Annotated in this window: 94 protein-coding genes and 1 pseudogene (1 of these 95 running past the window's edge); 25 read left to right on the forward strand and 70 right to left on the reverse strand. The window is 29.7% G+C overall.

What is annotated here, in order from left to right:
• Positions 1-645: 645 nt before the first annotated feature.
• From ACOMC1_RS02515 to ACOMC1_RS02525, 3 genes are all read right to left on the reverse strand, one after another.
• Complete coding sequence (locus ACOMC1_RS02515; protein ID WP_420331068.1) at positions 646-1,176, reverse strand: hypothetical protein; 531 nt, start codon at positions 1,174-1,176, stop codon at positions 646-648.
• Positions 1,177-1,220: 44 nt separating this feature from the next.
• Positions 1,221-1,883: a hypothetical protein gene (locus tag ACOMC1_RS02520; RefSeq protein WP_420331069.1), complete on the reverse strand. Its 663-nt coding sequence runs from the start codon at positions 1,881-1,883 to the stop codon at positions 1,221-1,223.
• Between the two features lie 101 nt (positions 1,884-1,984).
• Positions 1,985-3,511: a hypothetical protein gene (locus ACOMC1_RS02525; RefSeq protein ID WP_420331070.1), complete on the reverse strand. Its 1,527-nt coding sequence runs from the start codon at positions 3,509-3,511 to the stop codon at positions 1,985-1,987.
• A gap of 317 nt (positions 3,512-3,828) precedes the next feature.
• Between ACOMC1_RS02525 and ACOMC1_RS02530 the strand changes: the two genes are divergently transcribed.
• Positions 3,829-4,029, forward strand: a complete 201-nt coding sequence (locus ACOMC1_RS02530) for a DUF2188 domain-containing protein (RefSeq protein ID WP_131613578.1) — start codon at positions 3,829-3,831, stop codon at positions 4,027-4,029.
• A gap of 276 nt (positions 4,030-4,305) precedes the next feature.
• Here ACOMC1_RS02530 and ACOMC1_RS02535 read toward each other — a convergent pair whose 3' ends face one another.
• From ACOMC1_RS02535 to ACOMC1_RS02585, 11 genes are all read right to left on the reverse strand, one after another.
• A complete protein-coding gene (locus ACOMC1_RS02535) occupies positions 4,306-5,826 on the reverse strand; it encodes a hypothetical protein (protein ID WP_420331071.1) in 1,521 nt (506 codons plus the stop codon).
• 159 nt (positions 5,827-5,985) lie between these two features.
• Positions 5,986-7,485 carry a hypothetical protein gene (locus ACOMC1_RS02540; RefSeq protein ID WP_420331072.1) on the reverse strand — a complete coding sequence of 500 codons (1,500 nt, stop codon included), beginning with the start codon at positions 7,483-7,485 and terminating at the stop codon, positions 5,986-5,988.
• Between the two features lie 516 nt (positions 7,486-8,001).
• Positions 8,002-9,012, reverse strand: a complete 1,011-nt coding sequence (locus ACOMC1_RS02545) for a hypothetical protein (protein WP_420331073.1) — start codon at positions 9,010-9,012, stop codon at positions 8,002-8,004.
• Positions 9,013-9,135: 123 nt separating this feature from the next.
• On the reverse strand, positions 9,136-11,511 hold the full coding sequence (locus ACOMC1_RS02550; protein ID WP_420331074.1) for a DEAD/DEAH box helicase family protein: 2,376 nt from the start codon (positions 11,509-11,511) through the stop codon (positions 9,136-9,138).
• Positions 11,498-12,238, reverse strand: a complete 741-nt coding sequence (locus ACOMC1_RS02555) for a hypothetical protein (RefSeq protein WP_420331075.1) — start codon at positions 12,236-12,238, stop codon at positions 11,498-11,500. The genes ACOMC1_RS02550 and ACOMC1_RS02555 overlap by 14 nt, the downstream gene beginning before the upstream one ends.
• 140 nt (positions 12,239-12,378) lie before the next feature.
• Positions 12,379-13,116, reverse strand: coding sequence for a hypothetical protein (locus tag ACOMC1_RS02560; protein ID WP_420331076.1), 738 nt, complete (start codon positions 13,114-13,116; stop codon positions 12,379-12,381).
• A gap of 89 nt (positions 13,117-13,205) precedes the next feature.
• The gene (locus tag ACOMC1_RS02565) at positions 13,206-15,029 is read right to left on the reverse strand and encodes an AAA family ATPase (RefSeq protein WP_420331077.1); all 1,824 of its coding nucleotides are present in this window, start codon (positions 15,027-15,029) and stop codon (positions 13,206-13,208) included.
• A complete protein-coding gene (locus ACOMC1_RS02570) occupies positions 15,029-16,003 on the reverse strand; it encodes a hypothetical protein (RefSeq protein ID WP_420331078.1) in 975 nt (324 codons plus the stop codon). Before ACOMC1_RS02570 ends, ACOMC1_RS02565 begins: the two co-directional genes overlap by 1 nt.
• Positions 16,003-17,889, reverse strand: a complete 1,887-nt coding sequence (locus tag ACOMC1_RS02575; protein ID WP_420331079.1) for a hypothetical protein — start codon at positions 17,887-17,889, stop codon at positions 16,003-16,005. The genes ACOMC1_RS02570 and ACOMC1_RS02575 overlap by 1 nt, the downstream gene beginning before the upstream one ends.
• A complete protein-coding gene (locus tag ACOMC1_RS02580) occupies positions 17,880-21,728 on the reverse strand; it encodes an AAA domain-containing protein (RefSeq protein WP_420331080.1) in 3,849 nt (1,282 codons plus the stop codon). Before ACOMC1_RS02580 ends, ACOMC1_RS02575 begins: the two co-directional genes overlap by 10 nt.
• 454 nt (positions 21,729-22,182) lie before the next feature.
• Positions 22,183-22,800: a hypothetical protein gene (locus tag ACOMC1_RS02585; RefSeq protein WP_420331081.1), complete on the reverse strand. Its 618-nt coding sequence runs from the start codon at positions 22,798-22,800 to the stop codon at positions 22,183-22,185.
• 206 nt (positions 22,801-23,006) lie between these two features.
• On the opposite strand from ACOMC1_RS02585, the gene ACOMC1_RS02590 reads away from it, so the two are divergent.
• Positions 23,007-23,753, forward strand: coding sequence for a hypothetical protein (locus tag ACOMC1_RS02590; RefSeq protein WP_420331082.1), 747 nt, complete (start codon positions 23,007-23,009; stop codon positions 23,751-23,753).
• A 46-nt stretch (positions 23,754-23,799) separates the two neighbouring features.
• Here ACOMC1_RS02590 and ACOMC1_RS02595 read toward each other — a convergent pair whose 3' ends face one another.
• The 3 genes from ACOMC1_RS02595 to ACOMC1_RS02605 all read right to left on the reverse strand — a co-directional run bounded on the left by ACOMC1_RS02595 (position 23,800) and on the right by ACOMC1_RS02605 (position 27,964).
• Positions 23,800-24,318 (reverse strand): hypothetical protein, encoded by a 519-nt coding sequence (locus ACOMC1_RS02595; RefSeq protein ID WP_420331083.1) that lies wholly within the window; start codon positions 24,316-24,318, stop codon positions 23,800-23,802.
• Positions 24,319-24,657: 339 nt separating this feature from the next.
• The gene (locus ACOMC1_RS02600) at positions 24,658-25,785 is read right to left on the reverse strand and encodes a hypothetical protein (protein ID WP_420331084.1); all 1,128 of its coding nucleotides are present in this window, start codon (positions 25,783-25,785) and stop codon (positions 24,658-24,660) included.
• Entirely contained in the window at positions 25,778-27,964 is a 2,187-nt protein-coding gene (locus ACOMC1_RS02605; protein ID WP_420331085.1) for a hypothetical protein, read from the reverse strand. Before ACOMC1_RS02605 ends, ACOMC1_RS02600 begins: the two co-directional genes overlap by 8 nt.
• 249 nt (positions 27,965-28,213) lie before the next feature.
• Between ACOMC1_RS02605 and ACOMC1_RS02610 the strand changes: the two genes are divergently transcribed.
• Complete coding sequence (locus tag ACOMC1_RS02610; protein WP_420331086.1) at positions 28,214-28,543, forward strand: hypothetical protein; 330 nt, start codon at positions 28,214-28,216, stop codon at positions 28,541-28,543.
• A gap of 43 nt (positions 28,544-28,586) precedes the next feature.
• Here the strand turns inward: ACOMC1_RS02610 and ACOMC1_RS02615 are convergent, their stop codons facing one another.
• The 3 genes from ACOMC1_RS02615 to ACOMC1_RS02625 all read right to left on the reverse strand — a co-directional run bounded on the left by ACOMC1_RS02615 (position 28,587) and on the right by ACOMC1_RS02625 (position 33,477).
• Positions 28,587-29,213: a hypothetical protein gene (locus ACOMC1_RS02615; RefSeq protein ID WP_420331087.1), complete on the reverse strand. Its 627-nt coding sequence runs from the start codon at positions 29,211-29,213 to the stop codon at positions 28,587-28,589.
• A 109-nt stretch (positions 29,214-29,322) separates the two neighbouring features.
• Positions 29,323-30,171 carry an AbiH family protein gene (locus ACOMC1_RS02620; protein WP_420331088.1) on the reverse strand — a complete coding sequence of 283 codons (849 nt, stop codon included), beginning with the start codon at positions 30,169-30,171 and terminating at the stop codon, positions 29,323-29,325.
• 9 nt (positions 30,172-30,180) lie between these two features.
• Positions 30,181-33,477: a hypothetical protein gene (locus tag ACOMC1_RS02625; protein ID WP_420331089.1), complete on the reverse strand. Its 3,297-nt coding sequence runs from the start codon at positions 33,475-33,477 to the stop codon at positions 30,181-30,183.
• 578 nt (positions 33,478-34,055) lie between these two features.
• Here ACOMC1_RS02625 and ACOMC1_RS02630 point away from each other — a divergent pair.
• Complete coding sequence (locus ACOMC1_RS02630; protein ID WP_420331090.1) at positions 34,056-34,874, forward strand: Abi family protein; 819 nt, start codon at positions 34,056-34,058, stop codon at positions 34,872-34,874.
• Here ACOMC1_RS02630 and ACOMC1_RS02635 read toward each other — a convergent pair whose 3' ends face one another.
• Positions 34,875-35,528 carry a hypothetical protein gene (locus ACOMC1_RS02635; RefSeq protein WP_420331091.1) on the reverse strand — a complete coding sequence of 218 codons (654 nt, stop codon included), beginning with the start codon at positions 35,526-35,528 and terminating at the stop codon, positions 34,875-34,877. It abuts the gene before it with no gap.
• Positions 35,529-35,989: 461 nt separating this feature from the next.
• Between ACOMC1_RS02635 and ACOMC1_RS02640 the strand changes: the two genes are divergently transcribed.
• Positions 35,990-36,193: a hypothetical protein gene (locus ACOMC1_RS02640; RefSeq protein WP_420331092.1), complete on the forward strand. Its 204-nt coding sequence runs from the start codon at positions 35,990-35,992 to the stop codon at positions 36,191-36,193.
• A 54-nt stretch (positions 36,194-36,247) separates the two neighbouring features.
• Here ACOMC1_RS02640 and ACOMC1_RS02645 read toward each other — a convergent pair whose 3' ends face one another.
• The 4 genes from ACOMC1_RS02645 to ACOMC1_RS02660 all read right to left on the reverse strand — a co-directional run bounded on the left by ACOMC1_RS02645 (position 36,248) and on the right by ACOMC1_RS02660 (position 40,848).
• The gene (locus ACOMC1_RS02645; RefSeq protein ID WP_420331093.1) at positions 36,248-37,420 is read right to left on the reverse strand and encodes a DUF4238 domain-containing protein; all 1,173 of its coding nucleotides are present in this window, start codon (positions 37,418-37,420) and stop codon (positions 36,248-36,250) included.
• Positions 37,421-37,528: 108 nt separating this feature from the next.
• Positions 37,529-38,695, reverse strand: coding sequence for an MAG4270 family putative restriction endonuclease (locus ACOMC1_RS02650; RefSeq protein WP_420331094.1), 1,167 nt, complete (start codon positions 38,693-38,695; stop codon positions 37,529-37,531).
• A 35-nt stretch (positions 38,696-38,730) separates the two neighbouring features.
• On the reverse strand, positions 38,731-39,972 hold the full coding sequence (gene dcm / locus ACOMC1_RS02655) for a DNA (cytosine-5-)-methyltransferase (RefSeq protein ID WP_420331095.1): 1,242 nt from the start codon (positions 39,970-39,972) through the stop codon (positions 38,731-38,733).
• Between the two features lie 36 nt (positions 39,973-40,008).
• The gene (locus tag ACOMC1_RS02660) at positions 40,009-40,848 is read right to left on the reverse strand and encodes a hypothetical protein (protein ID WP_420331096.1); all 840 of its coding nucleotides are present in this window, start codon (positions 40,846-40,848) and stop codon (positions 40,009-40,011) included.
• Between the two features lie 87 nt (positions 40,849-40,935).
• On the opposite strand from ACOMC1_RS02660, the gene ACOMC1_RS02665 reads away from it, so the two are divergent.
• Entirely contained in the window at positions 40,936-42,003 is a 1,068-nt protein-coding gene (locus ACOMC1_RS02665) for an HNH endonuclease (protein WP_420331097.1), read from the forward strand.
• Between the two features lie 109 nt (positions 42,004-42,112).
• Entirely contained in the window at positions 42,113-42,367 is a 255-nt protein-coding gene (locus ACOMC1_RS02670; protein WP_420331098.1) for a hypothetical protein, read from the forward strand.
• A 15-nt stretch (positions 42,368-42,382) separates the two neighbouring features.
• On the opposite strand, the gene ACOMC1_RS02675 is transcribed toward ACOMC1_RS02670, so the two are convergent.
• From ACOMC1_RS02675 to ACOMC1_RS02690, 4 genes are all read right to left on the reverse strand, one after another.
• Positions 42,383-43,114 (reverse strand): tyrosine-type recombinase/integrase, encoded by a 732-nt coding sequence (locus tag ACOMC1_RS02675; RefSeq protein WP_420331099.1) that lies wholly within the window; start codon positions 43,112-43,114, stop codon positions 42,383-42,385.
• A 39-nt stretch (positions 43,115-43,153) separates the two neighbouring features.
• The gene (locus ACOMC1_RS02680; RefSeq protein WP_420331100.1) at positions 43,154-44,281 is read right to left on the reverse strand and encodes an MAG4270 family putative restriction endonuclease; all 1,128 of its coding nucleotides are present in this window, start codon (positions 44,279-44,281) and stop codon (positions 43,154-43,156) included.
• A complete protein-coding gene (locus ACOMC1_RS02685) occupies positions 44,281-45,456 on the reverse strand; it encodes a DNA cytosine methyltransferase (protein WP_420331101.1) in 1,176 nt (391 codons plus the stop codon). Before ACOMC1_RS02685 ends, ACOMC1_RS02680 begins: the two co-directional genes overlap by 1 nt.
• A gap of 102 nt (positions 45,457-45,558) precedes the next feature.
• Positions 45,559-47,553 (reverse strand): GmrSD restriction endonuclease domain-containing protein, encoded by a 1,995-nt coding sequence (locus ACOMC1_RS02690; protein WP_420331102.1) that lies wholly within the window; start codon positions 47,551-47,553, stop codon positions 45,559-45,561.
• A 220-nt stretch (positions 47,554-47,773) separates the two neighbouring features.
• Here ACOMC1_RS02690 and ACOMC1_RS02695 point away from each other — a divergent pair, with 220 nt between their 5' ends.
• A complete protein-coding gene (locus ACOMC1_RS02695; protein WP_420331103.1) occupies positions 47,774-49,309 on the forward strand; it encodes an RNA-directed DNA polymerase in 1,536 nt (511 codons plus the stop codon).
• A 249-nt stretch (positions 49,310-49,558) separates the two neighbouring features.
• Here ACOMC1_RS02695 and ACOMC1_RS02700 read toward each other — a convergent pair whose 3' ends face one another.
• Both ACOMC1_RS02700 and ACOMC1_RS02705 read right to left on the reverse strand, forming a co-directional pair.
• Positions 49,559-50,290, reverse strand: coding sequence for a hypothetical protein (locus ACOMC1_RS02700; RefSeq protein ID WP_420331104.1), 732 nt, complete (start codon positions 50,288-50,290; stop codon positions 49,559-49,561).
• The gene (locus ACOMC1_RS02705; RefSeq protein WP_420331105.1) at positions 50,283-51,692 is read right to left on the reverse strand and encodes an ATP-binding cassette domain-containing protein; all 1,410 of its coding nucleotides are present in this window, start codon (positions 51,690-51,692) and stop codon (positions 50,283-50,285) included. Before ACOMC1_RS02705 ends, ACOMC1_RS02700 begins: the two co-directional genes overlap by 8 nt.
• Before the next feature lie 151 nt (positions 51,693-51,843).
• Here ACOMC1_RS02705 and ACOMC1_RS02710 point away from each other — a divergent pair, with 151 nt between their 5' ends.
• The gene (locus ACOMC1_RS02710; RefSeq protein ID WP_420331106.1) at positions 51,844-52,689 is read left to right on the forward strand and encodes an AbiH family protein; all 846 of its coding nucleotides are present in this window, start codon (positions 51,844-51,846) and stop codon (positions 52,687-52,689) included.
• 360 nt (positions 52,690-53,049) lie between these two features.
• Here ACOMC1_RS02710 and ACOMC1_RS02715 read toward each other — a convergent pair whose 3' ends face one another.
• Entirely contained in the window at positions 53,050-54,591 is a 1,542-nt protein-coding gene (locus ACOMC1_RS02715; RefSeq protein ID WP_420331107.1) for a hypothetical protein, read from the reverse strand.
• Positions 54,592-54,804: 213 nt separating this feature from the next.
• On the opposite strand from ACOMC1_RS02715, the gene ACOMC1_RS02720 reads away from it, so the two are divergent.
• Together ACOMC1_RS02720 and ACOMC1_RS02725 are read left to right on the forward strand one after the other, a co-directional pair.
• Positions 54,805-55,011, forward strand: a complete 207-nt coding sequence (locus ACOMC1_RS02720; protein WP_420331108.1) for a hypothetical protein — start codon at positions 54,805-54,807, stop codon at positions 55,009-55,011.
• A gap of 320 nt (positions 55,012-55,331) precedes the next feature.
• Positions 55,332-57,311: a hypothetical protein gene (locus ACOMC1_RS02725; RefSeq protein WP_420331109.1), complete on the forward strand. Its 1,980-nt coding sequence runs from the start codon at positions 55,332-55,334 to the stop codon at positions 57,309-57,311.
• A 328-nt stretch (positions 57,312-57,639) separates the two neighbouring features.
• On the opposite strand, the gene ACOMC1_RS02730 is transcribed toward ACOMC1_RS02725, so the two are convergent.
• Entirely contained in the window at positions 57,640-58,668 is a 1,029-nt protein-coding gene (locus ACOMC1_RS02730) for a hypothetical protein (protein WP_420331110.1), read from the reverse strand.
• 366 nt (positions 58,669-59,034) lie between these two features.
• On the opposite strand from ACOMC1_RS02730, the gene ACOMC1_RS02735 reads away from it, so the two are divergent.
• Positions 59,035-59,265, forward strand: coding sequence for a hypothetical protein (locus ACOMC1_RS02735; protein ID WP_420331111.1), 231 nt, complete (start codon positions 59,035-59,037; stop codon positions 59,263-59,265).
• A 111-nt stretch (positions 59,266-59,376) separates the two neighbouring features.
• Here ACOMC1_RS02735 and ACOMC1_RS02740 read toward each other — a convergent pair whose 3' ends face one another.
• From ACOMC1_RS02740 to ACOMC1_RS02770, 7 genes are all read right to left on the reverse strand, one after another.
• Complete coding sequence (locus tag ACOMC1_RS02740; protein ID WP_420331112.1) at positions 59,377-60,165, reverse strand: hypothetical protein; 789 nt, start codon at positions 60,163-60,165, stop codon at positions 59,377-59,379.
• Positions 60,140-60,610, reverse strand: a complete 471-nt coding sequence (locus ACOMC1_RS02745) for a Mov34/MPN/PAD-1 family protein (protein ID WP_420331113.1) — start codon at positions 60,608-60,610, stop codon at positions 60,140-60,142. Before ACOMC1_RS02745 ends, ACOMC1_RS02740 begins: the two co-directional genes overlap by 26 nt.
• Complete coding sequence (locus ACOMC1_RS02750; RefSeq protein ID WP_420331114.1) at positions 60,601-61,986, reverse strand: ThiF family adenylyltransferase; 1,386 nt, start codon at positions 61,984-61,986, stop codon at positions 60,601-60,603. Before ACOMC1_RS02750 ends, ACOMC1_RS02745 begins: the two co-directional genes overlap by 10 nt.
• Positions 61,964-62,884: an SMODS domain-containing nucleotidyltransferase gene (locus ACOMC1_RS02755; protein ID WP_420331115.1), complete on the reverse strand. Its 921-nt coding sequence runs from the start codon at positions 62,882-62,884 to the stop codon at positions 61,964-61,966. Before ACOMC1_RS02755 ends, ACOMC1_RS02750 begins: the two co-directional genes overlap by 23 nt.
• A 302-nt stretch (positions 62,885-63,186) precedes the next feature.
• Positions 63,187-63,396: a hypothetical protein gene (locus ACOMC1_RS02760; protein WP_420331116.1), complete on the reverse strand. Its 210-nt coding sequence runs from the start codon at positions 63,394-63,396 to the stop codon at positions 63,187-63,189.
• 33 nt (positions 63,397-63,429) lie between these two features.
• Complete coding sequence (locus tag ACOMC1_RS02765) at positions 63,430-63,813, reverse strand: hypothetical protein (protein WP_420331117.1); 384 nt, start codon at positions 63,811-63,813, stop codon at positions 63,430-63,432.
• Positions 63,814-63,905: 92 nt separating this feature from the next.
• Complete coding sequence (locus ACOMC1_RS02770; protein WP_420331118.1) at positions 63,906-64,286, reverse strand: HNH endonuclease; 381 nt, start codon at positions 64,284-64,286, stop codon at positions 63,906-63,908.
• A 143-nt stretch (positions 64,287-64,429) separates the two neighbouring features.
• On the opposite strand from ACOMC1_RS02770, the gene ACOMC1_RS02775 reads away from it, so the two are divergent.
• The 5 genes from ACOMC1_RS02775 (at position 64,430) to ACOMC1_RS02795 (ending at position 67,813) form a co-directional block, all read left to right on the forward strand.
• Positions 64,430-65,434, forward strand: coding sequence for a WYL domain-containing protein (locus tag ACOMC1_RS02775; protein ID WP_420331119.1), 1,005 nt, complete (start codon positions 64,430-64,432; stop codon positions 65,432-65,434).
• A gap of 103 nt (positions 65,435-65,537) precedes the next feature.
• Positions 65,538-66,017, forward strand: coding sequence for a hypothetical protein (locus ACOMC1_RS02780; protein WP_420331120.1), 480 nt, complete (start codon positions 65,538-65,540; stop codon positions 66,015-66,017).
• A gap of 140 nt (positions 66,018-66,157) precedes the next feature.
• On the forward strand, positions 66,158-67,081 hold the full coding sequence (locus ACOMC1_RS02785; RefSeq protein WP_420331121.1) for a hypothetical protein: 924 nt from the start codon (positions 66,158-66,160) through the stop codon (positions 67,079-67,081).
• 44 nt (positions 67,082-67,125) lie between these two features.
• A complete protein-coding gene (locus ACOMC1_RS02790; RefSeq protein ID WP_420331122.1) occupies positions 67,126-67,470 on the forward strand; it encodes a hypothetical protein in 345 nt (114 codons plus the stop codon).
• Between the two features lie 103 nt (positions 67,471-67,573).
• Complete coding sequence (locus ACOMC1_RS02795; protein WP_420331123.1) at positions 67,574-67,813, forward strand: hypothetical protein; 240 nt, start codon at positions 67,574-67,576, stop codon at positions 67,811-67,813.
• Positions 67,814-67,860: 47 nt separating this feature from the next.
• Here ACOMC1_RS02795 and ACOMC1_RS02800 read toward each other — a convergent pair whose 3' ends face one another.
• The 3 genes from ACOMC1_RS02800 to ACOMC1_RS02810 form a co-directional block, all read right to left on the reverse strand.
• Positions 67,861-70,905, reverse strand: a complete 3,045-nt coding sequence (locus ACOMC1_RS02800) for a hypothetical protein (protein WP_420331124.1) — start codon at positions 70,903-70,905, stop codon at positions 67,861-67,863.
• A gap of 315 nt (positions 70,906-71,220) precedes the next feature.
• Entirely contained in the window at positions 71,221-74,358 is a 3,138-nt protein-coding gene (locus ACOMC1_RS02805; RefSeq protein WP_420331125.1) for a hypothetical protein, read from the reverse strand.
• Between the two features lie 457 nt (positions 74,359-74,815).
• A complete protein-coding gene (locus ACOMC1_RS02810) occupies positions 74,816-76,465 on the reverse strand; it encodes a hypothetical protein (RefSeq protein WP_420331126.1) in 1,650 nt (549 codons plus the stop codon).
• A 276-nt stretch (positions 76,466-76,741) separates the two neighbouring features.
• Here ACOMC1_RS02810 and ACOMC1_RS02815 point away from each other — a divergent pair, with 276 nt between their 5' ends.
• Complete coding sequence (locus ACOMC1_RS02815; protein WP_420331127.1) at positions 76,742-77,209, forward strand: hypothetical protein; 468 nt, start codon at positions 76,742-76,744, stop codon at positions 77,207-77,209.
• Between the two features lie 54 nt (positions 77,210-77,263).
• On the opposite strand, the gene ACOMC1_RS02820 is transcribed toward ACOMC1_RS02815, so the two are convergent.
• The 3 genes from ACOMC1_RS02820 to ACOMC1_RS02830 form a co-directional block, all read right to left on the reverse strand.
• Positions 77,264-78,676, reverse strand: a complete 1,413-nt coding sequence (locus ACOMC1_RS02820) for an APC family permease (RefSeq protein ID WP_420331128.1) — start codon at positions 78,674-78,676, stop codon at positions 77,264-77,266.
• Positions 78,677-78,788: 112 nt separating this feature from the next.
• Positions 78,789-79,100, reverse strand: coding sequence for an ArsR/SmtB family transcription factor (locus ACOMC1_RS02825; protein ID WP_420331129.1), 312 nt, complete (start codon positions 79,098-79,100; stop codon positions 78,789-78,791).
• A 211-nt stretch (positions 79,101-79,311) separates the two neighbouring features.
• A complete protein-coding gene (locus tag ACOMC1_RS02830) occupies positions 79,312-81,321 on the reverse strand; it encodes a hypothetical protein (RefSeq protein ID WP_420331130.1) in 2,010 nt (669 codons plus the stop codon).
• Positions 81,322-81,375: 54 nt separating this feature from the next.
• On the opposite strand from ACOMC1_RS02830, the gene ACOMC1_RS02835 reads away from it, so the two are divergent.
• Together ACOMC1_RS02835 and ACOMC1_RS02840 are read left to right on the forward strand one after the other, a co-directional pair.
• The gene (locus ACOMC1_RS02835; RefSeq protein ID WP_420331131.1) at positions 81,376-81,708 is read left to right on the forward strand and encodes a S1 RNA-binding domain-containing protein; all 333 of its coding nucleotides are present in this window, start codon (positions 81,376-81,378) and stop codon (positions 81,706-81,708) included.
• Positions 81,701-82,999, forward strand: a complete 1,299-nt coding sequence (locus ACOMC1_RS02840; RefSeq protein ID WP_420331132.1) for a glucose-6-phosphate isomerase — start codon at positions 81,701-81,703, stop codon at positions 82,997-82,999. Before ACOMC1_RS02835 ends, ACOMC1_RS02840 begins: the two co-directional genes overlap by 8 nt.
• Before the next feature lie 26 nt (positions 83,000-83,025).
• Here the strand turns inward: ACOMC1_RS02840 and ACOMC1_RS02845 are convergent, their stop codons facing one another.
• Positions 83,026-83,775: a LicD family protein gene (locus tag ACOMC1_RS02845; RefSeq protein ID WP_420331133.1), complete on the reverse strand. Its 750-nt coding sequence runs from the start codon at positions 83,773-83,775 to the stop codon at positions 83,026-83,028.
• Positions 83,776-83,847: 72 nt separating this feature from the next.
• On the opposite strand from ACOMC1_RS02845, the gene ACOMC1_RS02850 reads away from it, so the two are divergent.
• Genes ACOMC1_RS02850 through hinT form a run of 3 tightly spaced genes read left to right on the forward strand, consistent with a single transcriptional unit; the run spans position 83,848 to position 87,581 of the window.
• Entirely contained in the window at positions 83,848-85,857 is a 2,010-nt protein-coding gene (locus ACOMC1_RS02850) for a HinT-interacting membrane complex protein P80 (protein ID WP_420331134.1), read from the forward strand.
• Entirely contained in the window at positions 85,857-87,188 is a 1,332-nt protein-coding gene (locus ACOMC1_RS02855) for a HinT-interacting membrane complex lipoprotein P60 (protein WP_420331135.1), read from the forward strand. The genes ACOMC1_RS02850 and ACOMC1_RS02855 overlap by 1 nt, the downstream gene beginning before the upstream one ends.
• Positions 87,189-87,224: 36 nt before the next feature.
• Positions 87,225-87,581, forward strand: a complete 357-nt coding sequence (hinT, locus tag ACOMC1_RS02860; RefSeq protein ID WP_420331136.1) for a histidine triad protein HinT — start codon at positions 87,225-87,227, stop codon at positions 87,579-87,581.
• A gap of 17 nt (positions 87,582-87,598) precedes the next feature.
• On the opposite strand, the gene ACOMC1_RS02865 is transcribed toward hinT, so the two are convergent.
• The 15 genes and pseudogenes from ACOMC1_RS02865 to topA all read right to left on the reverse strand — a co-directional run bounded on the left by ACOMC1_RS02865 (position 87,599) and on the right by topA (position 105,921).
• The gene (locus ACOMC1_RS02865) at positions 87,599-88,423 is read right to left on the reverse strand and encodes an HAD family hydrolase (RefSeq protein WP_420331137.1); all 825 of its coding nucleotides are present in this window, start codon (positions 88,421-88,423) and stop codon (positions 87,599-87,601) included.
• Positions 88,424-88,507: 84 nt separating this feature from the next.
• Entirely contained in the window at positions 88,508-89,335 is an 828-nt protein-coding gene (locus tag ACOMC1_RS02870; RefSeq protein ID WP_420331138.1) for an HAD family hydrolase, read from the reverse strand.
• Between the two features lie 82 nt (positions 89,336-89,417).
• Positions 89,418-90,245 carry an HAD family hydrolase gene (locus ACOMC1_RS02875; RefSeq protein WP_420331139.1) on the reverse strand — a complete coding sequence of 276 codons (828 nt, stop codon included), beginning with the start codon at positions 90,243-90,245 and terminating at the stop codon, positions 89,418-89,420.
• 17 nt (positions 90,246-90,262) lie between these two features.
• Positions 90,263-91,729: a lysine--tRNA ligase gene (lysS, locus tag ACOMC1_RS02880; protein WP_420331140.1), complete on the reverse strand. Its 1,467-nt coding sequence runs from the start codon at positions 91,727-91,729 to the stop codon at positions 90,263-90,265.
• Positions 91,729-93,120, reverse strand: a complete 1,392-nt coding sequence (locus ACOMC1_RS02885; RefSeq protein WP_420331141.1) for an undecaprenyl phosphate translocase family protein — start codon at positions 93,118-93,120, stop codon at positions 91,729-91,731. Before ACOMC1_RS02885 ends, lysS begins: the two co-directional genes overlap by 1 nt.
• A gap of 63 nt (positions 93,121-93,183) precedes the next feature.
• On the reverse strand, positions 93,184-96,951 hold the full coding sequence (locus ACOMC1_RS02890) for an FtsX-like permease family protein (protein ID WP_420331142.1): 3,768 nt from the start codon (positions 96,949-96,951) through the stop codon (positions 93,184-93,186).
• A 1-nt stretch (position 96,952) separates the two neighbouring features.
• Complete coding sequence (locus ACOMC1_RS02895; protein ID WP_420331143.1) at positions 96,953-97,909, reverse strand: ABC transporter ATP-binding protein; 957 nt, start codon at positions 97,907-97,909, stop codon at positions 96,953-96,955.
• A gap of 47 nt (positions 97,910-97,956) precedes the next feature.
• Positions 97,957-98,322, reverse strand: a complete 366-nt coding sequence (locus ACOMC1_RS02900) for a hypothetical protein (protein ID WP_420331144.1) — start codon at positions 98,320-98,322, stop codon at positions 97,957-97,959.
• A gap of 86 nt (positions 98,323-98,408) precedes the next feature.
• Complete coding sequence (locus tag ACOMC1_RS02905) at positions 98,409-99,233, reverse strand: hypothetical protein (RefSeq protein WP_420331145.1); 825 nt, start codon at positions 99,231-99,233, stop codon at positions 98,409-98,411.
• A 75-nt stretch (positions 99,234-99,308) separates the two neighbouring features.
• A complete protein-coding gene (gene rsmG, locus ACOMC1_RS02910; protein ID WP_420331146.1) occupies positions 99,309-99,977 on the reverse strand; it encodes a 16S rRNA (guanine(527)-N(7))-methyltransferase RsmG in 669 nt (222 codons plus the stop codon).
• Positions 99,978-100,014: 37 nt separating this feature from the next.
• Entirely contained in the window at positions 100,015-101,250 is a 1,236-nt protein-coding gene (locus tag ACOMC1_RS02915) for a hypothetical protein (RefSeq protein ID WP_420331147.1), read from the reverse strand.
• Between the two features lie 68 nt (positions 101,251-101,318).
• Positions 101,319-101,948 carry a deoxynucleoside kinase gene (locus tag ACOMC1_RS02920; RefSeq protein ID WP_420331148.1) on the reverse strand — a complete coding sequence of 210 codons (630 nt, stop codon included), beginning with the start codon at positions 101,946-101,948 and terminating at the stop codon, positions 101,319-101,321.
• 150 nt (positions 101,949-102,098) lie between these two features.
• A pseudogene (locus ACOMC1_RS02925) lies at positions 102,099-102,573 on the reverse strand (deoxynucleoside kinase); the annotation flags it as partial.
• Between the two features lie 65 nt (positions 102,574-102,638).
• Positions 102,639-103,985: a hypothetical protein gene (locus ACOMC1_RS02930; protein WP_420331149.1), complete on the reverse strand. Its 1,347-nt coding sequence runs from the start codon at positions 103,983-103,985 to the stop codon at positions 102,639-102,641.
• An 82-nt stretch (positions 103,986-104,067) separates the two neighbouring features.
• On the reverse strand, positions 104,068-105,921 hold the full coding sequence (gene topA, locus ACOMC1_RS02935) for a type I DNA topoisomerase (protein WP_420331150.1): 1,854 nt from the start codon (positions 105,919-105,921) through the stop codon (positions 104,068-104,070).
• A gap of 178 nt (positions 105,922-106,099) precedes the next feature.
• On the opposite strand from topA, the gene ACOMC1_RS02940 reads away from it, so the two are divergent.
• Entirely contained in the window at positions 106,100-106,270 is a 171-nt protein-coding gene (locus ACOMC1_RS02940) for a hypothetical protein (protein ID WP_420331151.1), read from the forward strand.
• Positions 106,271-106,293: 23 nt separating this feature from the next.
• Here ACOMC1_RS02940 and ACOMC1_RS02945 read toward each other — a convergent pair whose 3' ends face one another.
• From ACOMC1_RS02945 to ACOMC1_RS02965, 5 genes are all read right to left on the reverse strand, one after another.
• On the reverse strand, positions 106,294-107,034 hold the full coding sequence (locus tag ACOMC1_RS02945) for a DNA-processing protein DprA (protein ID WP_420331152.1): 741 nt from the start codon (positions 107,032-107,034) through the stop codon (positions 106,294-106,296).
• Between the two features lie 135 nt (positions 107,035-107,169).
• Positions 107,170-108,726, reverse strand: coding sequence for a hypothetical protein (locus ACOMC1_RS02950; RefSeq protein WP_420331153.1), 1,557 nt, complete (start codon positions 108,724-108,726; stop codon positions 107,170-107,172).
• A 328-nt stretch (positions 108,727-109,054) separates the two neighbouring features.
• Positions 109,055-109,267: a cold-shock protein gene (locus ACOMC1_RS02955; protein ID WP_420331154.1), complete on the reverse strand. Its 213-nt coding sequence runs from the start codon at positions 109,265-109,267 to the stop codon at positions 109,055-109,057.
• Between the two features lie 848 nt (positions 109,268-110,115).
• Positions 110,116-112,251, reverse strand: a complete 2,136-nt coding sequence (locus ACOMC1_RS02960; RefSeq protein WP_420331155.1) for an ATP-dependent Clp protease ATP-binding subunit — start codon at positions 112,249-112,251, stop codon at positions 110,116-110,118.
• A gap of 163 nt (positions 112,252-112,414) precedes the next feature.
• Positions 112,415-113,128: a hypothetical protein gene (locus ACOMC1_RS02965; protein ID WP_420331156.1), complete on the reverse strand. Its 714-nt coding sequence runs from the start codon at positions 113,126-113,128 to the stop codon at positions 112,415-112,417.
• A gap of 36 nt (positions 113,129-113,164) precedes the next feature.
• Here ACOMC1_RS02965 and ACOMC1_RS02970 point away from each other — a divergent pair, with 36 nt between their 5' ends.
• Positions 113,165-113,827 carry a copper homeostasis protein CutC gene (locus ACOMC1_RS02970; protein WP_420331157.1) on the forward strand — a complete coding sequence of 221 codons (663 nt, stop codon included), beginning with the start codon at positions 113,165-113,167 and terminating at the stop codon, positions 113,825-113,827.
• A gap of 87 nt (positions 113,828-113,914) precedes the next feature.
• On the opposite strand, the gene ACOMC1_RS02975 is transcribed toward ACOMC1_RS02970, so the two are convergent.
• The 3 genes from ACOMC1_RS02975 to ACOMC1_RS02985 form a co-directional block, all read right to left on the reverse strand.
• A complete protein-coding gene (locus ACOMC1_RS02975; protein WP_420331158.1) occupies positions 113,915-114,217 on the reverse strand; it encodes a hypothetical protein in 303 nt (100 codons plus the stop codon).
• A 2-nt stretch (positions 114,218-114,219) separates the two neighbouring features.
• Positions 114,220-114,738 (reverse strand): PolC-type DNA polymerase III, encoded by a 519-nt coding sequence (locus ACOMC1_RS02980; RefSeq protein ID WP_420331159.1) that lies wholly within the window; start codon positions 114,736-114,738, stop codon positions 114,220-114,222.
• Between the two features lie 328 nt (positions 114,739-115,066).
• Positions 115,067-115,343: the final stretch of a hypothetical protein gene (locus ACOMC1_RS02985; protein ID WP_420331160.1), read on the reverse strand. The gene runs 815 nt beyond the window's last position; only the last 277 of its 1,092 coding nucleotides appear in the window; the start codon falls outside the window, past its right edge; it ends in the stop codon at positions 115,067-115,069.

Raw genomic sequence — 115,343 nt, forward strand, 5'->3', positions numbered from 1 at the left:
CAACAAAAATTTCAAGGGCAGGGGGTTGCTTTTCCTTGAATTTTTTAAACATCAAAAAATGCCAAATTTTCACAAAAAAGTCCATTTTTAATCAAAAAAGAAAGCATTTTTTAACTTTTTTATTTTTTTTATATGTAATTTTTGTGCTAAAATAATATTGAGGTAGTTGAAGGGTGAAAAAAATCTAAAAAATACGCCTATTTTCTAGATGATTATCAACCCACAAATATTCAAAGATATGCACTTGATATTTTTGGGTATTTGCAAGGTAAAATCCTTCAACTATCTTACATTCTAAAGCCAAGAAGAGAATAAAAGAAATTATGAAGAATAGTTAGAGAAAAATAAACCAGTAATAATTTAACTATTTGTTACACTAAATTTCAATGAGAGAGTTAATCGCCAAATATTTTAACTTTTCCTCTTTACTAACAAACTGGAAATGGACACGCCAATTCATTTCGAATTAAGAAAAATAGATTTACCTAGAATCTATAACTCAATGTCTTGATAAAGTGATTACCTTATCAATTGAAAAACTTAAAAACTTCTTGCGCCAAGGGATGTTTTTTTTATACCCTTTTTTAAGTGTTTTAAGAAAGAACAGTTACTTCAGTGGTACATTTTACCCAAATAAAAAAAGACCTACTCTATCGGGTCTTTTTTAACTATTTTTTCATTGTTCTTAAGAATATCCATTACTTTCTTTAATCCAATTGAATAAGTTATCAATAATCCAACCAACGCTATCGATGTTACAGCTCTAATAGCTATAAATGAATTATTGCTTATTGGAGATTTCCCACGGTGATAACCAACTTGGATGAAAACTAAAATTATCGATAATAAGAAAAATGTACATACCGTTGTAATAGCTGCTATAAAAGTTATTCTATGATATTTGATATTGCGATCAGGATTATACCTTTGGATGAATGAGCAATTGATCATTCCTAATACCAACATAACAACACCAACAACAGAACTGAATAGTAATGTCGTAGATAATATGACAGTTAATACTGCATTCTTTCCAGGAAACATAATTGCTATTCCCCCTATCAAATATATAGAGGTAGTAACTAGTAATACTATATAGCTAACTTTTAAATTTTTAAATCTCTGATTAACTTTTTTATTTCAAAATTCTTGTTCTAATTCTTCTACTGTTTGCATTTTCACTCCTTTGTAAAATTATATTGCACCCTATGTAAAAGATGTTATTTTACAATTCTTGTGTACTTAATACCTTTTGTTGTTTCTTTGATTAATACGTATTCAGAATTAATGTACTCATTTATAAAACTTTCAGCAAAATCTTTTGAGTCTGAAATAATGAAATGATTTTTACCTTTCTTGATTTCAACCTCTAAATCTCTTTGATCAACAGTCTTTACTATTGATTTAAGGGCAATAGACAATGTTTTGTTCTCAGCAATTCTTGAACCATAGTAAATATATGCCAATGCTCTATCTATAAAAATATTAGCTGGTATCTTGTTAATAGTAATACCTTCTTCATATTCTCCATCTTGTATTATTTGACGAATTTCTCTTGCCATTGCAATTGCATCAATCCCGCAAGCAGTTATCTTAAAGGTTGCGACACCTTTTATTTCTTTCGCTAATAGATTATTGAATCTATTGAATGTCGCTTTAATAAATGCAACTAAGTTTGTTTGAGTTAATTTCTTTACTAACTCTTTATTCTTTAATTCTTTATTAACAGCCAATCCAATAAACTCTTCTATTTTTGAAATACCGAGTTTTAATGTTTCAAGGATTATTTCCTTATCGATATCCTCATCCCCTAGAAATACCACGTTAGTGTTAAGTCCAGGTCATTTAATAACTTTATCTTTATACGATAATCTAACTCTCATATTAACTCCTTCTTCATTAATTTATAACTTATATAATGATACCTTATGATATTCCAAAAATGAGTTGTTGAGTGTTAATAAAAAATAACCACGAATGGTTATTATTTTTGGTAAATATTTACACTTGATGAAGTATAAGGTTTTGGCTTACTATGTATAAGATTGATAGTTTTAAGACCATTTGGACCAACTATAACTGTAAGCGATGAGGTGTCAAATACTAATGATTTGGTGAAATCAGCATTCTCTGGTGATTCATCGACAAACTTCAGAACATAAAATCCAGTTCCAACAAATATTTTCACTCCACCTTTTGTTATTAAAGCAGGAATCATTTTTCTTTCATCCTTATCTTTGATAAACATTAATTTAGCATCAGTTAAATCATCTTCAACTTGTATCTCTTTAATTGTTTTAGTTTGATTTTTAATTGTCCCTGAATTACCCATAGCTTCCATAAAGCCAACGCTATTGTCAAATATAATTCCTAATGTAAATGCACTTTTTCCAGATTTGGTGTTCTTTATATCGAATTCATTGGCTAATATTTCGATATTCTTAACGGGTTTAGATGTTATTTTTTCAGTGTCAAAGGCAAAGTTATCTTCACTGAATGAAACAGCAGTAATACCATCATCCCCATAAATATATGTGACTGGTGCGTCACTACTTGTCGCTCTAACTGTTTTCATACCTTTAGCGTTTTTAGGTAGATTTGTAACTTCTGGCGTTGAGCTAATTGATCATTTCCCTGTTACAGCATCTTTGCTAACTTCTTTTAATACACCGCTTTTGTCATATAGATACATTTTCGAGTTACCCAATTCTCCGGTTTCTAACATATTTGTATTTGTAAAATCACCTTTAGCAACTTGTTCAGCGGGGTCTCCGGCTAAATTTTGAACTCAAAGTCCATTTTTTGTTCCTATGAAGGTAGCAATATCAAAGTCCGGTGTACCTTGAAACATAAATCCATCAGTTGGATCACCAATAGCATCGAAACCAGGATATTCGCTAAATTCATCTGGTGTTGTTACATCATATTCAAATACACCATTTTTTGTTACCACGTATTGAACTTCTTTATCCGTACCGTCTTTATATGCGAATGCTCCTGTTCAATCCACACCCGATACATCCATCCCTTTTGGTGCATTTTCATATTTGATTCTTGGCGTTAATGCATCAATGGTTTTGTCCCTTGTTTTTATAGCTGAATCTTTTAATTTAATATCAGCGTCTTTTGTTTTAATGTCCGCATCTTTCGCTTTGATGTCTGCGTCTTTTGTTTTGATGTCCGCATCTTTTGTTTTGATGTCCGCGTCTTTCGATTTGATGGTTTTTTCGTTACCCTCAATTGTTTTATCCTTCGTTTGAATCATTTGATTCTTATCGTTGATTGTCTTATCTTTTTCTTCGATAGCTTTTTTAAGTCTTGCAAGCTCTGCTGAATCGTTGTTGTCAGAGTCTGGCACGATCCGACTATTGGCACTAGCACTTGTATTTTTGTTGTTTGGCTGAATGTCAATATAACCTTGCGATGCAAGTATTAAAACTGTTGATGCTGAAATAGCTCCGGCGGCAGCTACACATCCTCCAAAATACAATATCCTACTCTTTCTTTTCATATTTTTCTCCTTGTTGTATATATAAATATTTTAACCCTTTCTACAACTAATCCAAAATCAGTATTTCCAGCAATAAGAGCATTTTTTAAGTCTTCAAATATTGAAAAAATACATTTTAAGCAATTAAAGTATTCAAAAATAAACTTTTTGTTGTAATTTACAATAATTAACAAATAAAATTAATCCAAAAATAAAAAATTAAAAAGGTTTGAAAACAATACTTTTTTTGTTTTTTACAAACTTTTTGGTTATATTTCATAAATGTATTAAAATTATATTAACAAGAGAAATTTTCAAATATATGAAGGGAGCACAAAATGGCTAAAGACGTAATGGTTGATCCACGTAAAGATGGTTCATGAGCAGTTAGAACTACTGGTTCTGCAAAAGCTCTTAAAAAATTCGCAACTCAAAAAGAAGCTGCCGAATATGGAAAAGAAATCGCTAGAAAAAACAAGTCAGAATTTAGACTTAAAGGTGAAGACGGAAAAGTTAGAGAAAAACGTTCATACAAATAATCAACACATTTTAGTGTTGATATTTTTTATCTTTTTAACATTGTAACTATTTATAAACAAAGTCTTAATTTATGCAAAAAAACACTGACCAACATCAGTGTTTTTAAACCTAAGCCTAACAGATCCTATAAACAAGGTTTTATTGAATTTGCATATAAATCATAACCTTGATTAAATTTAGTTTTATTTATAAATTTGCGCAGCCATTATTTCTTTTATCTGTTTTAGGAATGCTACTTCAAAAACAGTTCCTATTGACAACGTTTTTTTACTTTTTTATGCTTTCTTTTTCTTAATTTTTTTAACGATTAATACGGAAGAAATTAATACTATTAATCCTAAAATTATCGATCCAAAAATTATTCCTACAAGGATACCAGTTTTCTTTTTGGAAGCCTTATCTTTGCGAGCTTTAATTATTGAAGCATCTGACAGTCCTTTAATAGATTTTCTTGATGTTGACAAAGTGTGTAATGCACCCTTTGTTTTTTCTTCGACATCAATTGTTAAATTACCATTTGCATCCGCTGTAGCAGAGATCTTACTAATAGTTGTCCCTGGAGCAAGATTTAATGAATTAACATCGATACCAGTTTCTTTTAATAATGAAGCGGTATCAGTAATTGCATCAGCAACTTCTTTTGTTGTTCTTGTACCTTGGTTTTTAATAACGGCTTTTGCAAGAGCTTGATCAATTTTAGTTTTATTTTCTTGCTGTGATGAATCCGCTAAAAAATCAACTCTATTAAACCCATTTAGTCATGTCCCTAAATATACCACCCCATCAATCTCTTCCATGAATGCACTGTGAGTGTTAACTCCTTTAATATTTTTAAGTTCTACAAGTGCCTCAGTTTTTGTATCAAGTATTCTAATACCGCCAAGACCCGTACCCACATATATTTCTCCATGAGTCTTCTTGATAAATTCAATAGTTGTCGCTGTATTACCTTTAGGTAATTGTGTATTACCCTTAAGTACTACAAGTGTTCCAGTTTTAGCATCAAGCTTTTTCATCCCATCACTTTCTGTCCCTACATATATAGTTCCATCAATCTCTTTCATAAATCCCTTGTAAACACGTTCTGTCTTACCACCTTTTAGGTATTTAAGTTTCCCGGTTTTAGTATCAAGAATCTTTAGTCCATCAAAAGTAGTACCCACATATATTTCTCCGTGAGCCTTCTTGATAAACCCTCCTTTGACACCAATTGTCTTACCACCTTTAAAATCTATAAGTTTTTCGGTTTTAGCATCAAGAATCTTAAGACCTTGGTCACAAGTCCCAACATAGATAACTCCATCAATTTCTTTTATAAATCCGCCCCTAACGCTATCCGTCTTACCACCTTTAAGATCTACTAATTTCCCGGTTTTTATATCAAGTTTTTTGATTCCGGCTTTATCTGTCCCGATATAGATGGTTCCATTGATTTCTTCGATGAAATCACTTTCAATACCAACCGTTTTACCACCTTTAAGGTTTGTAAGTTTCCCGGTTTTAGCATCAAAAATCTTCAGACCTTCAGTAGCCGTATTCACATAAATAGTTCCATTAATCTTTTTAATAGAACCCCCAGCCATCGCTGTTTTATTGATTTGTTTCAATTTAAGTCTAGCAAGTGGGGCTTGTCTTAAATTTTCATATAAATCATAACCTTGGCTAAAATTAGATTTATTTATAAATTTTGTTTCCTCTTTTTTATTTTGTTTTGTTTCAGTTACTACAATTGCCGTTGGTATTGCTATTGCAGCAACCGCCCCAATTGACAATGTAATTTTTTTACCTTTTTTCATTCTCTCTCCTTAATCTTAAAAAACACTAAAAGTCTTAATTTTAGAATAAACTTCACCTAAGATGAAGTTTTCTCTCATACTTGTTTAGGGGTATATGACATTCTTTAAAGACAAAACACCTACACATAGGTGTAAGCATTTAATGCATTTTATTAGCGACTATTTATATATGTCAGCTGAATATTTTGTTCAATCTGGAGAAGGAACTTTTTCTAAAAGTTTCATCCCTTTTGAATTACCAATTAAGGTCATTAAACCATCGTTGAATATAATTCGATTAGTTAAGTCTTCTGTGTTGATTGACCCATCAGCATTAACTAATGCTTGGAATGTTTTTCCTTTGATTGAAACAACCATTCCTTTCTTAGTTAGAAAGGCTAATCTTTCTTTACCAGCATAATGAATGATACTGATTTTAGCATCGGTTAAATCACCATCTAAATCATAGCTTGTGATTCTTGTTTCATCCATGTTTTGTATGTTCATAGAGTTTATGCTGTCCTTAGGATTTTCAATAACTCCTACACCATCTTTGTAAACTATGTAGATGTTGTTTTTATCCTTCAGTTCAATCATTTGCATTGATTGTACTGATCTATGTGAAATTTGTTTTGCTTCAACTTGATTTGTTTTCTCATCAAAACCGACCATTGTTATACCTTTATCTGAATAGAAGTATAGATTGTCTATACCATGGTCGTCAGCAATACTGATAATACCTTTTGAGTTTTTAGGCAAACCAGTTTTTATTGCTGTTGTTGTTAGTGAAAACTTGTCACCCGTCTTTTGGATCTTAATTAAATCTCCGTTTTTGTATACGGCAATAACATTTTCATTTGTTTTTGGATTTAAATAAGAAATCATATTTGAACCTGTGAAGTCTCCATCAGCAAGTTTTGTTACTTTACTTTGAGACTCATTCTTAGCTTTGAACTCAATGAATAATCCTTTTTTAGAACCTACGAAGGTTGCATTTGAATTTTCATCCACATGCATAAATCCGCCTCTTAAATCACCCGCAACATCTCACTGACTTAGTTTTTCAAAACCTTGGTTCGGCGCTGTTACACCACCAGGTCATGCAGTTCCATCGTACACGAAAGCTCCATTTTTAGTGGCAATAAACGTTTGGGATGCTCTCGCTAATGGTACGTATGTAAATGCTCCTGTTCAGTCGATGTTTTGAGGATCAAAACTTTTCTCTTTAACTTTAGTTTCTTGGAATCTAGGTAATACCTTCTCTAAAGTATTTGAGAGTTGTTTTAATTCCGCTTCTTTTTTCTTAAGCTCTGCTTCTTTTTGTTTGATTTTTTCTAAGGCTTCTTTAAGTTTTTTTCTTAGGTCATCTAATTCTGCATTACTTTTCTTAAGTTCTGCATTAAGTCTTTTGACTTCTGCTTTTGCAGCTTCCAATTCTTTTCCATTTGGAAGGTTAGCAATTTCAGCTTTCTTAGCTTCAAGTTCTTTTTTAAGTCTTTCAATTTCTTTTTCTTTGTTTCCGATTTCTTTTTTTAGAGGTTTGTTGTTATCAACTTTCTCTATCTTCTTGCTGTCCTTTTTCTGATATAAAATACCAAATGTAATCGCTGGAACTAATCCAACTACTAGACCTGCTGTGATCGCACCTAACGCAGTCCCTGTCATCATCTTTTTTGTCATATTCTCCCTTTTTAAATACAACACCCAGCTGGAAGTCCTGGTCATAAAATGATTATGCTAAATTACAACTAGCATTATGTAATCATCCGTAAATTAAATTCAATTATTTAAGTATTCTTACCTCTCAAATAATTATTGGTTACCCATATATACAACTCTTATCTTATAGTATTTTATTCACTAAACCAAATGTTTTTTCCTTGCTATTAGTACTTTTTTGCATTTTTGCATTTTTTAATTCAACGAACAAAAATTTCAAAAAAGTCCCTTTTTATAAGGCTCTTAGCAGTTTGAAATTTCTTAATATTGTTTTAAATTGAAACTATTTTAAGCACTCAAAAAAATTGTATTTTTTATGATTTTGGGGTCAATTTTTCGTTTTGGACACACATTTTGATGGTACGAAATGTTGTGTTTTACTAGAACTATCAATAACAAAATCATTTGTATAAAACAATAAAAATAAACCTTCTAATTAAAGTGATAATAAAAACCACTCAGATTCGAGTGGTTTGTTTATTTAAGGTTCTTAATATCTTTTTCATTTTGATAAATTATTATTTGTTCTGCATTATGTTTTAAAGCTGTAGCATTACACATGTCTGCTACTTCAGCACTTTCTTTTAATGCATCGTAAATAAATAAGTCTTCAAGGTCATAATACTTTTTAACCTCATGTAGGAAGAACATTTCATTATGATAATCAATTTCTTCAATTGATTTGGTTTGTTGTTCCTCAATATATTTCAATTGTTCCTGTTTAATGATTTCTATGTTCTTATAGACAGTTTCATGTCTATAAGTCCTTATGTCATTATTAAAGAATAAAGGCTTCTCTGAAGGGACTAAATCCCTTGATGACATAGGTTCATGATAGAACATCATTCCTATATTAGGTGTTATTGGCATAAATAAATATTTACTATTATCATTTTTATTTGTTTTGATGAATCCCATTGTTTCTTGCAACATTAATTTTGATTCATCGAACTTAAATATTGCTAATCTTGATTCCATCTTTTCTCAGATGTTTAAAAGTGTTGTTGACTTAGTCGTAACATTCCTTTTAGTTCATTCATCTCATTCCGCTTCATTACCAGTTGGTTCTTCAGCTTCTAATTCAAAAGGATTAACTTCCATTGATCCATAATAATCCTTTTGTATATTTGATGTTGATCCTGTTTTATTGAATTCATCAAAGTATTTAAGAATTATAGAATTAACTTCTTCAGCATTCTCTTTATCAAGAGTTTGTTTAAAGACGTCATTAAGACATGAAAAGAATTTTAGAGTTACTAAATCCTTTCTTGTTAATTCTATTTTCTTATTTGAATTTACTTGTTGGATAATCTTTTCAATAGCTTTCAAACCTTCTCTCTCTAATAGATTTGAGCTTTCTTTGATTTCCTTAATATCAAACGTTCCGAATTCTTCTGTTTGATATTTATTTCATTTTACTATTCCATTACTTGCGAAGTTCTTTATAAGACCTCTTTGTAGGAATTGATTGTTTTTGTTATTTTTCATAAGTTAATTATATGGGGTTTTAATCTTTAACTCATTAATTTAGGTTAAAGAAAAAACACAACATTTACTTGTTAGTGTTTTTTTGTATCAACTTGAACGTGTTATAAGAACTATTTAATTAGCTTATTCTTTTCTTTCATAAAATTCTTTGATGCATTTTTTAATAATTTCAACCTCTTCCATTGAAGATTCAACTTTAGGTCCACCTTTTCTTCGTATTTTTCTAATAATTTCATCTAATATGAATTCATATGTGTTCTTTGTTATTGTTTTCTTATCGAAAAAACTCCCGTATTCATCACTCGAAACTCAGAACCCCAGTAACTCTAACGAGCCTTTCTTATTTTTCAAGGCTTTTAATAATCCATAATCATGAATTTTATATTTTTTTATGTCATTCAAAGTTACAAATCTTTGTAAATCATTTATTTTTGCAAGTTCATTGTTTAATAAAATAGCATGATTTATCATTGTGGACATCTTGAACTTAACTTCTTTTCTAAACATAGCGATATATTGTTCAAACCTATTGTTAATAACTGCTTTCTTTTCAGATTCTGTGCTATTTTCATTCATCCATCCTCAACTCACAAAATCATCTTTAGACCTCTTATTTATAGAAAATCATCAAGCTGTATAAACCGCATCTTCATTGTTATAGTAAAAACTTTTTAATGTGTTTCCATATATTTTTTTATATGAATAAACAGTTTCGTTAATCGAATTCTGTTTTTGAATTTTGTAAAATTTATTCAGATTAGAAAATAGTCTAACAATATCGTCTTTTATTGGTTTGAACCCTGTTTCAGGATCTTGTTCTTCGCTATACACACCTGGAAAAATGCCATCCGTCGACTCTATATATTCAAAAATACATCTTAAAACGTTGTTTAATTCTTTAAAAACTTCTGGATTTTCAGTTATTTTCTTTGTAATTCTGCAATCTATTCTAGGGTCAATCAAATATAATCTAGCTTGTTGTTCATTTTCTTCTTTCTTTGTTTCAAACATTTTTAGATTTCCGTCAATAATTTTATCTTTTGTTTCATTTGGTATTTGGGCTTGAAATCCATAAAATTTGTCCCTATGTTTTTCTATCCATCGTTCTTCAACTAAATCCGGTTCAATAAATGTTATTAAAGATTTCTTGAATAACCCATCTTCCTTATTATATCTGCCAGATCTGCCAGTTAAATTATTGAATAAATTAACGTTCATAATTCCTCTGCCTTGTCTCCCACTTTTCAAAGTATGCATTTCTATATTTTCAAAAGAAAAATCAATTCCGTTAGCTATGGCATGAGTTGCATAAATTGTCGTTATAAGATTCCGCTCTACCAATTCAAATAATCATGATTTTACATTTTGAGGCATAGAAGAATGATAAACACCCACTCCTTTTTTAAGCAATTCAACCACATAATAACCGGCAAATCTTCAAGAAGTTGGTTGGTTGTTGATATATTCAATAATATCCGCCTCTTGATTTCCATCTATCTTTTTAGTTTCTTTTATTGCTGTTGAATAGATTTTGTCTTTTGAAGAGAAATATTTCAATGTCATCCCAGTGGTATCTTTATATCTTGTATCAATTGAAAAATCTTCTTTATTTTTAGCAATTAAACATGGTTCACCATCTTTTATCTTCAAAAATGTTTTATTTGATTCAAACGAGTTTATTTTTACTTTAATATAATTTTCTTGCTTTTCGTTAAATATATCATCAATATTTTTTAAAAAAGGTGACAATATTCAAAATCGTGCATTAAACTCCTCATCTAATTTATTGATGACAAATTTATAGAATTTTCCCCTTAATTCATCATTATTTGCATAATGAGCTTCGTCAACTATAATTACCCCAGGAAATACACCGTTTTCAATCATATTACCAATTAGCGCAAATATTTTTTCTTGAGTACCAATGATATATTGTTTTTTAAAACTTGAAATTCTATTGCCTACAAAAATCCCCTCTTTATTATCCCTATATCTGGTAATTAATTGCTCTTCTAAGGATTCGTTAATTGTTATATGCAAGGCACAAAACTTTTCATATTTGTTGGCAAGTTCTTTCACCGCCAACCAAGATAACCATGTTTTGCCAGAACCAGTACCCGCAGAAACATGCACCACTTTATTTTTATTGTTCAATAATGCGTCAAAAGCTTTTTCTTGTTCAAAATTCAATTGAGAACCATCCACCTTTTTGGTAGTTTTATTTAAGATATTAGCAATATTTAATCAAGGGTTCCTTGTTTCAAAGGTTCTATTTACATCCTTCAATTTAAATGAAATGAAATCCTTTCAAAATTCAATATTTTCTTTTAAAATATTGTGTTCACACTTTAGAAGGACTGATAAAACAGATCTTTTTTCAGAGTATTCATAATTTTCAGTTGTAAAAAAGTTATTGAGCTTTTCCAATTCTTTTTTATCAAATGAAATTTTACTCCCATTCATATGATGAAAAAGAATTTTGTATTTAATGTTTTTCATATTCCTCCAAATTACTTGTAATTTCTCCCTCGATTTTTTCTAGTGCTTCCCGACCTAAATTTTTACCTCTTTGTTTGATTTCAATTAAAAATTGTTTAGTGCTTGTGTCATCACTAAATTTTTGATCAAATTCATTCTCAGGATATACAACCGTTGCCAACAATTCTATTTTGCTTCTAGCTAATTTCGCTTCTCCTCTTTCAAAGTCATATAAGTTTTCAAGGAGTTTTTCCACCAATGGATCATCCACGCTTCTTAGTGATGCTCTTAAAACTTTTGAAAATCTTGAAATTTCCTTTGGATCGTTAATTGAATTCAATTGTCCTTGAGCATTTTCAAAATTTTTAATTAAAGTCGCCTTAGTTTGTTTAGCATTATCTTTCGCACCTTTCACCTCTATAAAAACAATTTTTGTTCCTTTTTTATGCACTAAGTCAACGCCATGCGTTTTCATTTTTTTATTCCCTGACAATTCAACGTTAGAACCAACCAATGTCGTATGATGTTTCATTTCTATAAAGGAAGATGCTGAAAATTCCGCCACTTCACTTTCATCAAAATTTTCAACCTCAGATCTCAATTCTTTTTTCTCTAAAATTGTAAGTTCACCGAATTCTTTAATTCCGCTGGTATATCACTTTGTAATGAACTGCAATGAATTATCAATTATTTCATTTTTTTCAACTGAAAATATTTCTTGATCAGTTATTTCTTTTTTAATTTTCATATAAATTAATTATAGCTTTATTTTGTGTTTATTTTTTAAATACAGAACGCAAATATAAACTAAAATAATTTTTAGTATCACGATGATTTATTTGTTCTTAATTTCATTTAACAAAACACCGTGCAATGCACAGTGTTTTGTTAATTTATTTGGTTTTTAATGTAATTAATTATTTCATCAGCATCAAAGAATAACGGAACCTCATTTTTTTTATTGATATGTTCACTAAAATCAATACGTTCATCATTTGACACCACGAATCCCAATAACTTAATATCTTCACCGCTAATTCTACTTTGAATTAAAGTCATCATATTTTTAATGGTTGATAAATGTCTTTGTGAAATTGTTTTGATTTCGATAGCTATTTTTTGGCCTGTTATTTTATTTTTAAGTAAGCAATCCAATTGGATGCTCCCTTTTGTGGATGACCGTATACCAATTTCAAAATCCATGAAAAATTCATCATTTAATTTATCCTTGATTTTATTACAAAGAATTTCTCTTTCGTTAATCTTTTGGACGTTTGCAAAATGACGGGTGGAGTTGGTATCAATATCATATTTTATTTTTTCTTGACCTCACATTAATTCTGAATGTCCAGGAAAATATTTATCGATTTGTTTAACAACCAAATCTCTTCTACCCACTAAATATTTTAAGCGCTCCTCTATTTCAGCAGGACGTTCTGCACTTATCGTCCTCTCTATAATGTTTATTTCTTCGTTAATGGAAAAGAAAGTTTTGATGATTATTTTTGTTTTAAATTCTTGTTGTTGTTTTCTTCTGTGTAATACAATACCTATTATTGCTGCGATCAACGCTGGGAATACAGTTATAACAGCACACACTATTTCTACTTTTTGTTCTATTGGCATAATTTAATTATAAAGTTTAATTGACTTGAAAATAGGTATTTTTGAAACATTAAATTCGAAATTGTTATTACACATTTTCATAAAGAAGATTAAACATCCATTTTTATCTTTATTTTATTTTTGACAACAGTCACAGAAATATTCATCACTTCATCACCCTTAGGCATTTTTTCGTAATTATCAAATAAGAACATTGTGATTTTGTCACCATATTCTTTTTCTAAGGTAGTCATTATTCCTCTACCACCCATTTTGATATTTGCTTTAGTTTCTACTATATCTGAAAGTAATGTAATATCATCTTTACTTATAGAAACAATAACATTCTTTTCTTTTTTAAGTTTGCTATTGTATTTATTAATTTTAGCTGTTAATAATTTTTCAATAATTTCAACATCTTGAACATAGTTAAATGGAACAATATTATCTTCACCAATTCTATTCAATAGTTCTGGACGTTTAGCTTCTTCCACCATGTGTTTCTTAACGGCATCAATAAACTTTTTCCTATTTTCTTTATTGCTAAATTTTGGATCTGTTTTATCTTGACCAATATTTGATGTAAATATAATAAATGTTTCTGAGAAATCAACAAGTTCACCTTGACCAGATGTTAATCTACCATCTTCTAATATTTGCAAGAATTTATCAAGAATTCTTGGGTGGGCTTTTTCAATTTCATCAAATAGAATTATTGAGAATGGGTTTTTCTTAACTGCGTTAGTTAATTGTCCCCCTGAACCATAACCAATATATCCAGGTGCAGTACCAATTAGTTTTGCATCTGATTCTTCATGGTTATATTCAGACATATCAAATCTAATCATTTTAGATTGATCTCCAAACACTTCTGTTGCCAATAGTTTAGCTAATTCAGTTTTACCTGTACCTGTTGGACCCGAGAAGAATAAAACTCCTTTTGGTTTTGAACTGTTTGAAGAGTGGAATGCTCCAGTCATACCCATAAATGATCTAATCATTGTTTCTTTTACTTTATCAATTGCATAATCTTGACCAAATAGATTAGATTTGAACTTTGTATCTAACTCTCTGATTTTCTTAAGACTCATTTGTGTTCATTCAGACTCTTTTTTACTACTTTGTGAGTATGTGTAGAGTTCTTTAAAAGTAAATCCTTGTTTATCAGGTGAAGAAATTCTTGCGAGTTGCATTATTTCTCTTAAGTTTAGTTTATCCGTCATTGCAACTGCTTCAGCATGTTCTTTACTGTCAGGATCTTTAATCTTTTCTTTATCAGTGATTTCAAATCTTTTAGCATTTAATTCAAGAAATTTACTTCTTTCTTGAATGCTTGGAAGTAGAATTTCAACATTCGCATATTCTGCATTTCCACCTTTAATGAAACCATCGATGATGTTTGAATTTCTTTGGATAAATACAACCTTAGGTTGATTTGAATCAGCAACTTTCGTCATACGTTTCCTCATGGGTGTAAGCATTAAACTTATTAACTTTGTTATGCTTTCGAAAGTGCCGTCTTTAGTATCTAATTTATTCAAATACATATCTGTAAAGTCGAATATATAGGCACTTGATTTCTCACCTGAAGTATTGTTTCATGCTTCTATTTCTTGGATAGCGAATTTAAGCGCTTGATTGAATGTTTTAATTGGAACATTTCTTTCGCTTTCATCATCTGATTCAATATCTTTTTCTTCTTGAAGAACTTTTTCTTCTTCATAATCGTACATACCAACAGCTGGATTAAATATATTTACACTCACTTCTTTATTTTCTTCCAATAATTCTTTGGCTATAATGTCAACCAAACCTTGGAAAATTGTTGTTTTTTTGTTATCCGGGAATGTATCGTAAACATTACCTGTAGCTACTACTAAATTCTTTTGAATTACCTTTTGTTTTAAAATATCTAATGATAAATTTAATGACATTATTTACCTCTTTCTAAATTTGATTTTGAACTCATCGTTCTTTCTTCTAATCTTTCTTGACCTGAATAATCTCTTGTTATTTTTTCCGAAAGGATCTTTCTTTCTTTTAAAACTTCTTTTCAAATCTTTTTGGCCTTTGTGTGGCATAGATGCCCTTTGTAGTTACCCATTTGATATTTAACTTTACCAAGTTCATCAATTGTCATTTCCAGTTCTCCAGCTTGTTGATCCATAAATTTAACTTTTGCATAAATTTCATTTTGATCGTTTATGTAGAATTTTTGAGTTTCACGTTTTAATTCTACTAATTTTGCAGCTGGCACAATTTCATCTTTTAAGATTCTCTCAATATTCTTTCTCGCTTGTGCTTTACTTTCTACAAAAGCTATAAAGTCACCGAATTCTTGAGCATTCTTAATGTGTGTTGCTTTCATATATAAGTTTTGCTGAATAGTTTTGTTGAATTTAAGTTCTTTTAACATATTCATAACAACACCCATAAATTCTTTTACTCTTGTTTGATTTTGTTCTTTTGTAGCAACTTTATCAATCTCTTTTAAGATTGCTTCTGGATTAATAGTTTCACCATTCTCTTTTAAAGACTCAATTGCAACCCTTGCCAAATATCCATGCTCAACAATAACTTCATTAATTTTCTCGTTAGCATGTGTTGTTGTTTCTTCGAGATTGGTAAAGAAATCTAAATTGCCTCTCATACCAACGATGCGTTTCATTTTAGATGATATTTCTACATCTAAATCTCTTAATCTGTCTATATCTATTGTTCTTTTACCAGTCATTAATTCTTTTTGAAAGTTTATTAGTGAATCACGCATCTCACCAATTTGCTTGGTTAATGTTGCTCCGATTTTCATATTTGCTTCCAACTTATCAATCATCACTATTGTTTCATCACAATTACTTAATGTTTCGCTATATTGATTAGCTAGTATTATTACGGCTGAATGAGACATTATTTACCACCTTTATTTTTATCTTTGCTTGTTTTTGTTTCTTGCTTTTTCATAAATGCTTTTTCAATCTTTTCACAAAGCGGAATTATCTTTTGCATTATTGAAATTGATGATTTTGAATAATCATTTTCAGGGTTGAAGTGCATATAAGGAGCATGTGTTTTTCATGCGTTAAGAAGTTGTTCTTTTTCCTTTTTAGAAAATACTTTTGATTTTGTGATTTTTTCAGATATTTTTCCATATGGAATCTTATCCAATGATTCGGTTTTCAACACAAGAGATTCCATTGCGTACCTAGCTTCTGTTGCAAGAGAAACAACTTCTTTTGGTGAAAGATCTGATAACTTTTGCATTTCTTTTCTTAATTTATCAATCTCTATATCAAAGTTATTTGAAGTAATTGGTTTTATCAATTTAATTAAGTTATTAATTTTATTCAATTTGTCTTTCATAAAACTTTTATCAATTTTTTCTTCAAGTGTCATTTGTTTATTAATATATTCTTTTAAATCTTTTGCGTTTTTAAGGTTCTCTCAAGAACTAAAAAACTCAATGTTTTCTATATCCTCAAATGTATCAAAGTATATGTTGTAAATCGTTTCTTTTTCCATTCAAGAAGGCATTTGTTTTATATCCAAAATGAATAATTGTTTGTGTTTACCGTCGTATTCAATTACTTCTTTTAACTTATTATCTTCAAGACATTCTTTTAATACATTAATAGGTTGTTCTGATAAGAATTGTTTTGAAATATTATCAGCCTTATTATTTAAAATAAACTCTTTTTGTTCTTTCGTTGAAGTTGTTCAATTTTTAATCAAGTCTTCTTTTAAAAGAATTTCTAATTTTTGTTCAATATTGTTTGCTTGACTTAAATTATTTTTTAAGTGTTCCACGATATATTGTTCATCAATTTGTGTATAGAAAGGTAAGTTAACTTTCACCTCTTCTGAATTGATTTTGATAATCACTTCTTTATTGAAAACTTTTAGGTATGAGTTGTTACTTGGGATTATTGTGAAATCCACACTTAAACTCTTATTGTACTCACGAGCCTCACTTAATAATTGCTCATTTAGTAAAGTACCTTCTTGTTTCTCATTATTGATAATTATGTCTTTATTGAACTTTTCTTCTATTAATTTTTTGAAGTCAATCTTAACTTTATTATCAATAAATAACTCCAATAAATCATCGGACTTTTTGTTTGATGCAATTAAGTCTAAGTTATCAGTTATTTTATATTCAAACTCTTCATCAAACATCCCAAAAATAGGTTTTTGATTTAACTCTTCCGAAACAAGAGCAACATTTTTATTCATAGGTAATAACTCTTCTGCTTCAGACATAATCTTTTCTTCTGGAGTTACAATTTCTTGTCTTCTTTTTAAAAATTCTTTATCAAAGTCATTTTCTTTGGCATCTTTAAGTAATTCAATATTTTTAAATGATTGAACCTTAGATGACTTAACTCCTGTTAATGGAATTAAAGGTATTTTAAACAGAAGTTGTTGAGTTCTTTTTGATTTTTCCAATGTGTAGAAATTATCATTTTTAAAATTCTTAATTAAATTTTCATTCACATTCAACGTTACACACATCATCTCTAATAAATCTTTTTTAGGGATTTCTTCTTCTGCTTGAATAGCCTTAGTAGAAAGTAATTCTCTAAAACTTTCTTCAAATAGAATCGAAGTTTTATGATTTACCTTATATACCCTCTCCAATGCACTCTCAACGGTTTCGAAAGCAATGTCCAATTCTTCTTTGAAAGCCAACATTAGAAGCAATCTTCCTTCTAATTCTGACATTTCCTTTTGTTTTGAGGTAGTTCTTGAGTAATCCACAGCTAAATGAGGGATTTTGTATTCTAATTTTATTTTCATGTCTTAAATCCTCCATTTTCTTGCGCTTTTATCATGTATTCACCAATAACCTTTTTAGGTGTTATCTTTCCGTTAGTTTCGATTTCTGAAATAACTTTTTTACCTAAGTGTTCTTGGATTGCTCCAACAACAATAACCTTACTTCTACCCCTTGAAACCGCAACATTTAATCTCTCTATTTTTTTATAGAAACTTAAATCTCTAGTTTTTGGATAATTTAATGTATATTTTCCTCCATTAGAATCGTATTTACCTGGTGCCCTTACTAGGTCAACAATAATAATTTCTCTTTCGCTACCTTGGAAGTTATCTACGGTATCGACTTTAATACCATTTAAACCGATTAGCCTTAATTCATTATTAATAATTGATGCTTGGGATCTGGTCATTGCAATTACACCAATATCTTTTCTGTCTACAGTTGGATTTTCCTTTAAAATTGATTCTAATATTCTTGAAATTACGAATGCGTTATACTCATTAAATCTAGCATTCTTGTGAATGTTTTTAGAAAATATTGAAGAGCTTTGATCGAATGCGAGTTGTCCTTCAGTAATTTGCTTAACTTCAGGCGATGTTACACTTTTAGCATTCTGAACTTTTTGAATAAAGTCTTCTGAAATATTTGAAGTGTCAACAACCTCGAACATTTTATTTTGAATCGCTCCATCAACTTTATATTTGATTTTTGATCATTGTTTCTGTTGAGCTTTTGCAGGCATTATCAGTTTTTCATTTTCATCATAAGAGATATTTACAATATCCATTATATCTTCATGGAATCTATATTGTGTATTAAGGAATTCATAAGCTTTATTATCAGTTTTAGTTTTAATTTCCTTAATTTGATTTTTGAATAAAGAGTTAGAAAACATTCTATCTATATTATCTTTAAAGTCATCAAAATTTGTGCTTTTGAAGAATATTTTATTGAACACAGTTGAGAATTCTGAATCGTAATATTCTTCCAGTGATGTTTGATCAATATTATTACCTGGTGGAAGTTGTCTGTAATCCCCGGTTAACAATACTTTCTTAGCTAAGAATGAGTTTGAAATTATCTCTGGTGTTACTGATTTTGAAACCTCATCTATAATTACGCATTCCACAGGGTATTCAGTAAATATCTTCCTTGTTTTTCCATTAAAGTCAAATGATTTTCTTGATGTTGTTGTAATACCAATTGCATTTAACAAGTCATTTTTAGAAATAGCTTCATTAAAGTTTTTTAGTTCTTTATCATTTGTTTTATCCTTAAATTTCAAGAATTTAGAATAAGTTGATTTGAACTTATCTGAAGCAATGGTTTTTGTTAAACCTTCAAGAGCTTTTAAAGCGGATTCTTTATCGTATATAAATAGTTCATTTGTACCAAGGGCGTCAGCCACTCTTTGCATAATATCTTTTCAAGTTTTATACTCAGGCTTCCTTGTCTTTTTAGCAGCTCATTCCATTTCTTCTATAACTTCTTCATAGTCTGTTAATTCTTCTCCTGAAAAAAGCTTTATCAATCCTTTTTGGTGTTTCCCTAAATTACCATCATTAATTTTGTTTTGAATAAAATTATTTAATTCTTTGGAATAGTATTTATAAACCCTAACCTTACTATCATCATAGTTTTTTATATCTTCTATTAATGATTTTATTTCTTCTCCTGAAGAGTTTGTCCCAATAACATTTATATCCAACGCTTTAAGGAATCTATTGAAGATATTTGTTTCACCGTACATAGTCTCTCTACCCATAAATGTATATTTAAGCATAAAGATGTTTGGGTTATCAGCCTCTTGCGAGTCAAGTCTTTCAAAGAAGTTATCAATCGCAGCATGCGTTGATGAAGAAACCAATACATTTCCACCACTATTGATTATTTCATTTGCAATAACAGCAATCGTTTGAGTCTTACCTGTTCCTGGAGGACCTTGAATATAAGCGATATCATCTGTTGATAAGGCTTTATCAACCGCACTACGTTGTTTATCGTTAAGTTTGTAATTACCCTTAATTTCTACCCTGCTTTTAAATGTAGAAGGTTGATCTAAAGCTATTGCTAAATAAGGATTTTTATAGTGACCTGTTTTTAAGTTCTTTATATTATTATCGAATCTTTTGAAATTAGTGAATAGACCGAAGTCAAATGTTGATAAGATTCAAGATTCTTCTTTATTTTGCTCTACTGTCTTAAAATTCTTAAATGGCTCTATAAAGAATGAAGGTACTTTCTCACCATCTTTAGGTCTGTATTCGAAGGTTAATTTTTCTACACTAAAGCCACCTTCTTCCACAAATGATAAATCAGCACTTAAATCAAAAACAATTTGTTTGAACTCTTTGTTTGAGTTCTTTATTTTAAGCATTTTATTTTTACTCTCGATTATCAAAGATTCTAATTTCTTGATTTTTTCATTAGTTATATTAAACTTAGCGTTTCAAGTCTCGAATTCATGCGTCGTACTCTTTAAGGCTTCTTCAAATTCCTTGTGAGTTTTTTTACACATTTCATTTTGTGCGTTTTTCTCGTTATATTCCTTTGAAATTGGGCGTATAACCTTGTACAACTCTATCAATTTGTATTGTGCTTCCACTCTTTTTGCATTAAGGTTCTTTTCGAGTTTAGGATTTGATTTGGTTTTGTCCGATGACTCTAACAACATCACCTTCTCATTTTTTGTAATTTCTTGCTTCAATCTTTTCTTTTCTTTTTCAAGAAATGCGAATCTTTCTTTAATTACCTTTTGCTCTTTCAAAAACTTTTCAAATTGTTCAGTATACTTTTCTAACAACTCCTCAAAAATAACTTTTTTTTCTCAAAAGATATCCTTGTCTTGCTCTTCTTGTGTTTTTTCTTTATAAAATTTTTCTTCTTGCTTCCCTAAGGAATTAATTTTCTTATCATTGGTTTGTATTTCTCTTCTTAAATGTTCAATTTGCTCCTCAAAATATTTAATATGATTAAAACTCACTCTCTTGACAATTCTCGCTTGGAATTTATTAGAAGAATCAGATCCATTTGAAATATTTACGCTTTTTATATTTTGTGTATATTTTTTAGCGTCTTTATTTAATAATGCATATAAAACTAAATTTGAATCTAAGTTTGATTCAATTTCTTCGAATGAAAATAAAGGAATCATTTCTTTTTGTTTTGTTTTAAGGAAATTTAAGAAGGATGATATGAATTCAGAGTTTTTCTTTAAGTCTAATCTTGTTTTATCATGATCAAAGATATCAACCGCTTGTTTGTACTCTTCGGCTAGATGATCTGAAAAAGTTTTCTGACCTTTTGAATCAATTTTTATTTGAGATTCAGATTCTAACAACTCCCTATTTTTTAAATAATTAACCTCAAATTGTTTAATATTAATTGCTGACGTTTTTTTAAGATGTGAAATTCTTAAGAATTCAATTCTTCTCAACTCAACAAAAGTGACTCAATCATTTTCTCCCCGTTTCTCTACAACTAAGTTTGTGAATAATGCAACTGCATTGAATCCATTTCACTCCGAGTGTGGTTCTTTATATTTGGCAACAATAGTTGCATTTTTAAGTTCTTGTGTTCTTCCTGTTTGTTTTAAAGTTCTAAGAACTACTTTAAAATTTCTTGCTTCAAGATCAAGGAATAACATTTCTTTTGTGAATGCATTATTTACATCCTGCATTAATTGTTCTATTTTCCCATCATATGATTTGATTTTTGTGTACTTATCCTTTAATTCTTTCTTAAGGATATCTTTAATTGTGGTTTTGCTGTTAGTATCAACAAAGCCACTTGTTACTGCTTGTAGTCCGAATTCAACTTTTGCTGAATGCGGGATTATAACGTTTATTTTTCGTGCCATTTTGGACTCCTATCTATTTTTAATGCGAAATATCAATATCATGATTGATATCGTATTTCATATTTTATAAATGAGCAAACTACCCCTAATTTTCAATGGGTGTTTTAACTCTTTTTTTATAAACACTTATTAATATGTGTTTAAATACTTCAATAAAATATGTCAACTGATTTAGAGCTGCATATTCACTTCAAGATAAGGATTCAACAAACCCGAAGTTTGTTCAAATACACTTATCCAATAATTTTTACTTCTTATAATACTTAATGTGTTTAATTTAATTCACAATGTGAATCGGAATTGCAGTTTTCTCTGCAAAATCCTATTGCTTTTCCTTAAATCTTTAATACTTAATTCCAAGCTCTTTCATTATACAACTTTATTTTTGCAAAAAGTCGAAATAGCAAATAAAAATACAAGCAAGCAATAGAATGTGCGAGTGTTGTACATTTTTTTACTTGGTTGTATTTTTTTTAAGAAAATCAGAATATTTTTTAGAAGCTACTTTATAAGTTTCTTTTTTAATCCCCAGCGGTTTTAATTCTTCATAAAATTCATTAAATGAATCAGGATTACTCATTATTATTTTGGCTTCTTCTAAAACTTCTGGACCCGACATCTCGGTTGCTGCATTTATGATAAAGTCAGAAATGGTTTTAATGTGATCACGTTTAAATGAAGCTCAATGTTCAATAAATATATCCATTAAGTTTAAACTTAATATTAATGGCGAATTAAATTGATGTTTATTAGTTCAATATGTTTTATTGTTAATTAATTTTAAATTAGGAATAGTCTTTCTCATTCTTCATTCACTAGATTGTTCATAATTATTTTCATAAGATAATAATATTCCATTTAATTTAAATTTAAGGCTTAGCGGTAATAATGCTGTTTTCCCACCTTCTTTTTCCATTGAAAGATAAGTCTTCATCTTATGCTTTTTGGATAGTCTCATTGCCTTTTTCAACATGAATGTAATTCCATTCATTTTTATTCAAAAATCCCCTTTATTCAATAATTCTACTCAGTCTTCAGTTTCTGGGTTGTATCCATATATAATTGCTCTCATAAAAATATTATACCTTCATATAGACTTGGAAGGTTCCTTGGTATTTGGAAATCCGAAAGGTAGTAAGTTATTTTGTTCTATTTTGTAAACATTACACAATTAAACCATTCACTTAAAATTGTCCTATACCTTTGTAATTAACATTTAATTTATTTGCATACACTATAATTTATTACGATAAATAAAAATTAAAGTAAGGGGTGAATATGAAATTTAAAAAGGCGTTAGTCAATTTGGGGGTTGCCACAGTAGCGACAACACTTCCTCTTGTTGCAATAGTTTCTTGTGGTAAAGAAACTTCAAAAGCAAAAACTTCAAAAAATAAAGCCACAGAGAAGCCAAGTAAACCTTCAATAAAGATAAAACATACAAATAATAAAGATTTCCCATATGATGTGTGACAAACAAAGTATTGAAAAACATTACCAAAGGAATTTGATTTCTCTAAAATTAAAAGAATACCTAGTGAAGCCTTTTATAATTTAGAATATTTACCAGATGATGTAGATTTTTCAAACGTTGAAATTATTAGTTCTCGTGCGTTCTTTCGTTTAAAAGAATTACCTGAAAATATTGTTTTCTCAAGCGTTAAAGAAATATTACCAAAGGCGTTTAGGTTATTAAAAAGATTGCCAGAAAATATAGATTTTTCAAGTGTTGAAATAATCTACACAGCTGCGTTTAGGGACTTAGAAAAATTTCCTAAAAACATAGATTTTTCAAACGTATACTTTTTATATCCTGCCGTATTTCCAGAAATTAAGGAATTACCAGAAGGGTTCAACCTTTCTAAATTAAGATTACTAAATAAGAATTACAATATGATTGCGTTCCCGAGTGTTACGAAATTACCAAAAGGTTTTAAAATAAATCCAGAAGCCAGTTATAAAGAAATTAGAATATTATTCATAGATAAGTTAATGCAACAGATTAAACCATTAATCAAAGAATAATTCTTAAAAAACACCCACATTTATGTCGGTGTTTTTAATATTAATTTTATTCTTCTTTTGGTGTTTTATCATTTTTGAATTCTTCAACCTTTGAATTCTCTTTTAAAAAATGCATTGATTTTTGGAGTGATAATACGTAAAACAATATAATCCCACCAACAACTATAAATACCATAATTCAAGATACCATTTTTACACCTGTACCACTATCGGTTAGGTGAGAGATATCACCTTCATGTGATGTAGCAATGAATAAAGAAAGTATAGTGAAGAATCCAATAGCACCAAGCAGAACATAAGCAACTATATATTGAATATTAAACTTATATTCCGGTTTCTCTGCGTAGACATTTGTTGCTTCAATTATAGTTAATATAAGCATAACTACTGAGCTTATCAGAAGAACTCAATTCATTAACCCCATTATTAATAACCACACATTGTTCATTGGAGCTCAAATGGTAACTGTATTAACCACGAGATAAAGAGATCCAATAACTATCAGTGATACGTAATATCACTTTAATCTTTTTAGTCTTTCTCCTAATGTTTTGATTGTATTCATCTTGCCACCCCCCCTTAAAAATATTATATTCTTTTATATTATAAATTTGAGGTGAGGGCTTCATTGTATTTTAATTAAAAAGAGTGATAGCAAATCAACATATGAAGAGTTTTAAACATGGTGGTTCTTATTGGATATAAATCGCTTAATACCATTTACAAGAAAGAGTGCTCATAATATGTTTTGATTGAAAATGAAAATTGCATATCATTATTGCAATGTTTTCTTTTATGAATCTTATTGATTGCAATCTGATTCTCTTTAGTATTTGGCTTTTTTTATTTCTGGGGTGAGTAGTCACACAAATAAAAAAAACGATGCATAATACATCGTTTTTTGCTAAGAACGCATATCAATAAAGTATTCCAATAATTGTTGTTCAATAACTTCTCATTGTTTTCAATTATCCATTATTATATCAATAATTTTCTTATCATAAGTCGGTTCAGACTTCGCAATAATCACTCTAATAGCCTGTTTGATTTTTGAGACCTCATCATCTGTAATAGAATATGAATTGCACAAGTCTTTTATTCTCACTATGTCATAACCAATATAGGAAGCATTGTTTTCTATGTTGGCAACAATCTGAAGCATCATATCATTAAATTTCTTTGGAAAGTTAAAAATGAAATTCAGAAGATTATCATCAAATTCCACTTCTTCACTAGTATAGAATTCAAAACTTTTAACCAATCGCTGTGCAACTTTCATTTCTTCTAAACATAATTTTATGAATTTTTTGTTTTTTGTTTTATTTGTTTTTATTCATTTTATATCCAAAGAAAGAACCTTACCAATTGAATTTTGTATAGAAGGGTTTAAATAAATTATGAATTCCCTTTCCTCAACTTTTGCGGATACGTATAATTCAATATAAAAATCAATATCAAATTCAAAATCTATCAACCTTAAATTCTTCTCTATATTTTTGTAATTATTAGCGTTAATTTTACCCTTAATGCCATTCAACACTTTTAAATTTAAGTTTTTCTCCAATTTTGAGAAATGTTCAATGGTTTTATCGTACAAACCTGGTTTTTGAAATAGAAATACAATCCAGTTGTTTTCATCATTCCCTTCTGATAAAGCTGTTCACATTCATGTCAAACTAGATAACACTAAAATGATCAAAAAGGGATACTGATTATTTGATTTTATCCATCCTAAAGAAATTATTATTGGAATCCCTATTGCAGAAGCATTTATCCCCAAATAAAAATACATCAATATAGAATAAAATATCCCTATACTACTCTTTCATGATTTATTAATTACTTTCTTCCTTAATCTTATTAAAGAAAATGTTGATATTAATGATGCAATAGAACCAACATAGAATATCAAGTTTTCTTCAACTTTGGCATTCACTAAATTTGCAAAAGCTGGAATTAAGAAGAGTGATGACGCTATAAACGCAAGAGATGTGAATGTTATGGTTCATATTAAGAAGTTTTTCCTACTCATCTTTACCCTCGAAATCAAACATTATTTTCAATTCACCATTTTTGATTTTATTGCTTTTTATAATTTGTATCTCTTTGTTGTTCACAGTTATTTCATTGTCGTAATAATATGCATAATATAATGAGAAATTATCATAAACAATTTCAAAAACCGTTGAGAGATTTTCTATTATCTTTCAAAAAACATTGTTCTCTCAAGCTTTTTTAGCCTCTAATTCTACGAGTTGAATTTCATCATCATTAGTCAATATTCTTCTTATGGTGTCATCATCATTTAAAACACCCTCAGTTATAGTATCTCTACGCATATTGTTGATGTGCGATTTCAATAGATATATCTTGATTTTCCTGTTTCTCAACTTTTCAATAAAATCATACACTTCCACTATTGGCTTGTTTTTAATGTAAGCAAGAAGTTCAATTAAATTGATTAGATATTTCTTTCCACTTATTAATTTAACGGCTTCGGAATCTACCGAAATTTTAATTTGATGAATAAACTTTCAAACGGTGGTGTTATATGTATGAAGGTATTCAAAAGGAAATGCCGAATCAAGTTTTGAAATATCAATTTTAGGTTGGGTTTTGTTTATGTCTAGAACTGTTTGCTTGAATGAATTCAAGTTTGTATCTTTTTTTATTAATTTCACTGCTGATTTCGCCATATTGGCGCTAATTACACTCATAAATTTTTTACTTTTATCATCATGGATAAATTTATTATTCATGTATCTTTCAAAAATAACAAATCTTAAAAATGCGAGCGCTTCTTCTGTTTCAAACATTGAAATTATGTCACTTAGCTTTAGTTCCGTCTTCTTAATTTTTGATTTCTCAAGTTCTATTATTCCTCGCTCTGCTTTAAATAAAGAATTCACCTTAAAAATAGTTCAAGATAATTGATCAATATACTTCAATATTTCTCTATTGCTTCTTTTAGTTTTTAGTGTGTCGTATAACATTTTATAACTATAATCAGGTAAATTATGTTTATTTGATATCTTGATATTCATTTCATATTCATCTTTTTTTATTAATTCGTAAGAAATTATGTGATCTCAAATTTTTCTTTCTAGAGGTGTTAAAATTATGTTATCCTTCATAAATATTGAACACATAAATGAAGTAAAGGCACTCAATAATATGGTATCTCCCAAGAATGCAGCGATAATATAATTAATTAAAGAAGAATCAAAGATTTTCTCCCTAAATGTTTCATATAATCTTATAAAAAGTTTGGCAAATAGAACCTTGTTTGTTTGACTTTGTGCAAGTGTTAATTTAACAACAACGGATGATCAAACAATCGCAGTAGCATTGCCTAAGTTATATTTTGAAAACTGTATATCGTTGAATTTTTGCAAAAATATAGATGAAGATATTTTTCCTTTAACAAACTCTATTCCGAGATAAACAGGCTCATTATTATAACTCATCTCTTCTTTTGTGTATGTTGAAATTAAAACATCTAAAAATCACAATAAATCTGGGTAAAATAATTTTCCGGTTTCTGGCTCCTCCATATTTTTTATTAAAAAATCTTGGACAGATTCTAAAACATCAATCTCATGCTTTTTCAAATATTTATATTTTAAAATATTCGAAGTAAAAAAATCAATATTATGAGGTACTAAAAGAATTAATTCGATATGCTCTAAAAATTTTGTTGAAGAGTCATAATTCATTGAGATATTTCTTTTGTCTAAGTATAAAAGCAATTTCTTTGCTGGAGTATTTTCCCATTCTTCATTTTTAAAAAACGCTCTTAGTTTTTCAGCAAAGCCTAAATTAAATAAACTTACAAGGTGAATTGAGATAAATATAAAATCAAAATATGAATCATTTTCTAGCGTTGCTCTTTCTATCATCCTCTTAGCTTCATTAACTAATTCGGTTCCCATGTATTCCCCATTAGGTTCCGTCATAAATTTATGAAATTCATTTAAATTAGACTTGGAAGATAATCTGTCCATTAAAACATTATTTTTTGATAAAGCAAATGATAATTGCCTTATATTATTTTCTTGTTCCTCTTTTTTAAAAATAATTTCCATTATGACACTTTGAGTGATTTCCATGTATTTTTTATCATTGTCACTCATCGATGGGTTTTGTTTTTTTATTTTCATTATTTCTTTTTTAAGTTTTTTATGTATTTGTTTATATACTTTTAATTTCATATATTGATTATACATTTTATATATACTTTTGCATTTTATACCAAACTTTTCTATGTGCTATTAGTGGATATTTAATTACTTCGTGTTTGCATTTTATGCAATTCAAAAAGTTAAACCTCTAATTAAAATACTTATTCAATATTTATTGCTGGTTGTTTTTATGTAACCATATTACTAAATTTCACGCCAGCAAACTTGATACAACAACCCTCATTGGACTTATACCTTCAAAAGTTTTATAATTTATATATGAGCGAACAAATAACAAATTTTAGAAATCTAACAAAAATCTTTCTTGGAGTTGAAATATTTCTATTAATTCTTTTTCAAGTTATGATGATTGTTTTCATAACAAAGGTTTTCCCAGGAGTTAAAGTTTGAATTGGGATAGCTATTGGGGTTGTAGGTGTATATGTTTTTGGGTGGGGTATATTTACTTGCTCTATGTTATTAAGAAAAGTCAAAGATGAAAACTTTGACAGAAAGATAATTAAGCATGTCAATATAATTGTTTGAATATCATTAAATAGATCTATGTGATATTTAGCACTTAAACTTAAGAAAATAAAACAAGGTTAGTCCCTTGTTTTATTTTTCGTGTATAGTTTTATAAATGAATTTACTATGAATTTTCTTCTATCATTTTGTCTAAAAAATCAAAGTATTCTTTAGATGCTTTTCTATACGTTCCTTTTTTAATCCCTAATGGTTTTAATTCTTCATAGAATTCGTTGAAGATATCACGATCCTCCATTATTCATTGTGCTTCATAAAAAACTCTTTCATCATCAATTTCAGAAACTGCATTCATAACAAAGTCAACGGTTGTTTTAATATGTTGATGATCAAATGAATCCCAATGTTCAATAAAAATATCCATTGCATTAAGACTTAATATTGTTGGCGGAAAGAATTGATAATGTTTTGTTCAATATCTTTGTTCATCACCAAACAATATTAATTCAGGTATTGTTTTCCTTATTCTTCATTCACTCGCTTGTTCATAATCACTGCTATGAGTGACAAATGATAAATTATATGTAGTTTTAAAGTTTAAAGGCAGTATTGCGACCGTTCCGCTCTTCCTTTGTAAAGAAAGATAAGTCCTCACCTTATGTTTCTTAGATAACCTTATTGCACGTTTTACCATGAATGGCATTCCATTCATAAAAGCTCAGAAACCACCCTTATTTAAAAGTTCTACTCATTCCTTGGTTTCTATATCATGTCCATATATTATTGCTCTCATATGAGTTATTATACATTTTGTTATTAAAACCACATTAGCTTTTGTTTTATCCTTATAACATCCTTGATTTAAGGATGAGAAAACACCACACATTATTGTGTTGGTGTTTTTAAAAATCATCATCCCATTCGTCAATGTTCTTAAAATTAGCCTTAGGGAATTGATTTTTAACTCTTTGAAATAATTCTTGTGTTTTACCATCATCTTTGAAATAAAAATCAACATCAATATTCGAATCAAACAAATCAAAGTATTGCAAATCTTGTTCACCAAATGAGAATCCAAAAAAAATTAATTTTGTTGGTTTATTGATTATTAAATGCTTCTTCAGACGATCCTTAGAAACTCTTGGGTGCTTACTTAATTGATTAAATATATATTTTGCATCTGGGTAATCATTGCCATAATCAGAAACTTTAAGTTTGGTCCATATATTCTCCAACATACGTTCTTTACTATGTCCAAATTGTAATGTGCCCCCATACGAAATGCTTTCGTGAATGTGGCAGACATTATTATTGACGCCATAAATATAATCGGTGTAGTTAAAGTTTATAATTTGTTTATTAGTTCTGACCTTCTTTGGTTTCTTTGTTTTTAAGACTCATTCAATTCACTCTCTCATAAGTCTCGGAAGCGTAATTCCATCAATCATTTTATCTGCAACATAATTATGAACCACATAACTTTTATCACTATCATCACGCCATTCCTCTCCATAGCCATCTGAATTGTATTCATAAGATTCAATCTCATCATCTATTTCTTGAGAGATTATATTGTAAGAGTTTGCAGCTTTATTTTCAAAGTCACTTCAAAGCCCATCTAATTTAAATAATCTAGTGATATTTTCGTAATCTTTGAAATGATTTTTTTTAACTCAATATGCAAAATCGCTATACCTTGTGGGCAAACCTTTATATAAGTCGTATCCATTTCCTAATATATATAAAATCATGTTTAATTATTAAAAATATACAACTTTGAATCCATGAGATGCAGAAACAGTTTCAACTTTTTGTTTTCGTTCAGGTGTAATTGTTTCTGTTTTGAATACCAATAAGAATTTCACTGGATTTATTAATTTAGATGAGTTATAACTTGCAAGTTGTTCCCCCAGTTTTTTGGGATTTAAATATGGAGAAGTTGTTTTTAATTCAGCGAAGATAAATTTATTGTTTCTAGTTGCAATAAAGTCAATTCTTTTCCTTACTTTGTGGTGAATATATGGATTTGATTCACCTTGATATAAAATCGAATGTTCTCTCATTAGAATATCAGGAAGTTTTTTATTAATCTCTTTATGGATTTCCGTTTCAGTGACCTTATCTTCTCGATTTTTAACTTCTTTAAAAATTCCATCAATCAATGGTAAGACTTCTTTTTCGAAAAGATTTGAAAACTCAATAATATTTAAATCATCATTTTGGTGTCTATAAAATTCAGAGATATTGAAGATTTTATTATTGTTGGTATTCATTAACTCCCCAGAAAATTCTAGTCAAGCTTCATCTATATCGTCATGTTCTTCTTTTGCGGTGTGTAATTTTAATTCTTTAACAATTTCTTTTGCGTTAATATCGGAATCTAATAATTCCAAGGAATTAATATGTCTAATAAATTCATAAAAGGCAGTTCTTTGACCCTTATCTTTTGCTTTATAAAATTTATCGACAAATAATTCTGCATATCATTTTACAAGATTAACTTTTTTTATCAATATTAATAATTTTAACGTTCCTGTTGTTAACATAGAACCAAAAACAAAATTATCATATCACTGTATAGTCCTAACACCAGAGTAATAGTTCTTTGGGAAATCTTTAAAAATATTTTCCAATAATTCCTCGATCATTTTTTTGATTTTAGCTTTAGTTATTTTCCCTTTCCCCCTTAGATATTCATTCAATGGAAATTCATTGATATATTCATTGATATTTTTTGTTTCATCAATAAAACTATCCAAAATTTTTGGAACACCACTTATATTTCTATTGGCATAAAAAATCTCGAAATACATCCTTCTGTTGGAATTTTTATTATCCCCCAGAATTTTTAAAGCTTCTTCTTTATCTTCATTAGACATCTTTCTAATAATTTCATCTATATATGGGTTTAAAAGGAATAAGACGCCAAGTGAACTTAATTGTTTAAAATTTTTAATATTAATATAAAAATCAATTATCTTTCGTTCAATTGTTTTCCAACTATATTTCTTGTATCAAGAGAATTCTCTCCCCTCAAGACTAGAACCTCTATTAATTCTCAATAATAGGGAAGCTGGTATGTCTTCTATTTTTATATCAACGAAATTAGAAGCTATTTCATAGAAATAATTTAAAAATCTTTTTGACCCAAAGTGAACTTGTTCTTTTTTGAAATAATTATTTATTTTTTTATTTTCAACATGAATAAAATTATATTCACACCCTTTCTCGATCACTTCTATTTCTTTAATTCTTGCAGTATTTAAAATACTATAATTTTTAAATTCATATTTCTTTATTGTAGAATCATCGAAAATCTCAATGTCCCTTTTGAATTCCTCGTATGATACCCTTATCTTTTCATTATTTCTAGCTTTAATTTCCCTTGTAGATATTCATTGAATATCCGGATATTTTCCATCAAATTCAAAAGGCAAACTTATGTTTTTGTACCTTGTTTTTGTACCTTCCAATGAAAGTTTTTTCCTGGGGATTAATTTTATAAATTTACCATTAACTTTTTTGGGGAAATCACCAAATAGCATAAATAAAAGCAATTGTCTATATTTACTATTTTCCAAACATCATTCAAAGAATTCGTTTCATTCTTTTTGGAATTTTTTATTATTTCAAATACTGAAAAAATCATAATTAGATATCAACTCTACTAATGTTTCATAATTTTTGAATACCACAAGGAATTCAATGGTGTCACTTATAGAGTCCAAAGAATTGCTTTTAGATTCGATTTCAACATCCTCTAATTTCATCATCCCTAATGCCATTCTGTGAAATTTTTGGTGGTCTTCATGTTTTACAAATTCTACATTAGAAATGAATTTGTGGTTATTCAATATTTCAGTTATAAGTTTCTTTGTTTTGAAATCCCTCAAAACAGATAAAGATACAATCGATCAACTTAAATAGAACTTCAGAAATTTAGCGAACAATATTTTATTCAATGTCCCATATTGAATAATTTCAATAAATTGTGAATGATTAATAGTTGAAAAAATCAATCCATCATTTTCGTATAGACTTATATCTTTGACAAAATCATTGTCATTTAAAGATTTAATTATTATAGAACTTATTAAATTTGTGAAATCATATGATGGTTCCGTTTTTATTCCATACCTTATTATATTTTGTAGTCTATTGGTTTCTAAAAGAAATATAAAGAAAAAATCATTTCTTGTCATTAATTCTCACGCTGTTCTTAAACCATCATTCATAGAAAGGATTATTTTAGCAGTTTCTTCAAGTGATAATTGAGACGCAAAGTTATTAAAATGACTTATAAAAGATCTTCTTTTGTGAGCAAATCTTTTTAGAAAAGGCGCACAAAAGAATGCAGGTATACTTTTATTTTCAAAATATATATCATCTTCAAAACGAACAAATAGTTTTTCGTTATTAAAAACATCAATAGTTATGTGTGTATTGTTGTTGATATTAAATTTTCTTATGAATTCTTTTGCATCTTCTATATGCATATTAATTTTCCCTGATGTTAATAATTTAAAGGAAAACATACTTAGAAAATCAAAAGTGTTTTCGTCTTTTATTTCTTTTCTAAAATATTCGTTCATGCCATCGTAATATTTTTCACCTTGAATCCCAAATGTTTGACTATACCTTGGATTTTCGTTATTGTGGTTTTTAAAATCAATTTTTATAAATACTTCATTATTTCTTGTTCAAACAGCTTCCGAACGAGAAAATATTATCATTTGTTTAAAATTGTTATTGCAAATATACTTTAGAATTTCCTTTGCTTTAAATAACGGAATTTCATCCAAGTTATCAATAATCATTTTATTTTGTATATCACTTAACCTTAGGGTTTGTGCTTTAGCAAATTTAAATCCTTCAAATTTTAATTCTTTGTGTCATCGTTGTGCAACATAGGATTTCCCCATTCCACCCGGCGCTTGAATGATATGGTTGTTTTCACTTTTTATTATTAATTTAATAATTTCCTTTTGTTCATATTCTTTGTTGTTATATCTATCTTGTATAGAATAAATTCTTTTGATCTCTTTTTTTGTTGTCATATCTGAATTATATTCCAATAAAACGAAAAACTTCGTATAGCTAATAACTAAATATTAATACATATTTAAGTTGTTTAAATTAAGACCTTAATTATATGCTTTTACCGTGAATGGCATTCCATTCATAAAAGCTCAGAAACCACCCTTATTTAAGAGTTCTGCTCATTCATTGGTTTCTATATCATGTCCATATATCATTGCTCTCATATGAGTTATTATACATTTCACTATTAAAACAAAACCAATTAAGGTTAGTAACTCAAAAATGAATAAAATTATTTCACTTATTTCGATGTCACTTTCAACTATTTCAATTATATGTTTAACTTGACTTAGAGGTCTGAATAAGAAAAAGGATGATAATTAATCCGCACGCCTAGCTCCAACTGGGTGTGTTTTTTTATATATTTTATTTACAAGATGATGCTAAAAAGCCATTAACAATTACCCCATCACAACAATTCCTCTTCACAATCACAACGATCTTATTTTTATACTTATGAGTACAATACTATCCATTTAATCTCGTCCTCATTAAATAGAAAATTTTGCTTGCAACTCCTTGTTATAATAAACATATGAAATTAACTGAAAAACAATATAAACAAGAGATTGAAAAAATGCAAAATAAAGGGTTAAAAATCAATGGATCTTGCATGAGTAATTACCATCTTTCGAATAAACATAGTTCAAGATATATTTTAATTATTGAATGATTAAAATCACGCAACCTTAGCACTTCTTGTGAATTTGTAGAACAATTATATAAAGCGGATGTAGTAATTAGGCGTCAACTATCAGAAATTCTGAAGCCAATAGAAATTCAATTTGGTTCGTGAATAAAATATTACTTTACTTTCAACAATATTGGGGTTAAGGAGTTGTTGAATAAAGAACCTTATGAAAAGAGTGCAGACTTTTCTATATACACCCACAAAAAAGGTAGTTTAAAATTTGTTCAAGATAAACTAAAGGGGAAGGAAAGCATTCCCATAAACGATATTATTGATAGAATGATGTTTGGTACCTTGGTGGGTTTAATTTGTTTATTGGATAAAAAACATATAGATATTATTTTTTCTGATAATGAATTTTCAATGACTAAAGAAGAATTCACAAACATATTGAATGAAATGGTTTATTTAAGAAATTATATTGCTCATAACGAAATTTTATTTTCAAACAAAAAACTATTTATAAACGAAAGAACTATAAGTTTGAAATCGATAATTATTTCATTAGATAAAATTACTTTAGGTTCTTACTCCCAAAAATTAGAAAAATATATTCTAAAATACCAAAAATATTCATATGAAGATTTATCAAAGAAAACCCCAATCGATAAACTGGAGTTTGATAAAATTTTCAAAAATATTATTTCTTATTTATTAGGATAATTATTTGATAATTGAGTTAACACTTTCCACAAATAATTGAGATGAAGATCTATGATTCAGATCTTCTTTTTCTATATCTCTATTTTCACACTTTCTTTTAAGATATTTTTGTTTGATTTTTTGTATTTCATCACGAGAAGCATCCCTGAATTTATCATAAGCTTTATTATAGTTAGATAAATCTTCTCATTTGAAATAATCTTCTCCTGTTTTATCAAGAGACTTCCCTCTTAATATCTGTTTTGAATCACCTTTTTTTCTTATGATTGCTAAATCGAAGAAGTGTTTTTGTTCGCCATCATCATCACACTTATTTACCGTTATAACTGAAGTCGATATTTTAGTCGTTCAATTTTCAGGGATGATATCCTTTAACATTGTGTTTAACTCATCTTTAAACTCTGGTTCCAAGTCTTTAGACGTTGGACTCAAGAATTCTAATTGAATGTCGGTATCGTATATCTCATTACCGTGTCTGAACACCATATTTCTCTTTGAACTTCCAACTAATCTTTGACTAAAGCCTTTTTTGTTATTTTCCTTTAATTTTTCATTCAGTTGTTTTAATATATCTCAAACTTCTCTTCTTTGATTCCTGGCTGTTTTTTTACCTACATATTTACATTTTATTTTTTTACATTTTTCGCATTCCATTTTTAGCTCCTTAAAGTTACAAATAATAAAAATACAAGGCAAAAAGCCTTGTATAAAAATTAGTTGTTGTTTGATCTTCCTTTTCCTGATTTGTTTCCAGTTTTTGATGGTTTATTCTCAGGATAATTTGGTGTATTGTTTTTCTCTTTTGACATTTTTTCTCCAATCACTTAAATTATTTACATATATGAATTATAGCACTCTTTTTTTAGAGTGCTAATTTATTTTATTTGAGACAAAGAAAAAATACCAATTCTATAACATGTGGTATTTTTAAATTATTAATCTAATTATAATTTTCCTCTTTTAACATTGATAGCTCTTCATGCCCCTGATATTGAACCACCCACAACTGTACCAGCGATTAGTGAAATGAATGTAAATAATATACCCATACCAATTGATGTTGGTGTAGAAGCGAATAATTGTGTTCTTAGTAATGTAAATTCAAAGATACCACCATGTTATTAGCTTGAATTTATGATTTTAGAGCAGCTAAGAGGCTTAAAAATTCAAACTTTAAGTCTTTACCTAAAGAATATACTTTAGAGCAAGGACACACCTTCTATGCCGCATTAAGATATATTGGTGTTATTCGTTTTATTATCAATAACTTCTTTATACTTATGAACTTAATAGTTATCTTTATAGCATTCTTAATTTAGGTAATAAAAAAAACACCACACATTATTGTGTTGGTGTTTTAAAATATTTGAATGCTATTGAAACTCCTCGGCTCGATATATCCCCTTTTTGATGATTTGTTCTTCGGCATCACGAATATCTTGCTCTTTTTGAAATATTAATATTTGATCTTTATTGTGAACCAACGCCATCGCATTACATATATCAGCTATTTTTGTTTTTTCTTTTAACACATCATAAATAAATGTGTCTTTTTTATCATAATAATAACCCGCTTCTATTGAGAAGAATATTTGATTGTGTTGTTGCGCTTCTTCAAATGTTTTTGGGTTTTGTTTACCGACATATTCCATTTGTTTTTGTTTAATAATTTCCATATTCTTATAAATTGTTTTATGCCTATATTTTGAAATATCATTTTCAAAGAATAAAGAATTCTCCGTAGGAATAACACCTCTAGTTATTATTGGATCGAAATAAAACATTAAACCAACATTTGGGGCAATTGGCATAAATGAATATTTATTACCACCATTAGTATTAAACTCGTTAAAATTCATCGATTCTTGAAGCATTAATTTCGGCTCGTCAAATTTAAATATAATTAATCTAGATTTCATTTTTTCTCAAACATTCATTTCCATTGATGATTTAAATGTTATATTTTGCTTTATATATTCTTCATATTCATATCTTGATAAATTTTTAAAATTATCTTGATTATTCAATCCTATGTTTTCAAAGTAATCCAATTGTATTCTTTTCATTGAACCCGTTGTATTAAATTCTTCAAAGTATTTGAGTATTACCGATATTTGTTCCTCTTGTATTTCTTTTGGTGTCCTTCCATCTTTTTTTATCATCTCATTAAAAAGTGAATCTCCATTTATATCCCTTATATTATTTCTTAATTTCCTTGTTCTAACACCAGAAAGAGAAGAGAACAATTTCAATGTAACTAACTCTTCCCTGGTTAATTCAATCTTTTCTTGAAAATTAACCTGTTGAGCAATCTTCCTAGTAACAGCTAAACCCCTATCTTCTAATAAATTCATCCCTTTTTCTATTTCCAAGGTGTGGAAATATTCTTCAACTATCGGTTGATTTGCATTACTTGTTTTGGTGATGTGAAACTCGCCACTTTCTGGTGTTAAATATTTTTTATATTTTATCTTTCCGTTAATAGCAAAATTCTTTGCAAATCCTTTTTGTAAGAAGTGATTGTATTTGTATCCATTGTTTTCCATATATAAATTATATCTTTGAATTTAATAATGGGATGATTGCATTTAAAAAATAGTTAATTTTTATGTCCCAAACTTAAAAAAACACCGCATATTATGTGGTGTTTTGATTTATTGCATTAAAATATATTTAACTCGTTCTTCATTCATTAAATTTTTCTTTATCTTGGCATTATTCACAATCCCGAAATTTTCTATAGTTGTTTGATCTGTAGCCATTTTAAATTCACCTTCTTTTGTTAAAGTAAGCATATTCTTATCCAATAAATAATGATAATTATGGGGAATTAAAATTATATTATTCATATCGTCAATCATGTCAATTAATTGATTTATGACTTCTAATGAATATTCTTTTTTTGAGAATTCCATCAACATTTGATATTTTATTTTTTTATAAGAGAGAATGTGTGCCGCATCCAATGTGTGTTTATTACTTTTAATATCAACCAAATCGGTTTCACCCTCATATTCCCTAATTATTCTAATCATTCTTGATGCGTTGATTCTTCTTTTGTCTAAGATAGTTATATATTTATCAATTACCTTATCGATTTGATTTGATTCTTCACCAATAAGAAGGACTTTTTCGCCTTCTAGTTCATACAACATATTGATCATTCTATCTTTAAAGAATTTAGAAAAGAATTCATCCATATATTCCACGAAATCTTTATATGTGTATTGAATTTCATCCAAGATTTCTCTTGAAGTCTTTTCTTTGCGTTCCTTAGCTTTTTTGTATTGGTTATCTTGGATTATTTGTAAAGCTAATGTTGGATCGTTTTTATATAAAAGAGAGAGCATTAATGAGAATCATGCATTTCTCCCATATTTTGTTGAAGTGTTCTTATTTCCAATCAATATTCTTTCGGCGGCTTTGCGGATTATAAATGATGGTTCTTCAGAAAGTATTTCATCATTAATAATGTCAAATGTTACACCTCCCCTTATCTTATTCCCATTGAATTTTATTATTTGCATTAAATCTAAAACACACAAATATTGCCTCATAGCGCCTCATGACACTATATTTTTTCTTGAAGAGGGAGTAACGTTCTTCTTTTGAATATTCATCGAAAAATATGGAGTGCCTTTATCGTTTACAAATTCTTCCTTAACCTCGATTGAATCAACCCTTCCTTGGAATCCCCTTATTTTTTCCTTAAATAAACCTAATACCACAAAAAAGGATGTGTCCATATCCCAAATCTTATATTCTTTATTGTCAATATATTTATCAAAATAATTTCTTCACGTCTCTTTATAATTTTCCATAAATTAATTATATAAAAAAATAATGGAATAATCCATTATCAAAATTTGTACATTTGATTAAAAATAGCAACTAAAACATTTACTGCAATTGAATTTCCAGCTTGTTGATATCTCTTTTCTTTTCTAATCTCCGCCTTAACCACACGATTGTATTCCTTTTCAGTGAATCCCATAATCATATACGCTTCTCTAGTTGTTAAAAAGCGATAATTAGCTTTTAATATTTTTCCGTCTTCAACAGGTCTATTATTACCGCCGATTATTGTTTGAGCCAACGGCACAACTCCAGCATTGGGGTGACGATCTTGTTTAGTTGTTATTGTTCTTGTATATTTGTGTTTTTCAAAATCTAAAAGATTTTTATTTAAATTGAACATTCTTTCTCTACTTGGTGTTCTATTTGGTTGGGCTTCTAACGCTTCATTTTTATAAACTTCATTTTTGTAGTTTGTTTTGAGCAATTGTTTTAGAGTTTTAGTTTCTACGATTGGTTCAGGGTCTTCCATATCCATGATTTCCCCGTATTTATTTGTTTTTCCTTGGTAGTTCAAAATAGATAAAGCATAAACCCTAACCCTTCCTTGTGGAAGCCCATAATTATATGAGTTTAAAACAAATGTTTTTGTTGAATACCCTAATTTTTTAAGTTCAGCTTGTCATTCATAATAGTCATGAATGTGCCTTTGAGAAATCATATTTTTAACGTTTTCTAATAGCAAGAATTTAGGTAAAGCATCTTTTTCATCCATTTGCTTAACTATTCTTTCAATCTCTCATAGTAATCCGGATCTTGACTCGGATTTTCTAGACATCCCCCTTATATCACCATGAAATCCACCAGCAACAGATAAATCTTGACATGGGAATGAATAAGTTAATAAATCAATTCCCGACGTTGCCTCCAATAAGCTTTCCCCTGTAATTTCCAATATAGACCCTAAATTATTAGAATTCTTTATTGATGAGTATAATTGTCTTTTCTTCTCATCAGAAAGATTCATAATCGCCTTAAATGTAGCAGGTGTTTTACCATCTTTAGAGAATGTAAATCTAACTAATTCCCTCTCTATTTTCTCCATAGAAGTTTTTTTATCAATTTTATTATTGTGATGCATCGCATTGTATGCAATATTGGCATCAACATCTCACTCCGAAGTTGCGACAACTTCGTATTCATACCCGAATTTATTCTTTAAAAACTCAAGCGCTGAGTGCTGAGCACCAATCCCCGCAAAAGTTTCAAATACCCTTAATTTTTTTTGTTTGTTATTTGTCATATGTAAAGTATAACAGAATATACAAAAAAGCGGCACTTATTCCACTTTTTTGTATTTATCAAGTTTCATTGTATGTGTTTTTTGTTCTCTATTACCATTGAAAGATGTTCTTTTGTTTTGTATTTGAGTAAGATTTTCATCATTTTTTATTTCATTTCATGTGTAAAAATAAGGTAAATTTTCGAATCAATAATGTGAATTACCATATTCTTTAAATGTAAATAATCTAACGATAAAACCATTTTCTTGAATCCCTCTATACATTTGATATTCACCAATATTCATTTTATCTACAAAACTTGAAATTCTCCTATTTTTCATTTCTAAGAATTCCACCCTATCTCCTACAATACCTATCGCATCCACATTGAGTGTAAAACCCTTTATATCAAAAGAAGACACGAATTCTTGTATTGATGTTTTTGCAATGTATTTCATTTGTTCTTGGTGAGTCATTTTTGAAATTAACTTTAAATTTTCTTCCAAATTGATTTCATTGATATTAGGAGTCGTTTTTTTATAACCTTTAAAATTAAATTTCTTATAAAATGGGATCAATTTTCCATTCTCCCTAATTGCTATCACGCCACTTTTTTCAACAATTTCATAGACAATAGCTATAGTCTTATAACTTGAAAAGGCTTTCACCAATTGTTCATGGACTCATTTTGGCAATTCTTCATTCGAATTAACAAACACCGTCCTTCTAAAATTATCATCACGATTCGTATGAACTCACAAGTCTTCGATTATATAGTCATATCTTGGACCAATCTTTCTTATTAACTCAACTTCCTTCATGCATCCCGAAAGTGTTGTTGTTTTTAACTTCGAAGCATAATTGTTAATAATTATTTTTTGTATTTTTTCTTCCATGAATACCCCTTTTTTAAATTATATCTTTATTATGGAAGGATATTCTAAAAATGCCAAATAATAATTAATATATTTTATAATCGATATATGTTAAATAAAAAAATAAAAGTTATTTGTGATTTTTTCAATATTAAATATAACGAGATTGCACACATTAAACCTGGCAACCCTTATGGTAAATTCATTGAAAAAATTGATATTCTTTTCAAGAAGAGTAACCACAAAATAATTAAGGCAAAGATGGCAGATGGTAAATTTGAATCCGACTATTTTAATCACAACTATAAAATCGGACGCAATCAAACATGATTTTATATTTATAATGGGCTATTTTTTCTCGGCCTAATCAAAGATCGTAATTATAAAAATGAAAAGATAGCCAAGGGCATCGAAGTTCTAGAGTTAACCAAATATAACTCTTTAAAATCTTATTTAAAATCTAACGAGGCAAAAGATAATATATTATTCAACTTCAAACAAGAGTCCATTTGATTTAAAAAAATTATTATTGGCTCCTTCTTTAACTTTTTTATTGATACAAACACACGTACCAATTGAATTAAGTTAGATCAACTTAAAAAATTCAAAGAAAAGAAATACAACACAAAATATAAGGGTGTATTCGAACACTTATATATGGTTGCAAAAAACACAGAAATCTCAATAACAGAAAACGACAAAGAAAAGCTAGAAAAGTTTATTAATAATCTTGCAACAAAATCAAAAAAAGAAATAAATGAAGCGCTTTCCAAAGAAAGTGATGAGGTTAGGATTATCGAAGGGCTAAGAAGAAAGTTCTCAAAAGATCTAAAACAAGAATTCGAAGATTATGAAAAATCAATGCTGAATGTTATTGATGAATATGCAAAAACATTTGATACCAACATAAAAATGACCAAAACTGATAAAGCACATATAATCCCTGTTTGGTATTTGGTTCAACAAAAACGTTGAGATGATATTGCAAATCCCAATAATGGTTTAATACTTGATCCAAATACACATAGATTGTTTGATAAGGATAAAAACACAACATTAAGAGGTAATAAGATTTATAATGATTATCATGAATTCATTATTGATGAAAAATTCTTGAATCCAGAAAGACGAGCCTTCATTAATGAATGGATAGAAAAAGAAGCCATTCTAAAATAGGAACACACAAAAGAAAGAAGGAAAAATGAAAGAAAGCATTTGAGTTATTAGTATAGGAGTTGCAATTATTGCTTGCACAATTATTTGTATATCAACCCATTTAAATGAAATGAAAAAAGTCAAAAAATATAATCCAAATAAAATAGCTACAAAGGAAGGAAGTATCTTCCCTTTGAACGATAATATTATTTCTTATAAATTCTTCAAAAAAGATATCTCAAAACCAGACAATCAAGGAATCCAAAGATTTGCATCACAATGAGAATATTTTGTTGAAATACAATTTATCCCTGCGACAAAGAAAGAAAAAGTGAAGATATATGAAATAACATCTTATGAATACGATCTACACACAAAAAGATAGCCGAGCTATCTTTTTTTAAAATATCTTATAAATCTCCACGTCTTCACTGTTTCTTTTTATATAACCAACAGTAGTTTCAATATTACTATGACCCATCGAAAGTGATATATCATAGATATTAACACCTTTTTCAAAACAATACTTTGCATATCCCCTTCTAAACATATGGGGAGAAAGCTTTCTAGTCTTATCTAAGAGATTTATCTTGTTATATAAGTTCTTATACCCAAAAGGGAAAAGAACTTCCTGAGAAACGCTTAAATACTCCTTTAGCTCTTCAAGCAATCATTCAGATATCATTACTTTTCTTTGTCTTCTACCTTTTCCAAATATATGGAGTTCATTATTCTTTATATCTTCTTTCTTAAGATTTAATAATTCAGAAGATCTAATACCAGTTTCAAAAAGTAACCTTACAATAATTCTCTTTTGAAATCCCATCCTAGTCTTCCTATTGATATTACTTATATATTCCTTATATTCTTCAAATGAAACAAAGTCCTTGACTAGGACTTCTTTCCTAGGTAACTCTATTTCTTTATACCTCTCGTCTTTAAGAAACTTATAATAACTTTTGATGGCTGATATCATAAGCCTCTTTGTGTTTATTGAAATATTCTCACTTGCTAGTAACATGCTTTTATAATCTAATTTATACCTTTCTAATAACTCAGCATATTTTATATATATTTCAATCGTTCTGTATGAATAGTTCTTTATTTTTTCTAAAAATTTTTTATATGTCATATTTAAATAATAAAAAAGACCGTCTGGTCTTTATGTTTTTTATATTTGAGAATTATTATTTCTTTCTTCAATATATTGTTGTCTTTTCTCTGTTCAGAAGAATTCATCAATATGTTTAAATTGCTCTTCTGCATATTTATCAATGAAACGTTGACCTTCATCATTTAATGCGATCATTTCGCCATTCAAGTCATAAGATATATTATTTCTATCGAATTGTCTGTGTATAGACTCTATTAGTGGAATAAAATTTTGTGGATCTTCAATCATCTTAACCATTCTTTCATAACCCTTATCCAACATTAACGCTTCAACTATTCTTAACTTTATTTTGTGGACATCAATAATATGAGCCTTTTGGAATTGTGATTTTTCTTCTAAACCAAATGGTAAATCCAAAACATATTTATCAATATTCTTGCTGTATCTATTTCTTGCTTTAGCAACAATATCATTAGCTTTATCAACGAAATTGTTGTACTTTTTATAATATTCTTTAATGTTTTTTAAATAAACTTTAAACTCTTTTGAATTCTTTTCTGATTGCATATATTTAAATGCGGCGTGCAATTCATTGTTTAAATTAGCAAATTCTTCCAAGGATATTTCCTCGGCGTTCATGGAGTGCATATCAAATAAGTTCTTTTCTGACTCTCGATGATTCTTTCTTAATTTCAGATCATCAAGCAATATTACAAAATTTTCAAAGCCAACAGTACTCCCTTTTGTATCAATTATAAGTTCAGCTGCACCAGGGTTTGAAGCTTCACCTCTTGGGTTGCTCCCCTTTATAAATGTGACTAGATTTTTAATGGAACCTGAATATTTAGTCCTATCATTAAGAAATTCATTTAAAGTTTCCAATTCCTTTTCATTTAGTTTATGAAGTTCTGTTTTTCGAGTTCTAAATGGACGCCTTATTTGATTAAAGGGATTTTCTACTTCATTTAAAAAAGCTTTTCTATCTAGATACATCTTTTCTTTTTCACGGAATCATCTTTCAGTAGTCATTGCATCAAAATCAACATAAGTAAAATTAACTCTTCAATCAAATACGATACCCTTATCATTTGAAACTATATCCAGAACACCTTTGAATCTAGCTGCTTTCGTTGTATCAAAATCCCTTCTAATAATAGGAATCGAAACTTTTTTCATTTTTAACATTATTCATTCGCCTCAAAATTATCATTAATATTTTTCATAATTCCTCTAAGAACTTCAACGGAAATTGAATTACCGCATGTGTAAATCATTTTTGCTTCATTCAAGTAATTTAGTTGGTTAACTTTTGCATAATCAGATTTTTTAAATCCCATATATGCATAAGCTTCTTCTGCACCAATTTTTCTAATCTTTCCATTGTATTCAAATTTAATCCTTGAATTAGCACCTGAAGCAGTTAGTGTTGGCCCCGTGAAATTAGAATCATAAACATACGCTTCTGAATTAAATGTTGAATAGTTAATTAATTTAGCTTTATTTATATTTGATTTAGTTCATTTGTATTCAGTTAAATCAAATTTATCTAAAGCTGGTAAGAAATCCTTTTTAGTTGGTTCATCATTTAAGATTTTATTGATTGATTTAGGTTTCTTATTCCCAACTGGAAGTTCAACCTTCTCATTTAATGTTGAAATCATGAATGCTCTTCTTCTTGCTTGTGAAGAACCAAAGTCTCCAGCATTTAAAATTCTTAAATCATTTTTATACCCTAACGATTCAAGTTTCATCATTCATTCATCTAACTCTTCAGCATTTACTTTATGAGTTAAAGCAACAACATTCTCCATAAGAAGATATTTTGGTAAATCTTCTTTTTTAGAAGTGTCTAATGCTTTCTCAATTTCTCATAATAATCCTGAACGAGTTTGAGAATCTCTACCCATCCCTTTTTGTTTACCTTGTTGAGATAAATCTTGACAAGGGAAAGAATAAGTTAATAGATCTATATCTGAAAGACCTCTTTCAAATAAAGTTCTTACATCAAAGATATTCCCCTCTTTTTCAGACATCTTTACAGCTGTATAAACTATTCTTACTTCATCTAAGTGTTTCTTGTATCAAAAACCTTTCTTTACCGGTTCTTTTGAATTCATAGAAAGTGTTTTTGATTCTAGATAATCAATCATTGTCTGTAATTCGATTTTATGATCAATCTTATTTAATTTAAACCCATTATGTATTGCTTGATATGAAACTATAGCAGGGATATATCACTCTGCCATACCCGATATTTCATATTTAATTTTTTCATCTCTTAAAGCTTTTCTTTGAGCACCAATACCTGCAAATGCTTCAAATACTCTTAATTTTGTTCCGTTAACCTTGGTTTTGTCCATTTTTTTAACCTCTTTTTCCTTGAAATTATACAATAATAGGTTTTTATAATCTATTTTTTAAGTTAAAAAAATTAACCTAACCAAGGTTATGTCCGTTTATTTCTATTTATTAACCAATTTAGCTATTTGTTCAGCTCTTTCTTTTCAAAAATTAATTAATGTTCTTTTGCGTGTGTTTTCTGATATTTCTTCCATATACTCATTATTGATTAACATATCTTTCAATGAATTATCTAAATCTGGATTTTTTGATTTATATTCAATGTAATATTCTTGCGGATACTTATTCTTAATGCTTTGATTTTCAGTCTCAAGAATTGGAGCGAGGTTAGCTAAAGAATTACCATAATCCATTTTTTCAACTTGAACACCCTCGAAATAAAGTGATTTTGGCACGATGTGATGGATGTTTATTTTTGCATTCTTGGTTGCAGTTGCAAAAACAGGAACTTGTTTATTGTTTTTTAAACTTCTTGCTTTGTTAAACAATTTATTTAAAATAAATAAGTATCTTGAAGAACCATCGTTATAAGTTAATTTGAAAATGTCTTCAAAAGTTACATCGTCAACTTCTCTATCCTTATTGATTTTTTTGTTTTTTAGAATATTATCAATATCAATTATATTATGTTTGACTCTTTGATCAGTTGAACTTGAATAGAAGTTTTGTAAGCAAATACTTCTTATATATTTTTCCAACATCTTTTGAACATCTGCATCAAATGGTTGGTTATTATTTTCATGATATGCATATGCTAGGATTCTCAATAAGTTTGATGAGGGTATTAATTCTGGTTTAAATCCCATTGAGTTAACCAAGAAGTCATCAGCCATCTTCATAGAGTTTAATGTGGCTTCTAAACTATCTAAATCTTGTTTTGAAACTTCGTATTTCATTATTTCTTTTGAGCTAACATTATTCTTATTGAAAACCAAATACATAGCCTTGGCCACAACTAAATAATCAGGTTTGTAATATGATTCTTCTAACCACCCTTTAATTATTCCTTCCAAATCTTTTTTGATTTCTCTACTTTGCCATTTTGCATGAACAATATCAAATAATGAAAGTCTTTTGCCTGTTGTATTCATTTCAGTAAATATATCAATTGCCGTATTTAATTCAGCATCTTTGACTAAAGTTATCCCAATGGGGGTAGATAGAAATTCTTCTCTTAAATTCTCAACTATATATGTAGCTTCATCTAATTCAATGCCATATTTCTTTTTTAGCGCCATGCTTTTGATGGAACCATCAAGAAGATCGCTAGCTAGAATGTAATTCATATCATATTTATCTAACGATTTAAACTCTGCATCAGCAAAAGAATAAATGATATCCTTAGTCTTTCTAATATTTTTTAGATTTACTAAGTTTGCAATTATACTAGTTGTTCTTTGTTGTCCATCAAGTATTCACTTGTAGACACCTGTTTCATTTTCTTTTGTTGTTTTATATTCCTCTACAATTTTATTTCTTTCTTCTAAAACTGATTTCCCAAAATTTTGTTCTTGCCAAACTGTGATAGAACCAAATGGGAAACCAGTATTCAAAGCATTTAGAAAACCGATAATTTGTTGTTTACTTCAAACAAACTTTCTTTGAAATAGAGGAACACTATAATTATTATTTTTAACGTCGTTTAGATATTGTTTCAATGTTGTGGTTTTGTATTTTACCTTCGCCTTCTTTGATGATTCAACAATCGATTCATTAATATCAACATCAATAGCATCAATATCAACGAAATTATTTTGTTTTGAAGGTTTTGTATTTTCCATGATAACCCTTTCCTTTTTCGCCAACTCTTTAAACTCATTATATTTTTTAAGCATCCCTCGCTCTCCGTACTTTTCAAGCGTTGTTTTAAAAAGAACACTTTTGCCAAAATTACTTGCAGATTTTAACTTACCTTTAAAATGAGAATCAATATTTAAAAGTTTAATCCTAAACGTACTTAAACAATTATCCCAAGTCCTATTTTGTTCTTTTTGAAATATTTTTAAGTTTTGAAAGTATCATTCATTATTAAGTTTGTAGCCATTTTCATTATGATATCCATAACAAATGATTAATTCATTTTCTGTTCATTTCATAAAACCCCCTTTTTTATTGCTTTATATTCTTATTGTCGCATAAAATAACATTTTAAGACTCTCCTTTTGTTTAATGTATTTTTAAATTAAAAAAATATTTAAGTGCGCAGCTCATTAGTATCCTCATAGCTAGAAAAAATGATTAATTTAAGTTTTATATTTCATTGTTTATAATAAGGAATGTATATTGTATAAATATGCTAGAAAAGAGGAACTAATTATGAATAATAAAATATCTACAAATGATTGATTTGAATATGGGATAGGGCCTGAATTATTACCAAAAGGTCATTTAAAAAGAGAGGTGAATGTCACCGAAAAAAGACCAAATTTTTTCTTAGATCCTGTAAAGGTATTGGCAACAAAAGACCACAACTCACTATTTTTTAGAACATTTTCATTTGTTGATAGAGTCAACTTAAAGGAACTTAACACATTTATAAAAAGTAACCAAAAGCAAATCGCAGATTTCTTAAAAGAGGTCAATAAATTAGAAAAAGTATCTCAATATCAAATAGTTCAAAATAACGAATTTTTGAATTTGATTGAATTAAAACCCCTAGGTTTAACTCCACACAAAAGTTTTAAAGCAAGCATGTACGAGGAAATAGAGAGAGATTCAATGTACAAATTCAACAAAAGCATTGATATCTCAAAGTTTTATGACTCTATTTACACACACTCAATTGAGTGGACACATATTAATGAAGAGGTTTCTAGTGTGTTGGATACTAAAATAAGATGGATTTCAGGTAATATGACAAACGGGATCCCTACAGGTCCAATAGTATCAAAGATATTTTCTGAAATTATATTGACTGAAATTTTACTCACTCTTAATAAATTCATCAAAGATATCGATGTGCATGTTCATCGCTTTGCAGATGATTTTACTATTTACTTTAATTCTAAAAAAGATTTCATAAAGACTTCAAAGGAGTTAGCGAAGATCCTTAACCAATATAAATTATCAATAAACAAGGAAAAATTAGAAGAGAATTACACTTATAAAAAAAACTTTCTCAAAAAAGTATCCGCTTATCAGGATGATGATAAATGAAATTTGCTTTTAGACGAAATTAAAATTCAAGATAGCAAAGAGGAAGATATCTTGAAAACAACAAGAAACATATTTTTAAATACCATTTCTGGCATAAGCGAACAAAAAGAGAAAACAACTTTTTATAAATGAGTTTTAAAAACTTGACAAAGTTCTGAAAAGAAGAATTTGATTGTTAAAGATGAAAAGTTATTAAAACTTTTACTTAATTTTTCTATAAATTATATTGTGACTAGTGATATGGGACTTAACACTCCGTTTAACTTTCTAGAAATTTTAAATCATGATGATGTTTTTGGAAATATCCAAAAAGAATATATTAATAAATTATTAAAAATTTACAAGAATACTGACTCACAAATGAAGAAGATCCACTTGTTAGATTTTTTTATAAAAAATAAAGTTGCTTTAGAAAAACCTTCGGAGAGCATGTTGACAAAAATAATTAAAAATAAAGAATGATTATTTTTGTCCCAACTCCTAGCGTCTAAAACTATAATTTTCCAGGATATAAAAAACTTAATTAAAGAACTTAGTTTCTACCCCATCAATAAGTCTAATATAAGAATAGATTCTGAATGAGTTGTTTGAATGTATGCTGATACAAATGAATTCAATTCCTTTGAGCCAAACTTAAAAACAGCAATGAGATTTTTAAAAAAATATATATCGTCTTTTGCTCCATTTAACTATTAATTTTAAAACCCAAGAATAATCTTGAGTTTTGTTATGCAAAGAACTTGCTAATTTCACACTCATGAAAGTCGGTTGATGCAAAAAAAGATAGATATGAATTTAATTATTTTTCTTATTATAATTCGATGATAATACTCACAATCAAAAACATTTAGATAATAGAAAGAACTTATTATGTAAGGATAATGAAATAACACTATTAAGACTTAAAATATAGTTAATAAAAAAACAAGGGAATTATCCCTATTTTTATGGTTGTAAATCAGTTTTTAATTTTAAAACCGCGTTCATTGAATCATTTAAGAATTCAGCATTTATACTTATATAGTAAAAAGATGCATTTTCAATTGAATGGGCTAAATTATTATAAATGTACGAATATTTATTTTCAAATTGAATTTCTTTTTTTGTTCAATTGGATTTACTTTTCCTATTTCATATATTTTTATATTCTTTTCTTTTGAAAGCCTCTCCAAGCGAGTGAAGCGATTCGAATATAATCCTCACTTTACATGCATTTAGCATATTCTTTATAGGTTCGCTTGTAACCCCATCTATTTGATTTGCATTAATAAATGTAATTAATGATTCAATTAATTCCAAAGTATTATTGAAATCCGGAACGGAGTTTATCGTTTCATTATTATCAACTGCTAAACAAATGTCTTTAACTCACTCAGCGACCCAATCTTTATCAACAAAATCAAAATAATGCATAACAATAGATCCGCCATTCCAGATATATTTCTCAACTTCTTCGATATCATTTTTAGTTCTGTTTAATTTAACATATTTTTGCTCTTTACCCAGTGTTCTTGCAATCATAATTCTAATGACAATATCTTCTCATTGAACACTTTTTTTAATTCGTCCCATTGCTTTTGGTATAGAGAAATCCAAATTCTCATTACCAAGATCTTTAAGAATCTTCACTTTCTTATTTTTATCAAATGAGAGTAGTTTTACTTGAAATTTATTCATCTTCTCACTCCTTAATAAATTGAACATCATGAGTTAATATAATAACAGTATTTAATTTAGTGCACAACATCCCCAATTTCTCTCTAAGGAACTTAATATTTTTTATATCGTTACTGTCACTTGGGTCATCAACTATTATAATTGGATCTACCAATGTTTTTAGGTATGCGTACTCATAACAAAAGCAAAATACTTTCAGCATTGATGTGGATAATATTTGTTCATTGAGCTCTCCGCTGGGGGTTGTTATTTTTATCTTTTTATTTTCAACACTTAAGCCAATATCCATTGTGGATAATGTATAAAATTGGTTGATAAGTTTATTAAACTCATCCAAAAATTCTGGAGTTATTTCAGGTTCATCATCATCCAGTTTCTTCAATTGATGTGAGATGTCTATAGTTTCACGAAGGGTTGGAGATATAGATTGTAACATTTTCATATAGTCTTCTTCTTGAACACCTCCAAATTTACTATCAAACTCTTCTAATGTACAATCAAGAGGGTAATTCACACCATCGTCAACTCATAAAATAAGCATATCAGTTGCGATGTCTGAATCGTCAAATTGCTTTTTCAATTTTTTAAATTCTTCTCCACCTTGTTTTTTTACATCTTGAATTGCATCTTTCAATTCATTTATAAGATTTTTATAATTACATTTAGCCCCACAAAAAGGACATTCACCATCAATATTGAAACTTCCTTCATTGTCTTTCAATAGAATAAATAGAGTCTCGTAATTTTCCAAACTATGAGGCTGAATTTTATTTTTAAATGAATTCTCTTCCATTATATTAATAACCTTTGATTTTAACCCATCAAAATATTCTTGTATTTCTTGAATTAATTTTCTAATTCCTGCTATTTCTAATTCGGTAAAAAAGTGCTTCCTTTTATTCTCGACTTCTTTCATTTGTTCATTGGGTCATTTAGAAAAATGCTCGGGTTTAACTCCAGAAATAAAGCCCACCCTATTTTTAAAATATTTTTTAAAAATATTTGCATCAATACCCGCTTCTTTTAATTCTTTTCTGATTACAGATGCTGCAAGATTTATTTTTGTTGTATTTACATTAAATATATTTGTTAATTTTTGGATTTCACTTGCATTCTTAGAAATCAATATATTCCCATTGTTTCTTAAGATATTATTAAATTGAGTTGTATTGAGCTCAATAATTTCTCTTTGGTTTTTACTTTTATTAATAGAATCTATATTCGGTTCTACCAAGCCCATCAAATCATTGATCCTAAATTTATTTGGATCAGTTTCGTGTAAAAATGCAGATGCTAAACACGTTTTTCCCGAACCATTTGGACCAAAAATAATTGTGTGTTTCCCCGGTTCCATTAAGCTATCATCTATTTCGAATTCATTACCTCTTGAAATTATTTTCATTTTTCCTCTTTCCTATCTATATAAATTAATTATACTCCTTAAAATTTAGAGATAACACTTACAACCCATACTACAAAGAGCACTCAGATAACAAAAAATTGATTATATGGATGTGTATGGAAAGTGGTGCTATTAAGACTATAATTAATACATGTTAAATAAATATAAAAATACCTTGTATATCATTGGTAATGGGTATGATTTGCAAGAGGGATTACAAACCAAGTTTACCGACTTTAAAGAATGGTTAATCACAAACAAAAATCAAGATTCATTGAAGAAAATTGAAAAATCGTTTGGGTTAAAAGACGAGAATGATTGAAATCATTTAGAGGATAAAATGTTTTTATCTAAGGGGATATTCGAAGAAATGGTTAATCAATTCAAGGATAATGCAAGCTACAATATTTCTGGAGAATGAGAAGAAGAATACCATATAGAACATGAAATTAGTTTAGCAGTTGATGAAGATATTCGTGATAATTTTATTTTTTCGGAAGCCTTAAATGATCTCGTAAAATCTTGAATTAAAAATGCATTGGAAAACTCCAATCAAAAGCATTTAATTTTAGACTCATCAAATAGTCTTATTAATTTTAATTATACAAACTACGTAAAGGGTAATATATTACACATTCACGGAAATATTAAAGGGGATATTCAATTTGGCCACTCTGACGATTCAAAAAATGATAGACCAAGAGGACTATATGGGAATGATGACCATAGTGGTGAATTTTGACAAAAATTATATTGTAAACAAATTAAATCCAACCTCCTAAAACTAAATAAGTTTTTAAGCACAAATAAATACAATCAAATAGTATTTTTTGGTTTTTCCTTAGGTTCTCAAGATCAGGGATATATTAAAGAATTGGATAAAAATCAATCTATTTTATTTTATTTTTTAACTGACTTAGACAAAGAACGCGCTACTGATTTCTTTGATAAAAATAACTTTAAAAGCGTTAAATACATTAAGTCTGTTCTATTTTAGAATTTATAGATATTGAATCCAAGTCATTTTACTGGTTTATTTATTGTTTATATTTTAGAAAACTATAATTCAATTTGTTTTATGTTTTATATTTCGATAGATACTCCAAATAAAATTCCTGACAATATGTAATGCAATCATAAAACCTAACCCCATAAAAATCAAGAATAATCTTGTTTTTTTATATACAAAACACATACTGGTTTTGTATTTACTAAGAAGACTTTCAACAAAGAAAAATATAGATATAAATTTAATTATTCTTTGTTATTAGAACTCAATGGGAATACTCATAATATATATTGCAGAAAGTAATTGACGATAACTTATATTGGCATCTCATTCATTTCGTCCAATGCATTACGCTTTGTAATTTGCCATTGTATTTTCAATAATTTCTTTAGGTATAGAGTATTTTTCCAAAAGATCTTTAAGCATTTTCAATTTAAATGGGTTTCTTTTAATTTGCGGACCAATAATTATTTTTTCAATAATTCCATCACTAATATCAAAATCTAAAAATAAAGATGATTTATTTTTATTGTACTTGCCTGAAAGCAGTTGACTTTCAAGTATATAATGTGGAATATCGATTGTAAACCTTGTTTCAGCTTCATAAGCTCATGGCTCTCTTTTAAAAAAATAATTTAAAAGAGTTTCAGCTTCGTTCAATCCATCTAGAATAAAATTAAGAGGGATAATTCCATTAAAAGATAATTCAATTTCCGACCTTATAGCGTTTATTATTTTTTGAGGTTCATTGTTATATTCAATACTTCCAATTCCTAATGGGATTACACTTATATTTTGTTGATCCCTGAAGGAAATGTGCCTTAATTTTTCTATTGTTTTTTGAGACTTAAATACTATAGCAATTCCTTCCATTTCTGTGTAATTACCAAAAAGATCAAGCGAGTCTTTTTTATTCGAAAATGATAGCGAGAATATCTTATTTTTACTTATGTTATTTAATAGACGATTTTCATCTTCATCATTTAAATTATTCAATTCCGTGAACTTTAATGACTTCGTTTCAAGCATAGCATAAAGATTCTCTATCTTTGTGTAATGAACCAACATTGTATTCGAATTAAAATTTTTTAATTCTTTTTTTATGATTCATCAAAATAACCTCGATAGAACAGAATATCCTTCTTTAACTTCAATCAAATTAATCATCTCTTTTATTTCCATAAAATCTTTTTTGAACCTAAGTATATTTTCCTTTATAAAGGTTCATGTTGCTTTATACGAGAATACATTCAACAATAAAAGTTTTAGTTTTCCCCTTCAATATGAGCTATCAGCCCCAATATTTATTTCATTTATTCTTGAGAGATTTTCTTGCAAAAATTTTATACTTTCTTGTTTTTTTATTTGAATAGATTCAACTTTTTTTAGTTTGTATTCCATCCTTGATCATTCGAAATGGAAGTTCATGACCATCCCTAGGAAAAATATATTGTCATGCCCATTTTGAATTCCATATAATTGTCGACCATATTTTTTAACAAATTCCATTCATTTTCCATACATTCCTTTTATCGCAAAAAAATGTCAACAAAGTTCTAATTCTAAATTAGAAAGTCCAATGTGTGAAAAATTTAAATGAGCATTCATTTCTAAAAAAGTCATAACGATTATTTGTTGAGTTTTAAGTATGAAGTCTTTGTTGCTTGTTCATTCTAATTTATTGCAAAAAATAACAACATCACTTAAATATGTTATATATTTTTGCTTCATATCAATTATTGGTTTATCATTGTTCTTATACCTCCATTCCTCTGCAACTTTAAAGACATACTCCATTTTTCCTTTTATTTCCTGAGTAACTTCCTTTGTTTTGGATCGTTTGATTTTATTTTGATTCCTTTTTCGTATTCTATTTCTTTTCTTTGACATATAGACTCCTTTTTAAATTTGTTCTATTATTTTAACATCCACCATAAAAGTAAGAAATAATTTAATTGTCTTTATTTTATATCAATCATAATATCCCTAAGACATATGAAATTAATTTTATATTTCAAAATGTTTTTGGAGATAATACAAGACCATTAAATATCGCTCTTTTTCATTGCATTAGAAATGATAATATAACTTTATAATTCAAATATGAAAAATAAGAAAACTATTTATCGAAAAACAGGTAGGGGCGGAGATTATTTTGTCGAAGCATTGAACGAAAAAGACATTGATATTAATTGCTTATTGCAAACCATAGAACAAAATGTTGGCTCAAAAAATCCTTTAGACACATTTAATCCACTTAATTTTTTTGGCGATCGAAATATGCCCAAAGAAAGATTTAGAGTTATTTAAAAGTTCAGGTTGTTTGTTTTTTTATGTAAAACTCAGTATAAAAAATAATTGATTTTAGTTGCCGAAAACAAAATAAAACACCCTGTTATAAAAACTCAAAATTACCTTGTGTCTTTGTTCACATATTAATAAAAATAAGAAAAATAAAATGCAAAATAATTTTACAAACATAAATTTTATATCGGTGTTTGTACCGCCCATAAAAATATTTAAACAACAAAAGAGCAATTCTTTTCGGAATTTGTAGAATATATTAAAAATAACATATGTTTTATATTTATAATCATATTACAAAACAAACTAAAATAAAGGATTTACAAATGAAAAAAACAGAAGAACGAAAACAAGAAATTAAATATTTAAAGAAATTATTAGAAACAAGCAACGTGATATTGGAGGGTGGTTACGGTTCTGGTAAAACATTTATTTCGGAACGCGCAACCAAAGATGAATATTGATATGGAGAAGTGGATATTTTAACCTTTGAACATAGAAAAAAGCCTTTCTCAGGAATTTTTACACAACTTCCATTCCTGCATAAATTGTTTTTATTTTTAAAATTATTACCTAAAATATTTGCAAAGTATATATTCGCGCCTTATTTATCATTATTAACTCTTGTGATTCCAATTTTAGTGGAAGAAAAGGTGTTCAAAGATGCCCCGCTTACAACAGGAATAGCTTTATCCTCAGTCGCAATTGTAACATTATTTTTGTTTGTGATAGGTTGACTAATAATTGGTGCATCTCAGATATGAAAAAGGAAAGGCTTTGTTTTTGGTATTACAGAAATAAATTTCACTAAAAATGAACAATTGGCTTTTGCAATTACTTGATACCTTAAAAATATATTCCCTAAGAATACAAGATTTATTTTTGAAACAACTCAAAGCATTCCTCAACATTTGTCATCAAAACTTAATTGTAAAGTTATGTTTTTAGAAACTCAAAATGGTTCGCAAAACGTTTTCAATAATTTTATCAACCATATTTTTACTGAAGAGAATTTTTATCTACAAGATACTTTTATTAACGATTTAAAAATGGCGGAGCATAACATAGATAAATTGAATCTTTTTAAATTTTTGAGCGCAAGAGATATAAATAACGTAAATAATCAATTCCTCACATCTTTTATTTATTGAAAAGGTGAAATAAATTATTTTGATTTAGTTTTTGTATATTTTTTAAAAAAATACGCCAAAGATGTTTTTGATATTTACCTTAAGAATTTTGAGTATTTAATTGGCAACGTTTTTGAAGATGATGAAAAATTTAAATTAATCAAAATATCCCTAAATAAATCATTTAAATTCAATAATGAATATGCCGTTATTATAAAATCTAGAAATCTTTTTGGTTTAGATGAGGGGCCTGCATTTCTCTATCCTAGATTAAAAAAAGGTAGTTTTCCCATTGATAATGCTCATAATTTTAAAAAATATATAAACATTAGTGGAAGTTATCTATCTTATGGGAAAATACTTAATGCCATTAAAATTAACCCTTTTGAAGCTATTGATTTAGCAATCGAAATGGGCATTGATTGAAATTTAATTAATTTAAGTGCACTCACAAATGATGAAATCTACAACTTCTTAAACACATTAAATAAAGATGTAAATAAAGAACGTGTTCTTATTCATAAATTTAGATTTCCATATCCTCACTCTAATTCTTCATTAGATAAAATTTATGAAGCTTTTATATATTCGCGTGCAAATATTCAAGAATTTGTGGAAAATACCCCCAATACGAAAGATAGGTGAATTTTTTATACATTATGAGTTTCAAAAAGGTTGGAAGAAATCAATCGAGAAGGAGATGCGCGTTATATAAACATATCAGAAGGCTGAGACAGGGTAAATAAGGGTAAGGTAATTAATTATGGGGATTTTAGCAAAGGTTTCTCTAATGCAATGCAACTCGACTATGCAGAAAAATATATCCCCAATATTAAATCGAATGTTGTAAATTCAATAAAAAATAACCCCCTTTCATTAGCAATCTTTTGCTTGGAGTGTGATAATACAGATAATACTGATTTAAATGATACATCACTCTCTTGAAACATACGAGATTATTTTTCAGATTCTTTAGAAGAACTTTTAAAAATAATAAAAACTTTACAGAAGATCACGGAACTTAGAATAGAAATGAAAATAAAAGGTGTTACATATGGATTGAAACCAAACGATATCAATATCACTAATATCACCGATATTTTTTCTGGTAATAACCTTAAATTTAAAACCAAAGAGAATTCAACAAACACATGAGATTGTATATTACCGGAATAAATTAAAAAACTATTTTGTTCTTTATACAAAATACACATTAATTCACTTTTGCAAAAGCGGTTATAAAAAATAATTAGAGCATGAACTTAATTGCTTTCTTTATTACTGGAATTAGATGGTATACCTAAAATAAAAAATCTTCAAATAATAAAAGAACTTTTTGTACAAGAATAATGAAACAACACCATTAAGAGTTTTAAAAAATAGTTAATAAAAAACTAAGGATTATCCTTGCAAAGTATACCAAGAGATAAACCGCATTAAAAAAGCGCCAACATAAGTCGGTGCTTTTCATCAGCTTTTTAAAATAATCAATACACTTTTTCTTCTATAACATAGGTGGAATTATAGCTACACCTATAACTTCATAAAAGTGATAAAAATCTGAAATTATATCGTTAATAAAGTTTTGAACTGTTTGTTCAATAGTCTTGCCCATCTGAGCTTTGATCACATAACAATCTTCTGTTGTTATTGCTGAAAATACATATTTTCTTTCTTGTTTAGTTAGCTTGAATTCTGCAGGTGTTTTAAGTAGGTGTTTTACTATTTCCTCCATTGCTAAAGGTGTAAATGCCATCCTTGATTTTATTTCGTTGTTAGAACGATATTTAGTTAGTCTTAAAAATTCTTTATTTTCTAATTCAATTTTTTTAAGTAGAGAACGTTGTTTCATTGTATATAAGAAATCAGTATTATTTTTATCTCCCTCTAATTGAATGAAACTAGAGTTTTCATAATAAACTTCTTCATAAGAACCATCTTTATCTTGAACAGTTCTAGTTCAATTAAATTGCGCGGATTGAAATTGCACAATATATTTATCTTTATACTTAACTAAGAATGATGGTGAAAAGCTTGATATTGTTGCATCACTCGGTATTTGATGATTATATTCATATAATCCATTCCTAATTTCATCGTAATTGATGTCATAAAGTGAAAAATTAGGGAAGGAGTTGATTGCAATCTCATAAATCTTTTGCTGATCCATATTCTCTCCAAAAATAACACCTAATTTTCTTATCCCTTTTTTCTTCATCAAAGACATAATGAAACCAACAACTCAAAGTATTGCGCCCAATACGAAGAATATAACAACTTTTTGAGCTTCGTATTCAGGTACGTTTTTATTTCTTCAGACAAATAAGAAGTAAATCGCAGTAATAACAAGGGAAAGGCCAGCAACCTTTAATAAAAATGCAACAAATCGGAATGAAGCACGAGATGTAATTCCAACTCTTTTGGGTAATTTACTCTTAGATTTTAGAACACCTTTTAAAACCTCTTCTCTTATGAGTGGAGTAACCTTTTCAATATATTCTTCTTTTGAGATTAATTTTTCTACTTTTTTCATAATATTTAGTTAAATCCATTTCTATATTTTTATCTAACCTTTAATAAAATAATTATAGCATTATTCATTTTTTCATTAGAGTAGATGACAATGTTTATAATACACATCATAAAGTATGTTTATGCGATAGAAAGAGGTTATCACGCAAAGATGATGTATCAAACTTTAACAAACCATTAATTAAAGATTGAAAAATATTTTAAATAATACTGATTATCATACATATATTAATGTTAGAAGGTTTTGTGAATGAATCATCGAGTAAAAAAGAATTAATTCAAAAGATCCCCATTCAGAGTTCATAATTAAAAAAACAATAAACCACAATAATGGCGATATAACCATTAAAATAGGGAAAGGGGGGGAGTGATAATAAAAAATAATCCACCTAGTAAACCAGAAGAACCTCAAATAGCCCCTCCATGATTTGTTGAATTTGATAAGAATCTTGATAAGAAATTTGAAAGCATCAACAAGAAGCTTGATGAACACACCAAAGATTTTGATGTATTTAAATCAAAGCAAGAAGTTTTTAGTAAGAAACTTCTTGAGTGTCCTATAATTGCAACTGAATTCAATAGTTCAAAAAACCAATAATTTTATCTTTTATATTTCTTGTTTTTCATGTAAAACCAAGTAAATAAACACCTTTAAAGAATTGAATAAAAAAATAAGAAATACATCATTTGTTTCCTTATTTTTCATTGGTTATTTCAATTCTTTTTGATTGCTATTTGAGTGAGCGATTCAAAAAGATGTAATTGCAATATTCTTGTTGTTTTTTTTAGAAAGATCTATCCATGATAGGTCTCTATCCCGTTCAACTAATTCATTTAATTTTTCAACATCGATAATTTTAATTTTATAAATAAATTGATGCAAATAGTCACGCATTTGAGAATGTGAATTTTTTGCTGATTTTGCGAATATATGAATGTTTTGGGGTTGTCCCGTTTCAATTTTTATAATTTTATTCATTTCTTTTTTTGTTATTTTCAATTCTTCCAATAATTCTCTTCGCAACTCTCGCTTGTAGAATTTATTTGATACTCCAAACAAAATTTTTTGCAACTTTTTATTGTTACTTAATTCTGTAAATATTCGCATATCATCTTTCTTTGCGCTTCATGGTGTTTTGGTGTCTGGAGTGTATTTCAATTTGTTTTTTTTAATCACTTCTTTAAGTTCACCTTTAATTTTAATACATCCACCAAGTGGCACCCATGCTCTACCAGGTCTTTTTGAATGATTTAATAAAACTTCCCCTTTTTCATTGATGATTGATGCTAAAACTCCAATACTGACTCTAGTCATTTCCTTCTTAGAAAATTTAACAATTCTTTTATCGAAAAAAGTATATTCAATCATATCATCTTTATCTTTCCTAAACTTTTTAAGGAAAAAGAACATTGTTGGTCTAAACATAAAAGCAATTAGAAACCCAGCTATCAATGTAACTAAAACTCCAACACTAATTTCTAAAATTAATTCTTCCATTTGTAATATCCCCTTTCTTTTGCAAAATACATTTACCACCTTCATAAATATAAATAGCAACCAAATCATTTGTAGCTATCACAAAAATATTCTTTCTTTTATTTTTTGAAACATCTGCAAAATGATTCAAATCTGTAATCGATGGTTTCACACCATATCAATGTGGATGCGTGTGCCAAAAGCCCAGTGGATAAATTTTCTCTTTATTTAGTTCCATCATTCTTTTAACTTTTCGCTTGTGGAACCACGATACCCTACTGAACGTTTCGGTAGATATATCCATTATATTAGGTTTGGAAATTGCTTTAATTTGATATTCTTCAGATTCAAGTATCTTATTTCCTATGATAAACCCAATTTTTTCTTTTTTGCCTGAATGTTTAGAAATTTCCAAAATAAATTTATCAGGAATATATATAACAAATTCTTTTGCGCTTATTTTCACTTATGAACTCCAATCATTTCTTTTGGTCATTCTAATTTTATAAAAGGGTTTAAATCCTGTTCTTCGATTCCCGAAAACAGGATCATTGGAACTGTATAATGCCCATCAACATAATTATTTGATTCAATTTCTTTCAACAACAAAGGTACCCCTACTTGGATAGGTGCCATACCGTATGGCAATGTGCTAGTGAAACATCCTTGAAACGTTTCCCTAAAATCTTTATCCCTTCTTGAAATCGCCCTTTCTTTTCAATTTATCTTTAAAGATTCTTGGGTAGAATCCCCAACGTTTTGGACAATTGCATGCATCGCGACACCAAAAGGTTCGATAAAGATATCAATAAATTTTATATTTTTATTGTTCGCTTTTATTAGATCAAACCTTTGACGTCTAGATGTATCCGATCCTCCGGTTGTATTAATAATAATTGTATCTTTCTCTGTGATTTTATCCATATACATAAAGGGGATGTCGTGAGCTTTAACTTTAACAAAAGGATATCTTATTTCATAATATTCTTTTGCGGCTAGCGCCTTATTTCTTTCTTGGTAAATGGTTCTCCCAATAATGTGTCTTGGATTATTTGAAAAACTCATTAAATCATGATCAAAAACTTCAAACGACATAGCCCCATTCCTTATTAGATTATCCATAACAACAGAACCGACAGAGCCCATGCCAATTATTAAATATTTATTACTATCTAATTTTTGTGTAACTCTATTAAAGATCACTTCTCTAGAATAGTCATCAATTCAAAATATTTCATTTTTAAATCAAATAAATCTTTTTGTAAGTTTTTGATATTTCATTTCAATGATAAATTTTTGATCTTTATAATTTAATAATAGATTGCTTAAAAATTCCTGTTTTGTTTCACCTTTGAATATATATGTTTTCTTTCTAAAACGCTGCATTTTAGTTAATTCTATACTTCTTACGATGCCACTTTCACTTTCCATAAAATGATTAAATAATGGCCTTGCTTGATAAAGTGTTTCAATTTCATTGAAACGTTCTTGGATGCGATCCGGTCATATTTCAAAAATTATTTGTTCGACTCTTTTTATTTTTTGAAATATATCAAATGATGTTTCTCGGAATGTTTTATCCCTTGTTAGACATAAACCCATGTAATTAGGATTGTTTGGCATTAATCAATTTTCAATACCCAATATATGTGGGGCCATTTCAGTATTATTATTTTTATGAATATAAAACATTTCTTCTTTTCATGAATAAACCACTTCTTTTTCCTTACCTTGATAAGAAAGGTTAAAATAAATTTGATTGTTTTTATTGTTTATTCTGTGTTTTGTTCCATTGCCTTTTAATAAAGAAATTAACTCCTTAGCCTCCAAAGTGATTTTCAATTTTTTCTTCTCCCTCTTCGATAGGTAAAGCTTTTAATTTATTATCGAATTTTGAGTTAAGTTTGTTATAAACTTCAATTGTGTCTTCGCCAATAAACATTTTTTTAAGTTCTTTTCTGGTTTCGTTAAATTCATTTATATCTTTTATCAAGTTAGTTTGTGGTTTCTCTTTTAAATTATAATTTCCAATAGCGGGATTCTCAAAGAAATTCTTCATTAATAAGAACGTGTCTTCTTTTTCATTTTGTTCAATAATTCTATCTGTTATATAAATAGAAGTAATGCCTTTTATGTGGTTTCTAGAACGCAAATATTTCAGCAATATTATCGCATTTCTTTTATTGTTCATTCCATTTGCTTCATTCAATGCATCTTTTTGCCTATTAAATGTTTTCTTTGGTTCCGTTTCTATTAAGTTGTAATTATCAAAATCATCTCTTTTTAAATGGAAATATTTATCGTTTTTCTTTACATAAAAAGGTATATCTAGATGGAATATTTGTTTCAGGACCCCATTTTCTTTTCTGTAAAATTTTACAGTTAATGCATTTTTATTATTTTCTACTCTTATAGGCATTTTGTAGTGATCTTTTAGCCTACCTCTCAATCATGGTTCTACTTTTCTTCTAAGTTCTCGAACTCCGTTTTCATCTTTAAGAACAAAGGCATAATCAATATCAAAATCATTATCATGGTACATTACCCCAGTCCTTATTTGATAACTCCCTAAATGGAACTTTTCAATTACCTTGTTGCCGTTGCCGTTTATATATTCTTCTAAAAACCGTTCAATAGTTTTTCTTCGACCTCTAATTTGTTCATATACACCATCGCTAAGTTTATTATCTTTTGCAAATTGGTTCAAACTTTTATTTATATTCTTTGTGTTAATTATCATATTTTAATTTCCTTTACCTCGTGGGATTTTATTTTTTTATTTGCGATTCTGTGATCGTCTTTTTTATACTTATATGCAGTATTTGCTTGTATTATTTTTTCAGGATAAAAAATCTTAAAACCACTATGATTTTAAGATTAGTCTACATATTATTGCTTCTAAAAAGTCTTAATGGATTTTGTCTTTTAATTTTTCATAGTAATTTAATTATACATCATTATTAGCACTTATAGCGTAAGAGTGCTAAAAATATTTTTCATTCCTTTTGGCCATACTTTTTGCAGAAAATAAATTCCTAAAATCTATTTTCTACTTGAGTAATACGCATCATTATTTGGATTCATTTGATTTGAACGATTATCATTTTCATATTGTTCATGTTCATCCGCATCATAGCTGTTTGAACCATAATCCTCATCATAATCGTCATGATCTGGATTTTGTAAATTTGCATGATTATCTAGCGCTGCTTCATCTTCTGGATCTGGTCCAAGAATATTATCTAAAATCATGTTTCCTCCTTTTTCTTTTTGTATTTAGAATTATTAATCATAATATGGATTGGGTATTCAACTTTCAAGATGACCAATTAAATTTTGAACTTTGGAATCTGTTGCAAGAAGTTCTATTTCTCATCCACTATCACTATTTCCAAAACTACATTTAAATTTAAACATGTCAACATCCTCATTTTCACTCGTGTTGCGTTTTAAAGAAGTTTTTAATTCTTCATAGTCTTTCATAGGGTCACTAGATTTTTCGCTAATGTATTTTCAATTCAATAGTCCTTCAACATAATCCTTAATAGTTCAAAACATTCTGTTGAATCCTTCGAGTCTATCATCGTTATTGATGATTTTAGAACACGCCAGTTCGCTTATATACACTTCACCCTCATAGAGAATAACTCCATTAGATGAGTTATTCATAAATTCTTCCAATAAATTTTCGTTACTATCAATGGCAATTTTCATCTTTCTTTCTTCTCTTCAAACTTTATAAAATTTCATAACTTTCCTTTCTAATATATAGTTTCCCTTTCTCCATCAACATCCATACGTCCAATCATTTTTACTTCTCCATTATCAGAAGTCTTTTGACTTGCCGCTGTAATCGAGAAGAATTGTCCATCAATAGTTCCTGACATTTCATTTGCTTTTTCATTATTACAATCTATGCAAAGCGGTTGTAAATTTTTATAATTATCAGAACCTTTTCTTTTAGCCTTCCTCGGATTCTTCGGCCAAATATGATCTAATGTTCAACCAAATTGAGTTGTCCTATTATAATGTGTTCAAATAATCCTGTGCCCGAACGCATCTTGTGCTTCGTTAACAATTCCAAAATATTCATCCCACACTTTTCCTTCAATATTGTAATCTCCATATCTATTTCCAGACATAGTGATACCTCCTTATTTGCTCAGTTTCTTTTCTCTTGAGGTGAGCATACAACAAGAGTTTGAAGGAAGATTTTTTACTTCCTTCAATTCAAATATTACAAACTAAATAGACATTATTTTGTATGTTTAGTTATAATGTTAATATGAAAAAACTAAAAACAGGAATTGAAATATTAAAATATTTATCGAGTCAAAATAAACCAGTATCCATTGATGCTATTGCCAAATACTTAAATACGTCATTTGAGCTTGAAAAAGAGATAAAAGCAAGAAGTATCAAGGAATACCTTAGAGAGCTTTCCAATGAGCTAGTTTACACCGGAGGAGGGATACAACAACCCATCATAGAATCAAAAAGAGGAATTGATGGAGGTTGAATGATAACAAAGAGTGGTAGGGAAGAAATGAAATCATGAAGTTTTGACAGTTTCAAATCCGACACTTTAAATGCAATCAACGATTCATTCCAAAGAGCTATGGTTTCAGAAACCTTTCACTATAAGAAAGACTTAAAGAAAGCTAAAGGGATTCTATATTTAACTAAGAACTTCCACGAACATGATCATGAACATTATTTAGGTAATTCAAATGAAATCATTGAAAGTGGAATTGTTAAGAAATTAAAGGAAGTTGCTTTAGCAGACCAATATGCATTAATCACTTTTAAATTCATTAGATATTCAATAGAAGAAAAACAAATGAAACTAAAGGTTATTAGATTAATACACGACCTTGATGAATCATTTGTAATTTGTTCTAAACCAGATAGTGATGAACCTATGTACATTAATATAAGGAATATTGAAAAGATACGGAAATTAGATCAAAGATTCATAAGAAAATACGAATCTAAATATTCTTCTAATGTAAATGAAGGGAAGACTTCCATTGCGGTTCGTTCAGAACAATGGGTTAAATTAAGAATCCATAATGAACTTATGTACGAAGTAATTGAATTATGAATTCATGGGTGTTCCTTTGAATTTAGCGATGATAGAAAAGAAGTTTTAGTTAAAAGTTATGAACACTATAAATTAATGCTCTTCTTATTTAGAACTATTGGTTGTGCGACTGTTATAGATGCACACGAGATGATTAAGAGAAGATGAAATGAAAAGGTTGATTCAATTAAGAAAATAAGTGAATAATTTTAATGTTTAAAACAACCTCCTTAACCTCAAAAAGATATGATGATAATGCACATAATTATTGTTATGTCCAAGTAAAAAAATAATTAGAAATTGAGGTTATATGAAAAAACTTGAAGAAGATTTAAAAAGAATACGAAAAACCATACACAAGGCTTCCTTGATGCATTCTTCAATATTGATATTTCAAACCATTTTATATGGAGTAGCCATATTCTTGGTGGATTGATATATTCCATTAGAAGATTCAAATTACAATATCCTTATGTTTATATTTTCAGTATGTTGTGGTTCCTTTGCATTTTGCACATTATCATGAATTTGTTTCCGTTGAGGTGCTCCATTACGTTTACTAAAGAAATATGAACCTGACATCTCACTTGGCAAAAGAACTCTTCAATCAGTAGTGGATAGATTGGTATATCCAATAAAAAGTCCAAATAATACTAAACAATGAATAAAGACTGCTGAAATAAAATGATGAACCTTTATTCCTGTAATAAATTTAATATTTGAAGGTCCAGGATTGAAGGTTCGTATAGATACGGGAATAGCTAAAATTGAGAATGATTTAAAAAAATAAATAAATTAAACAATATCCAAATGGGCGTTGTTTTTTTAATGGTTAAATAGGTTGCAAGAGATGAAAAAACGATAAAAACTACACTTAAAGTGGAATTGTTTTCAACACAGTTGCTTTAATCAGTTGGATATAATGCAACTATGATAAAAAGATATAATTTAAAACTTAAAATATTGAGTGTTTTTGCATTTGTTGCGCCTATAGCTTTTGTAGCTTCTTGTGGTGAAAGCAATACAAAAACGGATAAGCAACATAAAGATATAGATAAGCAACATAAAGATGTATATGTCACAAAGGATGAACAAATACTCAAGGTTGGTGACACCAAAATATTAAACTCAAAAGGAACTGATCTTTCTGATGAATTAAAGACTAAGGTAAAGTTATTCAACAATAAGATAAAAGATATATTAAAGATCTATAAAAATAGAGGTGGAGAAGTTATACAACCATTGGTATATGACTTCTCTAATAAGAATTTGAATTGTTTACCGATACAAGTTCTTAAAGTATTCAAAAGAGGCTATGGTATTTTCAAAATGCCTATTACTTTAAAATTAAGCCACAACAATTTTAAAGGTTTTGATTTTACTCGTTTGCCCTTTAGCGTCGAGAAGGTTCATCTAGATCACAATAAAATAACCTCAGTCAATTTTTGGAGTGTTTCAAGAAATATTAAAGAATTAGATTTAAGTTTTAATGAGTTTACTGGCAAAGTTCCAACTGAAGATATGCACCATCTTAGAAATGGGACAATAGTTGATTTAAGAAATAATAAATTTACACAAATAAATAGCAAACACTTGAACTCACTAAAATACACTTCAAGGAGAATAGCATTAGTGAAAGATAATGCAAGCGCCTTTAATTCAGCATTCCCAGAGGACGCCTTATTTAAGAAAGACTCAAAACCTTTTAATGAAACTAAAGCCGTATTAACCTTCCCCAACTTATTTTTTAAAGAAGAAGAAAGCACATTATTAGACAACCTAATAATAGTTATCTTGATAACCAAATTGAATTACACAAGAATATTGCTTGCTAATAACAATATAAATTGATAAAGATACAAATCTATCCCAAGGTATCCATAAGTTATAATTTATATATGGAAACAATTAACTTTAAAATAATAGATAACTTCAGAATCGTGGATGATCAAGGAGAATTAACTCTGACCATCAATGGAAAAGAAGTGTGAACCAACTTTACGCTTCAAAAGAAAGAGAAGAAAGAGTTCACAATACCAAAAGCTGATTCATATGTAATCGAGCTTAAAAACAGCCAAAAATGCTTTAAGAAGAAAACAACAGATCAACTAGAAAATAAACTAATTAAGGTAGTAAGTCGTAAATCTCCAGATTGACTTGGACTTAGAGGTCTTATGTGACAAGGTATGATGATGTTGATTGCTGGTAGATATACTTTTAAGATTAGAAAACAAAAGAAATAAAAAGCCATTCAAGTGGTTTTTTATTTACTCATCATAAGTTAGAAATTGATGGCAATGTTATTTATTAAGTTTAGTTTATATATAATAAATAAAAGGAGTTAACATGGGAATACTGGACATAGTTTATATTATTCTATCGATAATATCATTCATTATTTTTATTTGAATGGTAATCAGCATAATAAGTAACAAAGGCGAAATAAAAAGAAATAAAATTGAAATTGAAAATCTAAAGAAACACAACGAATCTCTTTGAGAAGCAACCGGAAATTTACACAAAGATAAATTAGAGCTAATTGAAAAGCAAAAAGAACTCGAAGAAAGAACAAAGAAAAAGAAATAAAAAAACGAGAAGCTCTCGTTTTTTGTTTAGATTATATCCGCTATAAACTATTTCTTAATTTTCTTTCTTCATAGTCTTACAAATCAGGTTTGATTATCGTCATTGTGATCAATTTCAACAGCTGGATCTTCCCCTGGTTTCATTCATGCAACTCAGTTAACGTGCGCATTCTTATATCTTATAGTTGTTCCGTTAATTGTGGTAGTATCATATTCTCCAAGTACCCCATCATAGTGAGCAGTTGTTTTACCAAACCTTTGGAATATAAAACTTACTTGATCATAAACTTCGTAATTACCAATTTTCATTAAGGTGATTACATATTCTTTACTTGACTTTTCGAATTCTTTTATTGGAATAACTATTTTTTGATGGTTACTTTCCATTTCTCCTACTTGTTCATAATCAGCCATTTCAAGAGCGTGAAGTCTATCACTATTATCTTTTATCTTAGTTGCGTTATCTGTAATTGATTTTTTGTTTGCTGCAATGTCAGATTTTATTTTAACAACATCTTTTTTCAATGTATCCACTTCACCTCTAAGTGTTATTAGATCATTAGATAAATCTGCATTCTTTTTACTTAATTCAGCAACCTTAGTATCAATATGTGCATTTGCTGATTTTCATGTTTCTATTGCATCAACTCTAGCTTGAAGAAGTTTCTCTGAATTTTTAAGGTCTGCAATGTCTTGTCCATGTGTTTTAAGAGTTGTGTTGATTGTTGTAATCGAAGTATCAATTGCTTTTTTATCAGCATCATGTTTTGCTTCTAAATCTTGAATCTTCTTATCAGCTTCTGTAGCTTTTGTTTGTAAATCACCAATTTGTTTTGTGTTGTCAGCAATACTTGTTGTATGTGCTTTTATTAGTGTTTCTATTGCATCAACTCTTGTAGCAATATCAGCGATTTCTTTTTTGTATTTAGCATCTACATCAGAAATTGATTTTGTATTTGCTGCAACTGATGAAGTGTTTGCATCAATAAGTTTTTTAAGGTCTGCAATTGCTATTTTATTAGTTGCAATCACTGTTTCATTTGTTTTGATTGAATCACCCAATGTTGTATTAAGTTTCTTAATATCTGAAATTTCTTTTTCAAGGTTTGCAATGGCCGCCTCATCTTTCACTGTGGCCGCTTCTTCAGCTTTCATTCTTGTTTGAAGATCTGTGATTGAAGCTTCATTAGCTGCAATTGCTTTATGGTTTGCATCAATCATTGTTTGTGCATTTTTGATTAAACCTTGGATAAGTTTAATGTCAGCTTTATTAGTTGCAATTAATCCATCACGTGTTGCTTCTGCAGTTTTTAAATCTGCTACATCTTTTTTAAGTCCTGCGATTGCTAAAGCATTATCTGCAGTTAATTTCTCGTGCTTATCAGTCGCTAGTTTTAACTTATCTGTAATGGCTTTATGATCTAAATCCATTTGAGCCATATTATCTTTATTTGTTTGAACTAATTTCTTAAGAGCATCAATCGCTTTTTCAGCATCTTCTAATGCTTTTTGTTTAAGAGCATTGTCAGCATTTGCTGCTTTAAGTTGTGACTTAAGAGTTTTAACAGCTTTTTCATATTGATCAGTAACAACTTTTAGAACATCTTCTTTGTTCTTTTTAAGTTCATTGATTTTTTTATCTTTTTCAAGATTACTTTTGTTTAATGCTTTAAGAGCATCTTCTTTTAATTTGATGTCAGCATCTTTATCACTTATATCTTTTTCTAATTTAGCTTTCTTAGAATTCAGCTCATCCATATCTTTTTTATATTTCTCTTGAGCTTTTTTCATAAAGGCATTATCTATACCTGAAACTGAATCAACAGCTTGCTTGAATTTTGCCATTGTGTCAGCAATCTTTTTATTTAAATCTCTTAACTCTTGTTCTTTACGAGTTTTTTCATCTTTAAGAGTTTTTAAACTATTTTTTAATTGAGCAATAGCCTTATCATATTGATCCTTCACTATTTGTAAACGATCTTCAAAGTCTCTTATTAATTTTGCTTGTTTTAATCTATTCTCTTCGTTTGTTACATCAAGAAGAGTTCTAAGAGCTAAAATCATTTCAGCATTTTTATCAAGTTCTACTTTTTGTTTAGCGATTTCAGCTTCTTTTTTAGTAATTTCAGCTTCTTTATCTTGTATATCTTGATTCATTTGTTTGATTTTAAGTTCATTTTTTGCAACTTTATTTTTAAGATCGAGTATCTCTGTATTTTTAGCATCAATTTCTTGTTGCTTAGCTTTATTCTCAGCAATTTTGGCATCGATTATTTTTTGCTTAGCTAAAAGATCAGCATCTTTGGCATCAATAGCTAATTTTTGACGTGCAATCTCTGCTTCTTTGTTTTTGATAATTTGTTTGTTTGAATCAATTTCAATTTTCAGTTTGGCAATATCTGCTTCTTTACTTTTGATTTCAGTTTCTTTTTGTGCAATTTCTCCACCTAGTTTAGTGACATCTTTTGCATAAGCTTCTTTAACTGTTTTTAAGTCAGCATTTAACGCTCCAACTTCTTTTAGACGTTGAGCTTCTTTTTGTGTTAATTTTGTTTTAGTTTCAGTAAGATCTTTTAATTGTTTTTGAATTTCTGCTGCTTTTTTAGTTATGTCTTCATTTAGAAGTTTCTTGTCATTTCTTAAAGTGTCAGCTTCTTTTTCTAATTGTTTTTTCTCTGCTTTGAATTGCGTTGCATCTTTCGCCATTTTTTCTTCAAGAGCTTTAATTTTTATAAGCATTTTTCATGCTTGAATTGTGTTCATCTTATTTGTGTTTTTAAGTTTTTCAATCTCTTTACTGTTATGTGGTTTTCTTGAAAGTAAATCAGCAATTCTAGCCTCATTACCAGCAATTTCAACTTCTTTATCTCTGATTGTTTCAATTTTTTCTCTTAATTCTTTTTGAACTCTTTTTAATTTGGCATTTTGAAAAGCGTCTCCAACTTGTCCTTTGTTATTTTGAGCGTGGTTATGTAATACGTGTGTTCTTTCTACGGCTTCCATGGCAACGAAAGTCCCTAAACCAATTGATGTTAATAACCCTAGTCCTCCGAGTGCTGTTAAAGCAACTCCTTTTTTCTTCATTTTCCCCATTTTTTTCTCTCCTTGAATGTATAAATTAGTATATAAATTATACCATTTCAGTATATACAAGAAGCATTTTTGTGTAAAACACAATACAAACAAAAAAACACAAAATCAAGGTGTAAACTGCTTATAACAACATTTATTAGGGTTATTTGTTAGCTACAAGGGGTATAAATAATTTTTAATATTTTAATCATATTCAAGATTTTTTCCTTATTATAGTAATTTACAAATTTCAAGATTTGCAAACAAAATAGATTATCGAATGTGAAAATATACCCAAATAAGTAAATAAAAATACGAGAATATTCTCGTATTTTATTAACCATCAATTTCATTTGCAAGTTTAACTCCACCATCTTTTGTTCTTTTAAGAATAAGTGCAGTTTCTAAATCAGATCAACTTCCTACTCAAGCTTCACCAATTAATTCCATTCCAACATGATTACCAGCTGGAGGTTGTCAATAACCTTGACGTCCTCCACCTGAGAATACTTTACCAGTTTTAGGATAAAGTGATCTTACATCAGTTCAAGGAATTAGTGTAACTTCATCCTTTTGGATTATTCCATCATTGTTATTATCATCTCAGAAAGAATACCTTTGATTAGCAAGATGTCTTTGAAGATCTTGAACACCTTTATATTTATCACTGAAGTTTACATATCAAGCTTTTTTCTTATCAAAGTTAATTGTTCTGTTATCTCAAGTTTCTTCTGGATTACCCCTAAATGCAAGATAACCATGCGCATCTTGTATTGGGTATGCCGTTGAATTGTGTTTTACAATACCATCTTTTGTACCTGATGGATTTAAGATTAAGTATTGATGTTGTTTCTTAGTTCAACCACCAATTACATTTAGTGATCAAGGTTGTCTTTTATCTAATTCATGCTTATATTCAACAAGCTCATTAGACTCTTTAATAAAAGTTGAAACAGGTTTGTTGTATCCCATAATAGTGTCTCGTCAGAATTCAATCATCTTATCTCTTTTGGTTGTATCAGTAATAGGAACCCTAAACCCTTTTCCATCTTTAATTAAACGTTCTGCATCAGAACTGAATGAAGTAAATATTGTCATTCCTTCATTATCACTTTGAACACCATTTGTTAATCAAGAGTTTGTTTTTATAGTGCCAGATAATCAATCAGTTCAATTTGTACCATCAGTTTGTCTACTGAAGTTAAATGCATTCTTTTTATATGTGTAATATGGGTCTCATCCTGCTAATAAACTTGATAAAGTTGTTGCACCGATTTTATATGACTTAGGCTTTGTGAACATGTTTGTGAACATTCTTGTTAACATCTCATCAAACCCAGAAGAATAATCATCTCAAATCGTTACTTCACCATGTTCATGTCTATATTTAAATCTACTTGCAGATTTATCTCATCCAAATGGGTGATAGTTTATGTAGAAGTTAGGAGTTACTCTTCTTCCTTTGTATAAGTATGCTTTATTTCTGTTTAAATAATCTGGAAGTTTATCATTGAAATCACCAACCATAACTCTTAAGGTTCAAAGAGCTAATTGTTTATTAACAAAGGTTTCATCTCCACCTTTATTTCTAATTTCTTTTTTCTTTTGTAACAGATCAATAAATACTGTATCTTTTGCATTATCCGCATCAGTAATATCTACCCCAAGCATGTTTGCAAGTTTTTCAATTAGATATTTAGAAACGTACTTACTTTGAGGGGATGAAGGTCTATATCCATTGTGGATTCCGGCTTCTATTATTTCTTCGGGAGCAATCTTCTTTTGTCTTCCTATAAATATTGGTTTTTGTCAAGTTTGGAAGTGGTTCAATACATGTCCATACTCATGTTGTATAACGGTGAAAATACTATCAAATTTATTTTTAACACCATTGAAGTTTGGCGTGTGTCCATTAATAGCTTTATCTCAAATAGCTAAACCAGAATTAATAAACATCAGTGACTTAGCTGTGTTCTTTGGTTTTATTGGAATATCTTGCAGTTTATTAGCACGCACAAGACCACTTTCATTAACATATCCACCAGCATGTGGACTCTGTGAAATCATATGTTCGTTATCGAAAGTTATAACTCCTAGTGAAGGGAGCTCTGGACCATGAGCAATCCTTGAAAGGAATAATTGAACAAACTCTTCTAATTCATTTTCATTAATAAATGGTTTGGCAACAGTTGGAGCGTTTTTAACAAATTTAGAATTGAATTTTTTATAACCAAACATAAACACGATTGGTGAATCAGATGCATCTTTACCAAATCATGCGATAAGTGTTTTTTGTTTACCAACCATCATTGTTTTGTGGTGTAAATCCTTAACATTGTAACCTTGTTTTTGAGGTTTAATCTCTTTAACATTTGATTGTGGAGTTTTATCAGCAAGTCCTAAAACTTGATATCTAATAATTTGTTGATGCTTTCCATTGATTGTGTAACCAGCATTTGCAGTTATCGTTAAAGCAACTCAGTCATAGTTTGATAATCCTGTTATTTTATCAGCCGTAACAGTCATATTTGGTATTTGAGGTAAAGTAAATGTACCAGCACCTTCGAAGCCTCTAAAGAGGATTCTCGGTCTAGCCACCACTTGATCAATAATTAGAACTTTTAAACCTTGAACTTCATAAATGAATTTAGCTTCAGCTTTACCATTAATTGTATAACCGTGTTCCCCTCTAACTGTTACTGTAAAGTGTTGACCATTTGAAAGATTATCATGTTGAGTTGAAGTAACTGTTGCATGTGGAACTTTCGGTATAGTGAATTCACCTTTTCCATTATCTCCAGTAACATTTATGGCGAGTGTTTGTTTTGATACTTTTATATCAATTACTTTTTTAGGTTCAAACAATCCTTGGACTGTATATGAGAATGTGACACTATTTTTACCATTAATAGAATATCTACTTGGATCTACAGAAGCATAAGTTACTTCAATAACATCTTTATTTTTGATGTTCCTTGTTCTATTAATTAAAACATTGTATTGTGGTTTTCCCTGTGGTGGTGTGGTTAGTATTGCTTTACCCGATTCACCTGTAATCCCCAAAGAAGCGTATGTTGGTTTTTTAACCTTAACATCAACTACGGGTTTAGCTTTTAATCCATGCACAAAATATTCAAAGACAACTTTCTTTGAACCGTTGATTGTTAGATCGTGTTTTTGATCAACAATATATGTGATGACTATTCTGTCTTTATTTCTCAAACCTTTCTTCTTACTCACATTAACCAATACACCTTCTTTTGGACTATAAGGTAAAATGGTAATTTTCGCTTCACCATCATACCCTTGAATATTTAATGATTCATATGTTGGTTTTTTAATAAACACATCTTTATCATTTTTATCTTCAGAACCTTTGGCTGTTCCACAAGATATAACTGTTGGCAAGGCGATTGCAGCTGTGAATGTTGAAGTGGCGATTACTTTAACTATTCTCTTTTTACTTAATTTCATATTAAAACTATTATAAGGAAAAATACATACTCACCATAAAGCAAAATCTTAAATAACAAGTTATAAACATTGAACATAAACAAAAGAGATTTTAAAAACTTTTTCTAATTCTCAAACCCCATTTAAATAAATAGAATGAAATAACAAGGTGTGGGACTATTTTTTAATTTTGAAAGCCTTATTTTGTTAATCAAGTTTCATTACGCATCGAATGCTTTTGATCATTAAACTAACATTTGATATTTTTTTATCTCAATTCTATAAATCGAATACTTTTCTTCTTAAAATCATTTCTATTTACATACTTAAATAGGCTCTAAATAATAATTTAAGGTGCTTTTAAGGCTTTAATCCATAAGAACAAACTCATTAAACACCATCCATAAAAACAACTCTTATATGTTCTAAATAAAATAATAAAAACACCAACCTGAGTTGGCATCTTTATCCTTTCACTTTAGTATATGTGATGTGCTGGTGTTGTTCAAGTTACTGGTCCAGGTAATTTACCATATGTTTCACCATCTTCTAGTGTATATGTACCTGTTGCAGTACCAACTAATATGAGGTTTTCAGCGTATAACATGAATCCACCTTTTGCATAAGTTTCATCGAATGCATGTTCTGGTTTAACAGTAGCAACGACTAGTTTATCTTGGTGTAATTTCTTAATACCCTCTGCTGGTGTCCCAACATATATTTCCCCTTCTTTAGTTGCGGTCGCGTTGTCAAACCCCATGAATCCTCCGGTTAAGTCTATACCATCAACAAGTTTATCTACTGAAGGTATGTCTCCCGGATTTGGCATTCCTGTTTGGAATAACCCAGCTGTTGTTCCTATGTAGAGATCGAATTTACCGTTTTGGGCTCCGTTTTCTCATTGAGGAATTTCTGTCATGAATTGGATATCTCCATCCATGAATTTTTCTTGTTTTAGACCACCTGCACCATCATCAGTAATTCAGTACCCACCTTGGTCTGTACCAACGTATAAGAATTCTTTACCAGTAGCATCGTAAGCCACTTGACTTGTTTGAATTTTTAGATCTGTTGTTAGTACTGGTGTTGTACCTAATTTTTTATTTGTAACATCCACTTCATAGAATCCATCATTTTTATAAACAGCTCATTTTTTGACACCACCATCTTTATACTCAATCATTGTAGAATGAGTAAAGTCTCCGGTTACAATTTCTTTAACTGTTTTAGCTTCTTCTATATAAAGACCTTTTTTAGTTCCTACGAAAAAGTCATTTCCACCCACTTTTTGGTGTACGAATCCACCTGTGAAATCTCCTGCCACATCTCACTCTGTGTGATGCTTCATAGTTCCGTTAGATTTCTTCATTGTGAAAAATCCATTCTTATTAGCTACGATTGCAGTTCATTGTTTAACATCAGTTGTTGGTTTCTGAGCAACGTTAGCTTTAAAGTAGGTTACTAATGAATCTTCTCAAGCTCCGTGGTCTCCAGTTGGATTTAAATCTTTTAATATATAGTATTGTTTTTTTATTGCATCGATTGTCGCATCTTTGTCAGCGATAATCTGGTTCTTCGCAGCAATCTCTTGGATTTTTGCGTCTAAGTCTTTGCTTAAGTCTAAGAAATCTTGAGTTAACTTAGCTATATCAGCATCTTGTTGTTGGTTCTCATCTGTCAAGTCTGCAATTTGTTTTTGTAGACCTACGATAGTAGCAACTTGCTTATTGGCATCAGCTAAGTCTTTTGTTAAATCACTTATTTGAATATCCTTAGCAGCCACATCTGCTTCTAGTTGTGTTTTTTCTGCTTTTAAATCATCAATTTGCTTTTGCAGAGCGGCAGTATTGGGATTATTATTAATAGCATCTGCTAAATCTTGAGTTAGTTTAGCTATTTCCGCTTTATCTGCAGCAGCGTCTTGTTCTAATTGAGTTTTAAAATCTTCTAAATCTTGAATCTTTTTATTAAGACCATCTATTGTATCTTGTGTGTGAACATCACCAACGATTGTTTCGGCCTTATTGCCTTCAACAGCATATCAAACACCTGTTGCTGTCCCCACAACAACGGCGCCGGTCAATGCACCTACTCCTAGTAATGCTCATTTATTGCTCGATAATTTCATATAAACACTCCTTCACTTCCCTCTTAAATTATACTCTTATATACAAGTTGGCGCAAGTTTGGAAGGGTGCTAAAAAAGCAATAAAAGGACACAAAACCCTTTAAAATAAAGGTATTTTATACTTTTGTTAATTTTTTGTAATTTACATAAAACAGTCATTTTTTTCATTATCGAGCTTTTTTAACACATCGTAAAAATTGTTGTTTTTTATATGTAATTAACAATGAAAAACTTTACAAAATGTTAATATTTTTAATAATATCCAAGGGAGGGATTGTGAAAAATAAATTAACTTTAGGGGCTTTAAGTGTCTTAACCATTGCTGCTCCAATTGCTATAGTTATTTCTTGTGGAGATACAACAACTTCAAACAAAAAAGCAAAACCAGAAACTAAAACAGAAGCAGGTTCAAAAGATGAAACGAAGAAAGAAACAAATAAAGGGGCAAATAAAGGGGCAACCATAAAACCAATAGATAACGATTTAATAAAAATACTTTCTAAAGATAAAATTATAGATATTAATTTAGATAAATATAATACACCCGAAAAACTTATCCCTGAACTAAAAACAATTATTAAAAAATACACTGATGCAGCAACTGGTAAAAGATCCAAACATCTTGTTTTTCACTATAAATCCAACAGATGATTAATAACAATAAACGACATTAAAGAAGAGATGATTGTTGTACTTGATTCTTTAACAAAAACAATCACAGGTTCTGTTCAAAAAATAATTTAGAAACTAAAAATGAGCAAAGTAAAACACTCTACATTGGAGTGTTTTATAATGCTATTATTTCCTGTTAACTCTTGTGTTTTTAACACTGTTTTTACCTTGTTCAATATAAGGTTGCATTTCTTTGTCTTTTCTGTTTTTAGATGATAATGCGTGAATACCTCAGATTACATAACCAATCGCAATAAATCCAAGTAGAGAAGTTATTTGAATTGTATTTTTAAGTTCTCAAGCTTGACCAGTAATTGGTGGAACCATAACGATAATTAATACAACTACCATTATTGCTATTGCTACTAAATACATAATGTATTCTCAAATAGGAATTTTTGGAATCTCTTTTCTTTTCGAAAGAATCATTAATGAAATGAATGTTCCGATGTATTGTGAGAAGAATAGGAATAGACCAATATCAAGAATTGAGTTGAATGTGTCTCCACCTATAAATACTTCTCATAGAAGTCCTAACAACATCATAAGAATTGATATTGTTGAGTTAAGGTAAATTGAAAGTCCATATTCACCTTTTTTATTTCTTTTAGCTATTCATTTAGGCAAGTAATCATCTTCAGCTAAAACAACAATTGATCTTGATGTTGTAATAGTGTTTGATGCTCTTGCAGACATCTTGTTACCGATGATACCAATAGTATAGATAACAACACCTGTTGTACCCATTGATATAGTAAATATCTTTTGGAATAATTTAACATTACCAGAGTTTAATATTGCCATATCAACTCCCATAAAGATTAAGTAGAATACGAAGTAGATTGAGAATAATACGAAGAATACTTTTAATAGTAATTTTCTAAATTTTCTAACTTCTACTTCACCAGCTAAACTGGCAATACTTTCTATACCACCATATGCGTATATGAATGCTAATACAGCACCTGTAAAGGTAATTGCATTAACTTTAGTACTTCCAACTCAGTTAGAGTGGAAAGCGTTGTCTTGTGCTGCTAAATAGATGATTGCACCTACTGATGTAATTAATACTATTCATTTTAATATTGAAGATATTGCAATGAACTTAAGTGATACTTTGTATCCGAATGTTGTGATTATTGTTATTAATATAAATACCCCAACTGAGAGTAGATCATACATTAGTCCGTGACTAGGGTCAATCTCTTTTAGTATTGCAGCTAAGAATAAAGGCGCTGTAATACTTAGAATTGGACCTTGAATGTATTGAGTTCATCCTTGATAAAACCCCCCGTGTCTGCCTCCTGATTGCTTAGCATAGTGATACGAACCACCCATTGCATCTGGATATGCATCCGCTGCTCTTGAAAATGCAAGAGCTACACAAAGAACTACGAATGAAGTTATCATAAATGCTATTAGTCCTAGTGCGTGTAATTCCATAATTTTACCGATTGTTGCGATAAAACCAAATCCCATTATGTAGTTTAATGAGAACAAGTAAAATTTCTTTTTACTCATTGTATTTTTTTCTGTCATGTTTTGTTTCTCCTTGTTATTAATTTTGTAAATAAAATACGCAATATAATCAAACCTTTATTGTGGATTGATTAATGCGTTTAAACTTCGATTTCTAATTTTTAATTAGATATTATTCGTGGGAGCAACAACAGTAATATGCCTTTAATTTATCAAATGCAATTATAGGTTTAATTAAGTCTTTTCACTCTTCTTTGAAGTCTTCGTTTAATCAATAGTATTTAACTTTCTTTTCACAAGTGTAGCTTAAGATTCCTAATTCTTCCATTAATAGTAAGTGCTTAGAGATGTTAGCTTGACTTGTACCAAACTTAGCTACTAAATCAGTAACTGTATTATCCTTGCACTTGCATGTATAAAAGTGAGCTAAGAATTTGATTCTCATCTCTACAGAAAAAACTTTCATGAATTTTGTAATATCCATTTTTCCTACTTTCCTTTTATAAATGTTTTATGTAAATATTTTATACAATAACACACAATTATTAACATTATATTTTTCATGTTATAAGTAGTAAATTGTTGAAACTTTTGCTTAATTTGTTGCATTATCACTGTTTTTCTTCTTTTTTGACATTTGAATCGAGCAACAAAATTTACATAAAAAAACACCAGCATTTGGCTAGTGTTAAATATTATTGTTCTTTGTTGATTTCAGTTTCTTTTTTAATTTCTTGAGTTTTCTTTAATTCTTCTTGCTTTTTAATTTCTAACTCTCTTGTCTTTTGAAGTTGGATTTCTTTTGTTTTTTGAACTTCTTTTGGATCTAATTGAGGTGGAGTTTTTTCAGCAGGAATTGGTGAAATTGTTTCAATTGAGAATTCTGGAGTTGGCTCAACTTCAACTTCTTTAGTAGCTTCTACTTGTTGAGGTTGAATTTTTTCCGCTTCTTGCATTTCACGTTCAAATTCAGCTCTTTGTTCAGCTAATATTTCACGTTCAGTTTTTTCAACAGGAATGATAACTTCTTCTGTTTTTTTAACTTCAACTTTTTTAGCTTTTTGAGGTTTTACTTCTTTTTTAAGTCCTGATACAACATCATTAATTGTTGATGTAATTTGTTTAATAACTTTTTCAGATTCTTTCTTAGTTGCACCAACTGTTTCAATATAGAATTTAACTTTTGGTTCTGTACCTGAAGGACGAACTGCAAATCATGTACCATTATCTAAAATAACTTTAACTAAAGTTGCTTTTTCAAGTCCCATGATTTCTTCTTTTGTGAAGTCTAGAACATTAATAACTTCTAGTTTTCCTACTTGTTGAATTTGTCCAATTCTTTCTAATAGTAATTCAACATCTTTATCGTCGATTTGTTTTGAAAGTTGAGTAGATGTGTGATGTCCATACATTGTTCCAATTCTTTCTAGTTCATCGAATAATGTCATGTTTTGAGTTTTTAAGTAGTTAGCTGCTTCAACAAGCATTACTAATCCTTGGAACGCATCTTTATCTCTTGCGATTTCTGCATTAATTAATTGACCATATGATTCTTCATAACCTAGAACTAATGATGTAGGGTTTTCGAAAATGATTTTTGCAATGTTTTTAAATCCAACATGTGTTTCGTGGATTTGAAGATTGTGTCTTTTAGCCATTTCTTTAGTAACGTTTCCTGAAACTATTGATTGAGCAATATATCCATCTTTTACATATTGTTTAGTTCTAATGATGTGATTTAGAACGATAGCAGCAGTTTGGTTACCATTAATTTTTTTGTAACTTCCCATTGGACCTCTAACAGCTAGACCAACTCTATCTGCATCTGGATCAGTAAGGATAATAATATCTGCTTTTTTCTTCTTAGCTAATTTGATAGCTCTGTTGTAAGCTCCTTCATCTTCTGGATTACATGATTTTAATCCTTTGAATGTTGAGTCTTCTACAACTTCTTGTTTAACTGCATAGTATTCAATATCCATTTTTTGGAATAGTGTTGGAGCAACGAATGAACCTGTTCCATTTAGCGCTGAATAAACAACGATTAATTTCTTGTTGTCGTTAGGTCTTTTTCTAATACTTAATACATCTTTGATGTAGTCTTGTTCAAGTGTTGGTGAAATGTATGTTGGGTTTAAGATTCCGTAAGGAACTTTAAGGAAGTTCATTCTGTTCATTAAATTAGCAATTTGTGTTGTTAATTCTGGAAGTAATTGAGCACCTTGTGCGTTATATACTTTGAATCCATTATATTCTTTAGGATTGTGAGAAGCTGTGATGTTAACTCCACCAGCTGTTCTTAATTTTCTAATTGCGTATGAAAGCAATGGTGTTGCTGCCATATCGTTGTTTTTGAATAGGTATGTTTTGATTCCTAGGTGATCAAATACTTTAGCTGTAATTTCAGCAAATAAAGCACCGTTTTCTCTATTATCATGTGCAATAACAAGTCCCATTTTCTTAACAATTGCACTTTGTTTTACTAATGTGGCACCATATGCGTAAGCAGCAGCTGCAATTGTAAATTCGTTAATCATGTTAGTTCCTGGTCCAAGGATTCCCCTAATCCCTGCTGTACCGAATGTCATTGTTTCTCCAAAAAACTTATCGACATTTTTTTCGTTAATTTTTTTTAGTCCTTTTGAAAGGATTTTATCCTTAGTAGGAGCATTTTTTCATTCTCTTAATTGTTCTAAATTAGTCATAATATTATTTTAACACATTGCTACTAAATTAACTTATTGTAGTAAGATTTTAATGTGTATAAAATAAAAGACATAGTAATTGGAGAAGTTACATACATTGGGAAAGCCCATTTTATCGTAACTCTAGACAAAGAATGAAGAGGATTAGTCCATATTACGGAGGTTTCAGACTATTATGTTTCTAACATAAAGTACTTCGTAGAAAAGGGTGATAAGATACCTCTGAAGATTATAGAAGTTATGGAAGACCAAAAGAGGGTCAAACTTTCTTATAAGGCAATCATGCCTAGATTTCAGAAAGATCCATTCAACTACACTTTAGAACATACTGAAGGTGGTTTCAAAGGTCTATCCAATATGCTAAACGAAAGGTTAAAGAATGATTAAATTAAATTTAGAAAAAGCCGTTACAGAACGTGCGATTGAAAAATACAACGATAAAGTTAAAGCAATCCATGCTGCAATGGAAAACTATTCAAGTGAAGGAAGCGATTTCTTAGGATGAAAAGATCTACCTTCAAAATACAACAAAGAAGAATTTAAAGAAATTAAAAAAGAAGCTAAGAGACTTAAAGCTGAAGGTGTGGAACTTCTTGTAGTTATTGGTATTGGTGGTTCTTACTTAGGTGCTAAATCTGCTATTGACTTTGTACAAGGGAATTACCCTGTAAAAAGAGATATGGAAGTTATGTTTGTTGGTGAATCAATTTCTTCAACTGACCTTGCTCAAAAATTATCATATGCTCAAAACAAGCAATTCGCTATTAACATGATTTCTAAATCAGGAGGAACAACAGAGCCAGCTCTAGCCTTTAGATTATTTAGAAAATTACTAGAAGAAAAACTAGGTGAATCAAACGCAAGTAAATTCATTATCGCTACAACAGATGCTAACAACGGGTCACTTGTTAGACAAGCTATCGAAAATGAATGAACAAGATTTGTTATTCCTGACAGTGTTGGAGGAAGATTCTCAGTTCTAACACCTGTTGGATTATTCCCAATGGCATGTGCCGGTCTTAACATTGATAAAGTTATGGACGGTGCTTCAACTGGTCAAAGACTATATGGAGAACCAAACTCTAAAAACGACGCTTACAAATACGCTGTTGCTAGATATGTTCTAGGTAAAAAATATGGAGCTGAAATGTTAGTTTCATATGAACCACAAATGGCTTATCTAAACGAATGATGAAAACAACTATTTGGTGAATCAGAAGGTAAAAATGAAAAAGGACTACTTCCTACTTCAGCTATCTTCTCAACTGATCTTCACTCAATGGGTCAATTCATTCAAGATGGTACAAAAATTCTTTTTGAAACAGTAATGACTGTTGCAGAACCTAACTTCGATGTAAAAATTACAGAAGAAGAAAGAAACCTTGATGGACTTAACTATTTAACAGAAAAAACTGTTCACGATGTTAACATGATCGCATTCGAAGGTGTTACTGACGCCCACGCTATCATTGGTAAAGTTCCAAACATCCACTTAGAAGTTGGAAAAATGGACGAGGAAAACCTTGGACAATTATTCTACTTCTTCCAAAGAGCATGTGCTATGTCTGCATATTTACTAGGGGTTAACCCATTCAACCAACCAGGTGTAGAAATCTACAAATCTAATATGTTTAAATTATTAGAAAAACCAGGTTACGTTAAAGACGAAGAAAAATAATTAATAATAAAAAATAGCGACATTCGCTATTTTTGTTTACCTATTTTTCTCATTGAGACAGAATCAATATATTCAGCTATAGGTTTTTGTTTTGTTAGTTTTTTATAATTTTTACCGTATTTAACTTCTAAAGCTGTTTTGTATTCTGCAGGAATATTTATTTGGATTCCTTCGTATTCTGCTTGTTCTACATTAAGTGTTAAATGTGGAATTCAGTGTTGGAATGCTTTACAACTTGGTTTATGAATTAAATAGAATCCTTCATTCTTTTTAGCATAAAGATTATTATATGCAGTCTTGAATGTAAGTTGTTTGTAAAGGTTCTTAAATGGGAAACTGAAGAACTTCAACATTTTCTCTTTTGCATTATATGGTGTGTATTTAGAATGTAGTTTTTTCATTAAAAAATTATTTTTATGACTGAATTTACTTCATTTCTTAACTTTTTTAGTTGTTGTTGGGGCAATTATTAAGATATCAATAAAGATGCTTGTCTCGAAAAACTTAAGTCCTTTAGGGATAAATTTAGGATTAATAGAAGGATAAGAACTATCCATAGAACCATCAATTAAATACTCTTCTGCAGAGTCTTTTAATTTTCTATATGACTCAATTGTCATCATGATTTCTATCTTTTCATTTCATGGAATCATACCTTTCATAGCCACCGCACCTTGCAATGTTGTACTTGCTGCTGCATATCAAATATCATTATCTTCACATATATTAATGAATGTTTTTAGGTGATTAATTAGTTGTTTTTTACGATTCGTCATACATATATTTTACATAGGAAATTGAAACATAAGGTATAATTTAAAAGAAAAATAACCCTGAAGGAGAAAATGATGAAGAAAAAAACAATAACAGCTATAAGTTCGCTTGGTGCCATTTCTGGTGTAGCTCTTTTAGCAACGTCTTGTGGTACTGCCGCTGCAGACAAATTAGACGGTAAATATATCGCCGATGCTCGTAAAGACGGTAAAACACTTACAGATAGTGAAATCGCATTCGACAAGTTCTACAACCAATTAATTGCTAACGGACAATCTGAAAATGCCAAGAGAGTTCAAGATATCATTAAGAAATCAGCAAGATGACTATATGAAAAAGAAGTTAAAGGTTCAGAACACCTTAAAGAAATTCGTGAAGCACAAATGACTAAGAAAGAGAAAAAAGATGCCGACTTACAAGCACTTAAATCACTTAGCAAAATTGAAAGCTCAGTAAGATCTGAATTTGACGATCAAAAAGAAGCATTCAAACAAGCGCATGGTCACGGATATGAAGATGCTTGAAAAACAGAACTTTCTACAAATAAAGCCTACGGTAACGCCACATCTGATAAACAAGCTATTGACAACATGGTTCTAAAACAAATTGTTGGTAATGCTTATGCACAACACACAATCAAACAAGACTCTGATACATTCACAAAAGAAGATGTTGAAAGAGGTAACCCAGCTAACAAAGATTCAAAACAAAAAGATTGAGAATGACTATGAAACCTTAAACAAAAAGGTTATGTTTTCCCATCTGAAAAAGATAGTACATATGCAGGTATGGAAAAAACTCAAAAGGTTATTGTTGTTTCTACTGGTTCACAAAATGTTGATTTAAAAGATCCTTCTGCATTATTCGGAGAAAAAGGTGGACATGGTTACATTAATAAATACGACCCAATGGTTGTTAACCACTTCCTACTTCCAGCTGTTCCTGATGCCAATAAATCAATGGCTCCTTGAAAAGTTAAAATTGAAGATGCCAAAAAATGATTAATGTCAATTGAACCTAAAGGTAAAGATGCAAAACCCGCAATCGATAACTTAGAAACATTTAAAGGTTTACAATATGGACAAGTTGATGATCCTAAGACTAAAAAGAAAATGGACTTCGGTGTTACTGAATCAGATGAAATTCTTCTTAAACTACTTGGTGGTAATCAAGCTGGTACTAAAAAAACTGGTGGTTCTTTAGGTATGATGGATGAACTTTCGTATGTTCAATCAATGGATCCTGGTTTTGGTTTACCTTTACTTAATGAAGAAATTAAAGGTGACAAGTTCGAAGTTGTTAAAACTAACCCATTAAAAGGATTAGGAACTAAAATCTTAAACGCCTTACAACAAAGTGTTGATAAGACTAACTTCAAAGGTGATAAAGATTCAAAACTATGAGCTAAAAACTTACAAACATTATTTGACCTTGTTGGTGAAAATGATGCTCCAAAAATTATTGGGCGTGTTTTCCGTGATGCATTTGGTGATACACGTGCTGATAAACAAAGAGCACTTGCGTATAAAATCGCTGATGCAACAGCAACTGAACCAGCTAGATATGTAGTTACTTCTAAATTTGGTGTTCACATTATTTCTGACAAGAAAATAACTGATGCTGATGATATGAAGAAAATGATGCAATCAGATGTGATGAGAGCCACAAATGGTGATGGTGCTTACTTCAATGTTATTTCTGAAGTAAATAAACACTCTAACGATAAAATGCTAATTGTTAAATCACTACTTAATGATTCTGACTTTACTAAATGATTAAAAGATCAACCAAACTACAATGGTATAGCTGATGGTGATAGTTATCCAGACTATACAGATGCAGATATTAAAAATCTTCAAGAAACAGCTGTTAAAGGTTATGAACAAACACTTTCAGATACAAGAGCAGAAAGTGCTGTTGCAGCAGTTCGTCCATGAGTTAACTCAGCTTTCCACAACGAAACATTATTCGTAAATAGTAAGTTCATCGGAAAACTAGATGATGAAATTAAATTCTGAAATAAATCACTAGAAGATATCTATAACACAGCAGTGGGAATTGCTTCAGAAGGGGCGGTGAAATAATGAAATTTAAATTAAATAAAAAGATTGTTTTACCTTTCGCTTCATTAGCACTAATTTCTACACCTGTTGCTGTTGCAGTATCTTGTGGTAACAACGAAAAAACTGCGGAACAAAATCAAAAAGATACAATTTTAGCAAGTGGTAGTGACTACTTACTACGTCTTTACACAGGTTTCATTAATAAAGACCTTATGCAAGACGAAACTAAACACCAAGAGAGTTTAGAAGCAGCATGAAACTTTTGAGCTTCTTCAAAATTAATGGAAGACAAATGATTCTGAACAAAAGAAATCGTTACTTTACAAAAAAGTGGTACTTTTAGTAAGGCTGACTTCACAGATAAAAAGGTTTGAGTAAATGCCAAAGATGATACAGAAGTTACTTTAAAAGCATCAGAAAATGTTGTACCTGGTTTCTATCCTTCTTGAACTCTTGCTCAAGAAATCCTTAAACAAAAACCTACATTAAATTGAGAATTAGAATTAGAAAATCTTATTCTTGTTCAAAATTATCTAACAGGATTTGTTGAAAGTGATTACAAAAAGGTTTACAAGAAAGAAGAAGATGAACCTAAAAACCTTGATAGAAATGAAAAATTCTTCTTCCTAATTAAATACCTACACGAACACACTCCAACCTTTATTTGAAAACAAAGTGTTAAAGGTCTTAAAGCTGGAGCTATTTCTGGAGAAACTGTTAAAACAGCTGCAGAGTTCAATGATTTAGACCCTAGATCTCACGACTTAATGAAACTAGGACTAGTTAAAGCAGATCAATTAAAAACTTCAAATGATAATACTTTAACAGTTGACTTAGGTGAACTATATAACTACAAAGGTATCTCTTCTGCAGGTATCTCTAAAGGTGAATTAGACTACAGTGATTATGCATTAAGAAAAAGATTAACAGATAATACTTCTGAATCTGGTTGAGTAACTAAAGAAGGGGATATTGAAAAAGAAGCACATGTTATTGTTAATGATGATGGTTCTGTTGATTCAATGTTCGCAATGCAATTCCTTCCATGATTCGATGCAAAAGATGAAGACAATAAACAAGTTACTGATAAAGATAAAGTTTATACAATCGATGATGATAAATCATTCTGAAGAATAGATTCTTCTTTATTAAAAAATCCAAAAGTAACAGATAAAAATAAAAGAAATATTACTGAAAATGCACAAAAACTAATATTCTCATTAGCACAACACGATAGTAGTTTACTTAACGACGCTAGAAAATTTATGCTAAACATTAGAAAATACAACTTAAGAGTAAACAACGGAGAATTAAGAAATATATTAAAAGGAAAAGATGTTATTAAAAAATAATGTCTTTTTTTATTTTTATAATTTTATAATTTGTACATGACTATATTTCAAAAAATCATAAATAGGGAACTACCTGCCAACATAGTATATGAAGATGATAGAGTAATTGCTATCCTTGATATCAGCCCAGCCACAACAGGACATACATTAGTAATACCAAAAACATTTTCAAGAAACCTTAAAGACATTGCAAAAGATGATCTTTCATACATAATGAGTAAAGCGCAAGATATTGCTCTTAAACTTATTGAAGTTCTTGAAGTTGATGGTTTCCAACTCCACGTTAATAACGAGAAGAGTTCAAACCAAGTTGTATTTCACACACATGTCCACATCATCCCTACACAAACCGGAAAAGAAATTAAGAAAGAGGATATTAAAATTTCTTTATAAAAAAAATAAGCCTCAGCTTATTTAGAATCATTAGAGATAACTTCTCTAATTTTTTTTGCAATTGCATCACTATCATTGTCACCAATAACTTCATCAGCAATTTCTTTAGCTTCTTTTGAACCATTACCCATGCAAATTCCGTAACCTGCACCTTGAATCATTTTTAAATCGTTTCCTGAATCTCCAAATGCCATAACTTCTGACATCTTAATATCCATTTCATCGATTACTGTTTGAATACCTGTTAATTTAGAAACTCCTTTTGGATCTACATCAAGGTAGATTGAGTTAGCTACATGTATTGAGTTATCTTCTCCAAATCTTTTTCTAAGCTCAACAGCCATATCTTCAATTACTCCACCAGTATTTTTTAGTGAAACCTGAGTAACACCTTCTCTTTCAATGATTTCATCAAATCATTCCATTGGTGCATCAATTCCATCAAATCTAAAGTCTTCTAATCACTTAGGGTCTTTATCTGTTGGGTGATAGAATTCTCTATATTCATTTTTTACTGTTGAAACTGAAATATAAGAATTAGTTTCTTTGGCTTTTTCAACTATTGCTTTATATAGTTCTTTATCAATAGCTGATACTTCAGTTATTTTCTTTTCTTCAACGTTGTAGATACTTGAACCATTACTTGAAATGATGTATGAAACACGTCCAATTTCCTCTGCTGCTGGTAATGCAAAACAAAGTGGTCTACCTGTTGCAAGGATTATTTTATATCCTTTATCATGTGCTTCTCTAAGTGCTTCAATTGATTCTTTTGTAGGTGAATACCCTTTTGAATCCATTAATGTTCCGTCCATGTCAAATGCAAATGCTTTAATTTTCATAATTATCTCTCCTAATCTTACTTATTTCAATTATATGGTTTATTTGTTAATTTTAAAAAAAGTAATAAAAAATAAGCCTTAGGCTTATCTTGTTTGAGCATCAATAACTTCTCTAATTTTGATTGCAATTGCATCTGTACTGTGATGTCCGATTATTTCATCAGCAACGGTTTTAGCTCCATCATTTGCGTTTTCCATAGCAACACCATAACCTGAACCTTTAAGCATTTGAATATCATTTCCTGAATCTCCAAATGTCATAACTTCACCAGGTTTGATTCCATGTTCTTCAAGAACTATTTCAATACCTGTTAATTTAGAAACTCCTTTTGGATTAACATCTAAATAAACTTCGTTAGCAATATGTAAAGCATAATCTTTTCCATATTCTTTCTTAAGTTCATGTGCTTTATCAACAATTAGTTCATGTTCATTCTTAATAGTTAGTTGTGTGATCTTATCCGTTTTAGATGATGCGATAACATCTTCTAATTTATCAGGTTCACCAAAATCATTAACTGAAATTTTGATTCATTCTGGAACATCATCACCATCAAAGAAGTTTAATTTCTTAACGTGGTCAGTTGTTGACATAACGAAGAATGATTTTGTTTCTTTAGCGACTTCAATCATTGATTTAAATAATTCTTCGGGTAAAAAATCTTTACTGATGTTCTCGTTGGCTTCAACATCATATAAACTAGCTCCATTATTCCCTACAATGTATGAAATACACCCTATAGAGTTCACAAAGTCCATTGTTTGGTATATTGGTCTACCTGTGGCTAGAATAAGCTTATATCCCTCTTTATTGGCTTCTCTAAGTGCTTTCATAGTCTCTGGATGAGGACCAGAACCATCTGGTAGCAATAAAGTTCCATCTAAGTCAAATGCAAATGCTTTAATTTTCATATTTCTCTCCTAAATTAGTTATTTAAATTATATGTTGTTATTTTTGAATATTTTAAAAGATATAAAAAAATAAGCATAGAGCCTATTTTGATTGATTTGCAATAACTTCTTTGATTTTCTTACCGATGGCGTCTGTATCGTGGTGTCCAATAACTTCATCAGCAGCTTCTTTAGCTTCGTCATTAGCGTTACCCATAGCAACACCATAACCTGAACCTTTGATCATTTGAACATCATTACCTGAATCTCCAAATGCCATAATTTCTGATATATCAATACCTAAGGCATCCGCAACTTCTTGCAGTCCTGTTAGTTTTGAAACACCTTTAGGGTTCATATCAAGATACACATCATTAGCAATGTGTAATGAAGCGTATTGAGAGAACTCTGGGTGTAGTTCATCTCTTTTAGCTTTGATAAGTTCTTTTGAGTTTTTGATTGTAAGTTGAGTAATCTTTTCTGTTTTAGCAGCTTCTTTAATTGAGTCAATTGTGTTTGAACCATTTGATTCATTAAATGAAGTTTTTACTCATTCTGGAACTTCTGTTTCATCAAAGAAGTTTAGTCTATAGATGCTTTCAGTTGTTGACATAGCGAAGAATGATTTTGTTTCTTTAGCTAGTTCAATAACTTTTTCGAATAGTTCATATGTTAAAAATGATTTACTGATGTTTTCATCTTTATCCATATCAAATAAACTTCCACCATTGTTACATACTAAATGAGAGATTTCTCCGATTTGTTCTGCACTCTCTTTTGTCATACATACCGGTCTACCAGTAGCAAGAATGATTTTGTAACCTGCAGCGTTAGCTTCTTTTAATACTTTCATGTTTTCTGGGTGGATCCCAGAACCATCTGAAAGTAATAGTGTTCCATCCATGTCAAATGCAAATGCTTTAATTTTCATAATTTATCCTTTGATTATTATCCTCTGTTTTTTAGGTGAGGGAATAGTAGTACGTCTCTAATTGATTGTGAATCTGTGAATAACATAACAAGTCTGTCAATTCCTATTCCACATCCACCAGCAGGTGGCATTGCGTGTTCTAGAGCTTCAACGAAGTCCATGTCGATTTCATTAGCTTCATCGTTACCAGCTTCACGTTCTGCTAGTTGAGCTTCGAATCTTTCTAGTTGATCAATTGGGTCGTTTAATTCTGTAAACATGTTTGCGAATTCTTTACCGTTGATGAATAGTTCTGCTCTATCTGTAAATCTTGGGTCTTCAAGATTTTTAGCTGCTAGAGGTGAAATTTCAATTGGGTGTCCGTAAACAAATGTTGGTTGAATTAGTGTTTCTTCTACATACTCTTCAAAGAATGCTTCTAAGATGTGACCGATTGAGAAGAATTTCTCAATTTTAATTTTGTGGTCTGCAGCATGTTGTCTAGCTTCTTCAAGTGTCATTTCTGCTTTGAAGTCTACACCAGCTTTTTCTTTAACTGCTTCTGCCATATTAACTTTGGCAAATTCTCCAGAAACGTTAATTTCTTTTCCGTCGAACATGATTGTATCTTTGTTTAGTCTTTTAGCTAAGAATTGGAATAGCTCTTCTGTTCTTCTCATCATTCCTGCTAGGTCTGAATGTGCTTCATAGAATTCGATTGTTGTGAATTCAGGGTTGTGAGTTGCATCAACACCTTCATTTCTAAATAGTCTACCGATTTCATAAACTCTTTCAATTCCCCCTACAACTAATTTCTTAAGAGGTAACTCTGTAGCAACACGTAAGTAGAATTCCATGTCAAGAGCATTGAAGTGAGTTGAGAATGGTTTAGCAGATGCTCCACCAAGGATTGGTTGTAATACTGGAGTATCAGCTTCCATGTATCCTAAATCATCGAAGTAGCTTCTAATTCCTGAAATAACTTTTGATCTTGTTCAGAATCTGTTTTTTGTTTCTTCTGACATGATTAAGTCAACATATCTTCTTCTACGTCTTTCTTCAACATCTTGAAGTCCGTGGAATTTTTCAGGTAATGGTCTTAGTGACTTAGAAAGAAGCATGAATTTTGAGGCACGAATTGTAATCGCTCCTGTATTTGTTTTCATTACTTCACCTTCAAATCAGATGTAGTCTCCTGTATCTAGAGTTTTTGTTAGTTCAGCCATTTCTGGGAATTCTTTTTTAGCAATATATGCTTGTAGTTGTCCTGATGGATCTTTAGCAACGATGAAAGGTCCTCTTGAACCCATCATACGTCCTGTTACTGAAACGATTATTTTCTTTTCGTGTAATTCATCTTTAGTGAACTTCCCAAATTCTTCTTCTAGTTGTGCTGATGTATGTGTGAAATCTTGTTTTGGTGCATATGGTTTAACACCCATTTCTTCGTATTTAGCAAGCTTATCTCTTCTTACTTGTTCTTGTTCTGTAAATTTTCTTGACATTATTGTTCTCCTCTGTCTATTTTAATTGCTTTAATTTTATCATTATCGTTGCTATTGTTATCAATAGTTTCTCTTTTTTCATCTGCATTTTTTGCATGGTGATGACGAACTTCTTCTCAGTATTCCTTTGTAAAGAATGCTTTTGTCTTCATGTAGACTCTCATTATTTTGAATCTTCAGTATTTTTTAGTGAATAATGATTTCAGTCATATTCATAAAGCTGATTTTGCTTTTATAACTTCCATCCCTCTTTTACGGTTAATCTTTTGTTTGTTTTGGTGCTTAGTGTAGAAGTGTAATGATAATGAACAAATCATTGCCAATACAATCGCTGCTGCAACTCCTAATCTGTGTCCGATGTAGTTTGTGTGTGAACTTGAAAGGTTTCTTCATAAGTTATCATGTGGAATTATTAGTAATGAAATTGATGATGCAACCATCATTCCAAATGCAGCTGCTGCAAATGTTCTTTTGTGTTTTTTGAATAATCATGCAAACAAGAATATCATTGTAATCATCCCTAACATTGTGAATGATGCAAATATCATTAATCCTAAGAAGTTTGAGCCATGACCACCGTGGAAGTTAGCCATTATTTTTCAGTGGATAGTTTGATACATTCTATATCCAGGTTCATCACCTTGGAATAGTAATTGAATAATTGCTCCTGAACCACCTGGAGTAATTGTGAATATACCACCTATGAATGCAACCGCCATCAACATAAATACATGTGATGCAGTTGGAGTTCAAATTCCGAGGTGAACTTCTTTTTTAGAATCATCCCCAAAGTGGATACCTTTTTCTGCTGAACCGAATTTAATTCAACAAGCTAATCCGATCATCATTGCAAATCCCATTACGAATACAGTTCTCCGTATCCACAAGTGCTTCCGCTTCTTGGGCTTGAGACCTATTTCAGGTTTCTCACCTTGAATGAACATTGGTATCGAGAATAATACAAATGTTGAGAAGAAGAATAGTAGTTCTAATCCTAAGTTTCTTTTATCAGCAAGAAACTCCGTACCCTTATCTATTCCATATACCCCGAGAATTCATCCGATTCCAAAAGGCAACATGAATAGGAATGCTTTCATTCTTGTAATTCCAACTTCAGGAACAAAGATTGATTTTGTAAGCATAACAAGTTTTTTAAATACACCAAGAAGTGCCATGGAAGTTCCACCACAATATCCAGGTATAGCATCGGAAGCACCCATGAAAGAACCAACCGCTATTCACTTAGCTAATTCTTTACCAAGTTGAAGTCCAGTGGCTTGCGAAAATGTTGAGACAACTTCGATTAATTCGGTCTCGTCATAACCATTTTTAATCTCTTCTGTTTTTACTTCAGAAGTAGGTTTTTCTTTTCTTTTAAATTTGCTTCTCATATACTTACAATTTTACCTTATTAAAATAGGTTTTGAATGATAATAAAAAAACATAAGTAAAACTTATGCTTTAAATGCTTCAAGTGTTTCTTCATTACCAAGTTTTCTCATCGATACATAGTATATGATTGCGAATGCGAATGTGATTAGGAAGAATGTTAATATTAGTTCTCAACCCATCATAGAGATAGGAACCAATATAGCACCGAATGATATGATAATTGCTTTAATTGCGAATAACGCACCAATCGTAATTGGTATAGCAATTAACAGACCTAATATGATTGCCGGGATTAATGATCTAAAGAACATTCTCCGGATTTCTTTGTTTCTATATCCAAGAACTTTCATTGTAGATATAAATTTCTTATTATCTGAAATAATCATCGAAGCAATAATTGCAACGAATAGAATTGCGATAAATATAGCAATCGCTTCAACCATTCAAATTAACTTACCTGAAAGGTCTAGAATATTTTTGAATGCATATCTAGACATAGCTGCTCAGTTAGCTGAAGAGAATGTAGATACATATGGTGAATTACTATAAATGTTTAAGTATGAAGATGCCCCTGAAACTCTTGGGTTTTCATAGTTATTTTTAACATGTTCTGCAATAGCTTTATAAAGTTTATCATTTTGATTTGTCTTGATAATATCTGTACCTGGAGTAATTCCAGAAGGTGAATATAGCGAAATGTTTTGGAATACCATTGGGTTTTCAGCTTTAGTATAAACACCATTGAATGCATTCTTATTCTTAATAGGATCCACTCAACCTAATTTAGCATTAGCTATAGATTGTGTTGTGTATAGTTTTGGTCCATCATATGATTCTTGGACACCTATAACCATTGCACGTGCTTTATAAGCAGCACCAGTGTGGAATCTATCAGCTCTATTTTTGATTTTAACATCAATAATATCACCCTCATCAATACCATATGCTTTTTGGAAATATGTGTTAATGATAATTGGAATAACTTGCTTGTTATCTCTAGTTGTATCATAGTGGAATTCTTTAAATCTATTTAATAAACCATTATCAAATTTAACCATTTTTGTTTTAGGGTTAATACCTGTGATAGTTGTGTTTAGAACTTCTTCGTGTCCTGATAGATTTTTACCTTTGTAATCAATATCAAGGTGAGTATATACTTCATCCTCTTTGTCGGTAATTATGTTGTTATAAGAGATAAAGTAAGGTAAGTGATAATCTTCTTTATTATTGTATTTCTTAATTTGTTCTTTAAGTCCTGCAAATAAGAATTTTTTATAAAGTTCTCATTCAGGAGTTCCATATGTTGGAGGGATAAATTCAAAGTTGTTTTTAGCAGCTTTACCTAAAAATCCTTTTGGTCCAAATACATTTTTATAATATTCATCTGAAGTAACGCCAATTATTTTGGCAACTTCAAAATCTTTTCCTCATTCATAAAGAGCTTTAACAAATGCTTGTTCTCTTTCATTAGCAATATTCCTTTGATTCTCAGGCATTGAACTTAACGCAGCTTTTCAAGGGTTAAGTTTTGCGATTTCAAAGTTTAATATTGATTTGAACTGTAATCTATTTTTTAAGTAATTGACAGTGTCTTTTTTATCAAAGTCATTTGTAGTTGGAATGTGGAAATAAGAACCGGGGTTTGAAATTCTATTAGCTTCATCTTTTTTATCTTCTTCGACAAAGAAGTTTGAATAATCTGCAACAGATGCCGTTCTTCAATCTCCACCTTTCATACCTAATTGATTTGGATTAACTCTTTTCATTAATCCACCTTCAAATGTAGGGGAGGCCATATCAACTTTAAATGAGTAATTTACTTTTGCATTTGATGTTTGTTGTGCGTAGTTGAATCTTCCCATAATAGAGAAGGCAACCCCACCAGCAACCATCGCAATTGTGGTTGTTACTAATACCAATAACATTTTTGATAAGTTAGAAGTAAATAGTGAAATTGTAATTTTAGATTTGATACCAATTCATGCAAGTGGTTTAAGTACTTGTGAAGTAATTCAACCAGCAGTCTTAGATTGTGAATCTGATAGGATAGAAATTAAACTTCCTTTTAATGCTAGACGTGATGCTAAGTATGAGAATAGAATAACTCCCAACATAGGTAATGCAACAACTAGTATTAATGTCACTCAAGAGAATGAGTGGTTGTAAATTGGTAGCGTTCAATAGTTGGTAAACATATTGATAAATACACTTTGCATGAAGTGACCAACAACATACCCTAGCGTTGCAGGTATCAATACAATGATTAAAGCGATTGTAGTCATTGATCATGCTATTTCATTCTTACTATATCCATTAGCTAATAGAGTACCTAATATCTTACGTTTTGAAGATATTTGTTTCTTGATAACCATTAATATAATAAATCCTGTTAGAACACCTAAAAGTGCTGTTGTAAGGAATGCAATGGTTGTAATTGATTGTTTAAGTTTCTTTAAGAATGCAATACGTTGAGGTGCTAAGATAACTTTCTCATTTGTATCAAATGCTCCTGAAACAGGGTTTAAAGTATTACCTCATGACATGTGTTTTTTTGAAATCTTAAGAATCCCTTTCATAACCATTCTTTTATCAGCGTCAGATACTCCCCTTGCAAATTTATACGCAAGATAGTTTTCTTTCTGATTTCCACGGAATGCATCTTCAATACGTCTATATCCATGATTGTTTGTGAATAATAATGCTTGAGTTTTAGCGTTTGGAAGTGGATTTTGTTGATTAATAATTGGGAATGAGAAATCAGGTGTTGTACCTATACCAGTAATGATATAAGGTGTTTGATCAATCTTCTGAACATACTTCTTAAATTGAGGCATTTCAAATACAGCATTGATTTTTTTGATATCAATTCCAGCTTTTAAAATTTCTATATTAAAAGCTTTTAAATCATCTTGTGAAATCGGCTGAATATTATGTTCTTTCGCAAAACCATCAGTTATTACAGCTTGATAAGATGTTGGGTCTGTAAATGATGCAGTAAGACCTTGATCGTTATCAAATACGATTTTATATTCTTTACTTGTTTGAATATTTTCAAGTTTAAATGCTGCGCTTAGTTTTGGATCTTTGTTGATATTTTCAATAAATATTTTTAGCATCTCCTTTTCAGTCATTTCTTTTGAAGGAGCAGAACCTTTGAAGATTACTAATTTATCTACATTTTTATCATTATCAAATGTGTCGACTATTTTATATTGATTCTTACCTGAGTTAATATAAATAGACTCCACGTTTTTAATACCGTCTTTTGCAAAATATTTACCATAGTGTTTTTTCGTATCGTCGACAAATACTTTTGATTTTGTCTCAGAAACATACTCATTAATCGCTGTTTCACCAGCTTCTAATAATTTCTTAACTTCGGGAATTGCAGCAATAGCTTTAACATCATTTATATCCGCTGTTAATACCTCGATATTATCAACATTATATTTCTTGAATATCTTGTTTATATTAGCATCATTTGTAACGTCGCTATTACTTGTTTTTAGTGCTTGTTTGTATGATTTTGTAATTGAACCTCAGTTTATTTTTAGAGAAATTGAGGTGTTTGCTTTCTTTGTTGGATTTTTCATTGGTTTAGCTACAAATGTCAATCCACTTTGACCATCTATTGTATATTTTTCATTAACCGTAAAGTCATGCAATTGACCAGCATTAATAACTTGATCATATGAAGAGTCAAAAGCCCATGATGTCGATGACAACATAGTAAATACTGCAATTGATAGAAATACTGTAAGCGATAACAGTATCATAGCTAGTTTGGAACCCAAGAAAGATTTAAATGAGTTCTTAAAAAGTTTGTTCATATTAAATCTCCTTTAATGTCATAGCATCAACAGGTGTTTGTTCCGCTACCTTTTGTACTTTCCCATCTTTAACGTGAATAACCTTGTTTGCAAGTTGTGCAACATTAGGGTTATGTGTAACAACGATAACTGTTGTTTTGTTTTTCTTATTAATTTCTTGGAATAATTGGAAAACCTTAAGCGAAGTATGTGTGTCTAAAGCACCTGTTGGTTCATCACCAATCAGGATGTCGGGTGTTTTAGCAAGAGCTCTAGCAATAGAAACCCTTTGTTGTTGTCCCCCAGATAATTCATAAGTTCTCTTTTTAGACTGCGGTTCCATCTCTAGTTGATTTAGTATTTCTTCAACACTTTGACGTTTATGTGCGTCTTTTTGTAAAGATCTACCAACCTCAACATTATCACTAACATTAAGTGAAGGAAGTAAGTTATATGATTGGAAAACAAATCCAACATGGTCTCTTCTAAATCTAGTAAGTTCAACATCTTTTAAGGCAGAAAGATTTCTGTCAGCTACAACAACATCTCCTGATGTAGGTCTATCTAAACCTGAGATGATGTTAAGCAGTGTTGTTTTACCCGATCCAGATGGTCCAAGGATTACAACGAAATCACCCTTCTGAATTGAAAGGGATGTTGATTGTAGAGCGATAAATTTAAGAGTTTTAGTTGTATAAACTTTCTTTACATAAGATAAATCGATAATATTACCTTTAATGTTTTTTAAGTTTCTAGCACCTTTAGGTCTTTTGTTTTCTTGGTTAATAAATTTAATATCTTTTTTATCTTGGATTTCTTGATGTCTTTCTTCAGACTTTAATCTTCTTCTATTAACTTTTACTTCTTGTGTATGTTCTTTAACTTCACGTTTCATGATTCTTAGTTTTAAACGTTCAGCTCTTGATGGTTTTTTTGTTTCCTCTTGTTTTTGAGTGTTTTTATTTTGGTTCTTTTTCATAATTAGAAACCTCCTTGTTTTTTAGTCTTTTAAAAAAGTCAAGGAAATTACTCTAGTGTAAGTGGGAATTCAGAATAGAAACGATTTACATATGTACTTTCATTACAATCTGAATATTCAACTTTTTCAATAATATTAAGAGTTAAAACGAACGCAACAAAATCTGCAATCACTGTTGCATCTTTAAGATTAATCTTCTCATTAAAGTCAAAGTTAACAATTACTTTCGCTAATTCTTTAACTTCTTTTTTAGAATAATCATATTCATCGTGTAACTTGATCACTCTTCACATTAGTTTGTATAGTTTTCTAACGCTTAGATACTGAACAAGTTCTATGTCGATAAATAAACCCGTTAAAAGTCTTTTTAACTTCTTATATAGGGCCTTTTTATCTCTTTTCTTAATATTCATATAAGTATTTTACCCTATTTACATTAAATAAGTATTTAATGAGTGATTTTGCAATAAAAAAATGAGAACATTTCTCATTTAATATTTTAGTACATATTCATTATTGAAAGAACTCATTGAGCCTCAAAGTTGTTACCTTCTTCTACAAATTCTTTTGAACTAAGACCTTGCATGTTTGGTCTGTTTTTCTTAAGATCGTATTTTTCACCTGGTTTCGCAATTTCTATAACTGGTTTAGCTAAATCAAGATCTCCTTTTGGTAGAATAAATTCTTTACCTTTAATTCATTCTGCATAAATATCTGAATCTATAAATTCTAATGCTAACTTGTGATAAGCTCTTAACATTGATTTATATGCTTCAAATCCACCTTTTGGTAAGTTAGCAAATCCTTGTAATTTTGTACCAAACGTAATTCCTTGACTTGACTGTGCAGCAACATAAACGGCCATCGCTGGATTATCAGCTAACATTAATTTTATTACACTTTTTTCTTCAACTTTATCAAACCCCAATGCAATAGCGGCATTAGCATCGTTTATTGTTTTGTTTAATTCTGATAAATCTCAAACAACAACTTTATCTTTAAATTTTAATTTAATAAATTTGGCATCAGTCTTAATTTTACCCATGTATGATTTGATTTTTTCAAAAGTGGCTTCTTTATCTTTTGGATTTATAGTACCAATGATGGATGCTTTTTCTGGCATGTAGTTATTTAATGTTTCATTTATTTTAGAAAATAGCTCTGCCGGTGTTTTCATTTCTTCGACATTTATTGTTACAGTACCTTTTTCATCTGCTTTATTTGTATCTTTCTTACCACAAGAAATAACTGTGGCTACAGGGACAGCAACTACCGCAACAGCAGCTAATGCACCTAATGATATTTGTTTTTTTGATATATTCATATATACCTCCTATTTAAAATGACAGCTTAATTCGCTATTCATCTTTTCAATTTTACCTTATACATTATAAAGAAACTAACTTTTTTTAATTGTAGCTCACATTCTCGGATACCCTTTTGGTGTAGGTTTTTCCTTTAAATACACTATTAAATTGTTATTTTTGTTCTCAGAAATAACTTCTTTTCTTTTTGCTCAAATTCCAAATTTTTTAGCTGTTTGTACCGCTTCTTCGATTTCGATATGAGCTTTTGGACCCTTCACGAATACAAATAAACCATTCACTTTACCAACGTGATGTGATGCTTCTAATAGATGTTTAAATTTGACAACCGCTCTAGCTGTAACGATATCAAATCTTTCAACTTCTTTTGAGTCTTCAACACGTATTTTTTGAACTTCAACACCCAAGTTTAATTCATCAGAAACTTTATTTAAGAAGTCTACTCTTTTACCCATTGGTTCATAGATTACTAAATCCATTTCCGGATGTGCAATAGCATAGGGTATTGACGGGAACCCTGCACCTGCTCCTATATCTAACATTAATTTACCTTTTGAATCTTTAATACCTGTTTCAAGAGCAATAATTGATTCGTATATACCTTCTTCTCACAATCTGTCTTCTGTAAATCCAGTTAAATTCATGTGCTTATTTGTTTCTTCAATCATGTCAACATATTGACATAATTTATTGAATATTTCTTCGTTATTTATATGTGATTTTGTTTTTTCTTTAAATGTCATAAAAACATTATAAAAGAAAAGTCCTAAAAGGACTAATCTAGTTACTTGGTTTAACTCTAAAAAGAGTGGCCATAAATGTGTTTGCTATATTTTCAACTTCACCATCTCTAAATCTATTATCTTTTAGTCATTCTTTAAATAAATTATCTTGCATCATAGACTTAAAAATATTTCCGTAACCAACAGCAAGTTCTGGAATGAAGTTTAATGCTGGTTCATCTTTCTTCATTGGTCCAATCATTGTAAGCAGTCTTGTTGTTGTTGTATCTATAGTAACCACACTTTTAAACTCATCCGCAAACGCCTGAGCTATTTTATTTTTTGTAAATATAGAAGCATCAGCAAATTCATCGTCGTCTAATATAGAATTTGATTTGTATTTATCTAATAATTTCTTCCCATTTTCAATTAATGCACTTAGATTTATCTTACCTTTATTTCCTCCAATTACAGAGTTCATATTAGTTAAATCGATTGTGTTGGAAGAGTTCTTATATTTTATAACCAATTTGTTTACACCTGCTTTACTTGCAGTATCTAAAGATTTTCAAATATCTGCCATTGTTAATGGATTTACGTTATTGTCTTTCTTTAAAGAAACATATCTTGTTGGATCATCACTGAATAAATATCCTAATGATTTAGCTATTTTAAATACCAATTCATTTAAGTGATATTTATTATTCATGTAGTCAAGTGATTCTAAATTAATATTTATTGTTTGTCCCGTTAGCGAAACCATATTATCAAATTCTTTCGAAACCTTAGTAGCTGGTTCAAATCAATTCATTCAAATTCCTCTCCTGAAGTTGTTTTGAATTTTTTTTGTAAAAACCCCTTTATTCCCTATTTCAAAACCAGGTTTATTTAATTTAATTTTTAAACGCACCTCGTCATCTATAGATAAATCACTTGTTAGGGGTAATTTTGTCTTGGGATCTACTTTAACAGGTTCAAATGCTGCAGCATTTCCTTTTTTATAATATTTAACAAAATACTCATATGTTGCTCCAGCTTCTTTTAAAAGTGTCATTTTGTTTGGTGATGCCAATAATTTAAATGAGGCTTGACCATCAATAGGATCTTTACCATTTTGACCAATGATACGTAAATCCTCAGCATGTACATCTATTTTTTTACTTTGACCATTAATAGCATCATTAATATTGTTGTTAATCTTGTTTGAATCGCCACAAGAAACTACAGCAACAACAGGTGTTGCAGCCACTAGCAATGTTGATGATGTAAGCAATAGTTTACGTTTTAATTTCATAGGCACCTACTTTTCTTTGTCTATTATAACAATATTGTTAATATTAAAAAAATACCCTTAGGTATTGATTAGATTATTTTTGCTTCTTTTAGAATTGCATCCGTTGCTTCTTTAACTTGCTCTTGATTCATTTTATCAGTATCAATAAAGGCTGAATCGATATCATATCTATTAAAGATTTTTTTCATTATTGTTTCATAAGTTTGGATGTGTTCTTTTCAGAATTCTTCATTTTCTTTGAATGAATTAATCTCAACTTTTCTATTTCTAGTAAAGATTCTTTCTTTGAAAACTTCTCATGAACATGTAAGAACGATGTATTTTTTAGGGTAACCATATTCCTCAAGTAAGAATTTGATTGTCTTGTCTAAATACTCTTCAAATAAGTCGTATCTTTTTTCTTTAAGTTTTGCTCTAGCAAAGATTTCTGTTTCAAAGATTGATCTATCTAAAACGTGTAATTCATCTGCGAATGCAAATTTCTTTCACATTTGTTCTCTTCTTTTAGCAAAGAATAGTTGTACAACTTCAGTTGAAACTCTATCTCCTGAATATGTACCTTTTAAGATTTCTTCTTGAACAACATTACCTTCAATTAGTTCATCAACGTAAGGGTGCCCTAATGAGGCTACAAGTGTTGATTTACCAACAGCAACTGGTCCACCAACAACGATTAGGTTTGCGTATTTTTTATCCATGAGCAATTCCTTTCTTATCTAGTAAGTCTTTAGCTGTTGCTAGAACTTGATCTTCATCCATTTCATCCGTATTCATAAACACATGAGGAATGTCATATTCTGTAAAGATTTCTTCCATGAATTTTTGGTAATTATTAATTTGGTATTTANAGATTTCTTTATTCTTTTCAAAGTTATCAATTTCAGATTTTCTATCTCTTTTGTAAACTCTTTCTTTAAATGTTTCTCATGAACATGTAAGAACGATATATAGTTTTGGGAATCCAATTTTTAACATGTTTTCAACTTCTTCTTCTCAAATTTTTGAATAGTAGCCTCAAATTGCTGGTTCATCGCCAAATCTATTGAAAGCAAAAAGCTTATCCTCAAGAATTGATCTATCAAATACATGTAAAAGACCTGTTTCAACTCTTTGTTTGTATATTCTTACTCTATTTAACAACATATCAAATTGGAATAAGTATGCTGATATTCCGTCGCCTTCCATCATTCCTTTTAGAAGTGCTCCTTGCATTTTATCGCTGTCGTCTAATTCTTGAACTGCTGGTAATTTTAGGTTTCTAACTAATGTAGATTTTCCTACGGCAACTGGGCCTCCAACTATAATTGTGTTTGCTTGTTTCATGTTCACCTTTTCCTTTACTTAAATAATAACAAATTGCATAATAAAAATAATTCAAAATGAACTATTTATTTTCTTAAAATCGTTGAGAATACTATTTCATCTATTTTATCTATATTTCTTAATCTAGTTGTTTCAACTCAATCTTTAAAGAAGTTGCATTCTTTTAATCTTCTAAATACGTTTGAATAAGCCATAGAAACATTAATAAGATTTTCTAAAGCTTCTAAATCTTCATTTTTTTGTGTTGCACTTTGTGGTGTAACTGCACCCTTAGGATCTGCCTTTGTAGTTTTTGAATCTTTTGCTGTAGACTTTGGGTCTGTGGTTGGTTTTTTTGGAGTTATCGATTTATGTATGTTGGCAACTAACAATGTTAAATCTTCTTGTGAAGCTTCAAACAAATCTTTATATCTTTCAGCAATACCCGATTGAGAAAGTTTTGTTTTAATGTTTGCAGATACTTTACTTATATCTGTAGCTGCTTTGATTTCTTCACCTTTTGCTTTAGCATCATTAAATATTCCTTCAAATTCTTTAACAGTATTATCTAATTGCTCTTTAGCAGAAACTGTTGCAGCGTTCTTTTCAAATAAGTCAAATACTTCTGAAACAACTTTACCATCAGCATCTTTATGTGAAAACTTAATGTGTTCGATATTTTTACTTTGCATGTTTTTCAATGTATCAAATAACATTTTTGGAGTAAATGCTTTATCTGCTTGTTTATTGCCAAGAGTAACATCTAAATCTTCAGACATTAGCATACCCATTCCTTTTGCAATTGATAGCATTACATCATTGATTGTATTTGCTTTGCTGAATTTATCAAGTTCAACTTCTAAAACACCATTATTAAGTTTTGATGAGTCAATCATTTTTAATGAAGGTTTTAAGGGATGATATTCTAAATTTTGGTCAGTAATTATTAAGTCTTTACTTTCTTTAATTGGGAATGTTTTCCTATCAGAAGTAACAGTAGCTTTAACTACATCCTGAACCATTAAATTGTTAACATTTTTAAGTTTATCGTTCAGTATTTTAATTTTTTCTTGGAATGTTGTTTTGTTCTTCTCAAGTTCTTGAAAATCAAAATCTAAAACTGGTTGAAAATTCAATTTTTCTTTTGTACTTTCTTTATATCTCGCAACTTCTAATTTAAGGTGTGCACGTGCTTGTAATAGCATTCCTACAAGTCCTTCACCTAATTGAAGACTCATTTTTCCTTCACCATCTTTACCACTTAGGATTAATTCTTTTTCTAAATTAATTTTAATTGAAGAGTTATCTATATTTGAATCTGTACCGTTTCAATCCTTAGATAAACCATCACTACAAGAAATCGCAACCGCCATTGGTGCAGCAACTACTAGGGCTAAAGAAGAAGATAGCATTAATTTTCTTTTAATTTTCATATTCTTCTCCTTTCTCACCTTGTAGTTTTATAGTTTAAATTATATCAACATTCTTATAAAAGAAAAAGGCATAAAAAAAGAACTATTTCTTTTTAGTTCAATTTCTTTTACCAGTTCATCTTTTTCTATTAGGATCTGATGCTGTATATGTACATGCTGGTCAGTTAGCACAAGCGATGAATTTATCACCTTTTCTTGAACGTTTGAAGATTAATTGACCACCATCTTCTGGACAAGGTTCTGTACTTGCTGGGATTGGAATTAGTTTTGTGTGTTCCATAGTATCTTGAGCACTTTCAATTTGGTCATTGAATTTATCTCAGAACTCTTGCATTAATTCTTTGTAATCTGTATCGCCATCAGCAATTTTATCTAAATCAGATTCTACTTTAGCTGTATAGTCTTCATTAATGATTTTTTGGAAGTGTGTAGTTAATTTTTCAGAAACAACTTTACCAAAATCAGTTGGTTTAAGAGCCCTTCCTTCTTTTTCTACATATTCACGTTCTTTAATCTTATTAACTGTTGCAGCGAATGTTGAAGGACGTCCTACACCGATGTTATCCATCTTCTCGATGATAGAACCTTCATTATATCTTGCAGGTGGTTGTGTAGCCTTAGCTTCTTTAACGTATTCTTGAACGTTAACAATTTCACCTTTTTCATAAACAGGTAATTCATTATCGTTTGAGTAACCTGTAACTTTTAAGTAACCATCGAATACAACTTTAGAAGCTGACATCTTGAATCTGTGTTCACCATTAACTAGTTCATATCTTAAGATTTCTCTTTCTGGTTGAACCATTAATGCTTGCATAGTCCTGTTGTAAATAACTTGATAAACTTTGAACTCTGCTGGTTTAAGTGAGAATATTCCTTTTGCTTTTGAAGGAGTCATCGCAATGTTTGTTGGACGGATGGCCTCGTGGGCATCTTGATCTCCAGCAACACCTTTAACTTCTGATGATACGTATTCTGCACCAAACTCTTTAGCGATATATGCTTGAGCTTGTTTTACGAATGTAGCTGACATTCTTGTTGAGTCAGTACGTGGGTATGAGATAAGTCCACCATCTCCAAAACCTTCATAAAGTCTTTGAGCTGCTGATTGGATTTGTCTTGATGAAAGACCTGTTGATGATTCTGCAGTTTTATAAAGAACGGCTTGTTTGAATGGTGTACGTTTTGCATCTTTACGTTTTGAAACTTTAACTTCATCAACTGTTAGTGGTCCGTTTAATGCTGAGAATACTTCATCAATCTCATTTGGCATAATTCATTCTTTGTTTTTTTCAGCTGATTTTGGATTGTAATATTTTGCTGTAACTTCATCATTGATAATTGCTTCAACATTGAAGTAGTCTACAGGAATGAATGCATCGATTTCTGCTTCTCTATCAACTATTAATTTAAGAGCGATTGATTGAACACGTCCAGCTGTTGGTCTAGTTGGGTAGTTAGACATCTTTTGAGCCATTAGTGTTGAAAGTCTATAACCAATGATACGGTCTAACATTCTTCTTGTCTTTTGTGAGTTAACTAATGCTTCATCAATTACTGATGGTTTGTTTATAGCTTCGTTAACAGCGTCTTTTGTGATTTCGTTAAAACGAATTCTTTTATACTTATCTTCAACTCCAAGGAATTCAACTAAGTTATCTCCTATGGCCTCACCCTCACGATCGGGATCGGTTGCGATATAAACGAAATCTGCTTTCTTAACTTCTTTTTTAAGATCGGCAACTACTGTCTTTTTAGTTGGGTCCAATTTATATTGTGGTTCTCATTTTTCAGTGTCAATTCCAAGACGGAATAATCCTACTGAAGGCAGTTTAACTATGTGTCCAACTGATGCCTTTACTACATAACCTTCTCCAAGGTATTTTTCTATTGATTTTATTTTGTTTGGTGATTCTACGATTACTAATTTATTCATGCTAAAAGTTTACCCTATTTATCATGTTTTACAAAATGCCCCTTTATATATAAACACCTTATTCTTTAAAGGTGCTTGCCACCATGCCCTAATGAATGCTACTTTTTAATAAGTTTAAACTCTAAATAAAGGTTTATAATTGTAATGAAAAAATAATATTTATAAAGGAGAAAAATCAATGGTTAAATTTACAAGAATCAAAGGAATGACACAAGAAAGTGTTGCTCAAAAAACAGCTGACGAAGCTTCAAGATTACTTAAAGAAGGATTTGAAATTATTTCAATCACACAGTATGCAGATGCTGGTTCAATTGGTAGAAATAAAGCAGCTACAATTTACTACAAATAATAAAAAAGAGCAATGCTCTTTTTTTATTTATCCATATCTTTTATTGATGTAATTAGGTTGGCTCCTTGCTTAATTAATTCAGTGTTTCCATCATCTAAATTATCAGTTCCTGGGAAGCAATAAATCTCTTTTCCTTGGTTTAAAAATTGGGATACTAGGTTCATAATTCCACCATCTTTTTCGGAAGAAAACAGTACTAAAGACTCAGCAAAAGCAGCAATAATTCTGTTTCTAGCTCTCAATCTTTCCTTCTTAATGTTGGTGTTTTGAGGGTATTCTGACACCACTAAAACATGTTCTCCAGGTTCAATTTTGGTTGCTAAAAACGGGTCTTCAACGTTGTTTGCAGAGACTATTAACAGGTCTTTTTTATGCTCTAAAACCCTCTTTAAAACAAACTGATCCACACCTTTATAAATTGCAGAAACAATGGCATGTCTATGTGTAATTTCACTTATTGAATTATTAATTCATTTCTTAACATTAAGAGTTAATTCATTACCACTTGCACACATAAATGTTTTCTTTAATATATCTAAATTCCCTCTATAAAATAGAACGAATGGTGGTTTATACGCTTTCTTTAATTGATTAGGATATCCAAGGTCTAATATGGTTATCGCGTTTATATCCTGCTTTTTCATCTTTTCTTCTAAATCCTTCAATTCCCTGAGAGATATCTTTTCTTTTTCTTCAAGAGCTTGATAGATCCTATCTCAATCACCCTTGTATTTAATAGCAAATCATATTAATATTATGTTCATTCATACCTCCTACATATATATTGTTTTTATAAGAAAAAAATTCAAAACAAAAATATTACTTATGTAAATTGATGTATGTTTAATTGCGATTCAAAAGAGGAAATTAAAAAACACCAAGGTAGGTGTTTTTACTTATTATTCTGATTTTCTAAAGAAACAAATCATAGCTAATAGCATTGATAGTCCAGCCATTATAGTTAGTATAACTAAGATGGTAAAACCTCTATTATCAGTCTTATCTGCAATCGGCGTGATACTTTTCTTCCCATTTATTTGTTTTGCGTTTATTTCTTTTTCTTCTGTTGTATTGAATAATGTACCCTTAATTGTCTTGGGTGTTTCGTATGGAGTTTTAACCTCAATACTTACATTAATCTTCCCATTAGAAGGGTTTACAGAAGCTGTAATATTACCTAAAGTTGAATATTTCATTTTAGGTATTGTAATATCTGAATATTTACCTAATGAATTAGAATCCACTATTTCTTTAGCTATTTCAGCAGCGGTTTTATTGCCTTGATTTTTAATTTCAACAGCTTTAAAAAGATTCTCGATAAAGTCTTCATTTATTTTTGCAATCTTTGAATAATCAATTTTAGCAAGTCCTGCTTTCTCAGGGTCTTTAGATGTTAATCCTACATATATAGTATCCTTCATCTTTTGCATAAATGTATATGAGTTTTGGTCATCAATAGTAGTGATTCTTCCATTAACTAATGTTCTTAAACCGCTTCCTGATCCTATGTAAATAATTCCATCTATTTTATTGATGAATGCACCTGCAACAGAGGTTTTATCGATTGTTCCGTCTTCAAATTTAGCAACTGGGCTTAACATCTTACCATCTAATTTCATAAGTCCTTGATCGTAAGTTCCTACATAAACAACGCCATCGATTTCTTTCATGAAACCACCTGCAACATCAGTGCTATCATCACCTCCGGATGTTGTTTCTAATGCTGGAGTAAGTTTATCGCCCTCCAGTTTCATAAGTCCTTTATCATTTGTACCAACGTATATAGTTCCGTTTATCTCTTTTATGAAACCATTAAGAACACTTGTAGTGTCATCTTTACCAGATTTCTTTGCTGCCTGAACAAGTTCGCCATTTTCTAGTTTCATCAACCCTTTATCAGCAGTTCCTACATAAATAGTTTTGTTTATCTCTTTGATAAACCCATGATGAACTTGCGTTTCGTCCACACTTGTATTTGTATTCTTGTTTGTCTTGTGCATAATTGGAAAAATGTTCCCATTTTCCCATTTCTTTAACCCTTTATGAGCTGTACCTATATAGATTGTTTTACCTATTTTTTCTATAAAGCCATCTTCAAGATCAACTTGTGATTCAGGAAGCACAGGAACTAATTTATTGTTTTCTAATTTCATAAGTCCTTTATTAGCTGTACCTACATAGAAAGTTCCATCTATTTCCTTGATGAATTTCTCCATGTTCTTATGTTTATCAATCATTGTTACCGGAGGTTCAACAACCGGTGCACTTGGGGTTTGCATATATGAGTCTGTATAAATGGTCATACTGTTTTTTAAGTTATTATTCGCAAAAAGGTTTTCTTGCTTGTTGTTTTGACTTCCATTTAGGTTCGTTGGGCTTATTGCAGCTATAGTTATAGGCGCAACAACTGCAGCAACGACTCCTAATGACATTGCGATTCTTTTATTTATTTTCATTTTTTTCTCCCTAGATCATTTAAAAAAATCAAAATATAGATTTGCCGTACCAATAGACAATAAATTTGATGATTTAAATGGTTTTTATTTCAACATACATTAAAATTTAACCAATATCTAGAATATATAAATAATTCTTATTTCTTATTACAATACAATTATATTGTTTTTTGACTTATATCACCATTTTTTAGTTGCAAATTCAATAATTTAAACATATAAAATTACATACTCCCCTTTATATATGTGTATTTTTACCCATTTTTGTAAAAAAAATAAAGAAAAACCCAGGAACTAGTCCTGAGTTAAGCTATTTGTGATGTTCTAATTAAGCGTTAGCTTGTTTAGTAACAACAACGTTTTTAGCTCTTTCTTTTCCATCTACAGTTTCAACTTCGAATTCAACTGTGTCATTTTGGTATAGGTTTCTGAAACCTGACCCTGAGATTGCTGAGAAATGTACGAATACGTCTTCTCTACCTTCAACACCGATAAATCCAAAACCTTTAGTTTCATTAAAGAATTTTACTTTTCCTGTCATAATATATATCTCCTTCCATATGCTTACACACTTCTTGGAGCGTATACATAAATATATTATATAGTGTTTTAGAGGGTTGATGACATTAATATGCTTTTTCTTTTTTTATTGGATTTTATTATTCCCCTTATATATAGAGGGGTTAAAAATGACGTGAAAAAAACCCGCTCGCCAAAGACAGGTTTTCTTTGTACTCAGTCAAGCCAATAACCGAATACTTAATATTTATTCTGAGAGAGAATACACTTTATAATGAAGAATTAAATTCATATTATTCAGACTTTAATTCATAACGTGAGTGTGCATCGCCAAATAAACACAAGCACCATCATAAAATGTTTTATATTAAAATTATTAATACACGTAATTTTTCAATTACATATTTATTATACACATTTTTTTTATCTTTTTTATCAGTTATATAAACTTTTTTAATTATTTTTATTTCTCAGAACAAAAAAAGCACCTATAGGACACCGCACACCTTAAATTTTATGCTATGAGTAGCAATATTCTTGGTGCAAATTTATTGAATTTTATAAATAAAGCCCATTTTAACATGCTTTTAGACCGGAAAACAGAGACTAATAAAACGTGTAATTTAGGCACTTGTTTTAACCTCGATATTTTGCATATTTTCACCTTAATTTTGATCAATTACATCTTCTTAAGTTTCGTGCATATTACCACCCTATTCACAGATGTTAAAGTCATTCAATCATAAGGTTTAAGGTCATTTAAAACACTCCGCGTTAAACTTGCTAACATAACCTTATTTAAAAGAGAACTACCTTAGATGAGGTGTTCTCTTCTTTTTATTTATAAAGAATTAAAAAACAAATGTGCCATTATGACATCATTGTTTTTCTATCTTTGATCTTAAATTGTTTTAATGAGTAATCTATTTCATAGTAGTTTTTAGCTTTTATTTCTCCAGAAATAATTGCTTTTGCTAATATAGATTCGATATTTCTTTTAATATATCTCTTGATTGGTCTTGCTCCAAATGCTGGATCGTATGAATTATCGGCAATTGCGGCTATAGCTTTTTCGGAGAAAGTTAGGCTGATTTTTTGCTCGTTAACCCTTTTTATTAATTTTTTAAGTTCTAATTCTACGATTTTAGCAATAACTTTCTTGTCTAATGAGTTGAAAGGAGTAATCTCATCGATCCTATTAATAAACTCAGGACGTAGATATTTCATCAATATCTCTTTAGGTTTGATACGTTTCTTATCTAACATCTCTTGTGCACCTAAGTTTGTTGTCATTATTACTATTGTGTTCTTGAAGTTTACAAGTTTACCTTTTGAATCAGTAACTTGTCCATCATCTAGTATTTGTAACAAGATGTTTAATACATCTGGGTGTGCTTTTTCGATTTCATCGAATAAAACAATTGAATAAGGTTTTCTTCTAACTGCTTCTGTTAGTTGACCACCATCACCATATCCCACATATCCTGGAGGAGAACCAATTAATCTGGCTACAGTGTGTTTCTCCATATATTCAGACATGTCTAATCTAATCATGGCTTTTTCAGTGTCAAACAGGTTTCTTGCCAATGCTCTCGCAACTTCTGTTTTACCAACACCTGTTGGACCCATGAATATAAATGAACCAATTGGTCTGTTAGGATCATTAATATTTGCTTTTGATCTTAGGATAGCGTCAGTTACAAGTTCAAGTGCTTCATCTTGACCTTTTACTGACTCTTCTAATGATTCTTTTAATTTTAATAGTTTTTCTTTTTGTGACTCTAGTAAGTTGTTAAGTGGAATACCAGTTCATTTTGACACGATACCGGCTATCTCATCAGAAGTTACAACTTCTTTAACTAAAGTATTATTATTCTCTTGTATGTTGATTTGAGCTTGTTTAAGCTTCTCTTCAATTTCAGGAATTCTAGAATACATAATTTCGGAGGCATTCTCAAATTTTCCTTCAACTTGGAATCTATTCAATTCTGCTTTCGCATTTGCTAAATCCTCTTTAAGATTTTGTACACTAAGCACCACATCTTTCTCTTGTTTTCACTTATTAGTTAATTCTTCTTGGTTAGTATTAGCTTTTGAAAGTTCTTCTTCAATCTTAACTAATCTTTCCTTAACTGAATCTGTGTCTTCTTTTGAAAGTGCTGCTTTCTCCATCTCTAATCTAGCAATAAGTTGTTTTACTTTTTCTAACTCTTCAGGCATTGAATTCATTTCTGTTTGAATTGCTGCTGCCGCTTCATCAATAAGGTCAATCGCTTTATCTGGTAAAAATCTGTCTGATATATATCTTGATGAAAGTTTTACAGCTGATATCAATGCATCATCTTTAATTGTTACTCCATGGAAAGTTTCTAATCTTTCCTTTAGTCCTCTTAATATTGAGATTGAATCCTCTACAGTTGGTTCTGCAACAGGAATCTTTTGCATTCTACGTTCTAGAGCAGGGTCTGACTCAATGTATTTACGGTGTTCATCAAGTGTTGTTGCTCCAATTAAGTGCATTTCTCCTCTTGCAAGCATAGGTTTAATGATTTGAGCGGCATCCATACCACCTTCAGCATTTTTACCCATACCTATTAGAGTATGTATCTCATCGATAAAGATTATGATCTTACCATCAGATTCTTTAACTTTCTTCATAAGAGATTTCATTCTTTGTTCGAATTGTCCTTGATAACTTGCACCAGCTATCATAGATGGTAAATCTATTTCATACAACTCTTTATCTTTAAGGTTTTCAGGCACTTCGCCATTAGCAATCTTTTGTGCTAATCCTTCTACTATCGCTGTTTTACCAACACCAGGTTCTCCTACAAGAACCGGGTTGTTCTTAGTCTTACGTGTGAGGATACGTATGATACGTCTAATCTCTTCATCACGCCCTATTACAGGGTCTAATTTATTCCTTACAGCTTCATCGATTAGGTTACGCCCATATTCTTTTAATGGGTCCTTTTCTGATTGGTTTGGTGTGAAATTAAAATCCATATTATCCTCCTTTTATACAGAACATTATCATTTGTGTTCCTAAACAATTATAACATACTTTTAGCACTCTACACTTGCGAGTGCTAATTATTATTTATCGTCGTTATTTAGTCGTATAAGCATTAAAAAACCACCTTTTCAGGTAGTTTTAAAAGTTAGAATTTTATTTCTTAACTTCTTCTTTTGTTGTTTCTTCCTTTACTTCTTCAACTTTTTTAGTTTCTTTTGGTTCTTTTGATGGCTCTTCAATTGGTTCTTCTAATACAACCTCTTGTCCATTAGAATCCATAAGTTTAATTTCTTTTGTTTCTGTTTTAAGAATTCTTGTTACTCTCTCTTTAAGTTCTTGGTATTCCGCTTTCTTTAGGAATCCATTTTCATTTAAGTATTCAACTTGTTTCATTGCTTCTGATTTTGATGGTTTGGTTGCTGTGACTGTTTTGAATGCAAGTAGCACCATACCGAAGTTAATTAGACAACCGAAGTTAATTAATCATGGTCATATTGATCACACGTGTGTGATATCTAATATAGCCATCACAAACATCACGACAGAAATAATTAATGTTGTAACAAATGAAATAGTAACAATCTTTTTGGCTGATTTGTTTAGTTTCAATGAGAAGAATACGATTGCCATTACAAGTATCAATACTGATATAGCTATTAGTATTCCTCCTGTTGCTGCAGAACCTTTATCTCCTATGTTAATAAGGTTGTCTGCATCTACATTTATCCCTTTTGTATTTACGCCCCCTCTTGCGCTGTATCCCTTACCGGCAACAAATACAAAGATTGCTCCGAGGAATATTGTAACCATAGCTAAAATTCATAAAATGAAGTTAGTTATTATTAGTAATTTTGTTTTTTTATTCATACTCTAATTATACATTATTAGTCATATAATACTATTATGAGACCATTAACATTAGAGGTAATAGCACAAAGCGTAGAAGACGTAAAAGCTATAAATAAATCAAAAGCAAATCGTATTGAATTATGTTCAAACTTAGAGGTGGGTGGCTACACTCCAAATATAGAATTAATAAAAGAAGCTACTGAAATTTCTAAGATACCAGTTATGGTTATAGTTCGTAATCATTCTGATAATTTCGAAATAAATGATGAACAGCTTAATCAGATTATTAAACAAATAAAAGAGATAAATAAAACAAAAGCTCACGGTATTGTTTTTGGGGCAATCTTGAACAATAAAGTAAACAAGAAAGCCCTTGAAACAATAATAAACACTGTTGAAAACAAGGAAATTACATTTCACAAGGCATTTGATTATGTAGATGATAAAGAGTCTGAATCTTCTTATTTACACGAGCAAGGAGTTAATAGAATTTTAACTTCAGGTAGAAAAGGTAACCCTATTAATTTCTTAAAAGAATTAAAAGAAACAAACGAATCTGGAATAGAAGTTCTAATAGGTGGCGGAGTGACAATTGATAATAAAGACACCTTAATTAAAAATGGTTTTAAAAACATCCACATAGGTCGAGCTGCAAGAAAAAACAATTCTTGAGACTGTGATATTGATATCGAAAAAATAAACGAGTTTACAATTTAACTCATTATCTAATTCATTTCTTTGATAATATTCACAACCTTATTTCAATAGTAAAAAAATAAAAAAAGAAATAACATCTCACCGATGTTATTTTTGTACTTTTTTAACTACTTCAATTCATCCATCATAACGATCTTTTTGAATCTTCATGTTTCCATAAATATCTCCACCTAAAACAAATTGTTTTGTGATTGAATATCTAATTCCGTTTACTTCACCTTTAGTCACATCACCAATCGCATCGATTGATTTTTTAGATAATAGCATTCTGTTCTCAGGAACATGTGCTCCACCTTTTTCTTTTGGTCAAATATATGTGCCTGTTGGTTCACCTTCATTGCCGAAGCAATCAATGTTTTCAAACCTATCTCAACTTCATGTTTTCTTCATAATTACTCCTTAGTCTTCTTCATAAGTTCAAGTGTGTGTTTCGCATCACTCAATCCACGGTGATCTTCTTTTGTAGCTAAATCTAGATCAATGATTAATGATTCTAATTTATAAGTTTTTCTATTAGGTCATTTTTGTTTGAATAACTTGATTGTGTCAAATCATTCTGTTTCAATATAATCAATTGAATGCTTCATAAGATTTGTTCTAATGAAACCTTTATCAAATGGTGCATAGTGTGCATAGACATTTAGGTCACCAGCAAATTCTTTAAGTAATTTAAGCGCCATACTTAATGGAATACCACTTTCTTCAAGCATAGAATTAGTAATACCTGTTAAGTTTGTGATGAATGGTGGAACGTTACGTTCAATTTCAATTAAATATTCAAATGTATCAATGATTTCCATTGTTTGTCCATTTACTTTAATAGCAGCAATTTCTATAATGTCTTCTGTTTTTGGTGATAGTCCTGTTGTTTCAATATCTAGAACTAAAAAATCTTTTCCGTTGTTAATCATATTTGACCCCTTTATTGTTAAGTTAATTATAAACAAAAAGCACCCCATAACCCCTAGATATAAAAAAACACAGCTTTTGCCGTGTTAATACGTTTCACTTTCTCTCTAAATCATCTTAAGAAAATACAAAATAAACTAATAAGGAGTTATAAACGACCATCAACGATTTTGAAGGCTTGATTTAAAAAATGTTATTTTCCTAAAATGAAAAAGTGCAACGTGCCAATGCATTCAATCAAAATTGGCACATTTTTATTATACACTTTTTTGTATATACAAGTTATATTATATAAAGTAATTTGCATAGAAAAAAGCACTCTTAAAGTGCTTATAAATCTCCAAGTAATTCATTCATGAAATCTTCATCAAGTTCTTGAGTAACAATTTCTTTTTGTTCAGGTATTTTAGTTTCTCTATCATCTTCTTTAATAATAGGATCATTATATGTAACTTCTTCTACCTCGATAATGTCTTCAACACTTTGTTGAACCAATGTATTTGAATTAAGCAATTCTTCCATGAAATCTTCATCAAGTGATTGATTATGTAGCTTTGTTTCTTCATTAAATAATGTTATTTTCTTTGGTTTAGCAACTCTTTTTGGT

It is taken from the genome of Mycoplasma todarodis, from assembly GCF_965212735.1.
Lineage (GTDB): Bacteria > Bacillota_I > Bacilli_A > Mycoplasmatales > Metamycoplasmataceae > Mycoplasma_K > Mycoplasma_K todarodis_A.